General features: G+C 68.2%; 82 protein-coding genes, 1 tRNA gene and 3 pseudogenes (2 of these 86 cut by a window edge). 42 read left to right on the top strand and 44 right to left on the bottom strand.

What is annotated here, in order from left to right:
• From OVA30_RS03175 to OVA30_RS03150, 6 genes are all read right to left on the bottom strand, one after another.
• Window positions 1-554, bottom strand: the 5' portion of a protein-coding gene (locus OVA30_RS03175) for a hypothetical protein (RefSeq protein WP_268174593.1). Its footprint begins 1,510 nt before the window's first position; 554 of the gene's 2,064 nt are visible here — the first part of the coding sequence; its start codon is at window positions 552-554; its stop codon lies beyond the left edge, outside the window.
• Window positions 539-1,840 (bottom strand): glycosyl hydrolase family 8, encoded by a 1,302-nt coding sequence (locus tag OVA30_RS03170; RefSeq protein WP_268174592.1) that lies wholly within the window; start codon window positions 1,838-1,840, stop codon window positions 539-541. The genes OVA30_RS03175 and OVA30_RS03170 overlap by 16 nt, the downstream gene beginning before the upstream one ends.
• A complete protein-coding gene (locus OVA30_RS03165) occupies window positions 1,840-4,479 on the bottom strand; it encodes a cellulose biosynthesis cyclic di-GMP-binding regulatory protein BcsB (protein WP_268174591.1) in 2,640 nt (879 codons plus the stop codon). The genes OVA30_RS03170 and OVA30_RS03165 overlap by 1 nt, the downstream gene beginning before the upstream one ends.
• On the bottom strand, window positions 4,476-6,968 hold the full coding sequence (gene bcsA / locus OVA30_RS03160) for a UDP-forming cellulose synthase catalytic subunit (RefSeq protein WP_268174590.1): 2,493 nt from the start codon (window positions 6,966-6,968) through the stop codon (window positions 4,476-4,478). Before bcsA ends, OVA30_RS03165 begins: the two co-directional genes overlap by 4 nt.
• A 328-nt stretch (window positions 6,969-7,296) precedes the next feature.
• On the bottom strand, window positions 7,297-8,109 hold the full coding sequence (gene bcsS, locus OVA30_RS03155; protein ID WP_268174589.1) for a cellulose biosynthesis protein BcsS: 813 nt from the start codon (window positions 8,107-8,109) through the stop codon (window positions 7,297-7,299).
• 132 nt (window positions 8,110-8,241) lie between these two features.
• Window positions 8,242-10,668: a response regulator gene (locus OVA30_RS03150; protein WP_268174588.1), complete on the bottom strand. Its 2,427-nt coding sequence runs from the start codon at window positions 10,666-10,668 to the stop codon at window positions 8,242-8,244.
• 517 nt (window positions 10,669-11,185) lie between these two features.
• Between OVA30_RS03150 and OVA30_RS03145 the strand changes: the two genes are divergently transcribed.
• Entirely contained in the window at window positions 11,186-12,769 is a 1,584-nt protein-coding gene (locus OVA30_RS03145; RefSeq protein ID WP_268174587.1) for an amidase, read from the top strand.
• 165 nt (window positions 12,770-12,934) lie between these two features.
• The gene (locus OVA30_RS03140) at window positions 12,935-13,687 is read left to right on the top strand and encodes a DeoR/GlpR family DNA-binding transcription regulator (protein ID WP_003606080.1); all 753 of its coding nucleotides are present in this window, start codon (window positions 12,935-12,937) and stop codon (window positions 13,685-13,687) included.
• Window positions 13,688-13,918: 231 nt separating this feature from the next.
• On the opposite strand, the gene cydX is transcribed toward OVA30_RS03140, so the two are convergent.
• The 3 genes from cydX to OVA30_RS03125 all read right to left on the bottom strand — a co-directional run bounded on the left by cydX (window position 13,919) and on the right by OVA30_RS03125 (window position 16,928).
• Window positions 13,919-14,050, bottom strand: coding sequence for a cytochrome bd-I oxidase subunit CydX (gene cydX / locus OVA30_RS03135; RefSeq protein ID WP_003606082.1), 132 nt, complete (start codon window positions 14,048-14,050; stop codon window positions 13,919-13,921).
• Window positions 14,051-14,119: 69 nt separating this feature from the next.
• Window positions 14,120-15,274 carry a cytochrome d ubiquinol oxidase subunit II gene (cydB, locus tag OVA30_RS03130; protein WP_238509261.1) on the bottom strand — a complete coding sequence of 385 codons (1,155 nt, stop codon included), beginning with the start codon at window positions 15,272-15,274 and terminating at the stop codon, window positions 14,120-14,122.
• A gap of 64 nt (window positions 15,275-15,338) precedes the next feature.
• A complete protein-coding gene (locus OVA30_RS03125) occupies window positions 15,339-16,928 on the bottom strand; it encodes a cytochrome ubiquinol oxidase subunit I (RefSeq protein WP_268174586.1) in 1,590 nt (529 codons plus the stop codon).
• A 99-nt stretch (window positions 16,929-17,027) separates the two neighbouring features.
• On the opposite strand from OVA30_RS03125, the gene OVA30_RS03120 reads away from it, so the two are divergent.
• The 3 genes from OVA30_RS03120 to OVA30_RS03110 all read left to right on the top strand — a co-directional run bounded on the left by OVA30_RS03120 (window position 17,028) and on the right by OVA30_RS03110 (window position 21,440).
• Window positions 17,028-18,668 (top strand): ATP-binding cassette domain-containing protein, encoded by a 1,641-nt coding sequence (locus OVA30_RS03120; protein ID WP_268174585.1) that lies wholly within the window; start codon window positions 17,028-17,030, stop codon window positions 18,666-18,668.
• On the top strand, window positions 18,668-20,293 hold the full coding sequence (locus OVA30_RS03115; RefSeq protein WP_268177448.1) for an ATP-binding cassette domain-containing protein: 1,626 nt from the start codon (window positions 18,668-18,670) through the stop codon (window positions 20,291-20,293). The genes OVA30_RS03120 and OVA30_RS03115 overlap by 1 nt, the downstream gene beginning before the upstream one ends.
• A gap of 394 nt (window positions 20,294-20,687) precedes the next feature.
• Window positions 20,688-21,440, top strand: a complete 753-nt coding sequence (locus OVA30_RS03110) for a Crp/Fnr family transcriptional regulator (protein WP_056459822.1) — start codon at window positions 20,688-20,690, stop codon at window positions 21,438-21,440.
• A gap of 75 nt (window positions 21,441-21,515) precedes the next feature.
• Here OVA30_RS03110 and OVA30_RS03105 read toward each other — a convergent pair whose 3' ends face one another.
• Both OVA30_RS03105 and OVA30_RS03100 read right to left on the bottom strand, forming a co-directional pair.
• Window positions 21,516-21,842, bottom strand: a complete 327-nt coding sequence (locus OVA30_RS03105) for a c-type cytochrome (protein ID WP_015822000.1) — start codon at window positions 21,840-21,842, stop codon at window positions 21,516-21,518.
• Window positions 21,842-22,654 (bottom strand): universal stress protein, encoded by an 813-nt coding sequence (locus OVA30_RS03100; RefSeq protein WP_268174584.1) that lies wholly within the window; start codon window positions 22,652-22,654, stop codon window positions 21,842-21,844. Before OVA30_RS03100 ends, OVA30_RS03105 begins: the two co-directional genes overlap by 1 nt.
• 167 nt (window positions 22,655-22,821) lie before the next feature.
• Here OVA30_RS03100 and OVA30_RS03095 point away from each other — a divergent pair, with 167 nt between their 5' ends.
• The 4 genes from OVA30_RS03095 (at window position 22,822) to OVA30_RS03080 (ending at window position 26,043) form a co-directional block, all read left to right on the top strand.
• Window positions 22,822-23,658: a 3-keto-5-aminohexanoate cleavage protein gene (locus OVA30_RS03095; RefSeq protein ID WP_268174583.1), complete on the top strand. Its 837-nt coding sequence runs from the start codon at window positions 22,822-22,824 to the stop codon at window positions 23,656-23,658.
• A 172-nt stretch (window positions 23,659-23,830) separates the two neighbouring features.
• Entirely contained in the window at window positions 23,831-24,745 is a 915-nt protein-coding gene (locus OVA30_RS03090) for a LysR family transcriptional regulator (protein WP_268174582.1), read from the top strand.
• 119 nt (window positions 24,746-24,864) lie between these two features.
• Window positions 24,865-25,611, top strand: coding sequence for an SDR family NAD(P)-dependent oxidoreductase (locus OVA30_RS03085; protein WP_268174581.1), 747 nt, complete (start codon window positions 24,865-24,867; stop codon window positions 25,609-25,611).
• A 33-nt stretch (window positions 25,612-25,644) separates the two neighbouring features.
• On the top strand, window positions 25,645-26,043 hold the full coding sequence (locus OVA30_RS03080) for a (R)-mandelonitrile lyase (protein WP_015950239.1): 399 nt from the start codon (window positions 25,645-25,647) through the stop codon (window positions 26,041-26,043).
• A gap of 221 nt (window positions 26,044-26,264) precedes the next feature.
• Here the strand turns inward: OVA30_RS03080 and OVA30_RS03075 are convergent, their stop codons facing one another.
• The gene (locus OVA30_RS03075; protein ID WP_268174580.1) at window positions 26,265-26,531 is read right to left on the bottom strand and encodes a hypothetical protein; all 267 of its coding nucleotides are present in this window, start codon (window positions 26,529-26,531) and stop codon (window positions 26,265-26,267) included.
• 539 nt (window positions 26,532-27,070) lie between these two features.
• Between OVA30_RS03075 and OVA30_RS03070 the strand changes: the two genes are divergently transcribed.
• Entirely contained in the window at window positions 27,071-29,188 is a 2,118-nt protein-coding gene (locus tag OVA30_RS03070; RefSeq protein WP_268174579.1) for a M48 family metallopeptidase, read from the top strand.
• Window positions 29,185-29,694 (top strand): hypothetical protein, encoded by a 510-nt coding sequence (locus OVA30_RS03065; RefSeq protein ID WP_268174578.1) that lies wholly within the window; start codon window positions 29,185-29,187, stop codon window positions 29,692-29,694. Before OVA30_RS03070 ends, OVA30_RS03065 begins: the two co-directional genes overlap by 4 nt.
• Window positions 29,695-29,712: 18 nt before the next feature.
• Here the strand turns inward: OVA30_RS03065 and OVA30_RS03060 are convergent, their stop codons facing one another.
• Window positions 29,713-30,042: a hypothetical protein gene (locus tag OVA30_RS03060; protein ID WP_268174577.1), complete on the bottom strand. Its 330-nt coding sequence runs from the start codon at window positions 30,040-30,042 to the stop codon at window positions 29,713-29,715.
• Between the two features lie 62 nt (window positions 30,043-30,104).
• Here OVA30_RS03060 and OVA30_RS03055 point away from each other — a divergent pair, with 62 nt between their 5' ends.
• From OVA30_RS03055 to OVA30_RS03040, 4 genes are all read left to right on the top strand, one after another.
• Window positions 30,105-30,848, top strand: coding sequence for a hypothetical protein (locus OVA30_RS03055; RefSeq protein ID WP_268174576.1), 744 nt, complete (start codon window positions 30,105-30,107; stop codon window positions 30,846-30,848).
• Between the two features lie 65 nt (window positions 30,849-30,913).
• Window positions 30,914-31,411: a hypothetical protein gene (locus OVA30_RS03050; RefSeq protein ID WP_268174575.1), complete on the top strand. Its 498-nt coding sequence runs from the start codon at window positions 30,914-30,916 to the stop codon at window positions 31,409-31,411.
• Complete coding sequence (locus OVA30_RS03045; protein WP_015950233.1) at window positions 31,408-31,584, top strand: hypothetical protein; 177 nt, start codon at window positions 31,408-31,410, stop codon at window positions 31,582-31,584. Before OVA30_RS03050 ends, OVA30_RS03045 begins: the two co-directional genes overlap by 4 nt.
• 73 nt (window positions 31,585-31,657) lie before the next feature.
• Entirely contained in the window at window positions 31,658-32,329 is a 672-nt protein-coding gene (locus OVA30_RS03040) for an HD domain-containing protein (protein ID WP_268174574.1), read from the top strand.
• 54 nt (window positions 32,330-32,383) lie between these two features.
• Here OVA30_RS03040 and OVA30_RS03035 read toward each other — a convergent pair whose 3' ends face one another.
• Window positions 32,384-32,626 (bottom strand): hypothetical protein, encoded by a 243-nt coding sequence (locus OVA30_RS03035; protein WP_015821983.1) that lies wholly within the window; start codon window positions 32,624-32,626, stop codon window positions 32,384-32,386.
• Window positions 32,627-33,093: 467 nt separating this feature from the next.
• Here OVA30_RS03035 and OVA30_RS03030 point away from each other — a divergent pair, with 467 nt between their 5' ends.
• Complete coding sequence (locus OVA30_RS03030) at window positions 33,094-34,590, top strand: MDR family MFS transporter (RefSeq protein ID WP_268174573.1); 1,497 nt, start codon at window positions 33,094-33,096, stop codon at window positions 34,588-34,590.
• A 321-nt stretch (window positions 34,591-34,911) separates the two neighbouring features.
• Here OVA30_RS03030 and OVA30_RS03025 read toward each other — a convergent pair whose 3' ends face one another.
• The 3 genes from OVA30_RS03025 to pedF all read right to left on the bottom strand — a co-directional run bounded on the left by OVA30_RS03025 (window position 34,912) and on the right by pedF (window position 38,272).
• A complete protein-coding gene (locus OVA30_RS03025; RefSeq protein ID WP_003602767.1) occupies window positions 34,912-36,675 on the bottom strand; it encodes a PQQ-dependent methanol/ethanol family dehydrogenase in 1,764 nt (587 codons plus the stop codon).
• Between the two features lie 290 nt (window positions 36,676-36,965).
• The gene (locus tag OVA30_RS03020; protein WP_268174572.1) at window positions 36,966-37,835 is read right to left on the bottom strand and encodes a substrate-binding periplasmic protein; all 870 of its coding nucleotides are present in this window, start codon (window positions 37,833-37,835) and stop codon (window positions 36,966-36,968) included.
• A 14-nt stretch (window positions 37,836-37,849) separates the two neighbouring features.
• Window positions 37,850-38,272, bottom strand: coding sequence for a cytochrome c-550 PedF (pedF, locus tag OVA30_RS03015; protein WP_003602763.1), 423 nt, complete (start codon window positions 38,270-38,272; stop codon window positions 37,850-37,852).
• A 161-nt stretch (window positions 38,273-38,433) separates the two neighbouring features.
• Between pedF and OVA30_RS03010 the strand changes: the two genes are divergently transcribed.
• Genes OVA30_RS03010 through OVA30_RS02990 form a run of 5 tightly spaced genes read left to right on the top strand, consistent with a single transcriptional unit; the run spans window position 38,434 to window position 44,669 of the window.
• Window positions 38,434-39,660 carry an ABC transporter substrate-binding protein gene (locus tag OVA30_RS03010; protein WP_268174571.1) on the top strand — a complete coding sequence of 409 codons (1,227 nt, stop codon included), beginning with the start codon at window positions 38,434-38,436 and terminating at the stop codon, window positions 39,658-39,660.
• 47 nt (window positions 39,661-39,707) lie between these two features.
• Window positions 39,708-40,721, top strand: a complete 1,014-nt coding sequence (locus OVA30_RS03005) for a YVTN family beta-propeller repeat protein (RefSeq protein ID WP_268174570.1) — start codon at window positions 39,708-39,710, stop codon at window positions 40,719-40,721.
• Window positions 40,718-42,832, top strand: a complete 2,115-nt coding sequence (locus OVA30_RS03000; protein ID WP_268174569.1) for a 4Fe-4S binding protein — start codon at window positions 40,718-40,720, stop codon at window positions 42,830-42,832. The genes OVA30_RS03005 and OVA30_RS03000 overlap by 4 nt, the downstream gene beginning before the upstream one ends.
• 4 nt (window positions 42,833-42,836) lie before the next feature.
• Window positions 42,837-43,817: an FAD:protein FMN transferase gene (locus tag OVA30_RS02995; protein WP_268174568.1), complete on the top strand. Its 981-nt coding sequence runs from the start codon at window positions 42,837-42,839 to the stop codon at window positions 43,815-43,817.
• 12 nt (window positions 43,818-43,829) lie between these two features.
• Window positions 43,830-44,669, top strand: a complete 840-nt coding sequence (locus OVA30_RS02990) for a DUF1194 domain-containing protein (protein ID WP_268174567.1) — start codon at window positions 43,830-43,832, stop codon at window positions 44,667-44,669.
• Window positions 44,670-44,840: 171 nt separating this feature from the next.
• Here OVA30_RS02990 and OVA30_RS02985 read toward each other — a convergent pair whose 3' ends face one another.
• Window positions 44,841-47,276, bottom strand: a complete 2,436-nt coding sequence (locus OVA30_RS02985) for a putative bifunctional diguanylate cyclase/phosphodiesterase (RefSeq protein ID WP_268174566.1) — start codon at window positions 47,274-47,276, stop codon at window positions 44,841-44,843.
• A complete protein-coding gene (locus OVA30_RS02980; RefSeq protein ID WP_268174565.1) occupies window positions 47,266-48,681 on the bottom strand; it encodes a cytochrome P450 in 1,416 nt (471 codons plus the stop codon). The genes OVA30_RS02985 and OVA30_RS02980 overlap by 11 nt, the downstream gene beginning before the upstream one ends.
• Window positions 48,682-49,205: 524 nt before the next feature.
• Here OVA30_RS02980 and OVA30_RS02975 point away from each other — a divergent pair.
• Window positions 49,206-52,700 carry a PAS domain S-box protein gene (locus OVA30_RS02975; RefSeq protein WP_268174564.1) on the top strand — a complete coding sequence of 1,165 codons (3,495 nt, stop codon included), beginning with the start codon at window positions 49,206-49,208 and terminating at the stop codon, window positions 52,698-52,700.
• Window positions 52,701-53,144: 444 nt separating this feature from the next.
• Here OVA30_RS02975 and OVA30_RS02970 read toward each other — a convergent pair whose 3' ends face one another.
• The 6 genes from OVA30_RS02970 to OVA30_RS02945 all read right to left on the bottom strand — a co-directional run bounded on the left by OVA30_RS02970 (window position 53,145) and on the right by OVA30_RS02945 (window position 61,620).
• Window positions 53,145-54,071 carry a substrate-binding domain-containing protein gene (locus OVA30_RS02970; RefSeq protein WP_268174563.1) on the bottom strand — a complete coding sequence of 309 codons (927 nt, stop codon included), beginning with the start codon at window positions 54,069-54,071 and terminating at the stop codon, window positions 53,145-53,147.
• A gap of 28 nt (window positions 54,072-54,099) precedes the next feature.
• On the bottom strand, window positions 54,100-55,809 hold the full coding sequence (locus OVA30_RS02965; protein ID WP_268174562.1) for a methyl-accepting chemotaxis protein: 1,710 nt from the start codon (window positions 55,807-55,809) through the stop codon (window positions 54,100-54,102).
• A gap of 109 nt (window positions 55,810-55,918) precedes the next feature.
• Window positions 55,919-57,199: a carbohydrate porin gene (locus OVA30_RS02960; protein WP_268174561.1), complete on the bottom strand. Its 1,281-nt coding sequence runs from the start codon at window positions 57,197-57,199 to the stop codon at window positions 55,919-55,921.
• Between the two features lie 581 nt (window positions 57,200-57,780).
• Window positions 57,781-59,124, bottom strand: coding sequence for a c-type cytochrome (locus tag OVA30_RS02955; protein WP_268174560.1), 1,344 nt, complete (start codon window positions 59,122-59,124; stop codon window positions 57,781-57,783).
• A gap of 1 nt (window position 59,125) precedes the next feature.
• Window positions 59,126-60,898: a GMC family oxidoreductase gene (locus OVA30_RS02950; RefSeq protein ID WP_268174559.1), complete on the bottom strand. Its 1,773-nt coding sequence runs from the start codon at window positions 60,896-60,898 to the stop codon at window positions 59,126-59,128.
• Window positions 60,899-60,936: 38 nt separating this feature from the next.
• The gene (locus OVA30_RS02945; protein ID WP_268174558.1) at window positions 60,937-61,620 is read right to left on the bottom strand and encodes a gluconate 2-dehydrogenase subunit 3 family protein; all 684 of its coding nucleotides are present in this window, start codon (window positions 61,618-61,620) and stop codon (window positions 60,937-60,939) included.
• Window positions 61,621-62,177: 557 nt separating this feature from the next.
• On the opposite strand from OVA30_RS02945, the gene OVA30_RS02940 reads away from it, so the two are divergent.
• On the top strand, window positions 62,178-63,815 hold the full coding sequence (locus OVA30_RS02940) for an L-dopachrome tautomerase-related protein (RefSeq protein WP_268174557.1): 1,638 nt from the start codon (window positions 62,178-62,180) through the stop codon (window positions 63,813-63,815).
• Between the two features lie 238 nt (window positions 63,816-64,053).
• Here the strand turns inward: OVA30_RS02940 and OVA30_RS02935 are convergent, their stop codons facing one another.
• Both OVA30_RS02935 and OVA30_RS02930 read right to left on the bottom strand, forming a co-directional pair.
• Complete coding sequence (locus OVA30_RS02935; protein ID WP_268174556.1) at window positions 64,054-65,301, bottom strand: MFS transporter; 1,248 nt, start codon at window positions 65,299-65,301, stop codon at window positions 64,054-64,056.
• 154 nt (window positions 65,302-65,455) lie between these two features.
• Entirely contained in the window at window positions 65,456-66,613 is a 1,158-nt protein-coding gene (locus OVA30_RS02930) for a Gfo/Idh/MocA family protein (RefSeq protein ID WP_268174555.1), read from the bottom strand.
• A gap of 343 nt (window positions 66,614-66,956) precedes the next feature.
• Between OVA30_RS02930 and OVA30_RS02925 the strand changes: the two genes are divergently transcribed.
• Complete coding sequence (locus OVA30_RS02925) at window positions 66,957-67,961, top strand: LysR family transcriptional regulator (protein ID WP_268174554.1); 1,005 nt, start codon at window positions 66,957-66,959, stop codon at window positions 67,959-67,961.
• Between the two features lie 34 nt (window positions 67,962-67,995).
• On the opposite strand, the gene OVA30_RS02920 is transcribed toward OVA30_RS02925, so the two are convergent.
• Complete coding sequence (locus tag OVA30_RS02920) at window positions 67,996-68,373, bottom strand: SemiSWEET family transporter (RefSeq protein WP_268174553.1); 378 nt, start codon at window positions 68,371-68,373, stop codon at window positions 67,996-67,998.
• 161 nt (window positions 68,374-68,534) lie between these two features.
• Between OVA30_RS02920 and OVA30_RS02915 the strand changes: the two genes are divergently transcribed.
• A complete protein-coding gene (locus OVA30_RS02915) occupies window positions 68,535-69,986 on the top strand; it encodes an amidohydrolase family protein (protein WP_268174552.1) in 1,452 nt (483 codons plus the stop codon).
• Between the two features lie 219 nt (window positions 69,987-70,205).
• Here OVA30_RS02915 and OVA30_RS02910 read toward each other — a convergent pair whose 3' ends face one another.
• The 4 genes from OVA30_RS02910 to OVA30_RS02895 form a co-directional block, all read right to left on the bottom strand.
• On the bottom strand, window positions 70,206-70,448 hold the full coding sequence (locus OVA30_RS02910; RefSeq protein ID WP_268174551.1) for a hypothetical protein: 243 nt from the start codon (window positions 70,446-70,448) through the stop codon (window positions 70,206-70,208).
• Between the two features lie 57 nt (window positions 70,449-70,505).
• On the bottom strand, window positions 70,506-70,685 hold the full coding sequence (locus OVA30_RS02905; protein WP_042508751.1) for a hypothetical protein: 180 nt from the start codon (window positions 70,683-70,685) through the stop codon (window positions 70,506-70,508).
• An 85-nt stretch (window positions 70,686-70,770) separates the two neighbouring features.
• Window positions 70,771-71,535 carry an SDR family NAD(P)-dependent oxidoreductase gene (locus OVA30_RS02900; RefSeq protein ID WP_268174550.1) on the bottom strand — a complete coding sequence of 255 codons (765 nt, stop codon included), beginning with the start codon at window positions 71,533-71,535 and terminating at the stop codon, window positions 70,771-70,773.
• A 112-nt stretch (window positions 71,536-71,647) separates the two neighbouring features.
• Window positions 71,648-72,079, bottom strand: coding sequence for a hypothetical protein (locus tag OVA30_RS02895; protein ID WP_147019917.1), 432 nt, complete (start codon window positions 72,077-72,079; stop codon window positions 71,648-71,650).
• 881 nt (window positions 72,080-72,960) lie between these two features.
• Between OVA30_RS02895 and OVA30_RS02890 the strand changes: the two genes are divergently transcribed.
• Entirely contained in the window at window positions 72,961-73,206 is a 246-nt protein-coding gene (locus OVA30_RS02890; protein ID WP_012252957.1) for a hypothetical protein, read from the top strand.
• 223 nt (window positions 73,207-73,429) lie between these two features.
• Here the strand turns inward: OVA30_RS02890 and OVA30_RS02885 are convergent, their stop codons facing one another.
• Window positions 73,430-73,897, bottom strand: coding sequence for a 5' nucleotidase, NT5C type (locus OVA30_RS02885; protein WP_268174549.1), 468 nt, complete (start codon window positions 73,895-73,897; stop codon window positions 73,430-73,432).
• A gap of 271 nt (window positions 73,898-74,168) precedes the next feature.
• Here OVA30_RS02885 and OVA30_RS02880 point away from each other — a divergent pair, with 271 nt between their 5' ends.
• Entirely contained in the window at window positions 74,169-74,807 is a 639-nt protein-coding gene (locus tag OVA30_RS02880; RefSeq protein ID WP_268174548.1) for a 2,3-bisphosphoglycerate-dependent phosphoglycerate mutase, read from the top strand.
• Window positions 74,808-75,406: 599 nt separating this feature from the next.
• A complete protein-coding gene (locus OVA30_RS02875; protein ID WP_080577098.1) occupies window positions 75,407-75,616 on the top strand; it encodes a hypothetical protein in 210 nt (69 codons plus the stop codon).
• A gap of 226 nt (window positions 75,617-75,842) precedes the next feature.
• On the opposite strand, the gene OVA30_RS02870 is transcribed toward OVA30_RS02875, so the two are convergent.
• The 3 genes from OVA30_RS02870 to OVA30_RS02860 form a co-directional block, all read right to left on the bottom strand.
• Window positions 75,843-76,814 (bottom strand): tripartite tricarboxylate transporter substrate-binding protein, encoded by a 972-nt coding sequence (locus OVA30_RS02870; RefSeq protein WP_012252953.1) that lies wholly within the window; start codon window positions 76,812-76,814, stop codon window positions 75,843-75,845.
• A gap of 65 nt (window positions 76,815-76,879) precedes the next feature.
• Window positions 76,880-78,385 (bottom strand): tripartite tricarboxylate transporter permease, encoded by a 1,506-nt coding sequence (locus OVA30_RS02865; RefSeq protein ID WP_268174547.1) that lies wholly within the window; start codon window positions 78,383-78,385, stop codon window positions 76,880-76,882.
• Window positions 78,386-78,401: 16 nt separating this feature from the next.
• Window positions 78,402-79,067, bottom strand: a complete 666-nt coding sequence (locus OVA30_RS02860) for a tripartite tricarboxylate transporter TctB family protein (protein WP_268174546.1) — start codon at window positions 79,065-79,067, stop codon at window positions 78,402-78,404.
• A 481-nt stretch (window positions 79,068-79,548) separates the two neighbouring features.
• On the opposite strand from OVA30_RS02860, the gene OVA30_RS02855 reads away from it, so the two are divergent.
• Together OVA30_RS02855 and OVA30_RS02850 are read left to right on the top strand one after the other, a co-directional pair.
• Complete coding sequence (locus tag OVA30_RS02855; RefSeq protein ID WP_003604821.1) at window positions 79,549-79,755, top strand: DUF6494 family protein; 207 nt, start codon at window positions 79,549-79,551, stop codon at window positions 79,753-79,755.
• Between the two features lie 392 nt (window positions 79,756-80,147).
• Entirely contained in the window at window positions 80,148-81,083 is a 936-nt protein-coding gene (locus tag OVA30_RS02850; protein ID WP_268174545.1) for an alpha/beta fold hydrolase, read from the top strand.
• Between the two features lie 33 nt (window positions 81,084-81,116).
• On the opposite strand, the gene OVA30_RS02845 is transcribed toward OVA30_RS02850, so the two are convergent.
• Window positions 81,117-82,241, bottom strand: coding sequence for a PQQ-dependent sugar dehydrogenase (locus OVA30_RS02845; RefSeq protein WP_268174544.1), 1,125 nt, complete (start codon window positions 82,239-82,241; stop codon window positions 81,117-81,119).
• Between the two features lie 59 nt (window positions 82,242-82,300).
• Here OVA30_RS02845 and OVA30_RS02840 point away from each other — a divergent pair, with 59 nt between their 5' ends.
• On the top strand, window positions 82,301-82,465 hold the full coding sequence (locus tag OVA30_RS02840; protein ID WP_162091609.1) for a hypothetical protein: 165 nt from the start codon (window positions 82,301-82,303) through the stop codon (window positions 82,463-82,465).
• Window positions 82,466-82,868: 403 nt separating this feature from the next.
• Window positions 82,869-82,945 (top strand) — tRNA-Arg (locus OVA30_RS02835).
• 60 nt (window positions 82,946-83,005) lie between these two features.
• On the opposite strand, the gene OVA30_RS02830 is transcribed toward OVA30_RS02835, so the two are convergent.
• Complete coding sequence (locus OVA30_RS02830) at window positions 83,006-83,128, bottom strand: hypothetical protein (protein ID WP_268174543.1); 123 nt, start codon at window positions 83,126-83,128, stop codon at window positions 83,006-83,008.
• 79 nt (window positions 83,129-83,207) lie between these two features.
• Here OVA30_RS02830 and OVA30_RS02825 point away from each other — a divergent pair.
• A pseudogene (locus tag OVA30_RS02825) lies at window positions 83,208-83,327 on the top strand (IS5-like element ISMra2 family transposase); the annotation flags it as partial.
• 200 nt (window positions 83,328-83,527) lie between these two features.
• On the opposite strand, the pseudogene OVA30_RS02820 reads toward OVA30_RS02825, so the two are convergent.
• Window positions 83,528-84,096 (bottom strand): annotated as a pseudogene (locus tag OVA30_RS02820) (transposase); the annotation flags it as partial.
• Window positions 84,097-84,314: 218 nt separating this feature from the next.
• Window positions 84,315-84,890 (bottom strand): calcium-binding protein, encoded by a 576-nt coding sequence (locus OVA30_RS25935; protein ID WP_326493605.1) that lies wholly within the window; start codon window positions 84,888-84,890, stop codon window positions 84,315-84,317.
• Between OVA30_RS25935 and OVA30_RS02810 the strand changes: the two genes are divergently transcribed.
• Together OVA30_RS02810 and OVA30_RS02805 are read left to right on the top strand one after the other, a co-directional pair.
• Window positions 84,891-85,145: a hypothetical protein gene (locus OVA30_RS02810; RefSeq protein ID WP_268174542.1), complete on the top strand. Its 255-nt coding sequence runs from the start codon at window positions 84,891-84,893 to the stop codon at window positions 85,143-85,145. It abuts the gene before it with no gap.
• 985 nt (window positions 85,146-86,130) lie between these two features.
• Complete coding sequence (locus tag OVA30_RS02805; RefSeq protein WP_268174541.1) at window positions 86,131-87,150, top strand: polysaccharide biosynthesis/export family protein; 1,020 nt, start codon at window positions 86,131-86,133, stop codon at window positions 87,148-87,150.
• An 86-nt stretch (window positions 87,151-87,236) separates the two neighbouring features.
• On the opposite strand, the gene OVA30_RS02800 is transcribed toward OVA30_RS02805, so the two are convergent.
• From OVA30_RS02800 to OVA30_RS02790, 3 genes are all read right to left on the bottom strand, one after another.
• Window positions 87,237-87,488, bottom strand: a complete 252-nt coding sequence (locus OVA30_RS02800; protein WP_268174540.1) for a hypothetical protein — start codon at window positions 87,486-87,488, stop codon at window positions 87,237-87,239.
• Window positions 87,489-87,681: 193 nt separating this feature from the next.
• Entirely contained in the window at window positions 87,682-88,836 is a 1,155-nt protein-coding gene (locus OVA30_RS02795; RefSeq protein WP_268174539.1) for a glycosyltransferase, read from the bottom strand.
• Window positions 88,837-89,293: 457 nt separating this feature from the next.
• Window positions 89,294-90,322 carry a glycosyltransferase family 4 protein gene (locus OVA30_RS02790; protein WP_268174538.1) on the bottom strand — a complete coding sequence of 343 codons (1,029 nt, stop codon included), beginning with the start codon at window positions 90,320-90,322 and terminating at the stop codon, window positions 89,294-89,296.
• Window positions 90,323-90,957: 635 nt separating this feature from the next.
• Between OVA30_RS02790 and OVA30_RS02785 the strand changes: the two genes are divergently transcribed.
• The 6 genes and pseudogenes from OVA30_RS02785 (at window position 90,958) to OVA30_RS02760 (ending at window position 96,026) form a co-directional block, all read left to right on the top strand.
• Window positions 90,958-91,854, top strand: a complete 897-nt coding sequence (locus OVA30_RS02785; protein WP_268174537.1) for a glycoside hydrolase family 16 protein — start codon at window positions 90,958-90,960, stop codon at window positions 91,852-91,854.
• A gap of 4 nt (window positions 91,855-91,858) precedes the next feature.
• Window positions 91,859-93,208: a hypothetical protein gene (locus OVA30_RS02780; RefSeq protein ID WP_268174536.1), complete on the top strand. Its 1,350-nt coding sequence runs from the start codon at window positions 91,859-91,861 to the stop codon at window positions 93,206-93,208.
• An 85-nt stretch (window positions 93,209-93,293) separates the two neighbouring features.
• On the top strand, window positions 93,294-94,181 hold the full coding sequence (locus OVA30_RS02775) for a glycosyltransferase family 2 protein (RefSeq protein WP_268174535.1): 888 nt from the start codon (window positions 93,294-93,296) through the stop codon (window positions 94,179-94,181).
• Window positions 94,182-94,363: 182 nt separating this feature from the next.
• Window positions 94,364-94,701 (top strand): annotated as a pseudogene (locus OVA30_RS02770) (HlyD family type I secretion periplasmic adaptor subunit); the annotation flags it as partial.
• A 239-nt stretch (window positions 94,702-94,940) separates the two neighbouring features.
• Window positions 94,941-95,324 (top strand): hypothetical protein, encoded by a 384-nt coding sequence (locus tag OVA30_RS02765; protein ID WP_268174534.1) that lies wholly within the window; start codon window positions 94,941-94,943, stop codon window positions 95,322-95,324.
• 405 nt (window positions 95,325-95,729) lie between these two features.
• Window positions 95,730-96,026 carry a hypothetical protein gene (locus OVA30_RS02760; protein WP_268174533.1) on the top strand — a complete coding sequence of 99 codons (297 nt, stop codon included), beginning with the start codon at window positions 95,730-95,732 and terminating at the stop codon, window positions 96,024-96,026.
• A gap of 115 nt (window positions 96,027-96,141) precedes the next feature.
• On the opposite strand, the gene OVA30_RS02755 is transcribed toward OVA30_RS02760, so the two are convergent.
• Window positions 96,142-97,554, bottom strand: coding sequence for an oligosaccharide flippase family protein (locus OVA30_RS02755; RefSeq protein WP_268174532.1), 1,413 nt, complete (start codon window positions 97,552-97,554; stop codon window positions 96,142-96,144).
• Between the two features lie 425 nt (window positions 97,555-97,979).
• Here OVA30_RS02755 and OVA30_RS02750 point away from each other — a divergent pair, with 425 nt between their 5' ends.
• Window positions 97,980-100,186, top strand: the 5' portion of a protein-coding gene (locus tag OVA30_RS02750; protein WP_268174531.1) for a family 16 glycosylhydrolase. The gene runs 712 nt beyond the window's last position; the window shows 2,207 of its 2,919 coding nt (coding positions 1-2,207); its start codon is at window positions 97,980-97,982; the stop codon falls past the right edge of the window.

Raw genomic sequence — 100,186 nt, 5'->3', positions numbered from 1 at the left:
CTGGCGCGGAACTCCGCCCGGCGGAGCTTGCGCGCGAGTTCGTCCGAGGGCTGCCAATTCGGTTCGAGCGAGCGGCGCGCCGCGATGGCCGCACGCAGATCCTGGAAGCGGCCGGCGGTGAACAGATCCCACAGCGGCGCTTCTTCCGGCGGGCTCGGTTGCAGGGTGTCGAGATCACCCGGTTCGGTCCAGCCGGGATAGAGCCGCTTCAGCCGCGCGATCTCGGCCTTCATCCGGGCGGTCTGCTTCTGCGAGGCGTAGTAGCGTAGCGCGCTCTCATCGACCATGCCGGGCGTGACCCCGGTCTCGGGATCAACCACGATCGCGGGCGCACGGGCGCCGTCGCCGTAGATGAGGCGCGTGGCTGATTCCGGTGCCGCGCCGCCCTGGGCCATCGCGGGCGCCGCACTGGCGAGCAGGAGCGCACCGAGGAGCGCACCCGATGGCGCGGCCATCGCGAACGGCCGGGATGTCAGACCCTGGCGCGGTCTCGTCCGCCGGGCCGCCGGGCCTTTCGGCGCAGGCCGCCGCGGGGGCGTCAGGATTTCACGCATGACGGATACCGCATCCGGGCGGCGATCAGCGAGAGGAGTTGGAGGGTGGCGGGATAGTAGTTCTGATTGTCCTGCACCGTCCTTAAGGCTTCCGGAAAGGGTGTTCCGTCCGCGGCGCAGGCGGTGATCGCGGAGATCGCCATATAGCCCGGCTCGCTCAGCCACTCGACCGGCTGCCCGTCGCGGGTGTCGACGATCGGCAGGCGCTCGCGCTCGATCCCGCCCCAGAGCGTCTTGAACGGCGCGTAATCCTCCGGCCGCCCGACGCCGGCCCAGGCGAGATAGAGCGGCACCCGGATCGCGTTGTAGGAGAACAGCGGCGGGAAGCCGTCGGCGGGGCGTAAGCTGTCCTTGGCCGAGATCCACTCGGTCGGCAGGCTGCTCGGCCCGAAGCGGGACTGGCGCAGGAAATCGACGCCGCTGCGGATCAGCGAGGCCCAATCGTATTCCGGGGCGACGATCGGCAGCCGCTGGAAGGCGGGGAAGACCCAGTAGGACAGGTTGATAAGCGGGCCGTCAGCGCGCTCGCGGGCCGAGAAGCCGGAGACGGCCGGCAGCAGGACGGGCCCGTGCGGGTCCTTGAACAGGATGGTCTTGCGGCCGAACTCGACGGCGATGCGGCGCGCGGCGGTGCGGTAGGACGGCTCGCCCCAGGCCTCCGCTGCCTCGGTGAGCGCCCAGGCGACCAGGATGTCGCCGTCGGTGGCGTTGTTCATGTCGGAGACCGCCGGGCGGTGGTCGGGCGCCCAGCGCCATGCCAGCAATTCGTCGGAGCGCACCATCAGGTTGGCGCGGGTCCAGCCCCAGATCCGCTCGAAGGTGGGCCGGTCGCCGGCCGCGACCGCGAGCAGCATGCCGTAGCCCTGGCCCTCGCTGTGGCTGATCAGGCCGTTGGCGGTATCGACGATCCGGCCCTGCTCGGTGATGAACCGCGACCGGTAGGCGCGCCACGCCGCGTCGTCGCCCAGGGTGTTGGCGAGCAGCGGTCCGGAATCGGTCCGCGCCGACGTCTCGGCGCGCGGCGGGCCCGGCAGGGCCGTGGCGGGGGGCACCGTGGTGGCCTCCGTCTGCTGGGGCGCGGGCTGAGGCACTTGGGACGACGTCTCCGGGGAGGCCGGCTGTGGGGATGCCGGCTGCGGGGTCGTCTGTGCCGCGGCGGATCCGGCCGCCGCGAGGGCGAGCGCCGAGGCAACCGCCCATCCGATGATACGCGGGGCGGTGAAGCCGGGGCGGCGGCGAGGGCGGCAAGGGCGGTACGTGCGGCGCGGGGTGCGGGGGGGCCGCATCAGGAATTCCTTCGACCGAGTTGGCGCACGAGGCCCGTGGTGGCGAGGCCGAGGCACAGGGCCATGAACAGGGTCATGCCGACATAGTAGCCGGGATTGAGGGAGAGCCAGGCCGCCGAGACGAGCCGGAAGTTCGCCAGCGACCACGAGCGGGTCTCGATCAGCGCGACGCGATCGGGCTGGACGGTGGTGAGGGTGCCGTCCGAGGCATCGAGGAAGGCGGCGCGCCCGACAAGGCGGGTCCAGACCAAGGGATCGACGAGGCAGGACACCGAGGCCTTGAGCATCGACGGGTTCGGCGCGGTGACGAGCACGGTGGTCTCGCCGAGGCGGGTGCCGCCGCTGTCCTCGGCGATGATCAGCGAGGCGCGGGGATTGACCGGCACGTCTGCCGTCGGTGCCTCGATCAGGCCCGTCACGCCGCTGCGCAGCCGCAGCGCCCCGTTCGCGAGCCGGGTCCAGCCCTCCCGCAGGACGCTGGGCACGAAGGCCGCGCCCGACATTGTCTGGTCCCAGCGGGCCACGAGTTCCTCGTCGGTCTCCGGGGCTGCCGGCCGCGGCGTGCTTCGCGGTGCGGGCGGCGCCGCAGCGGGGGCGGCCGTGGACGCCGCCGGGGGTGCCGCGGCCACGCTGACCGGCACTGCGGCGGGCGGCAGGGCGCAGCGCATCGGCAGGTTGCGGCGCAGCCGGTCGAGGGTCAGCACACCCTCGGGGCCGAACTGGCCCGGTGTCGCCACCGTCTCGGCCCGCCCGCCCCAGATGCGGCGGATCTCTTCGGGATCGAGGCCGACCTCTTGGATCGTCACCGGATTGAGGGCGCGGGCGGGCGCCACCACCAGCTTGGCGCTGCTCTCGGTGCCGCCGGCATCGGGCACGAGTTCGAAATCGATGACGCGCTTGGCGGCGATGGCGAGGCGAGCGGCCAGCGTAGCCGCGGCATCCGCCGTCTCGCGGTCCGCGACCGGCAGCACGAGGCGCGGGCGCGGGCCCGGCGCGGTGAAGGGCACGGCCCCCGCCTTGACCGCCGCGAGATCGGGGCTGCGCACGGCTCGGGCCAGGGACGGGATTTCGAGGCGGGTGCGGTCGAGGAAGAGGAAGCGCGGCTGCCGCGCCGCGGGCGAGAGGGTGTCGCAGACCTTGTCCGCCGCGTTGGGCAATTGCGCACTGATCTCGACGCTGTTCAGGCCCGGCCGCCACAGGCTCAAGGGCAGGGGGATGGCCTGATCGTCGAACACCTCGCCGCGGGCATAGGGCAGCGGCACGCTCGCGGCGTTGCGGCCGTTGATGTCGACGACGATCTGGGCGCTCGAATCGAGCCCGGCCGCGTAGCCGCCGGCCAGGTGCAGCATGGCCTTGCCGTAGTCGGCGGGCACGAAATCGGGCGGAAAGCGCAGCTCGATCCGGGTGCGCAGCAGGCGCCCATTGAACTCCCGGCTGGTGACGCCGAGGCGCTGCAATTCGAGCCGCTCGCCGCCCTGCACCTCGTAGCCCCGGATCAGGGGCGCGAGCGCCGTGCCCGGCCCGCTGCCGCCGGCATCGCCGGCCGCGGCGAGCTGGGCGGTCGCCGCCCGCACGTCGTCCGGGCCGAGGCCGGTCACGACGAGTGTCGGCGCGCGGTTGCCCCGCGGCGGCAGCAGGGCGAGCCGCGGCCCGGTGATCGGCCCGAGATCCTCGACGCCGTCCGTGCCGCGGATCTCGGCAGCGGTCCCCACCAGCAGGTTGACGCCGCTGCGACCGGAGAGCGGCGGCCCGAAGCTGACCGCGGGCCGGGCGAGCCGGCTCACGACGGCGAGCGCCTGCACGGCGCCGATCATCCGCTCCAGGCGCGGCAGGGTCGGCTTCTCGTTGAGCAGCACGCCCATGGGGAGGGCGCCGCTCTCGTCGGGTTCGAGGGCGGCCAGCGATTTTAGGTCGAGGTCGGCGGCCGGTGCGATCACCAGCCCGGAGCGCGAGGGATCGATCTGGGTCCAGAGCTCGTAGGTCGCCTCGATCGCGCAATCGACCCGGTGGCGCTGGCTCGCCGTCAGGGTCACGGCGTTGTAGCCGGCCTTAAGGACGCCGTCGGGAATCGCGAATTCCACCACCTTGACGGCGCCGGGCGCCTGAATCCGGGTCCAGCCGACCTTGGTGCCGTTGACGAGGCCGGTGAGTTCCGAGCCCTCCGGCGCCACCGAGATCGCCGAGAGGTAGGAGACGCGCAGCCGTGCCGCGCCCCGCGCCTGCCCCTCGGTGAGGTAGACCGGGTATTGCAGCACGTCCTCCTCGCCCGAAAGGCGGAAGCCGCGGGTGCCGGCGGGCAGGCGGCGGGCCGGGGCGATGGTCGCCTGGATCTGCGGACGGCGTCCGCCGTCGGCGCTGTCGGGAGCCGACGGGCGGCCTTGCGCTGTCGGTGTTGGGGGGGCTGACGACGTGGGGGTTCGCGCAGGGGCTTGAGCCGGCGCGGGGCTCTGCTTTCGCAGGGCGTCTCCCGTCGGCGGCACCGTCAGACGCTCGGCCGGACCAGTCCCGAGGAAGCTCTGCGCGTGAGCCGGCACCCCAACCATGAGCGCGCAGAAGAGCGCGAGGGCCGGCGTCCGGGGGGCCCGGCGCGCGGGTCCGAAGCCGGCTCGTGAAAGAGGCTGCACCGCCATCGCCCTCATGCCGTCCCGGTGCCGCGGCCGGTCCGACCGGCGAGCGCGCGCTCGTTCTCGTAATCGAGCATCATGCGCACCCAATCGTTCGAGGCGCGGGCCGGCGGGGTGGCAGAGGGGTTGGCCGGTGTGTTGGCCGGGGACTGAGCCGCCGGGGCTGGGTTCCGCGCCTCGGCCGGCACAGGCGCCCTCGGCGCCTGTGGGGCGGCCTGGAGCGCGTGAGCCGGCACCGCTGGCGCAAGCAGCGGCTCGGGCAGGTTCGCCCCGGTCGGCGCCTGTTCCGGCGCATCGTAGATCGGCGAGGTGCCGTCGATCAGCGGCGCCACCGCCGGCCGCGCATCGGCGGCGAAGGCGTAGCGCACAGCGCGGAACGGCTCGGACAGACCCCACCAGATGAATTGCAGCGTGCCGGTCAGGATGTCCTTGTGGCGGCGGCGGCGCATCTGAAAGCGGCGCATCGCCTCCGCGTCGCCGTACATCAGGCCGGCGAGCGCCACGTAATCCTGCGGGCGCAGGCGGCCGAAGCTCAGGCGGGCGAAGGCCTCGTCCTTAGTGCGGTCGATCCGCTCCAGGGTCACCGGCAGGGCGCCGGCCGGGCGCGCGCCCGCCACCGGGACGACGGTGAGCGCGCCGGTCAGCTTGCGGTGTCCGCCTCCCGTCGGCAGCAGGGCGGCGGGCAGGCGCACCGTGCAGGCCTCGGCCGAGACGCGCTCGATCGACACGTCGATGGCCCGGCCGCCCAAAGTGATCTGGCCGCGCCGGTTGATGGCGAGCGAGGGCGTCCGCTCCAGCTGTCGGCGCTCGGCGCAGACCCCGAGCGCCGCGCCCGCGGTCAGCAGGTTGAAGAAGTTCCACAGCCCGACCACCAGCATCAGGTTGGTCACGCCCGGCTCGAACAGGTAGCGCCACGTCGCCACCGCGCAGCCCGCCGCCAGCAACCCGTAGACGGCGAAGAACGGGAGAGAGGCCGACGAGAGATGGTCGTGGTCGAGGCTGATGCCCTTGTCGGTGACGTTGAAGGTCGGCTTTCGCGGCGACCAGATCACCGAGACGATGGCCTTCGACAGATAGAGGCCCTGGACGTATTCGTAGAGCTCCGAGACGAAGGGCCAGCGGAACTTGCCGTAGACGTAGTTCTGCATCATCAAGTTGATGACGATATAGGTCGCCGTATAGGCGATCGATTCATCGACGCTGGCAACGAAAATCTTCAAGTCGAAGAAGATGTGCAGCAGCGGCGCGAACATGAAGATCAGTCGCGGCACGGGGAAGAACCAGAACGTCATGCTCGAGAGGTAGGCGATCTTCTGGATCGGCTTGAGCCCCTTCTGCAAAGCCGGGTTCTTCAGCAGCAGGATCTGGAACATGCCCTGGCACCAGCGCGAGCGCTGGCCGATGAAGGCCGAGAGCGTCTCGGGCTGGAGCCCGGCGATCAGGGGCTTGTCGACATAGGCACTGGTCCAGCCGCGGGAATGCAGCTCGAACGCAGTCTCGCAATCCTCGGTGATGGTGATGCCGGAGAATCCCCCGGCCTCGTCCAGCGCGGTGCGGCGCAGCAGGGCGGCCGAGCCGCAGAAGAACGAGCCGTTCCACTTGTCGAGCCCGCGCTGCGTCACCGCGTAGAACATCTCGTTCTCCGACGGCATCCGCTCGAAGGTCTTCAGGTTCCGCTCGATCGGATCGGGGTTGAGGAAAGCGTGCGGCGTCTGGACGAGGAACAGCTTCGGGTCTTCGGCGAAGTAGCCCACCGTCTCGCTCAGGAACGAGCGGAACGGGACGTGGTCGGCATCGAGCACGACGACGATCTCGCCGCTGGCGAAGGCGAGCCCATTGTTGAGGTTGCCCGCCTTGGCGTGCTCGTTGCGGGCGCGGGTGAGGTAGCGGCAGCCGAGTTCCTCGGCCAGCACCGTCAACTCGCGCCGCCGGTCGCGGGCAGCCTTGGCCTTCTCCGGGTTGGGGTCGGCGCATTTCTGGTCCGACCCGCCGTCGTCGAGAAGCCAGACCGTGAGCTTGTCGGGCGGGTAGTTCATCTGGCGCGCGGCCGCCAGCGTCATCGCCAGGATGGCGGCATCCTCGTTGTAGCTCGGCACGAACACGTCGACCGTGGGCAGCTCGGCCGCGCGCGCGACAGGCGGCGGCGCCCGCTTGAGCGGGTCGGCGTTGATGATCAGGCTCACGAACAGGATGAAGACGCAGTACAATTCGCCCACGAGCAGCAGCAGGCCGAAGCCGAAGCTGACCGGATCGCCGGGGGAGGGCAGCGTATCGGTGACCCGCCACAGGATGTAGCGGAGCACCACGAGGCTCCCGAGCGCCAGGAACACGAAGCGGGTGCGCGGCCCGTCGAGGAACAGCCACAGCACGATCATCGCCGCCATGGCGGCGAGACTCATGGCGAGCTGGTTCTGCGTCCCGACCGGTTGGCTCAGCAGGATGAGGCCGGCAACCGTCGTCCCCATCCAGGCCAGCCACCGCAGCGCACGTATCACACTCGCCACCCCTGCCTCGTGGACGGATCCATCATTAAAATACGACGATTTCCGGATGCGTTCACGACGCCGCCGTCCCGCTCTGCGAACAAGGTTGATTTTGCGATGCAGAGCGTAGCGTCATCCGTAGAAAATGTCCGAAGATTCGGCAGGAATTTCGCGGAAATGACATGCGATGGCGAGGAATGTCTTCCTGATATGAAGGCCATTCTTCGCTTGGAACAGCAGTACTTTGCCGTGAGACGCGGAGGCAAGGCGGCGGATTGTCCGCATTGATCCAAGCGCTTGACTTCGGCCGCCGCCGCGACCGGCGGCCCGCTCGCCGTCGGACTGCGCTCTAAAAGTTCGCGCGCGCCTCGATGCTGGAATAGTAGCCCGTGCCCTGGACGCGGTCCCGCACGTAGCCGGCCGCGAGCGACATCTGGACGGGGCCGAAGCTCAGGCCCGAGAGATGGGCGCCGACGCGGTACTGGCGGAAGAAGTCGTCGCCGAGGAACAGCGCCTCCGGACCGATATAGACGCCGTCGGCCACCATGTAGCCGACGCGGAAACGGGAATAGTAGGCGTTGAACTTGGTCGAGTAGGAGCCGTAGGCCGAGACCATGGTCCGGTCGGTCGGCGTGGCGTAGAAGTTGCCGGCGACCTTCAGGCCCACACCCGTTCCGACGACCGGGTTGCCGGGGTCAGGGATCGAGAGCTGGTTGCTGCGGACGTTGAAGCCGACATAGCCGGCGAGCGCCGCCTCCCGCCAGATCCACTCGTAGCCGGTGAGCAGCGAGCCCTCCTGCTGGTAGCCGGTGACGCGGGCGCCGACGCCTTGTCCGGGATAGGAGTAGGTGCCGGCCACGGCCTCGACGCGCACGCGCGCACCGCTCACCGTCGGCGGGCTGCCGAGGGCCGTCGTCACGGTGACGGAGCCGAAGGCCGAGGAATTGGAGGTGATGCTGGTCGAGCCATCGACGGCCACCGCCCAGCTGTCGTCCACCGCCTGCGCCTGCGCGCCGGTGTACCAATCGACGCCGGCCGCTGCGGGGGCCGGTGCCGGCAGGTCGGCGGCTCGGGCCGGGGTGGCGAACACGGCCGCACACCCGCAGACAAGAATACAGAGATTCCCGGGAGCCCGTTGATGGTTGCGAGAAACCACAGCCATTCGATCCTCGGATACGCACACGCTACGCACCGATTTATCAGGGTCCAGGGTTAACAAGAGCCTCCCCGAATCCAGGAAAGCCTGATTCATCTCGGCCGAGATCTTGTCAGGCGTTCGCGATGCCGGGCGGATTCAGGCGGCTCGGGCCTGCGGGGCCGCCGCGCTCAGCACCGCCGCGAGGTCGTCGGGGCGGAACGGCTTGTCCAGTTGCAGGAACTGCCGCGCCGCGGCCGGCAGATGCCCGTGGGGGCTCGCCAGGATGATCCGGATGTCGGGATGGCGCTCGACCACCGTCGCGGCGAGCTGGAGGCCGGTCATCACCGGCATCGACTGGTCGGCGATCATGGCGTCGTAATCCGCGCTCTCGCCGAGCAGCGCGAGGGCGTGCTCGCCCGAGGCGGCCTGAACCACGTCGTGGCCGAGATCGGCCAGCGCCTCGGCGAGGCTCGCCCGGACGAGGCTGTCGCTCTCCACCAGGAGGATGCGCAGGGTGGAGTACCAGAGGGCCGGCTGCTCGGGCTGCCGCTCGGCGGCCCGCAGCCAGATCTCGGCGACGAAGGCGTCCTCGCCGGTCCCGTCGGAGACGGGGCGCCAGCCGGCGCCGATCTCTTCGAGGAGCCGGGCCACCGTCTCCAGCGAGCCTGGGCAGGGTGTCCGCGCCGTCCGGCCGGGCTCGTGCTGTCCGCTGGCGACGAGGAGGCGCACGTAAGAGCCCGGCGGCAGGCCGAAGCCCGTCTGCGTCTCGGTCACCTCCTCGGCGGCCCCGACCGCGAAGCCGTGCAGCCCGTGATCGCGGAAGTGGAAGGCGAGGTTGAGCAGGACGAGTTCGAGGATCCGCTCGGCGCACAGCACCTTCGGCAGGTCGCCGGGAACGCGGTTGATGACCGGCACGTCGCGCAGCACGTTGGCCCCCATGAAGGCGAGGGCGGCCTCGACGCTCGTGCCGACGTCGCACTCGGCCAAAGCCTCGCTCTCGCCGCGCACGAGCCCGAGCATCCGCCGGGTCAGCGCCGCCCCACGCGTGGCGCCCGCGAGCGCCGCGTCGACGAGGCGTGCCGGCTCGGGATTCAGGCCGTGGCGCCGGCGCACGGTCGCGAGGTTAGCGTGCACGATCGTGAGCACGTCGTTGAAGTCGTGGACGATGCCGTCGGTCACGCGGCGCAGGATCGCGTTGCGCCGCTGCTCGTTCAGGCCCGAGGGCGTCTCCGAGACGCCGCCCTCGATCACCCGGCTCAGGGCGTGGATGCGGCTGCCGTCGCCCGCTGCGCGCAGGAAGCGAACCAGCACCCGCCGCTCCGCTTCGGGAACGGGCTCGGCGCCGTCGGCGCGGGCGCGCAGCACCACGTCGTGGGGCCCGTCCGCCCGGCGCGCGGCCTCAAGGGTGAGGTCGAGGAGGGCGTGGTCCTCCGGCTCGAACCATTCGGCGAGATCGGACAGGTCGGTGGCGTGGTCCGAGGCGGTCGCCGTGCCGGTCCGGTCGGAATCCGACCAGACGACCTGGCGAGTCTCCGGGTCGATCTCCCAGCAGGTCCAGCCGGACATCGCCTCGAAGGTCTGAAGCCGGCCCTTGATCCGGTCGAGGCCGGTTCCCGCCAGCGCCAGCGCCGCCTCGCGGCTCTGGGAGCGGCCGGCGACCGCCTCGCTCAGCGCCGCGATCTCGCGCACCGGCGAGGCTGCCGCCTCGTCCGGGCCGGCCTCGCCCTGGGCGAGGCGTTGCAGCGGCTGCGCGGCGCGGCCCCCCATGGCGTAGCCGAGCCCGGCGGCGGCACCCACCACGGCGAGCGCCAGCGCCAGGAGGCGCCCGTCGGGCCGCAGACCCGCCGCCACGGTGGGCGGCGCGTAGGCGGTCACCACCCAGCCGGGAGAGCTGAGTTCGCGCCCGCCCTGGACCGGCGCAGAGGCCGAGCGGCGCTCGCCCCAGGGCGCGGATGCGGTGCCCGCGAGCAGCCGCCCGTCGGCGCCGCTCACGGTGAAGGCGATGGTTTCGGGCAGGTCGAGCGCTCGGCGCAAGCGGGGGCCGATCTCGAGGAAGGCCGGGCCGGCGCGAAGCTGGATCCGGTCGGAGCGTCCGGGCATCCCGAGGGAGAGGACGACATCGAAGGGCGCCGTCTCGTCCCCCTGGGTCGCGATGACGACCTCGGCGTTGCGGGCCCGGGCGAACCAGGGCTGCCGGGCGACGCTGCTGCCGGGCCGGCGCGGGTCGGCGGCGGCGCGCACGCTGCCATCCGCACCGATCAGCGCCGCATCCCCGTAGCGCGGGTTGAGGGCGAGCCAGTCCCGCAGCAGGGACGAGCGCTCGGCCTCACCCAGCGTCGGATCGCCGGGGCGGAGCAGCAGCGCGACGGTGCGTGCATCCGCCACGCTGCCGTGCAGTTCCGCATCGACCGCGTCCGCGAAGGCGCGCGCCCCCGTCATCGCGGCACGCTGCGCGCCGTCCGCGGCGGGGCCGGCCCCGAGCATAGCGGTCCCGATCCAGGCGAGTCCGAGCGCCGCCGCCGCGATCAGGGCGAGCTGGGCCGCGTTCAGCACCTTGAGCGAGATCCGGACGGAATCCAGCATGCGGGGGCTCCGCCGGCACAGCTTGCCGGCCGCAGGAAACCGGGATTGGTCGTCCTGCCCTTTAGACGAGGCCGCGAAGCGCTTAAGGGCCGGTTAATGCTGGCGGCATCGCCGGCCGGCCGAGAGCCGTATCCGACCGGTTGGCATCACTCCGGCGCCTGTAGGTCTTTGGTTTGACGCGCCTTCTTTCGACAAACCGGTGACCACGTCGTCGGAATGCGCTCGAGGTGTCGTCCGGGAGTGCCTCGCCTGGCACGCAAGAAACATCGAAAGCTTTGCCGCGGGCCGGCAAACCGGCAGCCTCCCCGAATCGGACGCGACGTCGTCCGACCGCCTTTCGAGGGTTTTGTGGTTTTTGTGGCATAGGCGTTGCTAGGACCTGTCCGCCGGTCGTGAGGGCCGGTGACGGCGAGCACGTGAGCCCCCGCGTTGCCCCCACGCGGAAGGCCCGCGTGAGCGATTCCAACGGGACGGAATCGGCCTCGCCGTCTTCAAGGATGCGGAGCGCGAGATCGAGATGAACGCAATGGCCCTTTCCGTCGCCGTCGCCCCCGAGATGACCGAGGATGCGCTGGCGGAGCGACTGATCGAGATGACGGTCGAGGATTGCCAGCGTGCCTTTGCCGAGGGCAGCGTCACCGCGGAGGCGCTGGCCGAAGCCTTCCTGGCGCGGATCGAGACCTACAACCCGCGCTACAAGGCGCTCATCGTGATGAATCCGCAGGCACTCGATGACGCCCGCGCCATCGATGCCCGCCGCGCGGCCGGCGAAGAGCTGGGGCCGCTCGCCGGGGTGCCCGTCGTCATCAAGGACACGATGGACATGGCCGGCCTGCCGAGCACCGGCGGCTGGCACTTCCTCAGCGCCGAGGCCGGCGGCATCGACCTGATCCCGGCCACCGATGCGCCGGTGACGGCACGGATGCGCGAGGCCGGCTGCGTCATCCTCGGCAAGACCAACGTGCCGGTGCTCAGCCATACCGGCAGTCACGCCAACGATTCCTGGGCCGGCCCCACCCTCAACCCGGCGGCACCCGACCGCATCCCCGGCGGCTCCAGCGCCGGCACCGCCACGGCGGTGGCCGCCAGCCTCGCCGTCCTCGGGCTCGCCGAGGAGACCGGCGGCTCGATCCAGAACCCGGCCTCGGCGCAGGGCCTGGTCGGCATCAAGCCGAGCTTCGCCCTGGTGCCGAATGCCGGCGTGATGCCGCTGGCCGGCAGCACCCGCGACGTGGTCGGGCCGATCGCCCGCTGCGTGCGCGACGCCGCGCTCACCCTCGACGCGCTCGCCGGCTATTCCTCGGCCGACCCCAAAACCGTGGCCGGCATCGGCAAGCGCCCGGAAGCGGGCTACGCGGCGGGGCTCGATGCGGGCGCGCTGGCGGGCAAGCGTCTCGGTCTCTACGGGCCCGGCTGGCGCGACCTGCCGCTCTCGGAGGAAGCGAGCGCCCTCTACGCACGTACGCAGAAGGAATTGGAGGCGGCCGGCGCCACCCTGGTGGCCGATCCCTTCGCCGGCACGGGCTTTGCCACCATCGCCGAGCCGACGCCGGGCCTCGTCTACTTCGACGCCCGCGGCTTCGAATCCGCGCCGTACGACCTCCAGCTTTATCTGGAGCGGATGGGGCCGGATGTGGCGATCCGCAGCTTTGCCGCCTTTGCCGAGGCCACGAAGGCCGAGGACGCCTTCGCGCCCGGCGGCGTGCTGCACCCGATCACCAACCTGCCCGGGCTCGCTCCCTGCCTTGCCGACCCGGCGAGCCCGCCCGACCTCTCCGACTTCCTCGCCGCCCGCGAGGCCTATCTCGCGGTCTTCGACCGGGTGATGGCGGAGCACGGGCTCGACGCCCTGGTCTTCCCGCAGATGCGGGCCGAGCTGCCGCCGCTGCACGGCCCGGGCACGCTGCTCGAAACCACGGTCTGCGAGATCAACATCGCCGGCCTGCCGGGGGTGACGCTGCCGGCGGGCGCCTATGCCTCCGGCTCGCCGTTCAACCTGATCTTCGTCGGCCGGATGTGGAGCGAGGGTGACCTGCTCTCCTACGCCTACGCCTACGAGCAGGCGACGCATCACCGCCGCGCCCCGGCCCTCGACGCCTGATTTTTCGCAATCGGGACACAGGCCCGCCCGGCTCCACGGAGGCGGGCGGGCTTGCTGACTACGCCTGCACCCTGTGGTTATCGTGCCCTGTGCACGTCTTGGAAATTGTGCGCGACCGTTCTGTGTCCGCGGCGCTATCCTGATCTCAAAGGGGACAGGGCCGGGATGCTGACCGATCATCGCCACGAGGAAATTCTCTCGCAGCTCGCGCAGACGGGGCGCGTCGGCGTCACCAGCATCGCCGCCACCCTCGCGGTCTCCGACGAGACGATCCGGCGCGACCTGAAGATGCTGGAAGAGCGCGGGCTGCTGCGGCGCATCCACGGCGGCGCCGTGCGGCCGCGGCTCGATCAGGAGCGCCCGCTCACCGAGCGCAGCGGGCTCAACAGCCGCGAGAAGGGCCGCGTCGCCGCACTGGCCGAGGGGCTGGTGGAGGACGGGATGTCGATCTTCATCGACACCGGCACCACCACGCTGGCCCTGGCCCGGCGGCTCACCACCCGCAAGCTCACGGTGACGACGAACTCGATCGACCTCGCGCTGCTGCTGGCCGACAGCCCGGCCCGGGTAAACCTGACGCCGGGCCGGCTACGCCCGAACGACAACGCGCTGGTCGGCTACGACACCGTGGACTACGCCCGGCGCCACTTCTTCGACCTCGCGATCATGGGCATCGCCGCCTGCGACCTCGCGCAGGGCTGGATGGACTACGAGGATCACGAATCCGTCCTGCGCCAGGCGCTGCGGGGCCAGACCCGGCGGGCGGTGCTGCTCGCCGATTCCCGCAAGTTCGGGCGCCAGGCCAACCTCCAGACCTTCGATCTGGCCGCGCCGCTCACCGTGGTGACCGACCGGCCGCCGCCCGAGCCCTTCGCCGAGCGCTTCAGCCGGCACGACATCGATCTGATCTGCGGCTGACAGCTTGTTCGACGGAGTTCTTTTGGCAAGCTCCCCACTCCTCATGCTGAGGCGCCGAGCGAAAGCTCGGCCTCGAAGCACGCCTGAACGGTCGATCCCACGCACCGGCCTGCCGGAAGAAGCGTCGCGGCGTGCTTCGAGGCTGCTGGCGCAGCACCTCAGCATGAGGATGGGGGAGACGCCGGAACCAGTCGGTCAAACGGGCTCTGAGGCAGCGCCTCGATCATGGGTTCACGGCGTCGGCAGCGGCGGCGTGACCTCGGGCGGCGTCTCGCGCACGGCGCGCAGCTCGTACCAGAGGGCGTTGAGCACGCCGACCGCGGCGGCCAGTCCGAGGCCGAGGATCCAGGCGAAGTACCACATCGTCGTGCGTCCTGATGCGAGGGCAGGGGGCCAGGAAAGCCGGCCCCGGCGGCGCCGGGGCCGGGAGCGTCAGTAGGCGGCCGAGCCGGGGGCGGTGATGTCGCGATCCGAGACCTTGCCCCACAGCACCCGGTAGACCCACGCCGTGTAGGCGAGGATGATCGGCAGGAAGATCACCGTCGCGATCAGCATGTTGCGCAGGGTCGCCCGGCTGGAGGAGGCGTCGAACACGGTCAGCGCGTGGCCCGGATGCGTGTTCGAGGGCAGGATGACCGGGAACATCGACAGGCCGACGGTGGCGATGATGCAGGCGATGCCGAGGCTGGAGGCGAGGAAGGTCAGCCCCTCGTGCCGGGCGCGGAAGCCGAGGGCCGCCAGCAGCGGGCCGGTGATGCCGAGGAGCGGCACCAGGGCGAGCGCCGGATGGGCCCAAAAGTTGGCGAGCCACGCGCCGGCATCCGCCACGACCGCCTTGGTCAGCGGGTTGGACGGGCCGTCGCCGGGGAGCGGGCTCACCACCCGGTAGCCGCCGAAGGCGCCGGCCCAGATCAGGAGGCCGCCGAGGGTGAACAGGGCGGCGGTGGCGAGCGCGGCCTTGAGCCCGATGGCGCGGGCGCGCTCGGCGACCGGCCCCTCGGCCTTGAAGGCGAGCCACGCGGCGCCGTGCGCCACCAGCATCGCCAGCGAGACGAGGCCGCAGAGCAGCGCCAGCGGGTTGAGCAGGCCCAGCAGGCTGCCCCCGTAGATCGGGCGAAGGTCGCCCGTGAAGTGGAAGGGCACGCCCTGAAGCACGTTGCCCACGGCGACGCCGAAGATCAGCGCCGGCACCGCGCCGCCGACGAACAAAGCCCAATCCCAGCGGGAGCGCCAGGCCGCGCTCGCCCGCTTGGAGCGGTACTTGAACGCCACCGGCCGCAGGATCAGGGCGAACAGCACGAGGAACATCGCGAGGTAGAAGCCGGAGAAGCTCAGCGCGTAGAGCGCCGGCCACGCGGCGAAGATCGCGCCGCCGCCGAGCACCAGCCAGACCTGGTTGCCTTCCCAGGTGGCGGAGACGGTGTGGATCGCCACCCGCCGCTCGACATCGGTGCGGCCGACGAAGGGCAGCAGGGCGCCGACGCCGAGATCGAAGCCGTCGGTGACGGCAAAGCCGATCAGCAGCACGCCGAGCAGCACCCACCAGATCAGGCGTAAGCTTTCGTAGTCCGAGAGAAGGGCGAGCATGGAGGGGAACTCCTCGGGGGAGGGGCCGACGCGACGGTAGGGTCGGCCGGCGAAGGGGGAGGGGCTATTCGGCGGCGACGAGGCCGGCGGCGTTCCGGTTCGCGCCGGCGCCGGGGAAGAGGGCGGCCGGGTCCTCGGCCAAAGTCTCGGGCCCCTTGGCGATAGCGCGCAGCATCAGTTGCACCTCGATCACCGCGAGCACGCCGTAGACGAGGGTGAAGCCGGCGATGGTGATGAGGAGCGAGGGGATGCCGAGTTCGGAGGTGGCGAGCGCGGTCGGCAGCACGCCTTCGATGATCCAGGGCTGGCGGCCGAACTCGGCGACGAACCAGCCGAACTCGATCGCGATCCAGGGCAGCGGCAGGGCGAGGAGCGCGGCCCGGAACAGCCAGCGCGGCGCTTCGGCCTCGCGGGCGGTGTACCAGAGCGCCGCGCCGAACAGGGCGATCAGCAGGAAGCCGCAGGCCACCATCGCCCGGAAGGTGAAGAACAGCGAGGGCACGTGCGGCACGGTGGACCACGCCGCCCGGTCGATGTCCGCGTCGGTCGCCTTCAGCGGATCGCCGATCAGCGGCTTCAGGAGCTGCGCGTAGCCGAGATCCTGTTGCGTCCGGGCGAACTCGGTGCGGGCCGGCTCATCCGTGCGGTCGGCCTTGATCCGCTCCAGCGCGGAATAGGCGACGAGCCCGTTGCGGATGCGATCCTTGGCGTGCCCGACCAGTTCGGTGATGCCGGGGATCTCAATCGTCAGCGAGCGGGTGCCGATCAGGCCCATCGCATAGGGGATGTGGAGCGCGTAGCGGGTGGTGCGGTTCTCCAGATCCGGGACGCCGATCGCGGTGAAGGCGGCCGGAGCGGGCTCCGTGTGCCACATCGCCTCCATGGCGGCGAGCTTCATCTTCTGGTGGTCGGTGACGGCGTAGCCGCTCTCGTCGCCGAGCACGACGACGCTGAGCGCCGAGGCGAGGCCAAAGGCCGCCGCGATGGCGAACGAGCGCTTGGCCAGTTCGAGATGCCGCCCGCGCAGGATGTAGAAGGCCGAGACGCCGAGCACGAACACCGCGCCGCAGACATAGCCCGCCGAGACCGTGTGGACGAACTTCGCCTGCGCCACCGGATTGAAGATCACGGCGGCAAAGTCGGTCACCTCCATGCGCATCGTGTCGGGGTTGAACAGGGAGCCGACCGGGTTCTGCATCCAGCCGTTGGCGATCAGGATCCAGAGCGCGGAAAAGTTGGTGCCCAGCGCCATCAGCCATGTGACGACGCAGTGGGCGAGTGCCGAGAGCTTGTCCCAGCCGAAGAAGAACAGCCCGACGAAGGTCGCCTCGAGGAAGAAGGCCATCAGGCCCTCGATGGCGAGCGGGGCCCCGAACACGTCGCCGACATAGTGCGAGTAGTAGGCCCAGTTCATTCCGAACTGGAATTCCATGGTCAGGCCGGTGGCGACGCCCAGCGCGAAGTTGATCCCGAACAGGAGCCCCCAGAACTTGGTCATGTCGCGCCAGATCTTGCGGCGCGTCATGACGTAGACCGTCTCCATCATGGCGACGAGGATCGAAAGTCCGAGCGTCAGCGGCACGAACAGAAAGTGGTACATCGCCGTCAGCGCGAATTGCAGGCGCGACAGATCGACGAGCAGCGGATCGGTCATGGGAGGCTCCTTGTCCGACACCGCCTCTCGCCCCGCCGCGCTTGGCGATCCTTGACGCAGATCAAAGCCGCTTTCGCCGCCCCCGCCGCACAAGGCGGCATGACCCGACCATCCCCCCGCGCCCGATCCGGCCGCGCCGCCCTCGAGCCCGCGGCGCTCATCCTCGCCCGCGGGGCGGCGCGGGCCGGCCTCTCGCGCCTCCAGGGACTCCAGGTCCTGCGCTGCGTCGCGACGCTCGGGGTGGCCGTGGCGCTGGCGCGGCTCGCGGGCGCGCTGATCGAGACGGGCGGGCTCGACGGGCTCGCGCTCGGCCTCGCCGGGGCCTGCCTTCTCGCGGGCGCCGGGCTCGGGAGCCTGATCGAGGCGCGCGGCGCCGCCCTGGAGGCGGAGGTCGCCGTCGCGCTGATCGATGCCGCCGAGGCGCGGCTCGCCGTGATGCCGGCCCGCGCCGCCGCCGACCTGCCGCGCGGGGCGGTGATCGCCGGATTGCAGCGGCATCCCGGCGCGCTCGCCCGCCTCGTCGTCGGCCACGCCGCGGCGCGTCGGATGATGGGGCTCGGGCCGGTGCTGACGGCGGGGGCGGTCGCCGTCGTCTCGTGGCAGGCCGCCGTCGCGCTGCTTCTCGCCACACCGGTGATGATCGTGTTCTTCGCCCTCGTCGGCGGTCTGATCCGCGACCGGGCCGCGGCCCAGGAGGCGGCGCTCGGGCGCCTCGCCACCCAGTTCGCCGACCGGGTGCGGGTGCTGCCGACGATCCTCGCCGCCCACGGCTTGCCGCGCGAGACGGCCAAGCTCGACCGGCGGCTCCAGGCCTATGCCGACGGCACCATGGGCGTGCTGGCGGTGGCCTTTCTGAATGCGGGCGTGCTCGACTTCTTCGCCTCGCTCGCCATCGCGATCCTGGCGGTGTTTCTCGGGCTCGGCCATCTCGGCCTCGCCGAGATTCCGGGTTTTGCCCATTTGGCGCTTTGGCAGAGCCTGCTGATCCTGCTGCTCGCCCCCGAATATTTCCTGCCGTTCCGCCGCTACGCCGAACTCTACCATGCCAAGGCCGAGGGCGAGGCCGCCGCCGAGGCGCTCGCCTGGGTGTTTTCGGAGGAAGCCGAGACGAGGCCCGAACGCGGCGTGGTTTCGGTGGCGCCGGGCGCGCGCGGCCTCGTCCTGCCCCATGCCGGGCCCGTCGCCGATTTCGATCTGCCGGAGACAGGGCTCGTCGCCGTGACCGGGCCGAGCGGGGCCGGCAAATCGACTCTGCTGCGGGTTCTGGCCGGCGTCGAGGCGCCGCTTGCCGGGGCCTTTCGCCTGCCCGGGCCGAACCTTCCGGCGACCTGGGTCTCCCTCGACACGCCGATCCCGGCCGGCACACTCGCCGCCGCGATCGCGGATGGCACGACCGCGACGCCCGAGGCCCTGGCGGCGGCCGCGTCGCTCGGCCTGAGCGACGATCCGCACTGGCCGGGCGGCCTCGACGCCGCGGTTCTGGCGGGCGCCGAAAACCTCTCCGGCGGCCAGCGGGTCCGGGTCGCCGTCGCGCGCCTGCTGCTGCGGCCGGGCACCGGCTTCTGTGACGAGCCGACCGCCAAGCTCGATCCCGCCAACGCCGCGCGGGTGCGCCAAGCCCTGGCCTGCGCCGCCCGCACCCGCCTCGTCATCGTGGCGACCCACGATCCCGCGCTGGCGGCGCTCGCCGACCGGCGCATTGACCTGAGGCCCACCCTTTCCGAGAGGCAGGCCGCGTGATGCGCACCCGCTCCGATACGACGCCCGCCGGTTCCGGCCGCGCCGAATTGTCCCGAGCTTGGACCCTCGCCTTCGCCCTCGCGGCCCTGGCGCTCGCGGCAAACCTCGCGCTCGCCGGCACCGCCGTGAGCTTCCTGGCCGCGGTGGCCCTGGCCGGCGCCGGGCCGGCGGCCTTCGCCTTCAACTTCCACCATCCCGCCGCGCTCGTGCGCCTGTTCGCGCTGCTGCGCACGGGCGCTCGCTACGGCGAGCGCATGGCCGGCCACCGCGCGGCGCTGACCGATCAGGTCCGCCGCCGCGCCGGCCTGTTCGCGGCCCTGGCGCGGGCGCCGGAGAGCCGCGGCGCCGGCTGGCAGCTCGGACGCCCGGAGCGGCTCGCCGACTTCATCGACGACGTGGCCGACATCGACTACGCCCGGCTGCGCGTCGGCTTTCCCCTTGCCATGACGGGCGCGGCGCTTGCCGGCCTCGTGCTCGCCACCGCCCTCGTGGCGCCGCTCGCGCTCCTTCCCGCCGCGGTGCTCGCGCTGGCCGGCGGCTTCGTGGCCCGACACGCGCTGACGCGGCTCGCGGCGATCGAGGCGTGGGTCCGCCGCGCACGGCGCAATGCCGCGGCCGATCTCGGAGCGGCTTTGGCGGGCGCGGTGCCCCTCGACGCCGAGGGGCGGCGCGGCCCGGCCCTGCGGATCGCCCTCGATCCCCTGCGCGATGCCGAACGCGAGGCCGCCTCTGGACGGCGGGTGCTCGCCCGGCTCGAGGCCGTGCTGGCGCTGGCCGGTCCCGCCCTCGCCCTGGCCGTGCTGCTCGCGGCCTGGAGCGCGGGTGCCCGCGGTACCGGCCTCCTGCCCGCCGCCTTCCTGGCCTTCACCTGGCTCGCCCTCGCGGAGCCGATCCTGTCCCTGCCGCGGGCGCTGCTCGGCTCCGTCCGCGCCCGTCTCGCCCGCCAATCCCTCGCGGTGGAGGAGGGCGCCGCCGCGGAGCCGGACCCCCGGCCCGGTCCGGCCCTCGGCGCCCTGACCCTGCACGGCCTGCGCTTGCGGACGCCGGACGGGCGCGATCTCGGCCCGGCTCCGGAGCTGGCCATCGTGCCCGGCACGCCGCTGACCCTCGTCGGCGCCAGCGGCTGCGGCAAGACCACCCTGCTGAAGGCGCTCGCCGGCTGGAGCGCGGAGCGGCCCGGCGAGACGATCCGGCTCGGCGGCACCGTCCGCCCGGCGGCCGCGCGGCGGGCGCTGACACATCTGAGCCTGCACGATGCGGCGGTCCTGTCCGACACCGTCCGCGAAAACCTGTTCGCGCCCGGCGCCTCCGACGCGGCGTTGTGGGCAGCGCTGGAAGCCGTCGAACTCGACGCCCGCATTCGCGTGGCTGGCGGCCTCGATGCCTGGATCGCCGAGGGCGGCCTTTCGCTGGGCGAAGCGCAACGCCTCAACCTCGCCCGCGCCAGCTTGAGCCCGGCCCCCGTCATTCTCCTCGACGAGCCGGCCGAGCATCTCGGCGACGATCAGGCCGCGCGCATCCTCGGGCGCCTGCTCGCGCACTGGCACGACCGCATCGTCGTGCTGACGAGCCATCGCCCGGATCTCAGGCTGCCCGGGCGCCGGGTCTCGCTCGGGCTGGATTGAGGCAAGCTCAGCTCGAACGCCGGGGTCCACCTTGACCTCCGCCGAGTCGCCGAGGGTCGGGCCGCGGCGAGGCTCGGTGCCGGCCGGTCTGTGCAGCCAGGCGCCGTCGCGGCAGCCATGCGCCCCCTCTCTCGAAGCTGTCGCCATCGCGAGAATCGGCCTGGATCCCTTCACGGCATCCGTTCCGATCAAGAATTCTGAGAAGATCAAAATAAAGATGCGGCCGCGGAAGAAATCACTCAGTGGGAAGACACCGCCCGCGCCGCCGTAATGCGCCTCCTCGGTCGTCCTTCATTATCTGCTCGCTTCGGCCCTGCCCGGTTTCGACTTCACAGGTCGTACGGAGGCAGGCTATTGAGTCATCTGGGGCGGGGTGCGGGACGGGAGGCTTGCGATGCAAAGCTCTGGCAACAGCGCCGGTGTCGAGCCGATCCCAGTCGAGCCGGCTTGCGCGCACGACCGCTCGGAGAGGGGCTGCGCCGCGTGCAAGGTCCGCCTCGTCAGCGTCTGCGCGGCGCTCACGAGCGAGGAACTCGCCGGCTTGGAGGCGCTGAGCCAGCCCGTCCATCTCGATCCGCGCCAAGCCCTGTTCCAGCAGGAGGACCGGGCGGGCGCCGTCTACAACGTCACCGAGGGGGCTTTACGCCTGTCGCGGCTTCTGCCGGACGGGCGGCGGCAGGTGATGGGTTTCGCCATGGTCGGCGATTTCCTCGGCCTCGCTCTGCCCGAGCGCTTCACCGTCACGGCCGAGGCGCTGTCACCGACGACGCTCTGCCGGTTCGAGAAGCGGGCCTTCGCCGGCCTCGTCGCGCGGACGCCGCACCTGCTGCAACGCCTTTACGAGCGGGCCGGCCATGAGCTGACGCTGGCACAGGATCACATGATGCTGCTGGGCCGCCGCACCGCGGAGGAGAAGGTGGCGAGCTTCCTGCTCGGCCTGCGCACCCGCTACGCCGGCATCGGGCGCGATTCCATCACCGTCGAGCTGCCGATGGGCCGGCAGGACATGGCCGACCATCTCGGTCTCACCATCGAGACGGTGAGCCGGATGCTGACCCGGCTCGACCGGGAGAAGGCGCTTCTGATCGTGCCCGGCGGCGTGCGCCTGCTGGACCTTGCCCGGCTCGAACGCATCGCGGCGAGCTGAGACGGGCACCCCTGATCGAAGCGGAAGCCGAACGCCGCGATTCCGAGGGGATCGGCCGGACTTCGGCTGGGTGCCTCACCGTTCGAGGGTCTGAAGGTAGGCGATCAGGGCCTGCGCTTGGTCGGGATCGAGCCGGAATTCCGGCATCGTCGGGTGCCCCGTGGTGATGCCCTCGGCCAACGCCTCGGCCAGATCCGTCACGGGGTAGCGGCGGTGCAACTCGCGGAACGGCGGCGCGTCCGCCAAGGGGCTCGCGCCGACGCGGCCGATCGCGTGGCAGCGGGCGCAGTTCGTGCGCGCGATGGTCTCGCCGCGCTGGGCGCTGGGATCGAGCGCTCGGGCGGCGGCCGGCCAGGCGATCAGCAGGGCGGCCAGGATCGGGAGGGTGGTCGCGATACGCATCAGTGACACATCAGGCAGGGGAGGGGGCTGCGGTGCAGCATCTCGTAGGTGACGCCGCCGAACAGCCACTCGCGCAGGCGGGTATGGCCGTAGGCGCCCATCACGATGAGGTCGGCCTGCTGTTTGACGGCAAAGCGCAGGAGTTCGTCGCCGTCGCTCACGACGGTGCGCAGCAGGTGGGTCGTGACGGCGGCGCCGTGGCGGGCGAGATGGCCGGCGACATCCTCCGCGCCCTCGTTGCGGGCCCCCTCGCCGGTGCTGACGACGAAGACCTGATCCGCCTCGCGGATGAAGGGCAGCGCAGCCGAGACGGCCCGGCGCGCCTCCGAGCCATCCTTCCAGGCCACGACGATCCGGGCGCCCCGAAGGTGCTCGATGCGCGGGGGCACCACGAGGACCGGACGTGCGGCCTCCATCAGGACGGGGCCGGGCGACACGCCGAGGGTGCCGAGCGGGATGTCGTCCGAGCCGCGGCGTCCCACCACGATCAGGTCGGCCGCCCGCGCCTGCTCGACGAGATGGGAGATCGGACCCGCCAGGGCCTCGCGCCAGTCGCGGCGCAGCGGGGCTTCGGTGGAGCGCTCGAACAGGGCGTGCGCCTGTGCGAGCAGGGCGCGCGCCTTCTCCTCGAAATGCGGATCCGCGTCGTAGATCTCGCCGATATCGCGCACGTAATCCGGCGCCGGCACCTTGCAGGCGGCCGCCCCCGTGAGCGTCGCCTCGAAGCGCCGCGCGAGACTGGCCGCCAGCCGGATGCGGTCGGCGGCGGTCTCGTCGAGGTCGACCGAGACCAGGATGTTCGCGTAAGCCATGCTCGCCTCCCGGGGCGTCCCCCTCCGCTCGGGTGGGGCCATCCTTCGTGGGGCATCCTTGCCGCCGGCCGGTACGGGTGCCTTGATCCAGCGCAAGGCGGGTCGAGGGGGCCCGCGCCGCGCCGGCATGCGGCCGGCCGCGTCCATCTGCGAGGCTTGAGACCAGCATGACCGGCCAGCCCCCCGTCGTCGTCGCGGTCGCGATCACCGGCTCGGTGCCGCGCAAACGCGACAACCCGGCCGTGCCGATCACGGTCGCCGAGCAGATCGAATCGACCCACGCCGCCTTCGAGGCCGGCGCGGCGCTGGCTCATATCCACGTGCGCAACGACGACGAGACCCCCTCGTCCGATCCGGAGAAGTTCGCCGCCGTGCAGGCGGGCCTGCGCAAGCACTGCCCCGGCATGATCGTCCAGTTCTCGACCGGCGGGCGCGGCCGCGACCCGGGGAGCCGCGGCCTCTCGCTCCGGCACCGGCCCGACATGGCCTCGCTCTCGACCGGCTCGGTCAACTTCCCGACCATCGTCTACGAGAACCACACCACCCTGGTGACCGACCTCGCCGGCCAGATGCAGCGTTACGGCGTGCGACCGGAGATCGAGATTTTCGATCTCTCGCACCTGTACGGGGCCAAGCGCCTCGTCGAGGCCGGGCTGATGGATGCGCGCCCGCACGTGCAGTTCGTCATGGGCGTCCAGAACGCGCTGCCGGCGCAGGAGCACCTGCTCGACCTCTTGCTCGGGGAGCTGCGCCGCCTGCTGCCGCAGGCGACCTGGACCGCCGCCGGGATCGGGCGCGAGCAGGCCCGCGTGATGGATTGGGCGCTCGCCCGCGGGGCGGATGCGGTCCGCACCGGGCTGGAGGACAACATTCGGATCACACGGGAGCGGCTGGCGTCCAGCAACGCGGAACTGGTCGGCCTCGCGGTCGCGGCGGTGACCCGGCACGGCCGCCGCGTCGCGACTCCGGCGCAGGCCCGTTCCGCCCTCGGCCTCCCCGCCTGACGGCGGCGATCCCGGGCGTCGAAACCCCATTGGCTTGACCCGGCTCAGGGCTGCTGAGGGTGGGGGGCGGCATGGGGTCTTCCGCCTCGAAGCGAGCGTTCCGCCACCGGCCCGAAGCGGTCATGAGACCGATACGGATTGCTTTCCCGCGGGCAGACACTCCATTGCCCCGATGCGGATCAATCGAACCGAATTGGCCGACCTCGGGACCTTCCTCGCCATCGCGCGCCACCGCAGCTTCCGGCGGGCGGGCCTGGAGCTTGGCGTCAGCGCCTCCGCGCTCAGCCACGCGCTCAAGGCGATGGAGGCGCGCCTCGGCGTTCGCCTCATCAACCGCACCAGCCGCAGTGTGACCCTCACCGCAGCAGGGGAAGATCTGCTCTCTTCACTCGACGCCCCATTCGCGGCGATCGGCTCCGCGCTCGACGTGCTCGACCAGCACCGAGACCCGACGGCGGCGACCGGGCGGATCCGCCTCAACGTGCTCGAACATGCAAGCACGTTGCTGCTCGCCCCCGTGCTGCCTCTCTTCCACGCGCGCCACCCGCAGGTCGAGATCGATGTCCGGGTGTCCAACGATCTGCTCGACGTTGTGGACGCTGGAGCCGATGCCGGCATCCGATATGGCGGAACGGTCCCTCAGGATATGGTGGCGCAGCGCCTGTCTGCGGATCTGCGCTGGGTGGTCGTTGGCGCTCCCGCCTATCTCGATCGGCAGGGGATTCCTGACCATCCGCGCGACCTCGCGGCTCACCGATGCCTGCGCATCCGCTTGGGCGACGATCGTCTCTACCGCTGGGAGTTCGAGAGAGCGGACGAGCAGATCGCGCTCGACGTTCCCGGTGCGGTGACGATCGACAACACGCAATTTGGGCTGTCTCTTGCCTTGGCAGGAGGCGGGCTCGCCTATCTTCCCCAGCCCTGTGTCGAACCCTCGGTCGCCCGCGGTGAGCTTCGCGTCGTGCTGGCGGATTGGGGGGCAATCGGGCCCGGCTTCCACATCTACTATCCCGGACGTCGCCAACTCCCGACCGGATTGCGGCTTCTCACCGACCTGATCCGGGAGGTGAAGCCGCTCGGATTGTAGCGGCTGCACGTCCGACGATGAACTCTGCTCATCGTTCCATTGAGGGACAAACGCCTGATCGGCGGCTCGCCCGATGTCTACGTCAGGCTCCTCAGGAACATCAGCCGAGAGATCGAGACATGGGCCGTTTCAACGGGAAGGTCGCATTCATCACGGGCGCGGCCAGCGGCATCGGCCGCGCCGCCGCCATCGCGTTCGCAAGGGAGGGGGCACAGGTCGCGATCACGGACCGCACGGAGGAGGCTCTGGAACGCCTTCGCGCCGAGATCGAGGGGAATGGCGGCGCGGTGATCGCGATCCGGTGCGATGTGTCGCTGCCAGAGGACGTCGCGGCTGCGGTCGCCCGGACCGTCGAACGGTTCGGCCGCCTTGACTGCGCCTTCAACAACGCGGGCGTCGAGAACAAGGCTGCCCCCGTCCACGAGATCGCCCTGGACGAATGGGACCGGATCCTCGACATCAACCTGCGCGGCACGTTCGTGTGCATGAAGCACGAGATCGCGCAGATGCTGCGCCAAGGCGGTGGCGTGGTGGTCAACACCTCCTCCGGCGCGGGCATCAGAGGCGTGGCGGGAGGGGCGAGCTACGCCACCTCGAAACACGCCCTGATCGGCCTCACCAAATCGGCCGCCCTCGACTACGCGAAGGCGAACATCCGGGTGAACGCGGTTCTGCCCGGGAACATCGAGACGCCGATGATGGAGCGCTTCACGGGCGGCGACATCCAGAAGGCGATCGACCTTGAGCCGGTCGGGCGGCTGGGCAAGCCCGAGGAGATCGCCGAGGCCGTCCTCTGGATGTGTTCGGATCTCGGTGCCTTCGTCACCGGCGCGTCGATTTCGGTCGATGGCGGCTGGTCGCTCTGAGCGGCGTTTCCGAAGCGACAGAGGAGAGATCGAATGGACATCAAGCGCAGCGGAAGCCAGGCCTCAGGCCCGGGGCCATCCGAGTGGTTCACCGGCACGGTTCGGATCGACCCGCTCCATAATGCGCCCGACCCCGCCCGCGTCGCGATGGCGAGCGTGACGTTCGAGCCGGGCGCGCGGACGGCGTGGCACACGCACCCGCTCGGCCAGACGTTGATCGTCACGTTCGGGCGTGGGTGGGTTCAGCGCGAAGGCGGCCCGATCGAGGAGATCGCGCCCGGCGACGTCGTTTGGTTCGAGCCGAACGAGAAGCACTGGCATGGGGCCACGGCGACCACAGCGATGACCCACATCGCGATCCAAGAGCGCCTGGACGGCAAGGCCGTGACATGGATGGAGCCGGTCACCGAAGGGCAGTATGCCGGGCCGTGACTTTCGACCCGCAAGTCCGCTTTCGGCGAGACGATGCCGAGAGCGGCTCCTCGTCCGGTCAGGCAGAGTGCGCTTTGGTCCGCGTCCGACCTCCCGCGAGGCCGGGCGTGCCCGCCGCGGCGTCGAAGGAGGGCGGAAGCGCCTGCTCCTGCAGTCCCGCCCCGCACCCTCGCGGAAGCCGATATGGCAGCGGCACTGCGCCAGCGGGCAGGGCCGCGGCGTCAGGGCCGTGTCGAAATCCGGATCGTAGAGGTTGCCGATCCGGGCCGGAACCATGTGGCAGCGGCGGACCTCGCCGTCGCCCGGTCGGCGCGCAGGTCGAGGTCGAAACAGCCGTCTCCGGCGAACCGCGCGGCGGGATCGACGACGCGGTGGCTCTGGCCGGTCAGCTCGCTATGCGCGAGCACGGTATGCGGCAGCAGCCAGCCGGCAGCCTTCCGCGGAACGGCCGAAATCGCGCGCATGAAGCTATTGCCCCGGCGCCACATGCCCGTCTCTGCCTCTTTCCTAAGAGGAAGGGCCGACCAGTGCTCTTTACCCGGCTTATTATCGCCGTGCGCGCCCGGAAAAGGCCATGCCTCGACGGGGCTGCGCCACGGCAATACTCCGCTGGTGCGAGGCTAGCCCGGCGATCGACTGACGGTCAACCGGTAACGGTCGGCCACGGCGCCTCTTGCGAGCTTGATCCGCCCGCCGGCCGGCGTGAGATCCCACCGGGTCGAGGCTTCTCCGCAGGCAGGACAACATTCGGTTGACCTATGGGCTCAGCAGGGTAGAAATCCTAGCGATCCGGGCCTCTCCTGTCTTGCGCACAACTTTAATAGCCTGGAACTGACGACATCTGCGGAGTCGTCATCGCTGTCGTCGGCCGGCATTTTTCGCATGTCCGGCTCATCCGCCTGCGAGCCTTGCGCCTGCGGGCCTTGCCGTCGCCCGCCCGCGCTTCAGGAGGCCGAGCATCCCCGAAGCAACGACTTCGCCCGCGCGCTCGCGTCCGCGTGCCCTGGCGCGCCTCGTCGCGGCCACCGTGTTGCTGCCGCTCGTTCTCCTGCTGCTCGGCCTGTGGGAGGTGCAGCGCGGCGCCGACGATCACGCCGCGTTCGAGGCCGAACAGCAACGGCTGGCCGGCCTCGTGACGCAGATGGAGGCGCGGGCGCCGCGGGACGGGCGCTTCGATCCCCGCCTTCAGTTCCGCTACGAAGGCCGGACCTACGGCGGGCCGCTCGCCCTGGACAAGGCGCGCGAGGCCCGTGACGAGGCCGGGTTCCTTGCCAGGCTCATGGACTGGCGCCGCGTGCTGCCGCCGGTCGTCGTCGCGGGCGGCGCGCTGGCCGCCGCGCTCTCCCTGCTCGTGCTGCTTGCCGGTGCCGTCCTGGGCCGCCTCGGCCGCGCTTCGCGCGATGCCCTGGTGCGCGGCTTCTCGCTGATGCGCCGGCTGCTTCCCGCGACGCTCTCGCTCCAGATCCTGGCGGCGACGGCGAGTTTCGTCGCCGCCGTGACCTTCGAGGCGGCGGCTCTCCTCCAAGGCGGCTTCGACGGCGGCGCGCTGAAGCTCCTGGCGATCGCCGTCGTCGCGGTCGGGGCCGTGGTCTTCGTGGCCGGCAGCACGGTGCTCGGCCTGCGCCGGGCGCTCGGCGCCTTCGAGCCCGATCCGCTGCCGATCATCGGCCGGACGGTGACGCCCGAGGAGGCGCCGGGCCTGTGGCGCCTCCTCGAAGGGCTTGCCGCGCGGCTCGGAGCGCTGAAGCCCGAGGCGGTGGTGGTCGGGCTCACCGAGGGCTTCTTCGTCAGCGCCGGTCCGGCGGTGCTGGAGCCCGGCGGGGCGCGGGTCACCGGCCGGATCCTCTATCTGCCGCTGCCCTATCTCGCCCTGATGCGGGGCGACGAGGTGGCGGCGATCATCGGTCACGAACTCGCCCACTATGCCGGCGGCGACACCACCTACAGCCAGCGCTTCCTGCCGATCTATGCCGGTGTCGAGCGCTCCCTCGATGCGGTCGCCGAGGGCCATCAGGGTTCGCTCGGGCTGCTCGGGCCGTCGCTGCGCCTCGGCGTCTTCGTGATGGAGCGCTTCCACCTCGCCGTGCGCCACTGGAGCCGGACGCGGGAATTCGCGGCCGACGCGGCGGGCGCGGGGGTGACCTCGATCGATGCCTCGGCCCGCGCGCTGCTGCGCACCGGCGCGGTGGGGCCGCGCATCTTCGAGACGCTCCAGGCCGCCGCCGACGCGCCCGACGCCGCACCGCCCGACCTCGTGGCCGCCGCCCTCGACCGCGCGATCGCGCAGGGGCTCGACGACCCAGCGGCGCATTGGCAGGAGGAGCAGGCCCACCCGACCGATACCCACCCGCCGACCCGCGAGCGCGTCGCCGCCCTGGGGCGGACCATCGACGCGGACCTCCTGGCCGCGGCGGGCGCCGTGCCGCCGCCCCACGCGCTCGGGCAGCTTGCCGCCTATTTCGCCGACCCGGCCGGGCTCAGCCGGGCGGCGACCGACGACTTCCTCGCCGCGCTGCGGGCGCAGGACGCGGCGTACCGCGCCCATCTCGAAGCGACGGCGGCGGAGGTCGGCACCGAGGAACGGGTGTTGCGCGCGAATTACCGCTCCCGCGGGATCGCGCTCGCGGTGGGCGGCGGCCTCTTCGCCGTCATCGCCCTCGCGATCGCGGTGTTCGGCGTGCCGGGGATTTCGCCGAAGGATAACGGTGTCGTCCTCGCAATCGCGCTCGGCTTCGCCGTGCTCCTCGGCGGGGCCGGCGCCCTCATCCTGCGCCGGGGCGAGCCCGTGACGCTGATCCTCAGCCCCGAGGGGCTGAAGGCGCCGGGGCTCGACCGGACGATCCCCTGGGATGCCATCGCCGACCTCGACATGACGTTCAACCAGACGGGCATCCTCACGCGCCTTCTGCTGCCGCCCGAGGCGGACTGGCCGCAGCGCAGCCCCGGCCGGCACGGGATCAAGCTCGACGCGAAGCGCCGCATCGTCACGCTTCCGATCGGCCTGCCGCGCGGGATGAAACCGCAGGACTTCGCCGAGCTGATCGGCCGCTACCAGATGGCCGCGCAGGCCCGGCGCCTCCTCGCCGAGACCGCGGCCAGCGCGCAGCGATCCTCCCCCGACCCCCAACGCGCCGAGGCTCCATGACCGCATCGCCCGATCGCGCCGAACCCTTGCGGCTGCCGCCCCAGGGCCAGGGCTGGATGGCCACCTTCTGGGTGCTGTTCGGCGTCGTGGCGCTCGCGGCGCTGCTGGGGGCCTGCGTCCTCTACACCGCTCCGGCCCTGGTCTCGGACTGGCAGGTCCGCGCGGCGGCCGAGCCGGTGGCGGAGGCCCGGATCAGCGACGGCAAGTGCAGCTCCAAGATCGCGATCCATATCTGCGACCTCACCTTGAGCCTGCGCCGGCCCACCGGCACCGTGACACGTCGGGTGAACTACGTGTTCGCCGGCCTGCATGTCGGCGATTTCGGCGCCGGGCCGATGGCCGATCCGGCGCGCCCGGATCTCATCACCACCGATCTCGGCCTCGACCGGCTGTGGAACCGCACGATCACCCTCGCGGTGATCATGGCCGCGCTCGCGGCGGCCATCGTCGGGGCGCTCCTCTCGCTGGTGCGCAACCGGCGCGCCGCCTCCGGTGCGGCCGGGTAATGGGCGGTCCCGGTCGGATCAGCCCTCCGCATGCGCGGCCGCATCGAGCGCCTTCCGCACCGCCGGATCGCGGCCGTAGCGCTGCCGCAACCGCTTCGCGTCCGCCTCGATGGCGTCGCAGCGCAGCGTCTTGACGGCGGCGGCGATCTGCCGGCCACGGGCCGCATCGTAGGCGTCCTCTCCGGACCAGTGGTTGCAGCCCATGTGCCGATCCAGATAGGTCACGACCTCGGCGGGCAGGCTCTTTCTCTCCGCGGGCGAGAGGGCCGGATCGGCCCGCACCGGGGCGGGCAGATGCGCGAGCATCAGCGCGGTGAAAAGCGCGGCGGCGGTCCACGATCGGGTCATCGTCACGCTCTTCCATCCAGGGTTGCGGCCCCGCTCGGCCGGGATTCGACGTGAGACCGAGAATGACACCCGGACGCGCACAGCCTCTTTCCTCCTGCGCCGCCCTTGTCGGGCTCTCGATCGGGCTCCTCGCCCCGGCCGCGGCCGAGGGCTGGAACGCGGCGCGGTTCGATCCGCCCGCCAAGGTCGAAACCGCCACGGATGCGGTGGGCCGGGAAATCACCTGCACCTTTTATCCCGATCTCGTCATCCGCGAGAGCGACACCGGCACCCCCGAGCCCGGGGATGCGGCGCTCATCCCGATCCGCGGCGGCCCGCCCGTGGCCTGCCGCGCCGCGCCCGGCCCGAGCGCGCGTACGCTGGAAACCGGCGGCCAGCGCTTCATCGGGCGGGCGGACGGGTTTCTCGTGTTCGAGGATGCGAGCACCAACGGCACCATGCCCTTCGCGGTGATCGATGCCGGGACCGGCCGCAGGCTGTTCACCGACACGACCACCTACGACGGCATCGACAGCTTCGCGGCCGAGGGCGCGACGCTGCGGCTCAGCTTCCGCCGCGGGGTGCAGGCCCCCTGCTCGATCCCGCAAGGGGGCGCGGCCTGCTGGGCGCGGATCGTGCGCGAGGACAAGCTCCCGGCACCGGTCGCGGCCCTGCCGGCGCCGGCCAAGGCCTGCGCCCAAGCCTACCGCGCCGGCAAAGCCCCCAAGGATACCCCGAGCATCGTCTCCTTCCCGGTGCGGCTCGTCTGGACCGGCAGTCTCGCCGTCGAGGCCGACGGCCCGGTGCGATGCCTGCCGACGCCGTGACGGCGCACCCGCCCTTTACCCCCGGTGCCCGCGATGCGGGCCGCCCTTCGAGGAGAAACCGCCGCATGATCTCACGCCGACACGCGCTCGCCGCCGCGACCCTGCTCTGCGCCTCCGCGGCCTGGGCCGAGCCGACGCTCGGGCTCGCCGAACGCCGGGCGATCGCCGCCTACCGCCAGAGCCGCTACCCCGCGCAGGAGAAGGCGATCCGGGAGGCCGCGGGCTTTCCCGTGTCGGTCGAGGTGGCGTGGGACCAGATCACCCTGCCGGGCGACGCGAAGTACTATGCCGACGAAGGCTATTTCGAGAAGACGATCTTCGAACCGATCGCGGCCGGGCTGAAGGAGGTCGGCAAGGACAAGATGGGCCGCGAGGCGCTGCAGGCGAAGCTGAAGTCGATCCGCATCCGCTTCGACGAGAAGACGGCGCCGGCCTCGAACTACCCGAACGGTCTGAAATTCGATGGCGGCGTCCTCGACGTGAACTGGCGGCCCTTCTCCAACGTCGCCGACTTCAAGGACCGGGTGGCGGCGGTGGTGCAGGTGCTGGAAAAGAACCTGTGATCCGGCCCGAACCGGGTCCGGCCCCGGAGCGCGGTGCCTACCTCGTGCGCCACGATCCGGTGGCGATTCTGGAGCGGCGGGACGGCTGGGTGCGGGCGCTCTACCGGCGCGGCGCGAAGCCGGTCGCGGGTTGGCTGCCGGAGGCCGACCTCGCCCTGGCCGCCGCGCCCTGAAGCGCCGCGGCCGATCCCTCCGCGGGCAGAGGCCCGCCCACCGCGTGAATTGAGGTCCGCCGTGAACGAGCGCATGAACGACCGTATGAATGCCCCCTGGCGCGCACGCTTCGACGAACTCTGGGGCCGGACGGTGCGGGGGAACGGTGCCGAGGCGGCGTGGCAGGCGCTCGATGCCGGGTACGGGGAGGCCGGGCGTCACTATCACGGCTGGCGCCACATCGCGGACCTGCTCGAAGGGCACGACGTGGTGCGGGCGCTTCCGGACTTCGCCGGGCTCGATCACGACGCGATCGATCTCGCGATCTTCTTTCACGATGCGGTCTACGACACCGCCCGCACCGACAACGAGTGGCGCAGCGCCGCCTTGCTGCTGACTCACGCCGGTCCGGTCGCGGAATCCGGCCCGATCCGGGCGGCAGAGGCGATGATCCAGGCGACCGCCGCGCACGCGCCGAGCGACGACGCGGCCACACGGCTGATGCTCGACCTCGATCTCGCGGTGCTGGGCGCGCCCCGCCCGGTCTACGAGGCCTATGCGGCGGCGATCCGGCGCGAATACGCTGCGGTTCCCGAAGCGGCATGGCGGTTCGGCCGCGCGGGCGTGCTCGACCGCTTCCTCGCCCGGCCCGACCTCTACCAGACCCGCCCCTTTCGCGACCGCTTCGAGACAGCCGCCCGGACCAACCTCGCGGCCGAGGCGGACACGCTCCGGGCTCGTCTTGTTGACTTCACCGCACTCTGATTCGGGCAGATCGTTTCCCTCGGCCCGGTCCGTTCAGCGGCGCAGGCCTGAGGCTCAATCGCCAGGGGTCCAGTTGATCTTGGGCTTCTGCGACAGAATCCGCTCGAAGTAGTTGGCCACCGCTTGCGCACCATCCGCGTGCATCATGGCAACCGGATGCGCGAGGTAGGCCCGGGCCAGATCGAGCGGGATCTCGCCCGCTTGAAGCGCCGTGAGCACCGCGTCGATGAAGGCGTCATTGGCCTCGTTGAAGTCGCCCGACAGCTTCTTACGATCGTTCAGGGCCTTGATCGGCATTGTGTGGCTGTTCCTGTCGCTGGGGCGAGCCGCGCTCCGGCCGCTCCTGTCGGAATGCCCTACTCTCGGCAGCCGGAGCCAGCCAGCCCGGATGCGCGAATCGGCGCGTGACCGCCTGCCGGCCGCACCGCGTGCTCGCCCGACCCGCTCGCCACCTCCAGGATACGACCGCGGCGCGGCAGGGCTCTCGGAGCACATCGAGAATGACGGCCCCGTTGCGGGCTGCGGCGGGGGCGAACAGAGCCTCGTCGGCGGCACGCTCGCCGTTCACGATGCCTCTCCTGCGAACACGGCCCGGGTCCGGTCGGCGGCCCGACAGGGCGATCCGTCCGTGTGCCTCCCTCCCGCCCCAATCAAGCCCTGTGTGGCTCGACCGAAAGGGCGGCCCCGCCTCACCCGCGAGCCCACGGCCGGAACCGGCCTGGACTTCGAAAACGCACTTCTACCCCACCCAAGGCAAACCCGTCTTGAACGCACCCCATCGCGCCGACACAGCGCCGCGCCTCAGCCCGGCCGAGATCCGCTCCATCATCATCGGCCTCGTCGCCGCGATGCTGCTCGCGGCCCTCGACCAGACCATCGTGGCGACCGCCATGCCGACGATCGGGCTCGAACTCGGGGACGCCGCGAACCTGCCCTGGATCGTCACGGCCTATCTCCTGGCTTCCACCGCCGTCACGCCGCTCTACGGCAAGCTCTCCGACATCCACGGCCGGCGGATCATGCTGCTGATCGCGATCACCACGTTCAGCGTCGGCTCCCTGCTTTGCGCGCTCGCCCCGACGATGATCGCGCTGGCGCTCGCCCGCGGCCTCCAGGGCATCGGCGGCGGTGGCCTGATCGCGCTGTCCCAGATCATCCTCGCCGACATCCTCTCGGCCAAAGAGCGGGCGCGCTATCAGGTCTACATCGCGGGCGTGTTCGCCCTGTCCTCGGTGGCCGGCCCCCTGCTCGGCGGCTTCTTCGCCCAGCACCTGCACTGGTCGGCGATCTTCTGGATCAACCTGCCGATCGGGCTTGCCGCCTTCATCCTCACCAACGACAAGCTCAAGCTCCTGCCCCGCAACGAGCGGCGGCACAGCGTCGATTATCCGGGCGCGGCGCTCCTCGTCGTGAGCTCGACCAGCCTGATGCTGTCCCTGAGCTGGGGCGGCGTTCGCTATCCCTGGGGCTCGGCGCCGGTGCTCGGGCTCGCTGGCTTCGGTCTTCTCAGCGGCGCGGCCTTCGCGGCCCGCCTCGCGACCGCGGGTGAACCGCTGATCCCCTTGAGCGTGCTGCGCGACCGCGTCGTCACCAGCGCGACGCTCGCCGCCTGCTTCGCCATGGGCACCCTGATCGGCCTCAGCATCTACGTCCCGATCTTCCTCGAGGGCGTCATCGGGCTCGATCCCAGCCGCTCGGGCCTCGCGATGGTGCCGCTGATGGTCGGGACCGTCGTGGGTGCCACCCTCTCAGGCCGCTCGATGGCCTACCTCCGGCACTACAAGCGCCTGCCCCTGGCGCTGCTGACGCTGAGCGTCTGCGCCTGCGGGCTGCTCGCCTTCATGGGGCCCGAGCTTCCGCTCTGGTTCACCGAAATCCTGTTCGTGCTGCTCTCGATGGGGATCGGCACGGTGCTGCCGCTCTCGACGATCGTGGTCCAGAACGCCGTCGCGCCGCAGCAGCTCGGCATCGCCACCGCCTCGATGAACTTCTTCCGCTCGCTCGGCGGCGCCCTGATCGTCGCGATCTTCGGCACCCTCGTGCTTGGCGGGGCGGGCGGGGCCGGGGAAAGCGCGGTGCACGACATGGCCGCGCTGATCCGGGGAGCCGATGCCGGCCAGCTCGGGCAGACTTTCCGCCTCGTCTTCCTCGCCGCCTGCTTCGGCCTCGTTCTGGCGCTCGGCTGCCTCAGCCTGGTCGAGGAGCGTCCGTTGCAGGAGACCGTTGGCCATGGGCGCGACGGGCGCGGTCAGAGGGACTGACTCACCCTGCCTCTTCAGGGGCGAGAAGGATCGGCCGCCGGCCCTTCGATCAGCGCATGGTCCGTGTCGATGCAGGCCGAGCCTGAGGCGTGCATTGGCCGTCTCATGCGGCGCGCCGCCTGCCTGACCCAGTCACCCGTCCGTGATGTCGCAAGGGCAGCCGCGTCAAGCGAGCCCTTGGTCGCGCGTCTCGGCGCGACCGAGGGCTCAGGTTTCGAAAGGACAAGTCCTTTCGCGGGTCCAGGGCAGAGCCCTGGATAAAGGAAAGCCGGGGCTCTGCCCCGGCTCCCTGCCAAAAGGATGATCCTTTTGGAAACCCGACTATCGGGAGGCGAGCGCCTTCGGCAGGCGGAAGGCCCAGAAGCTGCCGCCCTGGTTGATGCCAGCCGTCGTCTTAGCGACTTCGCCGCCCCAGAGCGGCACCGCGCCACCCCAGCCGGCCGCGACGCCGATCCACTGCTCGCCGTCCTGCTCCCAGGTGATCGGCGAGGCGACGACGCCGGTGCCGACCTGGAACTTCCAGACTTCCTCGCCGGTCTTGGCATCAAACGCCTTCAGGAAGCCCTCGGGCGTTCCGGTGAAGACGAGATTGCCCGCGGTGGTGAGCACGCCGGCCCAGAGCGGGGCCTTGTTCTTGTACTCCCACACGACCTTCTTGGTCGCCGGGTCGATGGCTTTCAGCGAGCCGATATGATCCTCGAAGGTCGGCTTGATGGTGAAGCCCGCGCCGAGATAGGCGGCGCCCTTCTTGTAGTTCACCGGCTCGTTCCAGATGTCCATGCCCCACTCGTTGGAGGGCACGTAGAACAGCCGGGTGTCGGGGCTGTAGGCGATCGGGTTCCAGTTCTTGCCGCCGAGGAAGCCCGGCGTCGCGTAGACGGATTTGCCCTTCTTGCCGTCCTCGGACTTGGCCGGGTCGCCGGGGCGGTTGGCGTCGTCGTAGATCGGGCGCCCGTTCTCGTCGATGCCCTTGGCCCAGTTGATGTTGGACACGAACGGCGTGGCCGACAGGAACGCCCCGTTGGTGCGGTCGAGGACGTAGAAGAAGCCGTTGCGGTCGGCGGTGGCGCCGGCCTTCACGGTCTTGCCGTCCTTCTGCATGTCGAACGGCACGAACTCGTTGACGCCGTCATAGTCCCAGCCGTCATGCGGCGTGGTCTGGAAGCCCCAGACGATCTCGCCGTTGTCGGGGTTGATGGCGAGCCGCGAGGCCGACCACTTGTTGTCGCCCGGGCGGAGCGCCGAGTTCCACGGGCCCGGGTTGCCGGTGCCGAAATAGATCAGGTTCAGCTCGGGATCGTAGGTGCCGCCGAGCCAGGTGGCGCCGCCGCCGAACTTCCAGGTGTCGCCAGGCCAGGACTCGTTGGCCTTGCCGGTCATGGTCGAGGGCTTGCCGTTCAGCTCGCCCATATGGCCCTCGATGACGGGCCGCTTCCACACCACCTCGCCGGTCTCGGCATCGCGCGCCTCGACGCGGCCGACCACGCCGAACTCGCCGCCCGACACGCCGGTGATGATCTTGCCCTTCACGATCATCGGCGCAGCGGTGTAGCTGTAGCCGGACTTGAAGTCGTCGATATCTTTGCGCCAGACGACCTTGCCGGTCTTCTGGTCGAGCGCGACGAGCTTGGCGTCGAGCGTGCCGAAATAGACCTTGTCCTTGTAGAGGGCAGCGCCGCGGTTCACCACGTCGCAGCAGGGCAGGATGCCTTCGGGCAGGCGGGCGTTGTATTCCCACTTCTTCTCGCCGGTGCGGGCATCGACGGCGTAGAGGCGCGAGTAGGAGCCGGTGACGTAGAGCACGCCGTCCTTGACCAGCGCCTGGCTCTCCTGGCCGCGCTGCTTCTCGCCGCCGAAGGAGAACGACCAGGCCGGGACGAGGCCCTTGATGTTGTCGCGGTTGAGCGTCTTGATCGGGCTGAAGCGCTGCGCCTGCGGGCCGAGGCCGTAGGTGACGACGTCGTCCGTCGTCTTGGCGTCGTTGAGGATGTCCTGCTCGGTCACCTCGGCGATCGCAGGAAGGGCGAGGCCGACGCTGAGGGCGGCGAGCCCCACCGCCGTCAGGAAATGGTTCCGCATTCTCATGTGGCGTGTCCTCCGTGGATCATAGGGGCCCCTGTTCTTCAGGGACTGCGAGGCTTCTCTGTCCTGACCGACTCGGCCGGCTGCCTCTTGGAGACGAAGCCTAGAGCGCTTCTCAGCAAACTCTTATTGGCCTTTGGTCGAACGCTGTCCTGATCCGCTCGTAGTCTGTGCGAGCAGCGCCGTCCGCCCCGCTTTCGAGGCAGGACGAAGACGCTGGCGAACGGACAGGCCGACAGCCTTCGGGGCTTGCCGGGCGAGGCTGCCTGCGCTGGCGAAGGCCGGCGGGGAGATCAGTACCCTTGCGGCGCGGTGTAGGTGACGCCGTAGGTCGCGCAGATCGCCTTGAGGCGCCCCTCCTGCGCCAGGGCGGCGAGGGCATCGCCGACCGCGTAGGCGAGGTCGCGGGAATCGCTGCGCACCGCGCCGCCGAGATCCCAGCGCGTCCGCACGAGACCGGGGATCGGCACCTCGACCACGGGATTGTCCTCCCCCGCGGCGCCGGCCGCCGCCAGCGCCGCCTCGATTCCCGCGCGGGTGCCGGCCAGGATCGGGGTCTCGCCGGCGAGGTAGGCCTTCGCCGCCTCGTCGAAGCTGCGGAAATGCCGGACATTGCCGCGGAAACGGCCGCCCTCGGCGTTCATCAGCAGGCTGTCGGACGCGCTCGTGCCCTCCACCGCGACGCTGTGGCCCTCCAGGTCGCGCACGCCCTCGAACCCCTCGATCCGGCCGCGGTGATAGGCGAAGGCCAGCCGCTGCTCGAAATAGGGATTGGTCAGGAAGATCTGCTCATTGCGGGTGGCCAGGATGCGGTCATGGGGCACGTGCAGCATCAGGTCGGCGAGCGGCGTGCCGGCGAGGTCGCCCCGCCACAGGTTCAGCCGGAAATCGCCGTCGACATTCTCGCCCGCATCCACCACCCGCAGGTCGAGCTTCAGCTTGAGCCGCTCGGCGATGGCCTGGGCGATGTCGGCGTCGATGCCGCGGGACGAGGCCTTCCCCGCTTCCGAGAAGGGCCGGTTGTCGTCGTAGATCGCCACGCGCAGGACGCCGGAGGCCGTCACCTCGTCGAGCGGACGCGCGAGCGCCGGCCCGCCCGCGAACGCTCCGGCGACGGTCAGGCAGACGAGGGCGGCGAGGCCGCGGCGGGACAGGACACGCATCGGCGACAGGTGTCCTACTCTTCGTGCTTGGCTTCGATGTAGGTGCGGATCGCCCACAGGGCCTCCTGCGACAGCACGCCCTCAAAAGCCGGCATCTTCATCACGCCGTTGGTGGTCGCGCCGTGGCGGACGCGCTCGACGAAGTACTCGTCGCCTTCCTTGCCGAGCGGCAGGTAGCGCAGGTCCGGCGCCAGACCGCCGGAGATCACCTGAAGGCCGTGGCAGCGGGCGCAGTTCTGGTTGAACCCGGAATCACCGATGGTGATCGCCTTCGCGTCGCCGCGATAGGGATTCTCCTCGCGCCACGTCTCGCCCAGAGGCGCGAGGCCGGCGGTATCCACGGGCTGCGGCTGCACATCGCCATGGCCGAGGGCGGCGGAGACGGACAGGACAAGGCCGACGGCGAGGAGCCCGCCCTTGAGGGGTGCAGCCTTCATTCTCATTCCTCCCATTCTTGAAGGGAGGGTTAGCAAGCGCGCCCGGCCGAACCCATTGTGCTTTGGTAGGGGGCGGTCGGTAGCACCTTGGTCCAATACCGGGCCTGCCCCGTTCGCACGTATCACTCTCCCAACAACAATCGGGAGGCGAGCAGAGCGCGATGCTGGCGCGGCTCGGGAAACGGCACGGCGGCCCGCTTCGGGCAACGAAGCCGCGGCGCAGGGCGCGCAGCGTCGGGCTGCTTCTGCTCGGCCTGCTGCCCGTCGCGGCCCAGGCCGAGCCGCTGGCGATCCACTACCTCGAGCGGCGCATCGAGCGCCCGACGCCCCTCAACAACGAAGACCCGATCCCCGATGACGAGGGGCTGAAGGGCGCCGAACTCGGGCTCAAGGATTCGAACGCCACCGGCCGGTTCGTCTCGTTGACCTTCACCCTCGACAGCCGCGTCGTCGGGCCCGACGAGGATCTTCGCACCGCCTTCCGCGCGCTGGGCGAGACGCCCCGCTTCGTCGTGCTGAATGTGCCGGCCGAGGACGTGCTGGCGCTCGCCGACATGCCCGAGGCCAAGGGCAGCGTGTTCCTCAATATCGGCGCGCCGGATGCGCGCCTGCGCGAGACCGATTGCCGGCCTCGACTGCTCCACGTCCTGCCCTCACGGGCGATGCTCGCCGACGCGCTGGTGCAGTTCCTCGCCTACAAGCGCTGGACCCGCATCCTGCTGCTCTCCGGCCCGGCTCCGGCCGACGCCCTCTATGCCGAGGCGGTGAAGAGGAGCGCCAAAAAGTTCGGCGCGCGGATCGTGGCCGAATCCCGCTTCGACCCGCAGGGGGGCGACACCCGCGACACCGCTTTGCGCGAATTCGTGCTGCCCACCCGCGGCCCAGAGCACGACGTGGTCGCAGTGGCCGACGAGGCGGGGGCGTTCGGGGCCAACCTCGTCTACAACACCGCCGCAGCCCGGCCCGTGGTCGGCACGCAGGGGCTCACGCCGGCGGCCTGGGGCCGTCCGGTCGAGGCCTGGGCGGCGGTGCAGCTCCAGACCCGGTTCCGGCGGCTCGCGGGGCGGGCGATGCGCCCGATCGATTACGCCGGCTGGATGGCGGTGCACGCACTCGGCGAGGCGGCGGTGCAGGCGCGCAGCACCGATCCCGACACGGTGGCGGCCCTCATGCTGTCGCCGCGCTTCGAGGTCGGCGGCTTCAAGGGCCGCCCCCTGAGTTTCCGCGCCTGGGACGGGCAGTTGCGCCAGCCCGTCTTCCTGCTCTGGCCGGGTGCGGTGACCGCCACCGCGCCGATCGAGGGCTTCCAGCACCACCGCACCGAACTCGACACGCTCGGCCCCGACGAGCCGGAGAGCGCGTGCCGGGCTTTCCGGAAACCGGGCTGATGCGCGTGCCATCCGCTGACGCCGCATACGAGAACGGAAGGTTCCGCATGAGCCGCGCTTGGACCGTACGCCTCCTCCTCTGCGCCGGCTTGCACGGTCTCGCGGCGGGATCGGCGAAGGCGGAGGAAATCTTCGTCTCGAACGAGCGCGACAACACCGTCTCGGTGATCGATGGGGCCTCGCTCGAGGTGGTCCGCACCTTCCCCGTCGGCCGGCGCCCGCGCGGGCTCACCTTCTCGCGCGACGGACGCACGCTCTACGTCTGCGCCAGCGATTCCGACGCGGTGCAGGTGATCGACCCCGAGACGGGGGCGCTACGGCACAACCTGCCCTCCGGCGAGGATCCGGAGCAGTTCGCGCTGGCGCCCGACGACCGCACCCTGTTCATCGCCAACGAGGAGAACGCCACCACCACGGTCGTGGACGCGCAGACGCGCAAGGTGCTGGCCCAGATCGATGTCGGCATCGAGCCCGAGGGCATGGCGGTGAGCCCGGACGGCAAGATCGCCGTCACCACCTCCGAGACCACCAACATGGTCCATTGGATCGACGTGCCGACGCTCACGGCCACCGACGCGACCCCCGTGGGCCAGCGCCCGCGCGCCGCCGCCTTCTCGGCGGACGGACGGATGCTGTGGGCCTCCTCCGAGATCGGCGGCACGGTCGCGGTGATCGACACCGCCAGCCGCAAGGTGGTCGAGACCATCGAATTCGCCGTGAAGGGCATTGCCGCCGACCGGCTCCAGCCGGTGGGCATCACCCTGACTCGGGACGGGCGCTTCGCCTTCGTCGCGCTCGGCCCCTCCGACCGGGTCGCGGTGATCGATGCCAAGACCTACAAGGTCTTGAACTACATCCTGGTCGGCCGCCGGGTCTGGCAGCTTGCGATGACGCCGGACGAGTCGCGGCTGTTCACGACCAACGGCGTCTCGGGCGACGTCACCGTGATCGACGTGGCGACCCAGCGCCCGATCCGCAGCGTCAAGGTCGGCCGCTTCCCCTGGGGTGTCGCCGTGCGCCCAGCCGCCACGCCCGAGCAGGCCGCGGGCGCCGCCCCGTGACACGATCCGGACGCCGCACCGCCTCAGACATCGTGCGATCGGCGGCACTCGCGCTTCTCGCCCTGATCCTCTCGCTCCCCTTGGCCACGGCCGGAACGCTCGACCGGGCCGGGATGGAGCGCCACTTTCCCGCGCCGCTCGTCGTCGGCGAGCGCGACGCGACGCTGCCGGTCTGGCCGATCCTGAAGCAGGAGGCCGGCAGCTACGAAGTCTTCGCCTACGCCTTCGAGTCGATCGACCTCGCGCCGATCCCTGGTTTCGGCGGCACGCCCCCCGACCTCCTCGTAGCACTCGCCCCCGACGGCACGTTCCGCGACGTGAAGGTGATCGCCCACCACGAGCCGGTGTTTCTGGAAGGGCTCGGCTCGGAGCCGCTCTTCGCCTTCGTCGAGCAGTATGTCGGGATGTCGGCCCGTCGCCCGATCCGGGTCGGGCGCCCGAACGCCCGCGGCTCGGGTGCTGCGCCGCAGACCACGGTCGATGGCATCTCGATGGCCACCGCCTCGACGCGGGTGATCAACGAATCGATCCTCGCCGCCTCCCTCGCGGTGGCGCGGGCGAAGCTCGGGTTCGGGGCCGCCAATCTCGGCCTGAGGGTCGAGGCGCGACCCGATACCGGCGAAGCCCTGACGGTGGCCGAGTTGACCGCGCGCGGCTGGCTCCGGCGGCTGACCGTCACCAACGCGGGGGCCGAGGCCGCCTTCCGCGACGCGGGCGTGGCGGGCGGCGGTGACGGCCCGGCCGAGGCGCCGCTGGTCGACCTGAGCTTCGCTTACCTTAACGTGCCGGCGATCGGCCGCGCCCTGCTCGGGGCCGAACGCTTCGCCGCCCTGACCCGCGAATTCGGGCCCGGCGACCACGCGGTGCTGGTGGTGAGCCACGGCGCCGAGAACCCGCTCGGGGACGAGTTCGTGCTCGGCTCGATCCCCGACCGGCTGACGGTGACGCAAGGCGGCCTCGCCGTGAATGCCCGCGACATGGCGATCGAGCGGCGCGGGGCCGCCCCCGGCCTGCCGGATGGGCCCTGGACGATCCTTCGCATCACCGGAGCCGCGGGCTTCGATCCCTCCGCGCCTTGGACACTGAGCGCAAAGATCGTGCGCGAGCGCGGCCAGATCTTCCCGGAAAAAATCGCACGAGAGTTCTCCGCCGACTACGCGCTTCCGGCCGAGCTGTTCATCCGCGAGGCGGCGGAGGCGGGGCCGAGCTGGACCGATCCATGGCGGGCGCGCGGCGTCGAACTCGGCGTGATCACCCTGGCCCTTGCCGGCCTGGTGCCGGTGCTGGCGCGCCAGCGCGGCCTCGTGGCGGACCGGCGCCGCTTTCCGGTGTTCCGGCTCGCCTACCTCGCCTTCACGCTTCTCTTCATCGGCTGGTACGCCCAGGCGCAGCTCTCCATCGTGACGCTCGTCGGACTCGTGCGTGCCGCGACCGTGACGCACGACCTCACCTTCCTGCTCTACGACCCGCCCTCGCTGCTGCTCTGGGCCTTCGTCATCGCCACCCTCGTCGTCTGGGGCCGCGGCACGTTCTGCGGCTGGCTCTGCCCGTTCGGCGCCTTGCAGGAATTTGTTGCGTGGCTGGCCAAGCCCCTGCGCATCCGGCCGGTCGCGGTACCACCACGGCTCGACCGCGCCTTGCGGCAGGTGAAATACGTCCTGCTCGCCAGCATCCTCCTCGCCGCCGCGACGGGCTCGCCGCTCGCCGACAGCCTGTCCGAGGCCGAGCCGTTCAAGACGGCGATCACCCTGTACTTCGTGCGGGCTTGGCCGTTCGTCGCCTACGCGCTCGGCCTGCTCGTCCTCAACCTGTTCGTCTACAAGGGCTTCTGCCGCTACCTGTGTCCGCTCGGCGCGAGTCTCGCCGTCCTCGGGCGCCTGCGGCTGCTCGATTGGATTCCGCGCAGGGCCGAATGCGGCAGCCCGTGCCAGCTCTGCAAGGTGCGCTGCCGCTACGGGGCGATCCGCCCCGACGGCCGGATCGACTATCCCGAGTGCTTCCAGTGCATGGATTGCGTCACGATCATCCACGATCCCGGTCAATGCGTGCCGGAGGTGCTGGCGCGCCGGCGCGGAAAGCGGATCGTGCCGCAGCCGGTCGCGGCGGAGTGAGGCCATGCCGGTGACTGCACGCACGCCGCGCCGCCGCGTCCTCCTCGGCATGGCCGGGCTCGCCGCCCTGGCGGGCCTCGGCGGCCCGGCCGCTTTCCGCACGCTGGCCGCTTCGCAAGGATTGACGACTCGCACCCGCGCGGGCCTCGCCTTCGGGACCACCGTCGCGCTCACCGCCGCCGGTCCCGACCCGGCCGCGCTCGACGCCGCCCTCTCCGATGGGTTTGCCGCGATGCGCGCGGTCGAAGCCGCCGCGAGCCTGTTTCGCGCCGACAGCGCCCTCTCGCGCCTCAACCGCGACGGGCGGCTCGATGCGCCACCCGCCGATCTCACGGCGATGCTGGGCTTCGCCCTCGACCTCGCGGAGCGGACCGGCGGGGCGTTCGATCCCACCGTGCAGCCGCTCTGGCCGGCCTGGGCCGGTGCCGCTGCGCGCGGAGAACCGCCGGATCCGAAGTCCCTGCAAGACGCCGTCTCCCGGATCGGCTGGCGCCGCGTCGCGCTGAGGTCGGAGCGCATCGTCCTGGAGCCCGGCACGGCGCTGACGCTGAACGCCCTGATCCAGGGCTACGCCGCCGATCGGGTGATGGCGGCTCTGCGGGCGCGGGGCATTCAGGACGCCTTCGTCGATACCGGCGAGTTCGGCGCGATCGGCGCGCATCCCGACGGCACGCCGTGGCAGCTCGGCATCGCCGACCCGCGCCGGCCGGAGGCACTGACGGCGACGATCACCCCGTTCTCGGGCTTTGCCGCGACCTCGGGGGATTACGCCATGAGCTTCTCGCCCGACCGCGCCGACCACCACATCTTCGATCCCACCACCGGACGCTCGCCGCGCGGCCTCGCCTCCGTGACCGTCACGGCCGAAACCGGTCTCCTCGCGGATGGCCTGTCCACGGCCTGCATGGTGCTCGGACCCGAGGCAGGCGGGCGGCTCGTGACGCAGTGGCCGGGCTGCTCCGTCCGTTTCGTCGGCAAAGCCTGATCGCGAGCACCGATGATGCGCCCCCTCCGATCCGGCCTCCGCAGAGACCTTGCAAGGACGCTTCGCCGTGTCGTCCGAACCGGCTTCGCGGCGACGACAGCGCTCCTGATCGGCCCGACCGCCGGCGGCGCCAGGGCCGAACCGGCGGCCGCCGCCGCGGTCGCCCTCGTCGTCTCCGTCGACGTGTCGCAATCGGTCGATGACAGCCGCTTCGTTCTGCAGATGGAGGGCATCGCCGAGGCTCTGGAGGATCCGGGCGTGATCGCGGCGATGACCGGCCATCCCGGCGGCACGCTCTTCGCCATGGTCACCTGGGCCGACCGCGCGAGCCTTGCCGTGGGCTGGCGGCGGATCGCCAGCCGTGCCGACGCGTTCGCAGCCGCGGCCCAGGTCCGTGTCACGCCCCGGCAATCGGGCGAGTTCACCTGTCTCGGCCAGATGTTCCGAACCGTCACCGCAAGCGTCCTTCCGGCGATGCCGGTTCCGGCGGAGCGGATCGTTGTCGACGTCTCGGGCGACGGCATCGACAACTGTACCGATCCCGAGAATCTCGAAACGGAGCGGACGGCGCTTCTGGCGGCCGGCGCCACGATCAACGGCCTACCGATCCTGGTCCCGGGCGAGAACGACGTTGTCGGCGCCGGCGCCTACCGGGCTCCGGGCTACGGACTTCGGGCCACGCCGCTCCCGCAGGAGCGCACGGATCTGACGCAGTGGTACAGGTCCCACGTCGTGGCCGGTCCCGGCGCCTTTCTCCTGAAAGCGGCAGGCTACGGCGACTTCTCGCGGGCCCTGCGGCGGAAGTTCGTGATCGAAGTCAGCGGCCTCGTGCCGGGTCGGCGCGACGAGTGACCCCGTTTCGTCGGCGCTCGCAATCAGGCGACGGGTTCAAGCGAAACGGGATCTGGCGGAACGCCCTGCCGTTCGGAGCAGGAAAGGTCCTCGGTACGAGGGCGATCCAGGGGCCAAGGTCGGCGGCCGGCAAAAGCCCCCCGCCATGGCCGACGTTCCCGCGCCGTCCCGTCACGCGACGTTCCGGACAGGTTGCCGCGCCTGCCTGACGGCCTGGGGGATGAGTTCGATCAGCCCGGTGACCTCGCCGGAGGGGCGGGCCGGGCTGTAGAGGAAGCCCTGCGCGCTGTTGCAGCGCCGCAGCCGGAGCAGTTCCGCCTGCTGCTCCGTCTCGACGCCCTCGACGGTGACGTCGATCCTGAGGTCGCCCGCGATGACCATGATCGCCTTGATCACGGCCAGGCATTCCGGCCGGCTGCTCAGGTCGCGCACGAAGGCCCGGTCGATCTTGATCTTGTCGACAGGGTATTGGGTCAGGTAGCTCAGCGACGAGTAGCCCGTCCCGAAATCGTCGAGAGCGATCCGCACCCCCTTCGCACGCAGCGCCTGAAGGTTTTCCAGGACATGCGGTGTGTTGGCGAGGAAGATCGACTCCGTGATCTCGATCTCGAGTCGCTGCGGCGCGAGCCCTGTCGCGTCGAGGGCCGCCTCGACCTCCTGGAAGAAGTCGGGGAGACGGAAGTGGGTCGATGAGATGTTCACGGCAACCCGCATCGGCACAGGCCATGTCAGGGCTTCCGCACAGGCCGTCCGCAAGGCCCAGCGCCCGATCGTGATGACGAAGCCGGTGCTCTCGGCAATCGGGATCAGCTCGGCGGGCGAGACGGGGCCGAGGCCGGGCCGGGTCCAGCGCAGCAACGCCTCGCATCCCACGACCTCGCCGTCCTGCAGGCTCACGAGCGGCTGGTAGTGCAGCTCCATCTCGCCATTCGTCAGGCCGGCCCGCATGGCGCTGTCCAGCTCCCGCCAGCGCTGGACGCGGCGTTCGAGGTCGGCCTCGAAGCATTGCCAGCGGCCCCTGCCGGCCTCCTTGGCGGTGTAGAGGGCGAGGTCGGCCTTCCGCATCAGGTCCTGAAGCTCGGTCGCGTCCTGCGGTGCCCGTGCGATCCCGATGCTGACGCCGATCTCGGCCTGCATGCCCTCGATGAGGTAGGGCCGGTGCAGGGACGCGATGACGGCCTCGGCCAGGATTTCCGCCTCCGCGCTCTCTCGGCCGCGGTGCAGGATCGCGAACTCGTCGCCGCCGAGGCGGAACACTTGCGCGTTCGCATCGACGCTGGCGCACAGGCGGTCGGCGACCTGCCGCAGGAGGTCGTCACCCGCACAATGGCCGGCCGTGTCGTTGACCTTCTTGAAGCCGTCGAGGTCGAGATACAGCAGGTGGACGCGTGGGCCTCCGCTCATGGAGGCCGTGCAGGCCTCCCCCGCCACATCGTGGAAAACGGCCCGGTTCGACAGTCCAGTCAGAGGATCGCGCGTGGCGAGATAGGCGATGTGGGCGTCCGCCTCCCGGCGCTGCGTCACGTCGGAGCCGACGCCGCGGAACCCCGCTAAGGTCCCGCGCTGATCGGTGAAGGGCTTGCCGCTCAACGCGAGCCACCGCAGGCCGGTCGGGGTCTCGACCGCGACGAGGCACTCGTGGAAGGCCTTGCCCTGCCGAAGATGGCTGAGCAGGTCTGGGGTCCGATCCTCGTCCCGGTCCTCCCCGGCACGGAGCAGATCCCGGAACGAGCTGCGCTGAAGCCGCTCGATCGGGCAGCCCAGAGCGTCGGCCATCCGCGGCGACACGTGCTGGAAACGGCCGGTTTCGTTCGTCTCCCAGAGCCAGTCGCTCGTGTTCTCCTCGAACTCGTTGAGGAGAAGGCCGATGGTCTCGCTCTGATCCTCGACGCGGACGCGGTCGAGGATGCGCTGACGCGAGAGGCGGCTCATCCGGTGGACACTCACCCCGACGAAGGTCGCGTAGACGAGGAGCAGGATGGCGATGCTCAGGGCAATCGGCTCGCCGCTGCGGGCCAGCCCGATGAAGCTGCCGACGATTACCGGAATCGCGAAGAGGTAGGAGACCGACAGGAGCGGCCCGACCACGTAGGCGTCGGAGATCAGGCCGGCGGCGATACTGACGACGAGCAGCCGCTCGTCGCTGCTGGCTGAGCAGAAGAGCACGACCGGCATGGTGGCCCAGGCCAGACCCAGCGCGAGAGCGAACCCGGCGGAGATCCGGTAGCCGCGCCCGACGCCGACCTCGGTGACGGCGTCGCCGTAGAGGCGCTGGTAGAGCCAGGTCGTGTAGATGGTCGCCGCGATCACCACGGTGACGACGGCGAGCAGACCAAGCAGATAGGCACGCGGCGCCGAATCCCAGAAGAAGTAGGCGACCGCGACCGCGATGATCAGGTGGGTGACAGCGGAGTAGTTGGCGAGCTTCAAGGTCTCGTCGAGCAATCCGGCGCGAACCTGCAGGCTGTATCGCGCCGGCAGCCCGTCGAGCGTGTCGATGCGCCGAAGCCGATTGATCAAGGCACTGAAGCTCTGCGTCGATGTCGTGGTGTCGTCCGATGTCGTCGTGCCGTCGCGGCGCATCTCGGGGACGGGATCAGTGGGCATGACGCGGGACAACTTTCATCTTCATGCCGCCCTTGGGCCGAAGCGTCACACGAAACTGCGTCGCCGGCATCTCGGCCTTCGCGGGCACGAAGCGGAAGGCCGGCAGAAGCGTGGCGAGGATGACGAGACACTCCGTCAGCGCGAGGCCCATGCCGATGCAGACGCGCGGCCCGGCGCCGAACGGCAGGTAGGCGTAGCGATCGCGCGAGGCCGTCAACTCCGGTGCGAAGCGATCCGGATCGAAGACATCCGGCTGGTCCCACAGTGATTGGTGCCGGTGTAGGGCGTAGACGGGCACATGCACCGATTCCCCGGCCGGGATGACCGTGTCGCCGAGGCGGACCTCCTCCGCCGTCCGCCGGACGATCAGCGGTGCCGGCGGGTACAGGCGCATCACTTCGAGGACGACCTGCCGGGTGAAGGCGAGCCGGTCCAGCGCCTCGGGGGCCGGATCCGCACCGAGGCCTGCGATCTCATCGAGGATGCGAGCCTCGACCGCCGGGTGGTCGGCCAGCACCCGCAAGGTCCATGTTAGGGCGAGCGCCGTGGTCTCGTGGCCGGCCGCGACGAAGGTCAGCAGGTTGTCGATCAGGCTCTCGTCGGACAGGCGCTCCCCTGTCTCCGGGTCTTTGGCCTGCAACAACAGGCCGAGGAGGTCGGCACCGGGTTCGCCGCGCGCGCGGCGCCGTTCGACCGTTCGCGCCACCTCACTCCTGAGGTAACGGACCGCCCTCGCTCCCGCCCGCGCCCCCGGATGCGGCATCCAGGCCGGCGCCCCCAGCATCGAGAGCGCGATCTTCCAGGGAGTCTGGCCGAGATAGGCGTCGATCGCCCGTCCGAACGGCTCGACCTTCAACTGGCTGTCGCCCGATACCATCGTCGCGACGATGACGTCGAAGGTGGTGCGCATCATCTCCGGCAGGATGTCCCGCTCGCCGTCAAAGCGCGCATCCGCGGATCCGTGAGCGGACATCTGGCTGAGCCAGTGCAGGCGCGTGGCGTGGGCGGCCTCCGCCATGGCGGGGATGAAGGCCTTGACCCGGTCCGGCCGGAACATCGGGGCTGCCGTTCTGCGCTGCCCCCGCCAGTGCGGGCCATCCGCCGTCAGGATGCCGGACCCGAGGGCCGGCGCCAGCGCCCGCAGCATGAAAGGCTCGCGCTCCAGAGCTCCGGCCTGATCGACGATCAGGCTGCGGATGTGCCCGGGCGCGCAGACATACGTCGTCCGCTGGCCGAGGAAGCGCGTTGTCACGAGCGGTCGCGTGTAAACCTCGTCCGGCCACGCCTCGATCAGGCTGCGAAGCATCGTGGCGAGCACGGACGGCAACGCGACCGCCTCGGCCAGCGCCTCCTGAAGCGGCGGACCGCCCGCCTCGCATACCCGAAACGTTCCTGCGGATGACATATCGGCGACCTTTCCGTCGCGACCCTCCGCCACCATCGTTAAGTTTTTCGCAGTTCGCCCCTCGCGGATACGGTCAGACCAGACATTATTTCGACGACGAATTCATGTGATGAACGTTCGATTGACGCGCTGCGCTCCGCAATAAACCTCACGTTACGCTCGGCTGTCAGATGGAAACCTTACCCGACGCGCGCTTTGGGTATCCTGCGTCTCCAAAAATATAACTGAGCATATTGCGACCAGAAAACTTGGATTGTGCTGTTGATCGCCGTGGCAGATCGTGGGCAGCACCAGATCAGGGCGGAACGTTAAAGGCCTGAATTGAGTGTTGGGCGAAAGCTCGCTCGATGCACGGAAGCGAACGTTTCCTCACGCCGCGGCAAGCGATACGGTCCGCTCACGCTTCGGTGCCGCCGATCAGGCTCGGCCGGACAGGTTCGCTCATGACGACGTGATCCTCCTGCGGTAAGGGTCGAGCCAATCCGTCGCCGTCTGTTCGGGGGCGCCCACGGAAAGGATCGTTCGTGGCCTCTGTTCTGGCCTCCAATGCCAAGCATGCCTTCGTCGTCGATGGCGGCGAGACGGGCCGACTTGTCCGCTCGCGGGATTGGTCCGCGACCCCGCTCGGGCCGATTGAGGGGTGGCCGCCGACCCTGAAGACCGCGGTCAACATCATGCTCACGTCGCCGGGCCCGGTCTCGATCCTCTGGGGGCCTGAGCGCGTCCAGATCTACAACGACGCGTACATTCCGATCGCGGCGGAGCGGCACCCGGACGCGCTTGGCCAGCCGGTGGCCCAGAATTGGAGCGACGCTTACGAGGCGTTCCTCGCTCCCATCCTCGATCGTGTGTTCGATGGCCAGACGGTCCGGATCGACGAGTATGCGGTGCCGCTGCGGACGCTGTCAGGGCGTGTCGAGCAGCGGTTCTTCACCGGCAGCTTTCAGCCCCTGCATGATGAGACCGGGACGGTCGAAGGTGTCTTTCATCCGCTCTCCGAGGTGACCGGCAACAAGGCGGCCGCCGACGATCAACGCCGCGCCGAACAGGCGCTGCGCGAGAGCGAAATTCGCTACCGACAGATCGTCGAAGGTGCCGAAGACTACGCGATCGTGCGCCTCGACGATCGCGGGATCATCACCACGTGGAACACGGGCGCGGAGCGTCTCACGGGCTTTACGGAGCGCGATGCGATCGGGCAGCCCGGAGATATCCTGTTCACCCCCGAAGATCGGGCCCTGGGCCGGACTGAGGCCGAGTTGAACCGGGCGAGGAGCGACGGGCGAGCGCTGAACGAACGCTGGCACATGCGCAAGGACGGCAGCCGGTTCTGGGCCTCGGGGCTCATGATGCGTCTCGACGCGGACGGCGGCAGCTATCTCAACATGTTCCGCGACCGAACCGCCGAGCACGAGGCGGAGGCGGCGCTGGCCGCCGAAGTCGCGGCGCTCGGGCGGCTGCAGGAGGTGAGCACCCGGCTGGTCGGCGACGAGGCTCCGCAGGCGCTCTACGACGCGATCCTGACCGCCGCCGCCGACCTGATGGGGTCCGAATGCGCAAGCATCCAGATGCTGGATGCAGCCGGTGACCTCAAGCTCCTGGCGCATCGCGGCTACGACCCGCGCTCGGCGGCGTATTGGCAGACGGTCGATGCGCGGTCCGAGAGCACGTGCGGCCTTGCGATGACGACGGGCGAGCGCGTGATCGTGCCCGACGTGGAGGATAGCGGCCTCGCCCACCGCAGCGGCGACCTTCAGTCCTACCGCTGGACGGGGATGCGCGCGATCCAGACAACGCCGCTGTTGTCACGTTCGGGCAAGCCCATCGGCATGATTTCGACGCACTGGAAACAGCCGTACACGCCTCCGGAGCGCGACCTCAAGCTCTTCGACGTGCTCGCCCGCCAGGCTGCCGACGCGATCGAGCGGACGTCGGCTCAGGCAAACTTGCGCGAAAGCGAGGCGAGGCAGGCGTTCCTGCTCTCGCTCTCGGACGCGATGCGCTCGCTCAAGACGCCGGCGGACATCGCCTCGCTGGCGGCCGAGCGTCTCGCCGAGCGTTTCAACCTGAGCCGGGTGTTCTACGCCGAGTTCTTCGGCAGCCTGATGCGGGTCGAGCGCGACTATACGAGAGGTGTCGGCTCGCTCGTCGGTGAGCACGACCTGGCGGCGTTCGGACCGGACCTGCTGCGCGCCTATCACGATAGCCCGATCGTCAAGGTCGACGACGTCCGCACGGACCTGCGGTTCAGCGAGGACGCGCGATCGGGGCTCCTTGCCCGGCAAGTCGGGGCCTACCTCGATGTGGTGCTGTTCGAGCACGAGCGGTGGGTGAGCGTGCTTGCCTTGCAGAGCGCCAAACCCCGGAATTGGACATCCTCCGAAGAGGGTTTGTTCCGGGAGGTCGGCGAGCGCGTCAAAGCCGCCATCGAACGCGCGCGCGCCGAGGATCGGCTTCGCGAGCTGAACGACACGCTTGAGCGGCGGGTCGCCGAGGCGCTTGCCGAGCGTAACATGCTCGCAAAGCTCGTCGAGATGACCGACGTCATGATCATGGCGATCGATCTCGACTACAACATCCTCGCCATCAATGCCGCGAATGCCGACGAGTTCGAGCGCATCTACGGTGTGCGCCCGAAGGCAGGCGACAACATCTTGGCGCTGCTCGCCGACCAGCCGGAGCACCAGGAGCAGGTGCGGATTGGCTGGGCCCAGGGCATGCGCGGCGAGCCGGTCACCTTCGTTGAGGATTACGGCGACCCGACCCGTGTCCGTCCCTATTACGAGGTGAACTTCCGGCCCCTACGCAACGAAAGCGGCGAGCTGATCGGCTTCTACCAATTTGTGACCGACGTCACGGACCGCTTGCGCCGGGAGGCGCAACTCGCCGAGGCGCATGACGCCCTGCGCCAGTCGCAGAAGATGGAGGCGATGGGTCAGCTGACCGGCGGCGTCGCGCACGACTTCAACAATCTGCTGACGCCGATCATCGGCTCGCTCGACATGCTGCAACGAAAGCAGCTCGGAAATGAGCGCGAGCAGCGCCTCATCGCCGGTGCGATGCAATCGGCCGAGCGGGCGAAGACGCTGGTCCAGCGGCTGCTCGCGTTTGCACGTCGTCAGCCGCTGCAGCCGGTGCCGGTCGATGTGGCGAAGCTGGTCACCGGCATGGGCGAACTGGTCGCGAGCACCACCGGTCCGCAGATCAAGATTGTGGTGGAGGCCCCGGACGGCCTGCCGCCGGCCAAGGCCGACCCGAACCAGCTCGAGATGGCGCTTTTGAATCTCGCTGTGAATGCGCGGGATGCCATGATGGAGGGCGGCGGCACGCTGCGCATCTCGACCCGGGTGGAAGACGTAAGAGCGGGTCATCGTACCAAGCTACGGCCCGGCCCGTACCTTTGCTTGTCGGTCGCTGACACGGGCACCGGCATGGATGAGGCGACGATCGCGCGCGCCGTCGAGCCGTTCTTCTCGACCAAAGGCGTCGGCAAGGGGACGGGTCTCGGACTTTCGATGGTGCATGGGCTTGCGTCCCAGCTCGGCGGCGCGCTCGTGATTCAGAGCCGACCCGGGCTCGGCACCAATATCGAGCTGTGGCTGCCGCAAAGCACGGCGGGGCAAGAAGCCGTCAGGCCTGCGGCTGGGACGTCCGAGCTGCCGGCGACGCGCGGAACGGCGCTGCTCGTCGACGACGAGGAAGTCGTGCGGATCAGCACGGCGGATATGCTGACTGATCTGGGCTACGCGGTGGTGGAAGCCACCTCCGCAGAGGAGGCTCTCCATCTTGTCAACACGGGCGAGCACTTCGACCTTCTCGTGACCGATCACCTGATGCCGGGCATGAGCGGAACCGACCTGGCCCGCGCGATACGGACGGCCAAACCTGGCATGCCCGTCCTGCTGGTGTCCGGCTACGCCGAGCGCGAGGGCGTGGACCCAGACCTGGCGCGGCTGAACAAGCCGTTCCGAAAGGACGAACTCGCCTCGAGCCTCGCCCAGCTCATGACCGAACATTGATCAACGGCGTTTTCCGGCGCGCACCCAGGGCCGTATCCGACCTGATGGCATCGGGCCGGCGTCTCTCGGTCTTCGTTTTACCGCGCATTCTTTCGTCGCGCTGGTGCCTACTTCGTCGGAATACGCTCTCAGCGGGCATGCGCGGCGGTTTGAAGTAGAACAACAGTCTGGAGCAGGAGGTCGGAAGCTCGCACGTCCTCTTCGAAGTCGTCCGCCTCCCAGGCTCGCACCAATTGAGCGAACGATCGTGGCGCTGGGCAAGCCCACCCGGCGCTCCGTGCGAGATACGCTTGTGCGACCTGCCGCGTGAACGCCACGCTGTGAGTCCGATCGCGAGCGATGATTTCGCCTCTTCCGGAAGCCCAGCGCGGCAGGTCAGGCGCACATCGAGAGCCGTCTATTCCAAAGGACGCCTATCGGGACGCATACCGGCGAACGGACGCGTTATCGCCCGTTTGCCGCCTCTTGGCGGCTCGCCAGGATCAGGCCGTGGGGCACCCAATCATAGGGCTGCACGTACTCTCCGCGGGCAAGCTTCATGGCGTCGATTGCCGCTTGGGAGCCCTGCATCTGGGCATCCTGAAGGACACTGACCCACAACTCACCGCTCTTCACCGCCGCGATCCCGTCCGACGTTCCGTCGACGCCGCCGACCAGGACCTTGCCCGACAGGCCGGCCGCTTTGAGGGCGGCCGCTGCGCCGAGCGCCATCTCGTCGTTGTTGGCGGCGATGGCGTCGAGCTTCAGGCCGCTTTGCAGCCAAGCCTTCACTTGATCCTGCGCCTGCTGCCGGTTCCAATTGGCGCTGGCTTCCGCCAGGAGGCTTAACCTGGGCCGTTGCCCCAGGATCTCCTTCATGCCGGCGGTGCGCTCCTGGGCGGCGTTGTCGCTGTCCTTGCCCCGCAGGATCGCCACGTTGCCGCGATCCCCGAGGCGCTCCGCGAGCAGGCGCATCTGCACCCGGCCCGCGACGAGATGGTTCGCGCTGACGATCGCCATCCGTTTGGTCACCGCGCCGCTCGGACGCCTGTTGACGAACACCAGCGGAATTCCGGCCGCCGTGGCCATCTCCCGGATCGTCTGGGCGCTGGTGTCGTCGACGGGGTTGACGATCAGGGCCGCCGGCTTCGCCTCGAGGGCGGCCCGGGCCTGAGCGATCTGGGTGCCACTGCTGCCGGACGCCTGCGCTACGTCGACCGAGGCGGATAACTTGGACGCGGCCGTGCTGACGAGGGAGGCCTGCAGGCTGTCGAGAAAACGGTCACCGGCCTCGGGCATCAGGAGGGCGATTCTCGTTTCGGCGCCGGCAGCCGGTGCGGCGAGCGCGGTCAGCAGCAGGGCGGCGGGAAGACGTCGGGTGAGTTGCTTCATGGCGAGCCTCGAAGGGGAGCGGTGAGCGTCAGGCGGCGCGGACGGTGTCGAGGAAGGACTGCACCTGTCGGCGCAGCTGGTCGGAATGCTGGGCGACATCGTCCGAGGCGCCCAGAACCTGCGAGGCGCCCGTGCCGGTTTCCTCCGCGTTGCTCGCCACGCCGGTGATGTTGGCGGTGACCTCACCGATGCCGCTTGAGGCCTGGGCGATGGCCTGAACGATCTCGCGCGTCGCCGCTCCCTGCTCCTCAACCGCCGAGGCGATGGCGGTTGACGTCTCATTGATCGAGCGGATCGAGATCGAGATGCCGCCGATTGCCGAGGCTGTGCGGCCGGTCGAGGATTGGATCGCCTCGATCTTGGCGGTGATCTCGCCAGCCGCCCGGGAGGTCTGGTTGGCGAGTTCCTTCACTTCCGAGGCCACGACCGCGAAGCCGCGGCCGGCTTCCCCGGCCCGCGCGGCCTCGATCGTGGCGTTGAGCGCCAGCAGGTTGGTCTGGCCGGCCAAGCTCGCGATGGTGTCGACCACGTCGCCGATGCTGGTGGCCACGCCCGTCAGCTCGTTCACCAGCGTGCTCACCCCCTCCGCCTCCCGGACAGCGGCCTGCGACATCGCCGAGGAGCGCTCGACCTGCACGCCGATCTCGGTCACCGAGGCATCGAGTTCCTCGGCGGCACCCGCGATCGACTGGATGTTGACGGAGGCTTCCTCGGTCGCCGCGGAGACCGCCACGGCGCGCGCCGAGGTGGCCTCGGCCGACACCGAGAGAAGGCGGGCGGTCGTCTGCATCTGCACGGCCGCCGAGGAGACGGCGGTGACGATGCCGCCGACCGACTGATCGAACACGTCCGCCATCTGCCGCATGGCAACCCGGCGCTGTTCCTCCGCCCCGGCTCGCTGGGCAGCCACCTCGGCTTCGAGGGCCTTGTTGCGGATCATGTTGTCTTTGAAGACCTGGACCGCGACCGCCATCTGGCCGATCTCGTCGCGGCGGCTCTGTTCGGGCACCTCGACGCCGATATCGTCATCCGCGAGGCGGCCCATCACGGTCGTCATGCGCCCGATCGGCTTGGAGATCGTCAGCGTCAGAAGCCAGCCGGCCAGGGTGCAGAGCGCCAGCAGGCAGGCCAGGGCCGCGAGGATCCAGAACCGAGCCGAGGTGCGGATCTCCTGGGCTGCGGCCGTGGCCGCCTCGACCTCCTGCTGACGATAGGCCTGCACGGCCCGCGCCGCGGCGTAGAAGCTGGCAGCCTCCGAGAGCATGTCGCCCTGCAGCACGGCGGTTCCGGTCTCGGTCAGGCCGGCCTTGTCGAGGATAAGGATCTCCTCCTCGACCGCCAGGAAGTGCTGCCAGGCGGTGCGCAGGGTCTCGGCGAGCTGGGTCTCGCGCGCGCCCTCGACCAGGGCGGTGTAGTCGCCCCATGCCTTGGAGAAGGCGATGCGGCTGTCCTCGGCTTCCTGCGCATAGGCACTGCGCTGCGTCCCACCCGGGGGGCCGTAGTGCTGCAGCGCCGTCAGCGCTCGGAGCTGCTGGCTGAGGCGGGCGAGGTCGCCGAGCAGCGTCACGGCTTCGACTTGGCGGGCCAGCGCCATGCCGATCGCCGAGACCTGATCGACCTTGAGGATCGCAAAGCCGCCGGTGAGGCCGGACAGCACCACGAGGAGCGCGAACGTTCCGCTAATCTTCGATGTGATGGAGCGCAGATTGATCGAGCGGAGTCTCTTGCCGGTCGGCATGACAGTGAATCCTCGGAAAGATTTATTCGTCTGAGCTGTTATTGTGAGGCTGTGAATTGTATGAAGTCGTCCCGGTCACCTTGCTGCGCCGGGCCGATGGCTGTCTTGGTCAGAACGTGACACCGCTCTTGACGCCGAAGACGAGGATGTCGGCCCGTTCGGCGACGCCGCCGGGACGGTGGATGAACTGGATGTTGGGCCGGACCACCACGTCCGGAGAGAGGGCGAGGCTGTAGAAGACCTCGAGCGCGCGCTCGTATCCGGGGACCGGCCGGAAGCCGCCATCGAGCAGGTTCGCCGTTTGGATGCTCTGAGCGAGCGAACGGCTGGCATGCGACTGGCCGATGCCGATGCCGATCCAGTCGAGGGGGCGCTCCGCCCAGAAGCCCTTGTAGACGAGGCCGATCGTTTCCTGCCGGTCGATGACCGAGGTCGAGGCGTTCGCCAGTGTGACGCGGACGAAGACGGAGAGGTTGCGCAGCGCGTTGTCGGGATCGGGCCGGTAGAGTTCCTGCACGGCCACGCCGTAGACGCCGCTGCGGTCGCGGTTGGCGATCGGAAGCCCGCCGGCCGACGTCAGGGGCAGGCCGTCGCGGTTGAGGAAGAGGTCGGGGCCGCCGCCGGTCTGGTACCACGCACCGACCGTGTAGCTCCCGCGATAGGCGAAAGGCGGGAGCGTCGGGAAGGCGGCGGCCTCGACGATGGCCAGCGCACCGTTGGCGCCGGTGGGATCGAAGTTGAAGCCGTCTTCGAGGTCGCGCGGATTGACCTGATAGACGCCGGCCATGAGGTAGCCGGTGTCGAGATTGCCGACCCGCAGGCGGGCCGCATATTGCGAGACCGGCCAGTTGTACCAGTAATTGCCGACCAGGTTGCCGGGCTGGTTGCCGCAGAAGGTCAGGTTCTGGAACTCGCAGGGAAAGCCGGCGAAGTCAGCGCTGACGGGCAGGCGGCCGAACTTGAGATCGACGAACTCGCTGAAGCGCTGGGTGTAGGAGAGTTGGGTCAGGCGCGGGAAGCGACCGCGGCCGAAGATCTCCTCGGTCTGCTGGAGCACGTCGAGGCGCTGGTCCGCGGTGAGGCCGCGGCCGAAGCGGTAGGTCAGGGCGAGGTTGAAGGTGCCGCCCGCAAGGCCGGCGAAGCGGTCCATGTCTACCGCGGCGCGCAGGGCGAGCTGTCCGGCACCGCGCAGGGACTGATAGGGACCGCCCTGGATATTGGTCGAGGTCTGGTAGTCGAAGCTGCCATCCGTGCGGATGCCGGCGCGGAGGAGGTCGTCGCGCAGGCCTCCGAAATTGCCCAGCACGCCCCATTGCGGCGTGGCGCTCAGGGTGTCGAGGCTGCCGGGTGGGGTCGGGCGGGTTGAATCCGCCGTCGAGGGGCGCGCCAAAGACGGGATGGTATCGAAGGCCGGTCGTCCCGGCACGGAGGAACGGCGCTGGCGCGAAATTGAGCCGCCGCTCTCGGCAGGGGGAACGGACCCGATTTCGGGACCGGCCTGCGCGAGGGCAGGGGCGTTCCCTGACGCGACGAGGTGCACCATCGCAAGCGAGAGCGACAGAACGAGGCATCTTCCTGGGGGCGTCATCGTCTTCACTATCCGGGCAGTAGGCCGATCTATGCAGTGATCCGGATGGAGTTTTACAGCATCGCTTTCTCTAAAAGCGGAAGCTGCAGTACTGCATAAGGCCAGCAGCTCAAAGCTGCTATACAGATGTCCTACTTAACTTGTGCTAATGAAATGTTTCGGCCGGTTATTGTTTTTTCTTGAGTCAAGCTGTCGGATAGACGGAATTATAATGTGATAATGATCAGTCTTGCTGCTTATATTTCAATCAAATCTTTAGATCGCCCGATCTGAGATAGGGCTTGCTCGGTCAGGTCGTCCCTGGCCGAACCGATCGCCGTTTGGCGGCGATCTGAAACAGCCTCGGAGCGAAGGGTTCGCCCGGCGCGCGACCGGGCGTCGGCTCACGGTGCCGGATGGGGCGCACGCCCGACGGCATTCAGGTTGAGGGTCTTGCGGGTGCCGGCGACGGCCTCGGCGGTGACCGGCGGCGCGGCGTTGCCCCAGCTGTTGCGGATGTAGGTCAGAGCAGCGGCAATCTGTTGGTCCGACAGATTCCAGGCGAAGGACGGCATGGCCGCCCCCGTCGGGTTCTCGCGCGTGATGGCGCCGCGGGCGCCCGCGAGCACGGTCCGGACGATGCCGGCGACTTCGTGCGACTGGATGGCGCTGTTGCCGGGGAAGCTCGGCGTCATGTGCCGGATCCCGGTGCCGTCGGAAGCGTGGCACGCCTTGCACTGCGAGTCGAAGACGCGCTTGCCCTGGGCCATGACGGGTCCGGTGACGGTGGCGCGCGGCGCCTCGGTCGCGGGGCCCGGCGGCACGGTCTGGAGATAGTCGGCGATGGCAGCGAGGTCGGCGTCGGTCAGGTGCTGGGTCGAGTTCGTAACCGCCTCGGCCATCGGCCCGGAGGCGACCGCCATCCGGTTGCTGCCGATCTTGAGATACTGGACGATGTCATCCTTCGACCAGTCGCCGATGCCGCCGGCCTTGCTCGTGGTGATGTCCGGGGCGTACCACGATTGCAGAACCTCGCCGTGATAGGCCTTGCTGGTCTTGTCGCCGCCGAGGACGTTCTTCGGCGTGTGGCAGGCGCCGCAATGGGCGAGGGCATCGGAGAGGTAGGCACCGCGATTCCAGATGGCGGATCGGTCGGCGCGCAGCTCGAACCGCTTCTGTTCGAAGAACAGCAGGTTCCAGCCCATCAGCAGGGCGCGGATGTTGAAGGGGAAGGGAAGCTGGTTGGTGACGACGGCGTTACGGACCGGCGGCACCGTCTTCATGTAGAGCCACAGGTCGTGAACGTCCTGATCGGACATCTTGGTGTAGCTCGTATACGGCATCGCCGGGTACAGGTGCTGCCCGTCCTTGCCGAGCCCCTCGCGCAGGGCGCGCGTGAACTCCGCCTCGGTCCAGCGGCCGATGCCGGTCTCCTCGTCCGAGGTGATGTTGCTCGACAGCAGCGTGCCGAACGGCGTCTCCAGAGCATAGCCGCCGGAGAACGGCTTCCCGCTCTTCGGATTGCTGTGGCAGGCGACGCAGTCGGCGGCGACCGCGATGTAGCGCCCGCGCTCGATCGCGGGATCGGGCTCCGTCTTCGGCGCCTCCACTACCTGAGGCGTATCGACGTCGTTCTTCTGAACCGGGGCCGGCTCGGTCTCGGCCGAGGCGACGAGGCCGAGCGGCAGGCAGAGCGCGAGCGCCGCCGTGGCGAGGAGGGTGCGGAAGCGCAAGGTCACGGTCGTCACCTCAATTCGCCACCAGCGGACCGCGCTTGTCGAGATACGTCTCGATGATCGCCTTTGCAGTCCAGAGCGTCAGGGCGCCGACCGTTCCGGTCGGGTTGTAGCCGGCATTGTTGGGAAAGGACGACGCGCCGAGGACGAAGACGTTGTGCACGTCCCAGCTCTGCTGGAAGCGGTTCAGCGCGCTGGTCTTCGGATCGAGCCCCATCACGGCCCCGCCATTGGTGTGGTCGCTGGCGAGTTGATAGGGCGAGGCGTGCTGGTTGGTGGCGTTGGTGCCGACGACGACCTTCGCCCCCATCTTCCGGCCGATCTCGACGCTCTTGTCCTCGATCAGCTTCGCCGAGCGGCGGTCGTTCTCGTTGTAATCGTAGGTCAGGCGCAGCAGCGGCAGGCCGTGGATGTCCTTGTACTCGGGGTCGAGGCCGAGGAAGGCGTCCGTGTGCGCGAAGCTCGTGCCCTGGCCGAAGATGAAGGTCCCGTTCTGGAAGCTGTGGGTGTAGGCCTTCTTCCAGTCGCTGCCCCAGCGGGGCGTTCCAGGCGGGACGAAGTCGGCATTGCCGATCGGGCGGGCGCCGCGGGAGACGACGAGGATGCCGGCGCCGCCGATGAAGCCCATGCCGGCATGATCGAAGTTGTCGCCGTTGAAGTCGTCGACCTGGGCCGACAGCGCGCCGGCGCCGATGAACTGGTTCAGGTACTCGTTCTCGAAGAAGATGTTCGCGCCGGACACGGTCTGGAAGCTGTAGGCCCGGCCGACGACGCCTTCCCCGGACGCGTGATCGTAGGGCTTGCCGATCTTCGAGAGCAGCATCAGCCGGACGTTCTGCATCTGGAAGGCGGAGAAGACGACGATGTCGGCGGGCTGCTCCCAGGTGCGGTTGTCCTTGTCGACATAGGTCACGCCGGTGGCGGTCTTGCCGTCGGGTGCGAGGTTGGCGCGCAGGACCGTGGACTCGGTGAGAACGCTGAAGTTCTCGCGCTGCATCAGCGCCGGGACGACGCAGTTGTTGGGCGTCGATTTCGACCAGTTGCCGCAGCCGTAATACAGGCAGTAGCCGCAATAAGTGCACGGCCCCATCCGGACGCCGAGCGGGTTGGTGTAGGCCGCTGAGGTCTGGCCCGCCGGGACCATGAAGGGATGATAGCCGAGGCTCGCCGAAGCCTCGGTGAACAGGTCGGTCAGACGGGTCGTCTTGAGCGGCGGCAGCGGATACTCGTCCGATCGCGCCCCCTCGAAGATGTTGCCGCCGGGAATCTTCTCGCCCTTGAGGTTGCCGGCCTTGCCGGAGACGCCGGCGATCTTCTCGAACCGATCGTAGAAGGGTTCGAGGTCGTCGTAGGTCACGCCCCAATCTTGCACGATCAGGCCGTCGGCGATCTGCTCGGCGCCGTAGCGCTGCACGGTCATGCTGTAGGGCTGGAAGTCGAACGGCAGGAAGCGCCACGCCATGCCGGCCCAGTGGGTGCCGGACCCGCCGACGTTGTAGCCCCATTCGTTGAAGTTCCAGTCCCGCGCGGGCAGCGCCTTCTGGGACGGGTCGTTGCGGAAGGTGATAGTCTCGATCGCCGGCGGCAGCAGCATCGCCCGCCGCGTGTCCCAGCGCAGCTCGTCCATGTCGACGGAGGGCGGGAAGTCGACGGCCGTCTCGACCCAGGGACCGCGCTCGATGGCGACGACGGTGAGGCCCGCCCGGGTCAGTTCCTCGGCCATGAGCGAGCCGCACCAGCCGAGTCCGACGATCACGGCATCTACTTTTGGGCGAACGTTGGTCATCTCGGACGACAGCTTTCAGAACGACCGAAGGGTAGAGATTAAAGTGACTTGTCGATCATGCTGACCGGAACGAAGTCGAGCTTCTTTCCCTTCAAATCGATGACGTCGCGGAAGTCGTACTGTGCTCCGGGAAAGCCGAGCATCCTCCAACTGACCAAGTCCTTGTTGCCGCCGTAGAGTGGGTCGGCGAGGAAGCCCTCGCGGACATTCTGCAGAATCTGCTCGAACATCTCCTTCGCATCGACCGGCTCGAGATCGAGCGTTCCGGCCTCCATTGCCGAGAGGATCTTGTCCTGTTCAGCCGGCGGCAGGTTCGCGTATCCCTTGCCGTGGGCCGCGCGGCAGTGGCGGTCGAGGGCGGCGAGGCCGAGTCGGTAGCGGTCGGCCGGAGCGAGGGGAGACTGGATGCCCTGCTCGGCGGTCCCCTTGACGAAGCGGCCGAGGCGGTACTGCGTCGCCGCCCGGCCGTAGGGGCCGGCGAGTTCACGGTCGATGAAGCGGGCGCAGCCCGCCTCCTTGCCGCCGACGCTCAGGTCGTCCGCCGGGACGATCCGATCGGCCATGGCGCCGATAGCCTCGGCCTCCGCGGGGGTGAAGAAGGTCCAGCGCTCCGGACCGGGTTCAGGCAGGGGCGGAACATTGGCCTGACCGGGCTCCCAGGGCATCTCGCCGCTGAGTTCCGCGGCCTGCGCGGCAGAGGCGTTGCCAGCAAGAGCCGCCACCGAGGCGAGTATCTGCCTTCTGTTCATAGGTCCCCCGTGTCGACAATTCAGTCGACATGCGCACGGCCTTGAGAGTGCGACGCGCATTATCGCTCACTTGCCGGAAGCGCGATGCGATCCGGAGCAAGCAATAAGGTCGGGCGTCACATAAGACTTGAGAACGTGAGTGCGCGCAGCGTCGGCGGCACGCTAGGCAGTTACGGCAGCGTCATCATTGTGCCGGAACCGCCTGACCTCTCGTTGAATTATCATATCTATAAATCAAGCCCGCGCGGCGGTCTCTTGCCGAAACGGACATGGTGTTTCTCCGCGCCGGCGGAAATCCGGCGCCGGTGCGTCGGGGCCCGTCCTCACACAGCAAGATGGCCCGATCCCGACGGGGGAGATCGGCGCGGCGCCGGGCGCGATCGATGGCTCTCGCCAAGCGCGCAAGTGTCCCTTGCTCCGACCGCCAGCAACCAACAATTGCGCCTCCTCTTTCCCTCCCCATGGTGCCACCGCATTTCACCCGTCGATCCGCGCTTGCTGCGCTTGCCGCCAGCGGAGTTCTGCCTTCCATGTCGATGACCACCGCACCGGAGGCGCGTGCGGCCTCCGCCCAGACGCCTGTCCTCACGGTCGCGGCCCAGTCCCGCTGGCTGTGCAACGGCGTCGCCGCCGCGCCGGACGGCACGCTGTTCCTCGGCCTGCCGCGCTTTCCCGACCACACCGAGACCCCCTCGCTCGTCAGGGTCGAGCCGGACGGAGCCCTGTCGCCGTTCCCCGGTGGGACGTGGAACGCCTGGAGCCAGGGCAAGGACGGGCGCGACGCCTTCGTCATGGTCAACGCCGTCCACGTCTTCAACGACGGGACGCTGTGGGTGGTCGATCAGGGCACGGTGGCAGGCCGCGCCGTGCCGGGGGCTCAGAAGATCGTCCGCCTCGATCCCCGCACCGGGACCGTGCTCGCGGTGCTCCGCTTTGGCGACAGCATCCTGCCGGCCGGCGCGACGATGAACGACCTGCGCCTGCACGACCACATGCTCTACGTCACCGATTCCGGGCTCGGCGGCATCATCGTCCACGATCTGGCGGCGAACCGGACCCTGCGCCGGCTCTCCGGTCATCCGCTGCTGCGCAAGCCCGACGGCGCGGCGCAGAAGGGGCAGGCCGGCCGCGTCCTGGCCGATGCCGCCGGCCGCCGCCCGGCGGTCGCCAGCGACATGATCGAACTCGATGCCGACGGGGCCTGGCTCTACTGGGCGACGCCGACCGGGCCGGTCCGCCGGATCGCGACGGCCCTGCTCGCGGACGAGACCCTGACGGATGCCGAACTCGCGGCAGCGATCCAGACCATCGCCGAGATCCCGACCATCAGCGGCACGGCGATGGACACGCTGGGCAACCTCTACCTGTCCGATGCCGAGAACCGCCGGATCGCCGTGCTGACGCCGCAGGGGCGGATGCTGACGCTGGTGCAGGACGACCGGCTGGCCTCGCCCGACGCGTTGTTCATCGACGGGCAGCGGCGCCTCTGCATCCCAGCTTCCCAGCTCGAAAACCTCGCCGCCAACACCGGGGGGGACGACCGCACGCGGGCCCCCTGGCAGGTCCTTTCCCTGCCACTGCCGCGGGAGCTTGCCGGCATCCGGCTCGGCGACGCGGTGACCGGCCGCCCGCCGTCACGAGGCCTGTCCGACATCTATGGCATCGAGCATGTCGCGATGACGGTCCCAGACATGGAGGCGGCGATCCGCTTCCTTGAGCAGGCCTTCGGCGCGACGCTGCTCTACCGCCATCTCAAGCTGACGGACCAGCCGCTCACGGCGGCCGATGTCGGCCGGATCAATGGCCTGCCGGAGACCGCGACCATGCGCGGCGCCTGTCAGATGCGCCTCGGCAACGGGGCGAATATCGAGCTGTTCCAGCTCACGGGGATCGGCCGCACCGAGGCGGCGGGGATCAACGACATCGGCCTCAACCATTTCAGCATGGTCGTGGACGACATCGCCCAGGCGACGAAGCGGTTCGCGGCCGCGGGCGGGACGCTGCTCGAAGGCCCCAACGACCTCGGCCTCAACGAGACCGGGGCGGGCAACCAGCTCTGGTTCGGCCGGATGCCATGGGGCACCTGGGTCGAGTTCATGACCTTCCGCTCGCCGCTCCGCTACGACGCCGGCGCGACCCAGGAGCGCCGGTTTCCGGCCCGCGGCTGATCCGGCCTCAGGTGCCGGCCCCAGCCGGCACCGACTTGCGCGCGATGGGGCGAGGCGCCGAAGGACTCGCAGGATCGCCGATACGCCAACCTACGGCTCGACCGGACGGGAGCCTATGCGCGCGAGCCATGCCCGACCACGTTGGATCGGATCACGCCCCCAAGTCTTTGCTGTGACAAGTCTTTGCTGTGGCCCGCTTTATTTCGCCGAACCGGCGTCCACTTCGTCGGAGAGCACTCTAAGGCCGCGGCGCGGCGTTCCGGCGATCCAGCAGGTACGACACCGCCCAGATCGCGAAGCCCGAGAGGGCGAGGCCCATGCCGACAAGACCCGTCGCCGGCAGGCCGAACCCGGCTGCCAGCGCGAGGCCGGCCAACCACGGCCCGAGCGCGTTGGCGGTGTTGAAGGCGGAGTGATTCAGGGCCGCCGCCATCGTCTGCGCCTCCTCGGCCACGTCCATCAATCGAGCCTGCAGCAGGCTCGACAGGCCGCCGCCGGAGCCGATCAGGAACGCCGCGGCCACCATGGTCCAGAGGTTCCCGGTCGAGACGGGGTAGAGAGCGAGCGCACCGGCGCTCCACAGGAGCGTGAAGCCGATCGCCGGCATCAGGGCCCGGTCGCCGGCCCAGGCGCAGACGAAGGTTCCAGCGGTGAGGCCGAGGCCGAACACCGCGAGCACCGCAGGGATCGCCGAAGGGGAGGATTGCGTCACCTCGAGCAGGGTCGAGGCGAGATAGGTGTAGACCGAGAACAGGCCACCGAAGCCGACGGCGCCGGTCATCAGGGTGAGCCAGACCTGCCCCCGCTTCAGGGCGCCGAGTTCGCGCAGGGCACTGGCGCCCTGGACGGGCTGGCCGAGGGGCGCGAAGAGCTGCACCAGGATCGCCGTGAGGGTGGCGAGCGCCGCCACGAGGGCGAAGCTCCAGCGCCAGCCGACGGCCTGTCCGATGCCGTTGGCGAGCGGCACGCCGACCATGGTGGCCACCGACAGGCCGAGGATCACCCGCGAGACTGCCTGCGTCCGGCGCTCCCGCGGCACGAGCGAGGCGGCCACCAGGGAGGCCACGCCGAAATAGGCGCCGTGCGGCAGCCCGGCGATGAAGCGGAAGGCCAGCATCCAACCGTAATCCGGCGCGAGCGCCGAGAGGGCGTTGCCGGCGGCGAAGAGCAGCATGAGGGTGACGAGCAGCGTGCGGCGGGCGAAGCGCGCGGCCAGCACCGCGATCAGCGGCGCGCCGACCACCACGCCCAGCGCGTAGGCGCTGATGACGTGGCTGGCCGTTGGCGCATCGATACCGAGTTCCGGGGCGAAGGCCGGCAGCAAGCTCATCGCGGCGAATTCTGTGGTGCCGATGGCAAAGCCCCCGACCGCGAGGACGAGCAGAACGATGCTGGGATGGCGCCCCCGCTCGGCGCGCGCAGGCAGCGCCTCCTCGGGAGCCTCTGCATCGCGAGGGCGGTTCTCGGTCGTCTCGGTCAGGGTCATCGTGGATCGCTTGCAAGCGCCAAGCCCCGACGCGACCGCGACTCCGGCCCCGGCGGGGATGACGAAAAAAGGGCGAGCGGGACGGACCGGGTGGCGGTTACGCCCGATCCGTCCCGGCCTCGTTTCTCCCGGTGCAGCTTCGGCCCGCTGCCGCTCAGTTCAGCGGAGACTTGTCCTTGCCCCGGCCCGGATTGGAGGTGTTCACGAGGTCCGGCGGGGCTTGCGCCGGCAGGCTCTGGACCTGTCGCGCCGTATCGATGCGCTTCGTGCGGGTGAACGGCTCGAGCCGCACCGGGCCACCGCTCTCCAGCGCCTTCAGGATGCCCTCGATCACGCGCAGGTCGGCGTAGCCCTCCTCGGCATCGGGCTCGGGATCGGTGCCGTTGAGGATGCAATCGGAGAAGTATTTCAGCTCGCCGCCGAAATGGTCGGTGTTCTCGAAGCTCTCGTGGCTCTTGCTCTCGCCGAGCGTCACCGTGCGCTCCAGCGGCTTGCCGTACATGTAGGCCGGATTGACCTCGACGCTGCCCTCGGTGCCGACCACGGCATAGCTGTCCAGTACGTTGCCGTAATAGGACAGCACGAACTGCGCGAGGCGGTTGTTCGGAAAGCGCAGCGTCACCGCGACCGTGTCGTCGAAGTCGCCGAACCCGGCCTCCGGGTGGCGCACGCCGACGGCCGAGACCACTTCGGTCGGCTCGTCGCCGAACAGGAAGCGGACGGCGTTGATCGGATAGGGGCCCACGTCGAAGATCGGGCCTGCCACGACGCCGTTCTTCGCCCGGTGGTTCTCCGGCGAGACCATCTGCGTGAAGGTCGAGGAGAAGGTCAGGATCTCGCCGAGCTTGCCGGAGCGGATCAGGTCGATCGTGGCCAGCGTCGCCGGCTCGAAATGCAGCCGGTAGGCGACCATCAGCTTGGCCGAGGAGCCGGCCTGCGCCGCCATGATCTCCCGACACTTCTCCGTCGAGATCTCGAGCGGCTTCTCCACCAGCACGTGGATTCCGGCCTTGAGCGCCGGGATCGCGAATTCGGCGTGGCGCCAGTTCGGGGTGGCGAGGTAGATCGCGTCGATCGTGCCCGAGGCGAGCAGCGCGTCGAACTGCTCGTAGCCGTAGGTGTCGGTGACGCCGTACTGCTCGCCGATCCGGCGCGCCTTCTCGGGATCGCTGGTGACGAAGGCCGCAACCTCCGAGTTGCCGGTATGCGCCACGCCCGGCAGCATCGCCTCCTGCGCAATGTCGCCGAGGCCGACGAAGGCATATCGGACGGTCTTGCCCTCGACGGGGCGGGGGATGGTCTGACCGGTCATGGAAGACTTTTCCGTGGGCGGGATTGGCTGACGAAAGGTCGGGACGAGCCGGGCGGCCGCGATGGGGTTGCCTCCCTCCGGGCAGACCCCGTTGGGCAGACCGCGTTCGGGCCGCACATGATCGGACAACCGACCGGGGGGGCGATCTGCTCCGCCTTGATCCGGCAAGGCTGATTACGCTCCCAGGCAAGAATGGCGGGAGCCGGCCGGTCTCAACCGTTACCGGAGCCGGTTCGAGCTCGCGGCCACGACCAAGCGATTTCGCTGACAATTAAATGTGAATGGAGGGCGCCGGTCGTCGCGGGCGCTTGATACCACCACATCCGGCGATCTAATGCGCCGGATGGGCCGGCTCGACAGTATCGATGATCTTCGCGTCTTCGACGCCATCGTGCGTGCCGGTAGCCTGTCCGGTGCCGCGCAGGACCTCGATGTCTCGCTCACCCTGGTCTCTAAGCGGCTCAAGCGCCTGGAGGCGCAACTTGGCGTCCGTCTGCTCCAGCGAACGACACGCCAGCTCGGGCTGACCGAGGAGGGGCAGGAATTCCTGGGGCGCTGTCGGGTGGCCCTGGACGCCATCCAGGCGGCGGAGGAGGTCTGCGGCGACGGGGCAAGCGGCATCGTCCGCGTGACGGCCACGGCGGCCTTCGCGCAGCGGCAGATCGCGCCGCGCCTGCCCCGCTTCCTCGCCCGCCATCCCGGCATCTCGGTCCAGATCCTGACCAGCGACGACGTTCTCGACCTTGTGGAGCGCCGCATCGATGTGGCGATGCGGCAAGCGCCCCTTGTCGACAGTCGCCTGATCGCCCGTGCGCTCGTTCCGGACGCGCGCGTTCTGTGCGCATCGCCGGCCTATCTCGCGCGGGCCGGTACCCCGCGCGATCCCTTCGACCTCGTCAGTCATGCCTGCCTGACGGTGGGCGATCCGGCGCCGACCCAGTGGCAGTTGTGGCGCGGTGAGGAGGCGGCCGCGGTCCCGATCCGCTCCGCGGCCGGCGGCAACGACGGGGAGATCTGCCATGTCGCTGCCTTGGCGGATCTCGGCATCGCGATGAAGGCCGCCTGGGATGTGGTTGACGACGTGCGGGCCGGCCGCCTCGTGCGCATCCTTCCGGAATGGTGGGGCGGGACGGATCGATGGGTCCGCATCGTCTATCCCGCGCGCCTGCATCAGCCCCGGCGGGTTCGTGCCTTCATCGCCTTCATGGAAGACGAGATGACACAAGCCCTGGCCGCGAGCGCAGATCTCGGTCTGTTCGAGGGTGCGGCCCTGGCGAAGCTGCAGCCGCGCATCGAGGCCGCCCGATGCCGTACCGGGTCCGGCCTCGCCGAGGCGGAGCCGGGCTGACCGACCCGCTGACGACGGGTTTCGGACAGGCCCGTCAGAGCGCGGTGATCAGGGAAAGAGCGCCGAGGACAATCCCCGGGGCATTGGCGAAAGAAACCGGCCAGTCCCGGCGCAGCGCGCCGTAGGTCGTCCACAGGCCGCAATTCACCACCGTGGCGAGCGGCTGAATGACCGAGCCCTTCTGACCGGAGAGGTTCAGCTGGATCTGGTCGAGATAGGACGCGAACATGAGGACGCCGGTAATGGTCGCGATCCAGCCGAGCCAGCGCACGAAGCGGTCGCCGGCGCTGACGCTGGCAGCCCGATTGATGACATCTACGTCCGAACTCAAAAGTCTTCCCTTTCGGCAGGAACTTGCCGCCCACGGTCGGTGACGGATCTCGCTTGCGCGCACCATGGCCGCAACGGCCATCGCTGCCGTCCATGGTGTCACCCACTAACGCCCAGCGGCGGCCGGCAGAACTGTCCGGAATGGCAAGACACCCTGTCGAACCCGGCCATGACGGCCCGATCATCAATGCCCTAATCTCGGCACGGATGGGATCTCGGGGAGGGTTCGTCAGGACGATGGCGATGAGTCGGCGCGACCTCGGGAAGGCAATGTACGGCGCCGTGCTGGCGGGGGCCTCGACGGATGCGGCGGCCGAGGCCACGCCCAAAAATGCCCCAGCCAAAGGTGCCCCCGCCAAAGGTGCCCCTGGCGGAAACGTGACCCTGATCCGCGGCGCCTACGTCATGACCATGGATGCCACGCGGGGCGACCTGCCCGAAGCCGACATCCTCGTGCGCGACGGGCGCATCGCTGCACTCGATCGCGCTCTGCCGGTACCGGCAGGCGCCGACATCGTCGACGCGGCGGGCGCGGTGGTCCTGCCGGGCTTCGTCGATGCCCACACCCACGGCTCGATCAGCCAGATGCGGGGCCTCTACGGCAACACGCCCGAGACCGCATTCTTCCCCGTCACCAACCGGCTCTCAGCGCACTACACGCCGGAGGACACCTATCTCGGCATGCTGCTGAGCGCCGTGGAGAATGTGGCGTCCGGCATCACCACCACCGCAGATTTCTTCGACATCGTGCGCGACCGCGATCACGCCGAGGCCGGCCTCAGGGCGCTGCAGGACGCGCCGATCCGGGCGAGGCTGCTCTACGGGATGAAGAGCAAGACCACGGCGGACCCGATCGATCTTGCTCATGTCGAGGAATGGCAGCGGGGCTGGGCACAGCGCTCGGCGGGCGGTCGCCTCTCCCTCGGACTCGCCTGGCGCCTGCCGCAGGATCTCGACGACGCGCAGGCCTGGACGATCAAACAGAGGGAATGGGAGGCAGCCCGACGGCTCGGGCTGCCGATGCAGGTCCATGTCAGCGGCACGGTGCCGGGACGGGCGGCGGCGATGTTCGACGCCCTGATCGGCCGGCGGATGCTGCATCCGAATCTGCAGGTCATTCATGCGACGGACGCCCGGGATGACCAACTCGCCGCGCTGGAGGAGGCCGGCTCCGGCCTCGTGGTCACGCCCCTGACCGAGCATCGGGTCGGCTACGGCCTGACCCGGATCGATCGCTTCGCCGGGACTCGGCGCCTTGGTTTCGGCATCGACGGGAGCGCGCTGGCCGGGTTCACCGATATGTTCGCCCTCATGCGCCTCGTCGCGCTCACCCAGGCCGGCGCCACGCGTGACGAGACGGCCGTTTCGCCCCGTCGGCTCCTGGAACTGGCGACGGTCGGCGGCGCCCGGGCGCTGGGTCTGGACGCGGAGATCGGCGCACTCGTGCCGGGCCGCGCGGCTGATCTGCAGATCGTTCGGCTCGACGCATGGCACCTCGCCGGTTTCGACGGCGGCGATCCATCGGGACTGCTGGTCTACTCGGCCCGGCCGGAGGATGTCGCGGCCGTCATGGTCGGAGGCCGGTTCGTGAAGCGCGACCGTCGTCTCCTTGGCTTCGATGCTGCGGCGCTTCTTGGCCAAGCCCGCTCGTCCATCCGAAGCATCCGTCGACGTGCTCTCCGGGCTGATCCTTGAGCGCGTTATGAACTGAACGTTCGCTTTGGCGTGAAGCGTGGCCGAACGCCTACATCCCTTCGCAGACGCGCTCGCTACCCGCCGCGATCGTCCCTTCGGTCCTGGAGCCAGAGCCGTCTCGACGGTCGTTGAACGGCCGGGATGCGACAAGCCGCCCCCCTCGACTGCGTGCCGTCTCTTAGGCCCTCAGCCGCGGAGCGTTCCAGCCGCTCAAACATCTTAGAGTTTCAACACCGCGAGCGATTTCGCGGCGCCGCGCTGCTCCAGGTCGAGGCTGTGCTCCCGGATCTCCGCGTCGGTAAGTTCGCGCAGCACCTCGGATTCGGCGTCGGCACCGACCGCCTCGGAGACGACCAGAAGGGCGTCCTGCTCGTCGCCTGCGACCACCAGAACCGGCACGGTCCTCGGGTCGCCTCCGTCCGGCCCCCGCGCCGTCACCTGCACACCGTAGGCCTTGTTCATTGTCTATCATTCCTGATCAGTATCGCGGTCGTCGCGGTTGCTCCGCTGGGAGCGGATTTACGGTCCTCCGGCGAGAGAGCCCGTGATCACCATAATCAACGCGTCGATATCGATCCGCCCTTGGATGTCGACAAAGCCGTCCTCCGCGAGGCTGACCTTCGGCGCGGCATCCGTCGCCTCCGCTTGACGCTGAAGTTCAGTCAGGATGGCGTCCCTGATCGTGGTCTGCAGGTCCATGATTGATCCTCCATATCGAGTCGTCCGACGTCGCATGTCCAAGCGTCGCGGTCGCGCAGGTTGAGAGACCTGCTTCTGCGAGGTCTCACGCCTGTTTCGGTTGCCCGTTCGATGCCGTGAGGCCGCCATCCACCGGCAGGTTCACGCCGGTGACGTAGCGCGCATCCTCGCTCGCCAGGAAGGCGATCACGTCGGCAACCTCATCGGGTTCGGCCCCACGGCCGAGGGGGATCCGCTCCGCGAAGCGCTTCATAAGGCCTGCGTCGCCCTTCATGTCCTCGGTCAGGTCGGTGAAGGTCAGGCCGGGATTGACCGCGTTGACCCGCACGCCTCTCTCGCCGAGTTCAAGGGCCAGCGAGCGCGTGAAGTTCGACACCGCACCCTTGGCCGCGTTGTAGAAGCTCATGTTCCAGTCGCCGCCGAGCCCCGATACGGATGAGACGTTGACGATGTTGCCGCCGCTCCGGATCAGATGCGGCAGGGCGGCGCGCGTGCAGAAAAATACGCCGTCCACGTCGATGGCCATGACCTTGCGCCAATCGGCGACGGACGCCTCAAGGAGCGGGCCGGTCGGAACGATGCCGGCATTGTTGACGAGGATGTCGAGGCGGCCGAAGCGCTCGACGGCGGCGGCGATCAGAGCCTCGGCATCACCCTGATCGGACACGTCGCCGGTCTGCACCAGAACGCGATCCGGTTCGAGATCGGCGGTGACGCGCTCAAGCTTCTCCCGCGTGCGGCCGTTGAGCACGACCGATGCGCCGTCCTGCGCGAAGCGCCGCGCCGTCGCGGCCCCGATGCCGGAGCCTGATCCCGTCACGATCACCACCTTGCCGCTGAACCGGGTCATGCGCTGGGCTCTCCACGTCGTCGCTCATCGGTCGCTGCGGCCACTGCGGGCGTCGAGGCCATCTCGCAGGGCTAACCGGGCGAGGCGGCATTCGTTCTCGATCGCAAGGCCATCAAGGGGCGCCCTCGTCGTAGAAGGCGCGTCCGTGCTCCCTGTTTCGGTCCTCGCCCGCCGCGAGCCGGTCCGCCACGTAGCCGGTCACGAAGGCATAGATCGCCTTATGCAGGAGATCGACGCGTTGCTCGTCGAGTGGCCAGGTCCACGGCGGGGCACCGGCTCCCGTGACGTTCTCCAGGGCCTGATCGTTGAAGAGCCGTGCGTTCAGGAACAGGAACGAGGCGACCGAACCTCGCATGCCGTGCTCGGCCATGAGGGCTCGAAGCGGGCCGAGGGCGATGCCCTGGCCCCAGTGCATGGCCCAGTTCATCACGATATCGTCTCGGTCGGGCTGCGAGCGACCAAGCAGCCGTTGCAGGGTATGGGCCGGCACGAACGAGTTCGGCCGGCCGGTCAGGCTCTGCTCGATCTTCTCGGCGATGGTCATGGCCGCCACTCCGGCCGCCCCTGCCAACAGACCTCGGACCAGGACACCGCCGGCCGCCCCACTGCGCTTGTCTGTTCCAGGACGATCGGGATCGACATCGGGGCGAGCCATCGGCGAGATCCTTGGTCGGGCCGGCCGGCAGGTCATCGGCCGCGCTTTGAGGGGCCAACCCGGCGCTCGCCTTGCAAGTTCATCGACCGGTCGCCGCCGGCATGGCCTGCCTTGCGCCACGCGTCGGAACGCGCCCAATCCGCCATCTGCCGGACACGCACCCTCACATGAGCTTGGCGATCAGGAGGAACCCGAACCCCACGGCCAGGAGGCTTCTCGAGAGTCGGGCAAACGCGCTGACGCCCACGCCATCATCAAGCGCTCGCAAGTGGGCGACTTGTGCGAAGATCGCCGCCCAGTAGGCGGACCACAGGCTCAAGACGGCGCTGGTCAAGGTCGGCACGGCCCCGCTTCGCGCTCAGGCCTGCGCACGCCGTTCCCACCGCCAGGACGCAATCGCGTGCTGTCGCGCCTCGAAGGCCCGCCGAACGGGTGTGCCGTCTTCCCCCCGTCCCTCGCAACCGTAGCCGAACCGGAGGACGCCGTCGGGACCGTAGAGGCGGACCATCTCGGATCGCCACGCGCGATCGGTTCGAGCCAGAACGGCTTCGGTCTCGTTCAATCGGTTCACGTCCATCGCGGTTATCCTGGGCATCGGGGATACGCGTTCAACGCGATCCAACACGATCCGCTCCCCCGCACGCCTCGGCGAGCCTGTGCCACGAGAGGCGCTTCCCCTCATTTTTTCGAAAATCGGTGCAGGGCGAGATGCGGCACTTACGGCACGTGCGGAGCGCGAACCGAGAGGAGGGAGACGTCGTTGTGCACGTATGTCCGACCCATCGTCTGCCCCAGCCTCCGACCAAGCCATCGACGCGCGCCGTCGCGAGATGGCGATCGAGCATCTCCTGTTCGGCACAATCCGCTTCGTCGCCAAGCGTCATCCCGATCTCCTGGATGAACTCGACGGCAGCCTCGACCACCTGTGGGACAAGGCCCATGGCGACGATCGAGACGACGAGGCGGTGCGGGAGGTGGCCCGACGCTTCCTCAAAAGCCTACGCGCCGAGCGTTAGCCGCCAGAGCGACGGCAGCCGCGATTGCGCGGATGCTCGTGACCTTCCGCAACAGTCAGGTTCCGATGCCAATCCGGTCGCTTCCGGACGGCCACGGGGCAAACAGCAATTCTCGCTCCTTGAGCTTCTGAGGAACGGCGAAAGCACGGGAGACGCGTCGTAGGCTGCTAGCTCCCTCTCGCGCTGCCCGAACGTTCGTTGAGCGTGCCTCAGCCCCGGGTGATCAGAGGAAGCCGTGGGCGCGCAGGGCTCGGATCGACGTGGCCGCGCCCTGATGATGGATGAAGACGCCACCGGCCTCTTCCCAGCGGTGCCGATGGGTGTCCCAGTCGTCGACCAACGCGTCGCCCGGACGGCAATGCTCGCGCTTCAGCGCAGCGGTCGTCGTGATCATCGGCGTGCCGGGGAAGTGGCGCTGGGCCCAGCACCGCTTCTGCGGCTCGGCCCAGTTCCCGCGGGGCAGACCAGTGAGGATGACGGGTTCGCAGGACCTGACGGCCTCGTAGAGCTCCCGCGCGTCCGGCAACAGTGCGAGCTCCGCGAAGAAGTCAGGCTCCGCCGCCAGCCGGCTCCAGAATTGCCTCATCCCGAACCGGCGCTGAAAATCCTCCGGCGACATCCCGAGTACGCGTGACGCTCCGCCGTTGAAGTCGGCCAAGACTCCGTCGCAGTCAAGAAACACCGTCGGCATCCCCGCGCCCCACCCTCTCATTGTCCTGCCTAGGCGGTCGCGCGAGCGCGGCCAGATGGGTAACGAGGCGGCGCGGGCTTCGGATCACGGGCAACATGAAGCGCGATACTGCGCTCGGCTCAGCGCTCGGATCGAGACTTGAAGCGCCGGACCGCCAACGTCATAGGCGTCGCAGCCGGACAGCGACGGGGCGGAGCCATAGGGGACCTCCGCGCGTCCCGTCGCGACCTCGCGTCGAGACGCGACGGCGGCACCAAGCGGGCGGACGGACATGGACAGCACCACACATACTCTCGTGCTCGTGCGGCACGGCCAGAGCGAGGATAATGAGCGGGAGCTGTTTTCAGGCTTGCGAGATCCTGCCCTGACCGCGCGCGGCGTCAACGAAGCGCGTGCCGCCGGCCGCAGGCTGAAGACGCTCGGATATCGCTTCGACCACGCGTTCACGAGCCGGCTCCAGCGTGCTCAGCACACGCTCGCGCTGATCCTTGAGGAACTGAGCCAGACCGACCTGCCCGTGCATGCGGACGCGGCCTTGAATGAACGAGACTACGGCGCGCTTGCGGGCTTGAATAAGACGGAGGCTCGTGCCCAGTTCGGCGTCGAGCAGGTCCGCTCCTGGCGGAAATCTTCCGACGCGGTGCCGCCCGGCGGCGAGAGCTTGGCCATGACGGCAGCGCGCCTGTGGCCGTTCTTCGAGCATGCCATCGCACCTCGCGTTCGAAGTGGCGAATGCGTGCTCGTCGTAGCTCACGGAAACTCGCTACGATCCCTGCTCATGCAACTCGATCAAGTCGCCCCCGCAGACATCGAAGATGTCAACATCGGCACAGCGGAGATGCTCATCTACCGCAGCAACACAGACGATCAAGCACTCGTCCGGGCAGCTGCGATCGCTTGTTCGAGTTAGAGAGGAAGCCTCAGAAATCGGGTCGTCTCGCGTAGGGGCGAATCGAGGCGGGTGCCGCTCCGCCCGACCAGACCGGCTGCGCGACATCGGCCCCTGTGTCGGCGCTCATGCAAAGTGGCCGGTCAGTCCCTTTTGGAGGCTGATTGGCACCATCGAGGGCGCATGAGCTGGGAACTGCGCCGGCCGGGAGCCCTCGAGGCCGCCACCTGCTTCGTGCGAGCCGATGACATGCCTGCCTGCGTACGGATCTCTCACGACCTCAACAGGGACACCGCCAGCCCCTCACATGCCTCGGCCAATTTCATGGACCTCCAGCGAGTGAGCTAGTGAGCCGGGCATCTGACAGAAACGCGCAGCGGAGGGCTGCGCAGCTCGTGATGACTAGGCGAGCGAGTGGAGCGATGAGGCTGAGCCCGGCGGAAAGATAATGTCTGATCGCGATCGTCGTAGCAGCATAATGCAAAATTGTTGAGTCTCAGCCAAGAGGCGCGGCAACCTATGCGCCGAGCGCATAATCGTCATTTGGTATCTGGTATACCATACAGTCTCGGGCGGTGGCATAACTCTGCCAACGCAAGCAACCAAACGGGACGCCTACCATGATCGCACTTCTCGCTGCTGCCGCTGTCGCTGCTGGTGCTGCCAACGTTGCCTTGGTCGCCTTTATGGCTGACCGTGTATCTCCGAACGGTAGCGCCGCTGGCGAGTTCGTTGCCATCACCGAGACCACTCCTGCTGCTGCCCAGGCCCGTGCTGTCCGGGCCGGCAACGAGAACGTTCCGGCCCAGGCTGCTAAGCTCGCTGCATAAGCCAGCCCTCACGCTGCACTGACGCTGCAAATTGATGAGCCCTGCCAGATCCTGGCGGGGCTTTTCTTTGCTCAAGGCCAGCGGGAAATCTCGCGCGAGGCCGAAATCTACCTTGGTGCGTTCGGCTCGGATCGCTTTGACTCTAAGAGGAACACGCCGGGTGCTCTCGGTATGACGAGGACGTCGGGAAGGACGAGTCTGCTCGGAGCCGGCCCTTAGGCAAGCCTCAAGGATTGGCGTCGACGGCTGATCTGAGGACCGGCGTCCAGCGGGCAACCTCGCGCTCAACGAGCTTCTGCAGCGCGTCGGGTCCGGCCTCCGCGTCTTTCGGCACCGTGCCGCCGAGCTCGAGGATACGCCTCTTCGCGCCCGGATCCTTGAGCGCGGCATCGAGGGCGGCGACGAGCTTGGCCCTGACATCTACCGGCAGCCCCTTCGGTGCGAAGACCGCGTTCCAGGCGCTGACCTCGTAGTCGGGCAGGCCCGCTTCCTTGGTGGTCGGCACATCGGGCAGGCTCGGGGAGCGCTCGGGCGTCGCGATGGCGTAAGCCTTGATTGTGCCGCCGGCGATCTGCGGAGCGACGTTGACGATCTGATCGGTCATGAAGTCGACCTGACCGGCCATCAGGTCGTTCAGCGCCGGCCCGGTGCCACGGTAGACGACGAGGGTGGGCTTGGCACCGACGATCGAGTCGAACAGCACGCCGGTCGAGTGCGAGACGGAGCCGACGCCCGCATGGGCCTGGTTGATCGAAGCGCCACCGGCCTTGAGCCCCTCGATGAAGCCCTTGAGGTCCTGCGCCGGCATGGCCTTCTTGGCGACGATGACGATCGGCGTGCCGGCGGCGAGGCCAATGGGATCGAAGCTTTTGGCGGGATCGTATTTCAGGCCCTTGAACAGAGCCGGTGCTGCGCCGTGCGTGCCCATATGGCCCATCATGATGGTGTAGCCGTCGGGCGAGGCCTGCGAAGCCCGCGTGATGCCCGTCGTGCCGCCGGCGCCGGTCACGTTCTCGATGACGACCTGCTGACCGAGAACCTGTGACATCGGCTCAGCGACGATCCGCGCGATGACGTCGGTCGGGCCGCCGGCCGCGAAGGGCACCACCATGGTGATCGGGCGCTGGGGATAGGTGTCGGCCGCAGCGCCGAATGCGGCGAGCGCCGATAGGAGGCCGATGGCGAAAGCCCTTCTCATGTTCCTCATCCCTTTCTTGTTTTCCTGTCGCCGGAGATCCCTGCGCCCACCGGGCGCCGAGCCGGTCAGGCTTCCGTAAACACCTCGTCGCGGCTTCGCCGCAGCGACGGCAGCAGCGCCGCCGAGAGAATGGTAAAGGCGACGAGGAACAGCAGCGCACTGAGCGGACGCTCCAGGAAGACCATGGGATCACCGCGCGACAGCGTAAGCGCACGGCGCAGGTATTCTTCCATCAGCTTGCCCAGCACGAAACCCAGCAGAAGCGGTGCCGGCTCGAAGCCGAACTTGATGAGCGCGTAGCCGAACACCCCGAAGGCCGCGATCAGCATCACGTCGGTCGGCAGAGCGTTGATCGAGTAGATGCCGATCGAGCAGAACATCAGGATCGCGGGGAACATCAGCCTGTAGGGCACCTTCAGAAGGCGCACCCAGATGCCGACCAGCGGCAGGTTGATGACGAGCAACATCAGGTTGCCGATCCACATCGAGGCGATCATGCCCCAGAAGAGATTGGGGTTCTTGGTCATCACGCCGGGCCCCGGGATGATGCCGTGGATGGTCATCGCGCCGACCATCAGCGCCATCACGGCATTGGGCGGGATGCCGAGGGTGAGGAGCGGGATGAAGGCCGTCTGTGCGCCGGCATTGTTGGCGCTCTCCGGACCGGCGACGCCCTCGATGGCACCGCGGCCGAAGCGGCTCGGGTCGCGGGCGATGCGCTTCTCGACGGTGTAGGCTGCGAAGGGGCCGAGGACGGCGCCGTTGCCGGGCAGGATTCCGAGCAGCGCCCCAATTGCGGTGCCGCGGAAGACAGAGGGCGCCGCCTGCCGTAGTTCCGCCAGCCCCGGCAGCAGGCGGCCGATACGGGCCTGCGCGATTTCTCTCGTGTCGGTCTGATCCAAGTTGCGCAGGATCTCGGCCACCCCGAACAGGCCCATCGCCAGCACGGAGAAGTCGACGCCGTCCGTCAGGAAGGTGAAGCCGAAGGTCATCCGTTCCTCGCCGGTCTCAAGGTCGGTGCCGACGCACGCGAACAGGATGCCGACCAGGATCATCGCCACGGCCTTCAGAACGGAGCCGTGCGCGAGGACGACGGCAAAGGCCAGCCCCATGACCATCAGGGCAAAGTATTCCGCCGGTCCGAAGATCAGCGCGAGGCGTGTGAGCGGTGCGCCGAGCGCCGCGATCAGGACGGTGGCAACGGTGCCGGCGAAGAACGAGGCAAGCGCGGCGGTGCCGAGCGCAATGCCGGCCCGGCCCTGGCGCGCCATCTGATGCCCGTCGAGGGTGGTGACGACAGAGGTCGCCTCTCCCGGGATGTTGACAAGGATTGCGGTGGTCGAACCGCCATACTGCGCCCCGTAATAGATGCCCGCGAGCATGATCAATGCGCCCACCGGATCGAGGCCGAAGGTGATCGGCAAGAGCATGGCGATGGTTGCAATCGGGCCGACGCCGGGCAACACGCCGATCAGCGTGCCGACGAGGCAGCCGAGGAAGCAGAGCAGCAGGTTCTGCAGGCTCAGCGCGACGCCGAAGCCGAGACCCAGATTGGAGAGGAGATCCGGCACGGGCTTGCGCTCCCGATCAACCGGTCATCGCGTGCCGGGCGACATCGGTCCCGCCCCGCCGCGCAGACCGGCGCAGCAGGAGCAGCAGACCCAGTCCCGCCAGGGCGAGCGCCCCGGCCGCCAGTCGCAAGAGCACCCGTGAGGAGACCGTTCCGCTCGCCGCCTCGATGAGCGCGGTGGGAAAGAGCGGGATCGGCAGGTTGAGCAGATCGCCGAACAGCAGCATGCACCCGGCCGTGAGAAGCAGCGCCAGGATCACGAGCTCGCGAAACCGCGCTTCAGGAGACGCGTAGCCCGCGAGAATGACCGCGAGGGGGCCGGCGACGATCAGGCCGAAGCCGGGCGTCGTGATGGGGCCGAGGGCGGTCGGCCGGATCGTCGCGGCAAAGGCGAGAATCGCCAGGACGACGACGATCGGGCCGCGCAGGCCGAACGTCTGAAGCCCTGCGCCGCCACGGACGAAGCCCGTCGCGGCAAGCAAGACCCCGCAGGCGGCCACGCCGATTGCAACCCAGTGCGGCAGCATGCCGGGCCCCATCGCACCGAGGGTGCCTCGTGAAAGATCGCCCGCGGCCCAGACGCCGGACATTCCGAGCAGGACGAGGCCAAGGCCGGCTGCCACGTTCTGCGGCACGCGCGAAAGCGCATGGCCCGACCCAGCGCCAGTCGATCGGTCGCTCATCGTCCCCTCTCAACGGGCATGCCCGCACCGGTGCTCCCGATGCGCGTGGCGCAAAGAAAACGACCGGACCCTCCCACGAGGAATTTTATCCAGATCTTAGGCTGCGGAGCTAAATTTCGGCAAGACCTGACGCCCGCGAAATCGCTCATCTCCCAAGCCTTCTGTTATCGACAACAGGGCCGGCGGGGCGCGCGCTCTATCGCGGCTCCTTTCAACATCAGCATTCGAGGCAAGCGTTGACGGGCCGATGCCGAAGATGCGCGTGCGCGCCGGCTCAGGAGCGAAAGGTTTGCCGCGGGTCGAGCCCCCTGCGAATTCTCATGGTTGGCGCATGCTGCGCCATTGGTCTTGACCGCGTAGCTCCCTCTTTGGGCGCTCGTTATGCCGCGCCGGAAGGATGGGGAGCTGTGTGCCGTAGGCGTGGCATCGATCGTCGGTTCTGCGAGTTGACGACTGAGCACGTCACACCGGGAGAAATGCCATGGACGAAGATCGCTTTAACATCGAGTTGCGCAAGTTTTTGAAGGAAGTCGGCGTCACCTCGCAGCGTGAGATCGAACGTGTCGCCCGCGAGGGTCTCGCGCAGGGCGGCACGTTGAAGCTGCGCATGACACTCACGGCCGAGAATGCGCCGCTCGAGCACGTCGTCGAGCGGACGATCTCGCTTGGTGAGGGTGCGGATAGCTAAACACCCTCGCTTACGGGAATTTGGTCGTTGGTCCGACCGAAAGCGTCTGGCGCTTCATGCCCAGCGTGTAGCGAGCTCGGGCATGTCATCGGCCATGTCCGTGTTCACCGACGTGATCCGCATCCGCGGACACAGTGCCGGGCGCTTGATCGGGCCCTTCGCCGCTCCCTGGCGCACCCGACACGATTCGATCGTGTGAGCTTTGCGCGTGCCAGGTTTTCAGCGACGGACGATCTGCTTGTTGCCCTCTATGGCTACGGAGCAACATAGACGGGATCACCAGCGTTCTCCCTGCCGTCCGGCTGCTCCATTCGGTAATCGCAACCGTGTCTCCGCGACGAAGACCGTCTGTGCACTCCCGAGTCGCTCTCGGAGCTGTGGCGGCTGCAGCCATGGCCACCGGTCTCATCGTCCGTGCCCGGGCCAAGCAAGCGGAGGACGCGCACCCGCCCTTGGGCCGTTTCGTCGAGGCCGACGGCGTGCGCCTTCACTATATCGAGTGCGGTGCCGGCGAGCCGCTGGTCATCTTCCACGGCAACGGGAGCATGGCGGAGGAATTCATCCTCAGTGGCTTCGTCACCTTGGCCGCGCAGCACTTCCGCGTCATCGTGTTCGATCGTCCGGGCTACGGCTACAGCGAGCGCCCGCACAGCAAAGTTTGGACGCCAGCGGCGCAAGCCGACCTCTTGATCGGTGCGCTTGCTCAGATTGGCGTCAACCGAGTGATTGCCCTCGGCCATTCCTGGGGCGCTTCGGTTGCGATCGCAGCAGCCCTACGCCACCCAGACGCCGTTCGCGGGCTGGTTCTGGAGAGTGGCTACTACTATCCGTCACCCCGTGCCGACCTTGCCCTGTTCTCGATAGCGGCCCTCCCGTTGATCGGTGACGTGCTGCGCTACACGGCATATCCGCTGACAGCGCGCCTGCTATGGCCGATCATGCGGCGCAACCTGTTCAGCCCAGCTGCCGTCGCTCCGGCGTTTGCACGATTTCCCTCATCGATGGCGATGCGTCCGTCGCAGCTTCACGCGAGTGCGGCAGAGTCCGCCTTGATGGTTCCGAACGCGGCGGTGCTCCAAAGGCACTATCGTAAGCTGAGGATGCCTATCGCCATCATCGCCGGGATCGGCGACAGGATGGTCGATGTCGACGGTCAATCCCGTCGCCTCCACGGCGAGGTGCTGCACAGCAGCCTGCACCTTGTGGAGGAGTGTGGCCACATGGTTCATCACACCGCACCGCACAGAGTGTTGGCCGGTCTCGAAGAAGTTCGTCGGGCTGCCTGCGAGGCGAGCGCCCGCCGAGAGACGTCGCTCCAAGCGACGTAGACAACTCATCCCAAAGCCAGCCGGTCAGCTCGTTCAGCGGCCCGGCCTGAAACGCAGGATGCATCCCTGATCTTCGTCGGTCAGGAGGTAGAGGAGACCGTCTGGTCCCTGAACAACCTGCCGGATGCGCTCACCCATGGGAATGCGCTCCTCACCGGTGACGCGCGACGCGACGAGGGTCAGACGAATGACAGCCTGTGACGTCAGTCCAGCAAGAAACAGGTTCCCACGCCAGCTCGGAAAAGAGCTGCCGGAGTAGAACACTATTCCTGAGAATGAGATCGAGGGCGACCAATGGTAAGCGGCATCGGCAAGGTCCGGCCGTGCCGGTGGCCTTGGAATTGCGCTTCCATCCATGTGCTGACCCCAACTGACCAGAGGCCAGCCATAGTTGCGCCCGGGCTCAATGATGTTGATCTCGTCACCACCGGTCGGTCCGAACTCGCCTGCCCACAGAGCGCCGGTTTCCGGCTGGACCGCGAGGCCTTGGATGTTGCGGTGACCGTAGGACCAGATCTCGGGCCGAGCGCCCTCATGGTTCGCGAACGGATTGTCGGGTGGCATGGAGCCATCCGGGTTGACGCGGATGAGCTTACCGACGTCGGTCGAGAGGTCCTGGGCAAGGCCCGGATTGAACCGGTCCCCGGTTGAGATGAAGAGCTTGCCGTCGGGCGCGAAGAGAAGGCGAGAGCCAAAGTGACCAGCGTCACTGCTACCCACCGGATGCTGCCGGAAAATGACCTGGAAATCCTCAAACGCGGTTTGGTCTGAGTTGAGCCTTCCGCGCCCAGCGGCTGTAGCCGCTCCGTTCTCGCGCGGTTCGCCGTAGGTTAGATAGATAAAGCGGTTCTCTGAGAAGTTGGGATCTGCCGCTACGTCTAGAAGCCCACCTTCGCCGGTATGGACGGGTGGAGTTCCGCGGAGAGGGGCCGAGACTTGTCCCCCTGCTGAGACGATGTGCAGGCGGCCAGCGCGCTCGGTGACCAGCATGCCTCCATCCGGCAGAAAGGCTAGACCCCAGGGATGGTCAAGATTGCAGGCAACGGGCTCTACGACGATCTCGGCCTTCTCGGTGCTGAGGCGCTCGGGCGGCCGCGCCACGGCAGGGTGCAGAGCCATCGTGAGCACGGCCGCGGTCGCAACGAGAATACGGATCACAGCGCTTCCCCAGACGAAGCCTCACCTTGCAACCCGCAAAAGCGCGCTCGGGATCAACAATGAAGCTGCGCCTGACACTCGTGGCCGAGAATGCGTCGCTGGAGCACGTCGCCGAGCGGACGATCTCGCTTGGTGAGAGTGAGGACAGCGAAACACCTTACGCTTACAGTAACGTGCAAACAGATCGGGCCGAAAGTGTCTCGCGCTTCATGCCTAGCGTGTAACGGGTTCGGGCACGTCATCGGCCATCTCCATGTTCTCCAACGTGATCTGCCCTGGTGCTCTCGGCAACCGCGGATCGAGCGTACCGTCGATCGACGTGAGCTCTGATCGATAAGGACCACCGGTTGATGCCGCTTCGGTCCGACGCCGGATGCGCGGCAGCGGCTGGCCTAGCCGCGGCGCACCCAAGGCACACCATCGGCGCCGCGTCCGCATCCGCGGGCACATTGCCGGCGCTTGAGCCGCCTCTCCACCGCTTCCTGGCACACCCGGCACGATTCGAACGTGTGACTTGCGCCTGAGGAGGGCTGCGCCACCATCACTTTGAGCGATCAGGGCATTTCATCACCCCGCACAGCGCCGTTGCGTCCGCTGCCCAGTTGGGCTACTCACGAGCCACGGTCAGCACCCGTAGCTCAGCTGGATAGAGCGTTGCCCTCCGAAGGCAAAGGTCACACGTTCGAATCGTGTCGGGTGCGCCATTTCCATATAGAACTGCGAACACTCGGCGCGACTGATGAGCCTGCGCCCATGACGGCAGCCTACAGGCTGGTCTTGTCGTCGACGATGCGGATCACGTCCGCGCAGACCTCGACCCGATCGACGGTCGACCGAAGCCACGCCTTCCGGAACGGGATCACACCCGTCGTCACATGCTCCCGCATCAGTTGGCGGAACGGCTCGACTAGGGCATCTCTGCAAAGGGGTTAATCCGGGAGGGGTGAACTCCCAGGTGTGGGGGCGATGCGACGCTTTGAACTGACCGACGCGCAGTGGGGGCAGATCGCTCCTCTGCTGCCTCCGCAGAAGCCGCGCACGGGCTGGCCTGCGGAGGATCAACGGTAAGTCCTCGTCGGCATGCTCTAGATCCTGCCGGCAGGCGCTCCCTGAGAGGACGTGCCGGCGCGCTACGGGGCCAATCGGGACCTTGTCGACCTCGCTGCGCAGAGCCGAGACGCGCTGCTCCACCTGCGCCGCCTTCTCCGCCCGCAGCGACCACAACGAGGCCGGCTTCGCCCGCAGCCGCTTGGGCTGCGGCAGCTCCGCCACGAGATGGTCGGTCACCAATGTGTCGAGCGCCGCTTGGGCCGGATCGACAGCCCCTCCTCGCGGTAGATCCGGTCGGTGCGCTTGTGAGTCACCTTCCAGCCCTCCCGCTGCAGCAGGATGTGCAGCCGGCGGCAGCCGCAGCGCACCCGTGCGGCGGCCCCCTCCTTCAGCCGCATCCGCAGCGCGACCTGCGGATCCCAGTGACTGCGGTAGCGATGGGACGAACGGCCGAAGCCGGTAGCCTGACAGGCCCAACGCTCGCTGACGTCGTAGGCCGCATGGAGGTGGCCGGCGACCTCAGGGCGAGTGGCGGGCCTCACCACTGATCCTTGAGCACATCCAGCAGCATGGAGCGGTCCAGCATCAGGTCGGCGACCAGCCGCTTGAGCTTGCTGTTCTTATCCTCCAGCTGCTTCAGCCGCCGGATCTCCGGGACGCCCATGCCGACGAACTGCTTCTTCCAACTGTAAAATGTCGGCTCGGACACGCCCATCTTCCGGCAGGCCTCGTCCACCGACGCACCGCTCTTCGACTGCCTCAGAGCAAAGGCGATCCGCTCGTTCGTGAACTGTTTAGAAGGCATGGCATCCGCCCTCCTTCAGGGTTCAAGATGCCCGAAAAACTTGTGCAAGGCCCAGACCAAGCTGGCGGGTCAGGGGCAAACTAACTTTGCTCCGGACGGCCGCGTGGGGCCGATCAAGGGGAGCACACCAAAATTCAACCGTAATACCAGGCATAGAATAGGCGCGACGGCGACCTTCCGGGATCGCCGCGCAACCCTGCTGCCGGGCGAGGCTTGTATCAGGCCAAGAGTGCGCCCGTGTCGTAGAAGTGGTAGTCGAAGGAATCGCTCAGCACCACGCCGCCGGTCTTGATTGCGATGGTGTAGGATGCGCCGTCGTTGCTGTCCTTGAGCGTGTAGTAGTCGAGGCCAGGATTGTACTTGGCCAGCGCATTCACGACAGAATCGGTGGTGACCTTCGTCAGCGTCGAATCGGCACCGAAACCGCTGAACCGCAGGAAGTCGCCGCCTGCAACGCCGGCACCTTCAAAGTCCCACACGAAATCCTGGGGCTTAGCGCCAAGGGACAGGTCGAAATCCGCCTTCGAGAAGGCAAACGTATCGTTGCCGGCACCGCCGTACAGCGCGTCGACGCCCTTGCCGCCCTGCAGCAGGTCGTTGCCTGCGCCGCCGCTCAGACGATCGTTGCCCGCACCGCCGTACAGCTTGTCGGCGCCACCGTTGCCGTTGATCAGGTCGTTACCGCCCTGGCCGTCGATGAGATCGCCGCCGGCCGTGCCGCCGATCGAATTGTCTCCATTGGTGCCGAAGTACTTTACGCCGGTCAGGACAGGACCAGTGGAAGGAAAGGACATTTGAATTCTCCTGCGCTCGAAAAGGTTTTCAAACTCGAAAGCCTGACGGCGCTTTGTATCGACAGCCTTAAGGATTTGTCAACCAATGAATTCAGTACAAATTTTGCGATGACAGCCTATTTTGAGACAAATTTTCCGATTGTGGCTCGAATGTGTGCTGAAACGGCTGATATCGAAATAAAAAGCCAGATCCTACGTACTTTTGATCGATATTCGGGTATGCTGATGGCGAGATGGCGAGATCAAATCAGATAAGAGATCGCCGGATTCTCAATTCATGCCTAGCACTCGTTGCAAAATTGGCACTGGCTTAAGTCGCACCTCGTGACAGCGCCAATCTCGTATTGTAAGAAAAATATATCCGCGCGACAGAAGTGGGCCTTCAGCGCGCCGACATCTCACCCCGGACTTTACGGGCAAGGCCGCTCGCAGAAAGGTGGTCCGACGTTTGCGTCGAGTGCGTGTCACGAGGGAAAGCGGTCATGTCGACCTCGGGCTGCATCCCAACGTGGCGTCGACGAGCATGTACCGGCGTATCGCGCTCGCGCAATGAACCGACGCAGGCCTCGTCGCAGCCGGTATTGCGACGCCATCATCCTGCACCGCGAACATTTAGTTGGGGTTTTCGGCCACGATCTAAAGACTCGAGTTCGAGGCGCACCGTCCGGCCCTGTCAAAGCCGGCGCGATCCAGACAAAGGACCGGTCGGCAACACCCGCCCCGGACTTGAGGCATCTCCGCCGATTGAACGCGATACCTCAGCGCGGGTCGATAATCACCGGACCGGCGGAATTAAACCCGATAGCCCAGTCAACTCTACAATTTCCAAAATCTAGCGATTTTTATAGACCTCTGTTGCTCATCAGCCATTAGGCTATGCATAACGCGGATAACGGCTATCAAGCTGAGGACAATCACGGCGCGCGACATTATTGAAATGATTGCTCGATGCTTCGCGAAGGTGGCGGGATGGGCAGGGAGCTAGACTTTGAAGCGCATGAACATGTCCTGCCGAGGCGATTCGAATGGGTCGATGTCCGCGTCCGGCGGATGGCAGGGCATGTGCCGTCGGCTCGTCGTTCCAGCCCTCGCTGGATTGCTGCTGATGGAGGCGCTCACGGCCTGTACGTATCTGTCCAGTGACGGCCCCGCCCGCGCGACGGTCGAGACCGGCGCCGTCATCAAATCGGAGCGACGCGCGCCCGTCGGGTTCGTCCAGCTCGATCTCAGCGCCGCCGCCGTGAACGCGGCCAATGCGCAGACCCGTGCGCTGACGCCGCTGATGGCGCGTGTCCTGAGCGGCTCTCAGAGCCGGCACGGCAGCATCGGCGTGGGCGACGTCGTGAACATCACGATCTTCGAGGCCAGTGCGGGCGGCCTGTTCATTGCCTCGGAAGGCGGCGCGGCGCGGAGCGGCAACTTCGTGGCGATTCCTCCGCAGCAGGTTGAGGCGAGCGGCTCAATTACGGTGCCTTATGCCGGTCAGGTCGCGGCGGCGGGGCGAACTCCGCAGCAGGTGGCGCGCGACATCACGGAGCGCCTGAAGCAACGTGCCGTCGAGCCGCAGGTCGTCGTCTCCATCGGAGATCGCCGCTCGGGTTCGGTCAGCGTCCTTGGTGACGTCAACCAGCCGACACGGGTGGATATCGATCCCGGCGGCCTGCGCTTGCTCGAAGCCATCACCCGGGGCGGGGGGCCACGCAGCGCCCCCTACGAGACGATCGTCACGCTCAAGCGGGGCAACCGCACGACCCAGACCCTCCTGAGCAGCGTCGTGAAGATCCCGGACCAGAATCCCTATCTTTCGCCGGGCGATATCGTTTTCCTGACCAAGGAGCCACGCTTTTATCTAACGTTGGGTGCGACCCCGGCTCCGGGCTCGCTCGGTGGCTTGAACAACCGTCGCTTCACCTTCGAGAATGATACGATGAGCCTTGCCGAAGCCGCCGCGAAGTCCGGTGGCCTCGATCCGAACCGTGCCGATCCCGGCGCCGTCTTCCTGTACCGGCTCGAGTCCCGCCGGGCGCTCGAGGAGATGGGCGTGGATCTGACCGGCTATGCCGGCAACGAGATCCCGACGATCTATACCTGCGACTTCGGCCGTTCGGATGCGTTCTTCGTTTCGAGCGAGTTCCTGATGCGTAGCCGGGACATCATCTTCGTGGCGGAGGCTCCGGCTGTCGGGCTTCAGCGCTTCACGGCGAGCCTGTCGGGACTGACCAGCAATGCGAGCGCCGTCGCCGCGACCCGCTCGTACTGACCGCGCGGCCCAGGTGCGGAAGGCGCCCGGGCCTTGGCGCCGTTCCCGCCGGCCATCAGGGTGGTCCGCATGCCGAAACACGCGATCTAACGTTTGCGCGTGAGACTTCGGTAGCCCGCCAACCCCGCCTGGGTCAGGGTCATGCTTTCCCCTGTGATCAGGGCGATGTAGCGGTCGCCGCCCAGCTCGAACACCAACATGTTCTCGCGGGCATCGAGGATATGCAGCGGATCCCATTGGAACGGCCTTTCCGGGTCGCGATTGGCTTGCATCGCATCCTGATCGACCGTCAGCGTAAAATCGGATCCCTCCCAGCGCCCGACCAGGTTCGTTCGCAAGGACGTCGCAAGCGCCGGGGGTGCCAGTCTCGCGCGCACGCTCTGGGCTGTTCCGAGCCGAGCGCGGGCGCCGGGCGCCTCTGCGGGGTGGATCGGGCGCCCCTCTTGCGCGCCGCCCGCCCCGCAGGAGGCGCCCAAGGCGAGCACTACGAGGACTACGCGCCTCAGTCGGATCGGCGACACGGCCCGATCGCTAGCGGTCGGCCGCGGGAGCGGCGTCCATGAGGCGCGCGATCAGGTGCCGACACTCCGTCGGCGTGTGGACCCAGTCCTCGGTCACGCGCGCGCCGACGGCCTCCTGAAGCGACCGGAACTGTTCACGATCCAGCGCCCGCAGGGTCTCGGTCAACGCCGTTTCGAGATCGCCTCCCAGGCAAAGGCCGATGCGCCGGGCGGCCAGCCAGCGACCGATGGCCGTGCGCTCCAGCGCGATCGGCACCGTGCCAACCCAGCCGCTTTCGTAGAGGCGATTCGGCAGGAGCCACTCCGAGTTCTGGCCTTCCTCGAAGAAGTCGATCACCCAGGCGAAATCCACCTCGCCGTAGATGCGCGGAAGCTCTTCGGGATTCCGATACGGTCCCTCGAAACGCATGTAGGGCTCAGCGGCGATCATCGCGTCGAAATCCGGAAACTCACGATGGGCCGGACGTCCACGCAGGACGACTTCGAGCGCCCCGTCGAGGCGACGGGATACGGCGGAGAGGATGCGGAAGCTCTTCAGGCAGCGGATCGCGCCGAACCAGCCGATTCGCCAGGGCGCTCCATCGCCCCGGTTGGTCCGCGCGGCAGGCGGCAGGGCCTGCTCGATGAACACCTTGTTCTCGATGAGCTCGATTGGCAGCCTGGCCTGCGAATGGGGCTTAAAGTAATTCTCCACGAAGGCTGGCGAACTGGTGACGAGGGCCGTGGACCGGCGGGCGAGAGCGCCCTCAAGCCAGCGCAGCCCGCGCCCGGCGGGCCCCTGCGAAAGCATCAGCCGGTGGATGTCCAGGCATTCGTAGATCACAGGCGTTCGCGTGCGCCCGCCCCGCACCGCCTGAGCCACCGCCAGCATCTCGAGGTTTCGCGCGACGATGAGATCCGCGCCCTCGACGACGTCTGTCCAGCGGCGCCTGTTGAGCGCCGTCCACACGGTCGCCGCAACGCGCTTCAGGAACCGGCCATCGGCTGTCCGACCGAGGTCATGAGCCGGAACGCCTTCGATCGACGCGACGGGCAGGCCGCGCCGGAAGCCGGCGAGATAGATCTCGGCGCCTCCTGCCTTGAACATGCGGATCCGGCGGCGAACCGCCGGATCGTTCAGATCATGGACGAAGTAGGCGATCCGCATGGGGTCGGGAAGGGGCATGGATCCTCAAAAGCTCGCGGGCCGCGGGCGGCAGCGGCGTCGCTTATCTACTGGAGGGAAAGGGTTATCTCCTGCTCAGCCTGATGCGGTTTGGGGCGTACGTCTATATGATCGTGAAGGGAACTTAGCCCGAACGCATTCGCAGATTTGTGTCGATAGAGCCAGAACCGGTTCTGACTTAGAAGAGGGGAAAACATAGGACTAAATCGAGTTGTTCTAGAGTTTTCAAGTCGGAACTTTTCGAAATATGATTTTTCAATTGTACGTGCAGCGGCTCATACCAATCCTTCAGTTTAGACCGTAGCCATTCAGCGATGTCCCAGTCGAGAGGCTGCGCTCAACAACTCACGGTGGTCTTACAAATTTTCGGTGGGTGATCCCTTGTACTTCTTGAGTATATATTGATGGCGAGAGTTGATGTATTTTCAATGTTCTGCAAGTTGGCAAGCTCTACCAATCAAGTGGCCATCGCGAGAATAGTATCGGTAAAACGCGGCATGCTGTATTTGGTTTCCACAAGCAGGCGAGCTGCTTCCCCCATGGCGCGTGCTTTGTCCGGATTATCAAGCATGAACAGGATCGCCGACTTCATCGCTGCGACGTTCCCGGGTTCGACGAGGAGGCCGGTCTGCTCGGAAATGACAAAGTCGCTCGGAGCGCCTGTTCGCGTGGCGATCACGGGTTTGCCCATCGCCATGGCTTCGACCATGACGGCGTAGCCCGTTGCGTGGTAGGTGTCGGTCAACGGCAGGACGACGCACGACGCCTGACCATAAAGGTTGCGGAGATTGGCTAGGCTCCCGGCTGATCCCATCGATACGTTAGATGGGAGCGCATCTGAAGACGCGGCTTCTCCAATCCATGTACTTCCGGATGCGATCCGAAATTTCGCATCAATCCCGCGGCTGGCAGCTATCAGCGTACTGTAGTCTCGGCCAGCTGCGCCTGCGCTCAGAACAAAACGCGTGTCCAAGGGATCGGTCCGCGTGTAGAATGTGGTATCGACCGCGACGCCTACCACCACCGTTCGAGACCGAGGTGCCCCGAAGCGAGTGATCAGCGTGTCGGCTAAAGCGTGGGAAAGGGGCGCGAACCAGATGTTGTTCATGCGCCGCGCAAATTGCATCCACGTGGAGAACCAGCGCTCTTCGAAGTAGTGACCATGTATGCTTACGACCATTTTGGGGAAAGCGAGCTTCGACGCGGCGACGAGAGTCGCCGGCGCCCCACACTGCTCGGAAACGCAGTAGACCAAACCATTCCGGCCGGCATGATTGATAGCGCCCGCGTGTGAGCGGTAGCGCTGGCGTAGCGCAGTCGCTCGGTTACGGGATAGAGCTGTACCACCCTGGTCATTGGAAAATAGTTTGAAGCCTTGAGTCTCCATATGGGAAAATTCGAGATGTGGTCGCTCTCCTCTGATTACCTCCCCCCGCCAATCCCGGTGATTAAGGGGACCAGCAACAATGCATGAAAAACCGCTCATCTGCATTCTCCGGAGCTGTGAAATTAAGTCTTTTAGGGATTTAGCCAAACATATCAGCGTAATAGATGTATCGTTTTGCTGAATAAATCATTGGCTGCACCGCTAAGACTAGTTGACATTAGTTGTTATAGTGGCTATGCGGTCCTCGATTGTGTGCGAATTATGTCTATGTGGTCGGTAATTTCGGCCATGACACGGTTCGATTTGCAAGATAAGATATCAATAGCATGGCAGTAAAGCTTTGACCCGCAAAGCCCTATCGCTGGTGGCCAGCATATTTACGGGCAATCATACCGTGCCGACATAATTGCTACCCACGGTGAGCAACTTGCCTCCAACGTCACAGGTGTTCCCCATCTCTCGGGCACGCCCATCGAGATCGGGTGGAGACAGGTCCTACAGCTTCCCAGATATGAAGTATGTTCGATTTTTCTCATATTTCTTCGTTCCAAATAATGCTACAAATTGGTTCCAGTGGCATTGGTTTCCTTCTTGCTCATGACACATCCATGCACAGCAGTTCAAAGGTTGGTAGCTTTCGCACATGGTATGCGGTCTACGTTCCCTCTTTCGGGTGCGGCAGCAATCCCATCAGGTTCCGCGCGTTGTCGTGAAGGTTCATTCTGAGGCGGTAGATGACTCGTAAATTTCTTGTCTTAGTCGGCGTTCTTCTCCCGATTGAAGCAGCGGCCGAGTCGCTACCCTCCAATATTGACCCCGCTGACTTGGGTCTTCCGACATTCGAGGAGACGTGGCAAAGCCTCGACGCCTCGGAGATGTGGAGAAAGCCGGCTAAACCCACGCGTTGGCGTACCGTTCATGGCGCTGGCGACCCGACCAAGGAAGCCTATCGCACGGGAAGTGCAGGAAGCATCTTCGTCGATTCATCCTTCACGGGCGTCATGGACGGCAAGTTGCTCGATAAGCCACTCGGCCTCAATCCGTTCACCCTAGATCCGGGCAAATCCGTCACCATCGTTGGCACACCGGTGCCAGAAAACCTAAAATCCATAATGTTCGGCCGCAGCTATATGGCCGGACTTCTCACGACCAAATTCTCGTTCTCGCAACTATTCGGCTACTTCGAGGTCAAGGCAAAAATTCCGTCTGGTAAAGGTATGTGGCCTGCGTTCTGGCTGATGCCAGTCAAAGGTCAGTGGCCCGCGAATGGGGAGCTCGATGTGTTCGAGGGGCTAGGCCAAGCAAACGAGATCCACACCACCGTCCATTCCGCCCCTGACGGCAAGCACGTTCAAACAGGAAAGAAGGTTGTGCTCCCCTTTGACGTCGGCGGTCCCGGCTCAGATTGGCATACGTACGGTGCGGCGTGGACTGCCAAGGAGATCGTTTGGTACGTAGACCGAAAAGAAGTGTTCCGGACCACGACACCGTCGGACATGAAGCAGGTCCCGATGTACCTCCTCCTCAACCTCGCCATCGGCGGCAAGTGGGGCGGCTGGCCGGACGAGACGACACCCTGGCCCGGGGAATTCGTGATCCAGCGCGTCAGCGCCTGGAAGCTGCCGGGCTGAGATCGTGCCGCGCAAGGCCCCCTCCGACTCTCCTCCGTCGGCGCCGTCAGGCGTTTCGGCCCTGGCGCGTGGGCTCGCCCTCGGCCTCGCCCTCGTGATGAGCCCGGCGCAGGCCGAACCGGGTGTGACGGCATCCCCGCAGGCCGGCCGCATCGAGGGCGTGCAGCTTTGGAAGCTGCCGCCCACGCCCAACGGCCTCGTCCCATCCCAGAGCTGGCATGCGACCGGATCGGCGCCGAACGGCGATCTCTACGTGGCCGGCATGGACCATCGCACCAACGCGGCCCTGTACCGCCTGCCGGCAGGCCGGGATGACCTGCGCCTCGTCGGCGACGCCCGCTCGGCCTCCGAGGCCGCGGGCAATTGGCACCCGAGCGAGACGGCGGAGAAGTTCCACACCCGCCCGACCTTCATGAACGGCAAGGTCTATGTCGCGACCATGGATTCCTCCGGTCTCGACGCTGATTACAAGGCGAAGCGGGGCTTCCACTGGTACGCCTACGATCCCGACACGGACCACTTCACCGACCTCAGCGCACGGGAGAAGGGCGGCACCGGCCTTCCGCACGGAAGCGTGGTCACCCTCGCCGCGGACCCCGCCCGGAACGCGCTGTTCGGCGCCATCGTGCCGACCGGCGAGGTCGTGCGATACGACGCGACCGGCGGCGTGACCGCATCGCTTGGCCGCCCCGCGGGCTACGATCGCCCGTTCCTCTACGTGAACCGCTTCATGTTCACCGACGCGAAGGGACGCCTGTACGGTTCGGCCGGAGCAGGGCCGGGCTACGCAGCCGGGATCTATGCCCATCTCTACCGCTACGAGCCGGGGGTTGGCCCGGTGCCGCGGCCCGACCTGCCGCTGGTCGAGCCCCGCGCCCTCGAGACCGGCCGCTGCTTTCCCGATCGCCAACTCTGCTTCGCCGCCGATAGCCGGGGACACCTCTACCGCTTCAGCGAGGATGCGGCAGGCGACACGATCGCCTGGACTGCCATCGGGCAAGTGACGATGGAGCGGCCCGGCTCGTTCCTCTGGATGTTCCAGGTCGATCCCGCCGGGGCGACGGCCTACGCGGCCGCGACGAGCTACGCACCCGATGCTGGACCGGCTTCGCTCTACGAGGTCGACCTCGCGACCGGACGCTCGACGCGCCTATGCAGCCTCGCCGACCTCGATCCCCGGCTCTCCGCCCTGAACGTCCATACCGGATACGATGCCTGGGACGCGCAGGGGCGCTTCGCCTTCGCGAGCTTCGCCGGCGAGGGCGAGAGCGAGGTCCTGCTGACGCGGGTCGATCCCGCGCAACTGAAGGCGGCCCTGCGCGCCCGATGTCGTGATGCCGCCTGCACGCCGTGAGATATCGGGTTGCGGAGCGGATTCGGGGCAGCACATCCTCTACGATCGATCACACGGCTACGGTCAAACTCAGGATCCCACGCGAATGGACGGCCTCGCCCCCGACGACGTCACGGTCTGCATCTGCACCTATCGGCGGGCGACCCTTGTGCAGGCGATACAGTCTGTCGCCACCCAATGTCGCCACGTCGTGGTGATCGACAACGATGCGGCCGGATCGGCCCGGTCCCTGGTGGCGTGGTGCGACGAGCATTTGCCCTGCGCCGTGACCTATGTGCACGCCCCCGACCGCAACATCTCGGTCGCCCGCAACGCCGCCCTGGACGCCACGCCGACGCGCTGGCTCGCGTTTCTCGACGACGATGAAGTCGCCGCTCACGATTGGCTCGAACGTCTGGTCGCCGGCCGGGACGGGCAGGCCGTCGTCATCGGGCAGGTGGTCGCGGTGTACGGGGAAGGGCTGCCCGGCTGGGCTCCCAGCCTGGATTTCCACAGCAACCGGATCGCCGATGCCGGACGGATCGACAACGCCTATACGTCGAATGCCCTGATCGACCTCGATTTCGTGCGCCGGCACCAGATCCGGTTTGCGGTGGAATGCGGGGTGACCGGCGGCGAAGACACGTTGTTCTTCCGCAGCATCACGACCGCCGGCGGGGGCATGGCCTACCGACCGGACAGCATCGTCTACGAGGACGTCACGCCGGGGCGCGCGACCTTGTCCTGGGTGATGCGGCGTAAGTTCCGGTCCGGGCAGACGCATGCCCTGATGCTGTCGCGGTTCGACAAACGGGCGCGCGCCCGGCTGCCGCTGACCTCCACCGCCAAGGCCGTCTACTCGGCCCTGAGGGCGGCCCTTGTCCTGCCACGGCCGACCCGCGCGATCTGGTGGCTCGCCCGCGGCGCGCTCCATGCCGGCGCGTCCGCTTACTGCCTGAAGCCGCGGATCCTGGAGGAGTACCGCCAAGCCTGAGCCGGTGGCAGGGGAGCGTCCGCTCGTCTCGCCGAGGGACGGAGCGGTGCCGGAGAGAGGCGCAGGACCGCCAGCCGGGGCGACCGATCCAGGTTGCGCGGAACCGCGCGAACCTGCGTCTGCCGACGGCTCCGATTTCTAAAGAATCCGGCTTTCTAAAGAATCCCGCCCGGAGACGATTCGAGATCTCGGGCGCGGTGATCGCGCCGGGCCAGTTCGTGGTCGAGTCCGACATCAAGAAGGTGCAGCATCTCACCGGCGGCCGCGCGCTGCGGGTGCGCGAAGGGGCACGGGGTCAGGCCGGTGACGTGCTGATCCGTCTCGACGAAACCCAGACCCGGGCGAGCTCGACATCATCCTGAAGGCGCTGGACGAACTCTCGGCTCACCGCGCCCGCGACGAGGCGGAGCGCGACGGGGCGGCCACCATCACCTTCCCGCCCGCGTTGCTGGTACGTGCGGCCACCGACCCGGCCGTGGCCCATTTGACCGAGGGTGAGACCCGACTGTTCACGGCGCGCAAGGTCGTCTTCGTCACCGGCAAGTTGCGGGCGTCGCGCGAACACCGCCGGGATTTGGTGATCCGCCTCCAGTTCCGATCAAGCGGAAAGCGATTTTATCGATGCGTTCGCGACGTCGGTTGCGATGAATCCCGTCGATCGACGAAGCAGATCCCTCCATCCATCCTCCTGTAACCAAATATCCACCGGAAACCTGCTTAACTGTGAGGCCTCAGCCGGAGGCTTAGGACCACCTCACCATGAAAGCAGAAATAAAACCAGATTACACGCCATCGGTCGATGACGAGGCCGAGCGCGTTCGCGACATCTTCGTGAAGTCTTTTCGGCGATCCGAAAGTGACCTCGATCGTCTCCTGCCAAAGAATTTTACGAGCACGCTTTCCCAACGCGACGAGGCTGACAAGCCGACTGCCGGGGACGAGTTCGACTGGTCGGTCACCCTCGCGAATGTCGAAAAGATCGTCGAGGCTGCGGCTTCGAGTCGGACGTCCACCCTCGCTGCCGAACGGCGCGCGGAGATCGCCGAGGCCAAGGCCAAGGAAGCCCTGCACTGGCTGAGAGTCCTGCACGAAGCCGTGCTCCGAGGGCTTCCCGACGCGACATCGGAGACGGCCGTCGGCTGACCGGCCCGACCATCTCCGGCGCAGGCCTTCTTGAGCAGGGACGGTGATGTGACCGCTTCGGAGGATGCGCACCCCGGGCCGCCGAGACTTGCCCGCGAGACTGCCTGTGGGGAAGGACCGCCGTGCGAGCGGTCGCATCGGCGGGCGCGAACGCGAGGCGTTGATTTGCTTCCCCCGTCGTCCGCGGCCTCCGCGATCTTGCCCCGGACAGCGGACCATGGTGGCGTCGATTCACGACAATACCGGTCCGTTCTATTAGCGACGCATTAAGCCGATTTGCGCAGAGATGAGGCGAAGGTATCATCGGCCAAGAACCGGCCGGTTGTTCTGGTAGGTTCAGCGCGCTCCTCGGTTCATGCGTGTGGCGGCGTTAGTCCCGCGAGAGCGGGGTGAAGGAGATGCGTCATGGCGTTCATTGTCCTATCGGCGATCGGCGGCGGCGTGGGGATCGGTGCCCTGATGTTGTCCTACGGATTCGGCACCGCGCTGGCCTGCGCCATTCCCGGCGGGAGCCTCTGCGCCGCCGTGGCAGCCTTCGTCTTGATGGCGCGTCGCGGAGAGGATTGGGCGGGCGAGGATTGCGAAGACGATGAACCGGTCGATGATCAGACGGACCAGATGGTGAAAGCCCTGCGCGAAATCGCGCAGCGGGGCGACCTGGACCGCGCGAAGCCGGCGGGCAAGCAATCCCGCGCCGCCTGAGGGGCGGATTCGCGAGGCCGCACGGCGCCTGGGCGAAGCCCGAAGCCGTCATCCCGAAGGAAGCGACCCGCTTCGGTATGCTCGAGCGGCGACGCGGGTCGCGGCGTGGCCCGGTTCAGGCGCCGCGGCGCCTGACCCGGCGAAGGACGCGGGTGATGTCGCGGGCATACAGAAGCGCCGCGCCACCGCCGACGACCACACTGCAGGCCAGCACTTGCAGCATTTCGGTCTGAGAATGACCGGCGAGCAGGGTCGCGCAGAGGCGCTGCGTGGCGACCGCACTTCCAAGCCCGAGCCCGAGCGGCAGGATGACGTGCCGCAGGTAGACCATGGCGGATGTCGCGCTATCGTGGCGGGTCAGAGTCACGGCAATGCCGCAGAAGACGGCGTTCTTGATCGCGACGCCGGCGGCGATCCAAACGAGGCCGTATCCGGAGAGCGCCGCCACGGCTCCCAGGCCGATTGAAACCGAGGCGAGCGCGTAGGCGAGGAGCGCCCGGTTCCGATTTCGCACCGCGAGCAGTGAGCCGTGGATCGAGCCATAGATCCGACAAAGCCCCGACACCGCCAGGATGGCGGCGGCGGGTGCGGCCTCGACCCAGCGCGGGCCGAAAGCCCACCGGATCAAGACCGCGTCGAAGGCCACAAAGAGCATGACGGGAAGGCCGAAGATCAGCGTCGTGAGCCGGATCGAGGTTTCGGTCATGCGCGTACGCTCGGCCAAGTCGCCCTGGGCGAAGGCCGGCTGATAGAGCATCGAGCTGAACGAGGCCGACGCCGTGATGAGGATCGTCTCGATCCGCTTGCCCAGGTTGTAGGCGCCGACGAGGGCCGGCGAGAGGAAGGATGCGACCACGAGTGTGTCGGCGTAGCTGTTGGCGGTGCCGACGAGCCGCACCATCGAGGCGTAAGTCGCTTCGGGCGCCAGGTGCGCCAGCGGCCCGAATCTAAAGCTTGGCCGCTCGAGTTCGGCGCCCCCGGCCCGGACGAGGAGCAGGAAGCCGCAGAGCGATTGCAGCAGATAGTAGAGGACGAGCCCGGCCAGGGCGTGCCCGGCCACCGCGAGGGCACTGCCGCTGACCGCCGCCACCGCGTTCGCCGTTAGAGTGCGCATCGCCAATCGACGAAGCGCCCGCTGCCGGGTCACGACCGCCTGCGGGAGAACGGTCGCGAGGTCGAAGAACAGCTTCGGGGTCAGCACCAGAAGGGCGGGCAGGATCTCGGCGAAATCCGGCCGGTGATGGCTCACGAGGAGCAGCAACCCGGCATAGACCGCCGCCGCCGCCCCGCCGGAGACCAGCAGCAGGCCGAAGGCGGCGCGGTCCTGACCGGGATCGGCCCGACGCAGCAGCAACTCATAGAGTCCCTGTGGGCAGAGGGCCTTGAGGATTTCAGCCAGGGAGATGGCTACGGCCACAGCCCCCACCTGCCAAGCCTCCGCCGTCCGGGCGAACACGACGAAGAGTCCGAACGGGATGAAGACGGTGGCGGCCGCATTGAGCAGCGACCAGAGCAGCGGACCGAGCATATCTGTCAAACCTCGGCGTGGAACCGACCCATCCGGATCGCAGAGCGGAATGGTCCGGCATCGGTGCGACTGTCGAGCGGGTTCGCGCCAACCCCGTGAGAGACGAGCCTGGAGCGTGCATCCGAGCGCGGGCCGGGGTTAGGCGGAGACGGCCGATCGTGATCCGCGCCTAGGCTTGGAGGAAGGCATCGGACGCTTCCATGGCATCTCGGATCGATCCTGTGAAGAGCCCCTACTTTCGACAGTTCATTGGAAAAATAAATTCAGACCAACTCAAGCATTAATTCCCGATTCACTGAGTCTTTGAGCATAATCCCAAATGCGTATTCTGCTGGCAATGCGTACAATTTGACCGATTGAGTCCACTGAAGCTTCGATTCCGCGAATTACTGGTCATCACAAGAGATCTTGTTCGAGGAAAAGCCATGGCGAAGCAAGCGTACATCAACTCTGCCGGCCGGAGCCTGTTTGTCAGCGGCGCGACGACAAAAGGATTTCTTGGGACGGCAAAGGGCGCGACGGTCGGCACGTCGGGGAACGACGGCCTGCGCACCGGTGGTTCCAGCACGCTCGCGGGTGAGGACGGCGACGACACCTACTACATCTACACGAACAAGGACGTCGTCATCGAGAAGGCGGGCAAGGGGATCGATACCGTCGTCTCCACGGCGGACCATTACGTCCTGCCGGACAACGTCGAGAACCTCACGGTCCTCGGACATTCGGGAACCGGCAACAAGTTGGACAACATCATCAAGGCCGCCGGCACCGGCCGGCAGACCCTCAACGGGGGGGCCGGAAACGATGTGATCATCGCCGGCGCCGGCAAGGACACGATCCTCGTGGCCAAAGGCAGCGGATCGGACGTGATCTACAGCTTCGATGTCCGGCAGGACATCGTTCAGCTCAACGATTACGCGGACCTGAACAGCTTCGCCAAACTCAAGTCGCAGATGAGCCAGGTCGGCGCCGATGTGGTGATCAAGCTCGGCAGCGAGACGCTGACCCTGCGCGACGTCTCCGTCTCAAGTCTCAAGGCCGAAAATTTCAGCCTTCCAGTCGACATGTCTAAATTCGCGCAGACCTTCGGCGACGAGTTCAATGCCTTCAACTGGTACAACAGCCTGACGCCGACCGCGACGCCGACCGGCGTCTGGCGCACGGAGTTCGGCTTCGGCGGTGTCGGCAGCCAGACCAGCCGGACCATGAACGGCGGCGAACAGGTCTATCTTGACGCCGCCTGGGATGCGGTCGGCCTCAACCCCTTCTCGGTCGACAACGGCGTTCTGACCATCACGGCGAAGAAGACGCCCGAGCAGTACAAGCCGATGCTCTGGAACGAGAACTACGTCTCCGGTGTCATGACCACGAAGATGTCGTTCGCCCAGCAGTACGGCTACTTCGAGATCCGCGCCGAACTGCCCGCCGGACAAGGCTACTGGCCGGCCTTCTGGCTGATGCCGACCGACAATTCCTGGCCGCCGGAACTCGACGTTTTCGAGGTGCTCGGCAAGGACCCGAACACCATTTACGCCACCGCCCACAGCGCTCAGACCGGCAAACGTGTCGAGGCCCAGAGCATCATCACCTCCGTGGACACCTCGAAGGGCTTCCACACCTACGGCGTGAACTGGCAGGCCGACAAGATCACTTGGTACATCGACGGCAATCAGGTTGCGCAGACGGCGACGCCGGCCGACATGCACAAGCCGATGTACATGATCGCCAACCTCGCCATGGGCGGCAGCTGGGGCGGCGCGACCGACGCCACCACGCCCGCGGTCGGCCGCATGAACATCGATTACATCCGCGCCTATGCAGCCAAATCGGGCAGCGCCGACGCACCCCTCGCCACCCCGGCTCCGGATACCGTGCCGGCACCGGCTCCGAAGCCCGTCGTTCCGGTCGCGCCCGCCGCACCGGTCGTACCGGCGACGTTGAAGGTCGCGGATCTCGGAGCCGGTTCGGCGGCCGGGGGCGCCAAGCTCGTGCTGACGGGCAGCGCGGCCGCCAACACGACGGTGACCGTCTATTCGAACCAGAACGAGATCGGCTCCGGCAAGGTGGATGCGAGCACGGGCCAGTTCGCCCTTACGCTCAACAACCTCAACGCGGGAAGCCACGAGGTGACGATCCGGACCGGGGATGGCGCTGTCAGCAATGCCGTCACGGTCGCGGTCGGGACCGCCAGCCAGATTGCCGGCCAACTCGGAACGCTCGCGACCAAGACCAATCTCGGTGGCATCTATCTGACCGACAGCCGTGAGCTTCCGGTCGACAGCGTCGCGACGATCAACAGCCTCCTGGCCAGCAGCAAGGCGGCCCTGGCGGCCATCAAGGGAGGCTACAGCTTCACCATCACCCGTCAGTCCGGGACTTCGACCTACGACGCAGATTACGACGCGAACGGCGCCTTCGTTTCGAGCACATCATCAACCTTCGCGAATGGATTGATCGCCAGCAAGGTCGTGACCTACGCGGACAGGTCGACCGAGACGTTCAGCTACACCAACGGCAAGCTGGTGCGAGAGGTCGAAACGCACGCCGACGGGACCAAGGAGGTCTACCTCAGCAACGTGACGGGACAGGCCTACGTCTCTGCCCACGAGAAGTATGCTGCCGACAACACGCT

Origin of the sequence: Methylorubrum sp. SL192, assembly GCF_026672325.1 — a bacterium.
GTDB lineage: Bacteria > Pseudomonadota > Alphaproteobacteria > Rhizobiales > Beijerinckiaceae > Methylobacterium > Methylobacterium extorquens.
This window is presented reverse-complemented; position numbering and strand designations above follow the sequence as displayed.

Coding starts and splice junctions, on each gene's coding strand:
- OVA30_RS03150 (WP_268174588.1), bottom strand. CDS start 10,668: ATGCTGGATTCCGTCCGGATCTCGCTCAAGGTGCTGAACGCGGCCCAG.
- OVA30_RS03060 (WP_268174577.1), bottom strand. CDS start 30,042: ATGACCCGATCGTGGACCGCCGCCGCGCTTTTCACCGCGCTGATGCTC.
- OVA30_RS03120 (WP_268174585.1), top strand. CDS start 17,028: ATGACCCGACCATCCCCCCGCGCCCGATCCGGCCGCGCCGCCCTCGAG.
- OVA30_RS02895 (WP_147019917.1), bottom strand. CDS start 72,079: ATGACCATCGCCGAGAAGATCGAGCAGAGCCTGACCGGCCGGCCGAAC.
- OVA30_RS02760 (WP_268174533.1), top strand. CDS start 95,730: ATGGCGTTCATTGTCCTATCGGCGATCGGCGGCGGCGTGGGGATCGGT.
- OVA30_RS02940 (WP_268174557.1), top strand. CDS start 62,178: ATGTCGATGACCACCGCACCGGAGGCGCGTGCGGCCTCCGCCCAGACG.
- OVA30_RS03055 (WP_268174576.1), top strand. CDS start 30,105: ATGACACCCGGACGCGCACAGCCTCTTTCCTCCTGCGCCGCCCTTGTC.
- OVA30_RS02990 (WP_268174567.1), top strand. CDS start 43,830: ATGATGCGCCCCCTCCGATCCGGCCTCCGCAGAGACCTTGCAAGGACG.
- OVA30_RS02950 (WP_268174559.1), bottom strand. CDS start 60,898: ATGACCAACGTTCGCCCAAAAGTAGATGCCGTGATCGTCGGACTCGGC.
- cydB (WP_238509261.1), bottom strand. CDS start 15,274: ATGCTCGCCCTTCTCTCGGACTACGAAAGCTTACGCCTGATCTGGTGG.
- OVA30_RS02970 (WP_268174563.1), bottom strand. CDS start 54,071: ATGAAGCAACTCACCCGACGTCTTCCCGCCGCCCTGCTGCTGACCGCG.
- OVA30_RS02795 (WP_268174539.1), bottom strand. CDS start 88,836: ATGCCCCTTCCCGACCCCATGCGGATCGCCTACTTCGTCCATGATCTG.
- OVA30_RS02890 (WP_012252957.1), top strand. CDS start 72,961: ATGTCCGACCCATCGTCTGCCCCAGCCTCCGACCAAGCCATCGACGCG.
- OVA30_RS02985 (WP_268174566.1), bottom strand. CDS start 47,276: ATGCCCACTGATCCCGTCCCCGAGATGCGCCGCGACGGCACGACGACA.
- OVA30_RS03165 (WP_268174591.1), bottom strand. CDS start 4,479: ATGAGGGCGATGGCGGTGCAGCCTCTTTCACGAGCCGGCTTCGGACCC.
- OVA30_RS03110 (WP_056459822.1), top strand. CDS start 20,688: ATGCAAAGCTCTGGCAACAGCGCCGGTGTCGAGCCGATCCCAGTCGAG.
- OVA30_RS03075 (WP_268174580.1), bottom strand. CDS start 26,531: ATGTGGCGCCGGGGCAATAGCTTCATGCGCGCGATTTCGGCCGTTCCG.
- OVA30_RS02935 (WP_268174556.1), bottom strand. CDS start 65,301: ATGACCCTGACCGAGACGACCGAGAACCGCCCTCGCGATGCAGAGGCT.
- OVA30_RS02980 (WP_268174565.1), bottom strand. CDS start 48,681: ATGTCATCCGCAGGAACGTTTCGGGTATGCGAGGCGGGCGGTCCGCCG.
- OVA30_RS02785 (WP_268174537.1), top strand. CDS start 90,958: ATGACTCGTAAATTTCTTGTCTTAGTCGGCGTTCTTCTCCCGATTGAA.
- OVA30_RS02915 (WP_268174552.1), top strand. CDS start 68,535: ATGAGTCGGCGCGACCTCGGGAAGGCAATGTACGGCGCCGTGCTGGCG.
- OVA30_RS02830 (WP_268174543.1), bottom strand. CDS start 83,128: ATGCGGGAGCATGTGACGACGGGTGTGATCCCGTTCCGGAAGGCGTGG.
- OVA30_RS02855 (WP_003604821.1), top strand. CDS start 79,549: ATGGACGAAGATCGCTTTAACATCGAGTTGCGCAAGTTTTTGAAGGAA.
- OVA30_RS03065 (WP_268174578.1), top strand. CDS start 29,185: ATGACCGCATCGCCCGATCGCGCCGAACCCTTGCGGCTGCCGCCCCAG.
- bcsS (WP_268174589.1), bottom strand. CDS start 8,109: ATGGCTGTGGTTTCTCGCAACCATCAACGGGCTCCCGGGAATCTCTGT.
- OVA30_RS03085 (WP_268174581.1), top strand. CDS start 24,865: ATGGGCCGTTTCAACGGGAAGGTCGCATTCATCACGGGCGCGGCCAGC.
- OVA30_RS02755 (WP_268174532.1), bottom strand. CDS start 97,554: ATGCTCGGTCCGCTGCTCTGGTCGCTGCTCAATGCGGCCGCCACCGTC.
- OVA30_RS02875 (WP_080577098.1), top strand. CDS start 75,407: ATGATCGCACTTCTCGCTGCTGCCGCTGTCGCTGCTGGTGCTGCCAAC.
- OVA30_RS02885 (WP_268174549.1), bottom strand. CDS start 73,897: ATGCCGACGGTGTTTCTTGACTGCGACGGAGTCTTGGCCGACTTCAAC.
- OVA30_RS02925 (WP_268174554.1), top strand. CDS start 66,957: ATGGGCCGGCTCGACAGTATCGATGATCTTCGCGTCTTCGACGCCATC.
- OVA30_RS03140 (WP_003606080.1), top strand. CDS start 12,935: ATGCTGACCGATCATCGCCACGAGGAAATTCTCTCGCAGCTCGCGCAG.
- OVA30_RS03115 (WP_268177448.1), top strand. CDS start 18,668: ATGCGCACCCGCTCCGATACGACGCCCGCCGGTTCCGGCCGCGCCGAA.
- OVA30_RS03080 (WP_015950239.1), top strand. CDS start 25,645: ATGGACATCAAGCGCAGCGGAAGCCAGGCCTCAGGCCCGGGGCCATCC.
- OVA30_RS03050 (WP_268174575.1), top strand. CDS start 30,914: ATGATCTCACGCCGACACGCGCTCGCCGCCGCGACCCTGCTCTGCGCC.
- OVA30_RS03100 (WP_268174584.1), bottom strand. CDS start 22,654: ATGGCTTACGCGAACATCCTGGTCTCGGTCGACCTCGACGAGACCGCC.
- OVA30_RS03040 (WP_268174574.1), top strand. CDS start 31,658: ATGAACGACCGTATGAATGCCCCCTGGCGCGCACGCTTCGACGAACTC.
- OVA30_RS03025 (WP_003602767.1), bottom strand. CDS start 36,675: ATGAGAATGCGGAACCATTTCCTGACGGCGGTGGGGCTCGCCGCCCTC.
- OVA30_RS02965 (WP_268174562.1), bottom strand. CDS start 55,809: ATGCCGACCGGCAAGAGACTCCGCTCGATCAATCTGCGCTCCATCACA.
- OVA30_RS02910 (WP_268174551.1), bottom strand. CDS start 70,448: ATGAACAAGGCCTACGGTGTGCAGGTGACGGCGCGGGGGCCGGACGGA.
- OVA30_RS03125 (WP_268174586.1), bottom strand. CDS start 16,928: ATGACCGATCCGCTGCTCGTCGATCTGTCGCGCCTGCAATTCGCGCTG.
- OVA30_RS02775 (WP_268174535.1), top strand. CDS start 93,294: ATGGACGGCCTCGCCCCCGACGACGTCACGGTCTGCATCTGCACCTAT.
- OVA30_RS02765 (WP_268174534.1), top strand. CDS start 94,941: ATGAAAGCAGAAATAAAACCAGATTACACGCCATCGGTCGATGACGAG.
- OVA30_RS03035 (WP_015821983.1), bottom strand. CDS start 32,626: ATGCCGATCAAGGCCCTGAACGATCGTAAGAAGCTGTCGGGCGACTTC.
- OVA30_RS03020 (WP_268174572.1), bottom strand. CDS start 37,835: ATGCGTGTCCTGTCCCGCCGCGGCCTCGCCGCCCTCGTCTGCCTGACC.
- OVA30_RS03005 (WP_268174570.1), top strand. CDS start 39,708: ATGAGCCGCGCTTGGACCGTACGCCTCCTCCTCTGCGCCGGCTTGCAC.
- OVA30_RS02790 (WP_268174538.1), bottom strand. CDS start 90,322: ATGAGCGGTTTTTCATGCATTGTTGCTGGTCCCCTTAATCACCGGGAT.
- OVA30_RS02920 (WP_268174553.1), bottom strand. CDS start 68,373: ATGGCCGTTGCGGCCATGGTGCGCGCAAGCGAGATCCGTCACCGACCG.
- OVA30_RS02930 (WP_268174555.1), bottom strand. CDS start 66,613: ATGACCGGTCAGACCATCCCCCGCCCCGTCGAGGGCAAGACCGTCCGA.
- pedF (WP_003602763.1), bottom strand. CDS start 38,272: ATGAAGGCTGCACCCCTCAAGGGCGGGCTCCTCGCCGTCGGCCTTGTC.
- OVA30_RS03170 (WP_268174592.1), bottom strand. CDS start 1,840: ATGCGGCCCCCCCGCACCCCGCGCCGCACGTACCGCCCTTGCCGCCCT.
- OVA30_RS03145 (WP_268174587.1), top strand. CDS start 11,186: ATGAACGCAATGGCCCTTTCCGTCGCCGTCGCCCCCGAGATGACCGAG.
- OVA30_RS03095 (WP_268174583.1), top strand. CDS start 22,822: ATGACCGGCCAGCCCCCCGTCGTCGTCGCGGTCGCGATCACCGGCTCG.
- OVA30_RS02850 (WP_268174545.1), top strand. CDS start 80,148: ATGGCCACCGGTCTCATCGTCCGTGCCCGGGCCAAGCAAGCGGAGGAC.
- OVA30_RS25935 (WP_326493605.1), bottom strand. CDS start 84,890: ATGTCCTTTCCTTCCACTGGTCCTGTCCTGACCGGCGTAAAGTACTTC.
- OVA30_RS03090 (WP_268174582.1), top strand. CDS start 23,831: ATGCGGATCAATCGAACCGAATTGGCCGACCTCGGGACCTTCCTCGCC.
- cydX (WP_003606082.1), bottom strand. CDS start 14,050: ATGTGGTACTTCGCCTGGATCCTCGGCCTCGGACTGGCCGCCGCGGTC.
- OVA30_RS02840 (WP_162091609.1), top strand. CDS start 82,301: ATGAAGCTGCGCCTGACACTCGTGGCCGAGAATGCGTCGCTGGAGCAC.
- OVA30_RS03105 (WP_015822000.1), bottom strand. CDS start 21,842: ATGCGTATCGCGACCACCCTCCCGATCCTGGCCGCCCTGCTGATCGCC.
- OVA30_RS03010 (WP_268174571.1), top strand. CDS start 38,434: ATGCTGGCGCGGCTCGGGAAACGGCACGGCGGCCCGCTTCGGGCAACG.
- OVA30_RS02900 (WP_268174550.1), bottom strand. CDS start 71,535: ATGACCCGGTTCAGCGGCAAGGTGGTGATCGTGACGGGATCAGGCTCC.
- OVA30_RS02995 (WP_268174568.1), top strand. CDS start 42,837: ATGCCGGTGACTGCACGCACGCCGCGCCGCCGCGTCCTCCTCGGCATG.
- OVA30_RS02880 (WP_268174548.1), top strand. CDS start 74,169: ATGGACAGCACCACACATACTCTCGTGCTCGTGCGGCACGGCCAGAGC.
- OVA30_RS02860 (WP_268174546.1), bottom strand. CDS start 79,067: ATGAGCGACCGATCGACTGGCGCTGGGTCGGGCCATGCGCTTTCGCGC.
- OVA30_RS02870 (WP_012252953.1), bottom strand. CDS start 76,814: ATGAGAAGGGCTTTCGCCATCGGCCTCCTATCGGCGCTCGCCGCATTC.
- OVA30_RS02905 (WP_042508751.1), bottom strand. CDS start 70,685: ATGGACCTGCAGACCACGATCAGGGACGCCATCCTGACTGAACTTCAG.